General features: G+C 53.3%; 80 protein-coding genes and 7 tRNA genes (1 of these 87 running past the window's edge). 59 read left to right on the top strand and 28 right to left on the bottom strand.

Annotated elements, in window-relative coordinates; translation table 11 throughout:
• The 7 genes from AC07NP_RS01455 (at nt 1) to AC07NP_RS01425 (ending at nt 704) form a co-directional block, all read left to right on the top strand.
• Nucleotides 1-77, top strand: a tRNA-Met gene (locus AC07NP_RS01455).
• Between the two features lie 10 nt (nt 78-87).
• Nucleotides 88-172: transfer RNA gene (locus AC07NP_RS01450), tRNA-Leu, on the top strand.
• A 23-nt stretch (nt 173-195) separates the two neighbouring features.
• Nucleotides 196-270: transfer RNA gene (locus tag AC07NP_RS01445), tRNA-Gln, on the top strand.
• A 37-nt stretch (nt 271-307) separates the two neighbouring features.
• Nucleotides 308-382, top strand: a tRNA-Gln gene (locus tag AC07NP_RS01440).
• Nucleotides 383-398: 16 nt separating this feature from the next.
• A tRNA-Met gene (locus tag AC07NP_RS01435) sits at nt 399-475 on the top strand.
• 44 nt (nt 476-519) lie between these two features.
• Nucleotides 520-594, top strand: a tRNA-Gln gene (locus AC07NP_RS01430).
• A 35-nt stretch (nt 595-629) separates the two neighbouring features.
• A tRNA-Gln gene (locus AC07NP_RS01425) sits at nt 630-704 on the top strand.
• Between the two features lie 99 nt (nt 705-803).
• On the opposite strand, the gene ubiF is transcribed toward AC07NP_RS01425, so the two are convergent.
• Complete coding sequence (ubiF, locus tag AC07NP_RS01420) at nt 804-1,979, bottom strand: 3-demethoxyubiquinol 3-hydroxylase (RefSeq protein WP_494659355.1); 1,176 nt, start codon at nt 1,977-1,979, stop codon at nt 804-806.
• A 146-nt stretch (nt 1,980-2,125) separates the two neighbouring features.
• Between ubiF and miaB the strand changes: the two genes are divergently transcribed.
• From miaB to gltL, 9 genes are all read left to right on the top strand, one after another.
• The gene (gene miaB, locus AC07NP_RS01415; protein WP_203358495.1) at nt 2,126-3,550 is read left to right on the top strand and encodes a tRNA (N6-isopentenyl adenosine(37)-C2)-methylthiotransferase MiaB; all 1,425 of its coding nucleotides are present in this window, start codon (nt 2,126-2,128) and stop codon (nt 3,548-3,550) included.
• Between the two features lie 151 nt (nt 3,551-3,701).
• A complete protein-coding gene (locus tag AC07NP_RS01410; RefSeq protein WP_494659354.1) occupies nt 3,702-4,730 on the top strand; it encodes a PhoH family protein in 1,029 nt (342 codons plus the stop codon).
• Nucleotides 4,731-4,744: 14 nt separating this feature from the next.
• Nucleotides 4,745-5,212 (top strand): rRNA maturation RNase YbeY, encoded by a 468-nt coding sequence (gene ybeY, locus AC07NP_RS01405; RefSeq protein WP_276292414.1) that lies wholly within the window; start codon nt 4,745-4,747, stop codon nt 5,210-5,212.
• A gap of 98 nt (nt 5,213-5,310) precedes the next feature.
• Nucleotides 5,311-6,189: a CNNM family magnesium/cobalt transport protein CorC gene (corC, locus tag AC07NP_RS01400; RefSeq protein WP_192614318.1), complete on the top strand. Its 879-nt coding sequence runs from the start codon at nt 5,311-5,313 to the stop codon at nt 6,187-6,189.
• A 19-nt stretch (nt 6,190-6,208) separates the two neighbouring features.
• The gene (gene lnt, locus AC07NP_RS01395) at nt 6,209-7,747 is read left to right on the top strand and encodes an apolipoprotein N-acyltransferase (protein ID WP_494659353.1); all 1,539 of its coding nucleotides are present in this window, start codon (nt 6,209-6,211) and stop codon (nt 7,745-7,747) included.
• Nucleotides 7,748-8,113: 366 nt separating this feature from the next.
• A complete protein-coding gene (locus AC07NP_RS01390) occupies nt 8,114-9,022 on the top strand; it encodes an amino acid ABC transporter substrate-binding protein (RefSeq protein WP_301696374.1) in 909 nt (302 codons plus the stop codon).
• Nucleotides 9,023-9,180: 158 nt separating this feature from the next.
• A complete protein-coding gene (gene gltJ, locus AC07NP_RS01385; protein ID WP_192611547.1) occupies nt 9,181-9,921 on the top strand; it encodes a glutamate/aspartate ABC transporter permease GltJ in 741 nt (246 codons plus the stop codon).
• Nucleotides 9,921-10,595 (top strand): glutamate/aspartate ABC transporter permease GltK, encoded by a 675-nt coding sequence (gltK, locus tag AC07NP_RS01380; RefSeq protein ID WP_494659352.1) that lies wholly within the window; start codon nt 9,921-9,923, stop codon nt 10,593-10,595. Before gltJ ends, gltK begins: the two co-directional genes overlap by 1 nt.
• On the top strand, nt 10,595-11,320 hold the full coding sequence (gene gltL / locus AC07NP_RS01375) for a glutamate/aspartate ABC transporter ATP-binding protein GltL (protein WP_162382568.1): 726 nt from the start codon (nt 10,595-10,597) through the stop codon (nt 11,318-11,320). The genes gltK and gltL overlap by 1 nt, the downstream gene beginning before the upstream one ends.
• A gap of 130 nt (nt 11,321-11,450) precedes the next feature.
• Here gltL and AC07NP_RS01370 read toward each other — a convergent pair whose 3' ends face one another.
• Complete coding sequence (locus AC07NP_RS01370) at nt 11,451-11,933, bottom strand: zinc ribbon-containing protein (RefSeq protein WP_192611545.1); 483 nt, start codon at nt 11,931-11,933, stop codon at nt 11,451-11,453.
• A gap of 235 nt (nt 11,934-12,168) precedes the next feature.
• On the opposite strand from AC07NP_RS01370, the gene leuS reads away from it, so the two are divergent.
• From leuS to nadD, 4 genes are read left to right on the top strand one after another with little or no spacing between them, the layout of a single operon-like run.
• The gene (leuS, locus tag AC07NP_RS01365; protein ID WP_494659351.1) at nt 12,169-14,751 is read left to right on the top strand and encodes a leucine--tRNA ligase; all 2,583 of its coding nucleotides are present in this window, start codon (nt 12,169-12,171) and stop codon (nt 14,749-14,751) included.
• Between the two features lie 14 nt (nt 14,752-14,765).
• Nucleotides 14,766-15,359, top strand: coding sequence for an LPS assembly lipoprotein LptE (gene lptE / locus AC07NP_RS01360; protein ID WP_494659350.1), 594 nt, complete (start codon nt 14,766-14,768; stop codon nt 15,357-15,359).
• Nucleotides 15,359-16,390 (top strand): DNA polymerase III subunit delta, encoded by a 1,032-nt coding sequence (gene holA, locus AC07NP_RS01355; protein WP_494659349.1) that lies wholly within the window; start codon nt 15,359-15,361, stop codon nt 16,388-16,390. The genes lptE and holA overlap by 1 nt, the downstream gene beginning before the upstream one ends.
• Before the next feature lie 2 nt (nt 16,391-16,392).
• Nucleotides 16,393-17,034 (top strand): nicotinate-nucleotide adenylyltransferase, encoded by a 642-nt coding sequence (nadD, locus tag AC07NP_RS01350; RefSeq protein WP_494659348.1) that lies wholly within the window; start codon nt 16,393-16,395, stop codon nt 17,032-17,034.
• On the opposite strand, the gene cobD is transcribed toward nadD, so the two are convergent.
• Nucleotides 17,009-18,103: a threonine-phosphate decarboxylase CobD gene (gene cobD / locus AC07NP_RS01345; RefSeq protein ID WP_494659347.1), complete on the bottom strand. Its 1,095-nt coding sequence runs from the start codon at nt 18,101-18,103 to the stop codon at nt 17,009-17,011. The genes nadD and cobD overlap by 26 nt on opposite strands.
• 98 nt (nt 18,104-18,201) lie before the next feature.
• Here cobD and AC07NP_RS01340 point away from each other — a divergent pair, with 98 nt between their 5' ends.
• From AC07NP_RS01340 to lipA, 11 genes are all read left to right on the top strand, one after another.
• Nucleotides 18,202-18,813, top strand: a complete 612-nt coding sequence (locus AC07NP_RS01340; protein ID WP_203358506.1) for an adenosylcobalamin/alpha-ribazole phosphatase — start codon at nt 18,202-18,204, stop codon at nt 18,811-18,813.
• 257 nt (nt 18,814-19,070) lie between these two features.
• Nucleotides 19,071-19,388, top strand: coding sequence for a ribosome silencing factor (rsfS, locus tag AC07NP_RS01335; RefSeq protein WP_162382576.1), 318 nt, complete (start codon nt 19,071-19,073; stop codon nt 19,386-19,388).
• Nucleotides 19,389-19,391: 3 nt separating this feature from the next.
• Nucleotides 19,392-19,859 carry a 23S rRNA (pseudouridine(1915)-N(3))-methyltransferase RlmH gene (rlmH, locus tag AC07NP_RS01330; protein ID WP_003022725.1) on the top strand — a complete coding sequence of 156 codons (468 nt, stop codon included), beginning with the start codon at nt 19,392-19,394 and terminating at the stop codon, nt 19,857-19,859.
• A gap of 31 nt (nt 19,860-19,890) precedes the next feature.
• A complete protein-coding gene (gene mrdA, locus AC07NP_RS01325) occupies nt 19,891-21,792 on the top strand; it encodes a peptidoglycan DD-transpeptidase MrdA (protein WP_494659346.1) in 1,902 nt (633 codons plus the stop codon).
• A gap of 2 nt (nt 21,793-21,794) precedes the next feature.
• The gene (gene mrdB / locus AC07NP_RS01320) at nt 21,795-22,907 is read left to right on the top strand and encodes a peptidoglycan glycosyltransferase MrdB (protein WP_203358508.1); all 1,113 of its coding nucleotides are present in this window, start codon (nt 21,795-21,797) and stop codon (nt 22,905-22,907) included.
• A gap of 10 nt (nt 22,908-22,917) precedes the next feature.
• On the top strand, nt 22,918-24,009 hold the full coding sequence (gene rlpA / locus AC07NP_RS01315; RefSeq protein ID WP_494659345.1) for an endolytic peptidoglycan transglycosylase RlpA: 1,092 nt from the start codon (nt 22,918-22,920) through the stop codon (nt 24,007-24,009).
• 141 nt (nt 24,010-24,150) lie between these two features.
• Nucleotides 24,151-25,362 carry a D-alanyl-D-alanine carboxypeptidase DacA gene (gene dacA / locus AC07NP_RS01310; RefSeq protein WP_494659344.1) on the top strand — a complete coding sequence of 404 codons (1,212 nt, stop codon included), beginning with the start codon at nt 24,151-24,153 and terminating at the stop codon, nt 25,360-25,362.
• Nucleotides 25,363-25,469: 107 nt separating this feature from the next.
• On the top strand, nt 25,470-25,733 hold the full coding sequence (ybeD, locus tag AC07NP_RS01305) for a DUF493 family protein YbeD (protein ID WP_000850547.1): 264 nt from the start codon (nt 25,470-25,472) through the stop codon (nt 25,731-25,733).
• A 98-nt stretch (nt 25,734-25,831) separates the two neighbouring features.
• Nucleotides 25,832-26,473: a lipoyl(octanoyl) transferase LipB gene (gene lipB / locus AC07NP_RS01300; protein WP_494659343.1), complete on the top strand. Its 642-nt coding sequence runs from the start codon at nt 25,832-25,834 to the stop codon at nt 26,471-26,473.
• Between the two features lie 298 nt (nt 26,474-26,771).
• The gene (locus AC07NP_RS01295; RefSeq protein WP_494659342.1) at nt 26,772-27,746 is read left to right on the top strand and encodes a YbeF family transcriptional regulator; all 975 of its coding nucleotides are present in this window, start codon (nt 26,772-26,774) and stop codon (nt 27,744-27,746) included.
• A 187-nt stretch (nt 27,747-27,933) separates the two neighbouring features.
• On the top strand, nt 27,934-28,899 hold the full coding sequence (lipA, locus tag AC07NP_RS01290; protein ID WP_494659341.1) for a lipoyl synthase: 966 nt from the start codon (nt 27,934-27,936) through the stop codon (nt 28,897-28,899).
• 96 nt (nt 28,900-28,995) lie between these two features.
• Here lipA and tatE read toward each other — a convergent pair whose 3' ends face one another.
• Both tatE and AC07NP_RS01280 read right to left on the bottom strand, forming a co-directional pair.
• Nucleotides 28,996-29,199 carry a twin-arginine translocase subunit TatE gene (gene tatE / locus AC07NP_RS01285; protein WP_192611531.1) on the bottom strand — a complete coding sequence of 68 codons (204 nt, stop codon included), beginning with the start codon at nt 29,197-29,199 and terminating at the stop codon, nt 28,996-28,998.
• Between the two features lie 128 nt (nt 29,200-29,327).
• On the bottom strand, nt 29,328-30,116 hold the full coding sequence (locus AC07NP_RS01280; protein ID WP_494659340.1) for a deaminated glutathione amidase: 789 nt from the start codon (nt 30,114-30,116) through the stop codon (nt 29,328-29,330).
• A 90-nt stretch (nt 30,117-30,206) separates the two neighbouring features.
• Between AC07NP_RS01280 and crcB the strand changes: the two genes are divergently transcribed.
• Nucleotides 30,207-30,590, top strand: coding sequence for a fluoride efflux transporter CrcB (crcB, locus tag AC07NP_RS01275; RefSeq protein ID WP_203358514.1), 384 nt, complete (start codon nt 30,207-30,209; stop codon nt 30,588-30,590).
• 53 nt (nt 30,591-30,643) lie between these two features.
• Here crcB and cspE read toward each other — a convergent pair whose 3' ends face one another.
• Nucleotides 30,644-30,853, bottom strand: a complete 210-nt coding sequence (gene cspE / locus AC07NP_RS01270; protein ID WP_000034826.1) for a transcription antiterminator/RNA stability regulator CspE — start codon at nt 30,851-30,853, stop codon at nt 30,644-30,646.
• A 187-nt stretch (nt 30,854-31,040) separates the two neighbouring features.
• Nucleotides 31,041-31,604 (bottom strand): lipid IV(A) palmitoyltransferase PagP, encoded by a 564-nt coding sequence (gene pagP, locus AC07NP_RS01265; protein ID WP_494659339.1) that lies wholly within the window; start codon nt 31,602-31,604, stop codon nt 31,041-31,043.
• Nucleotides 31,605-32,013: 409 nt separating this feature from the next.
• Here pagP and dcuC point away from each other — a divergent pair, with 409 nt between their 5' ends.
• Nucleotides 32,014-33,396 carry an anaerobic C4-dicarboxylate transporter DcuC gene (gene dcuC, locus AC07NP_RS01260; protein ID WP_494659338.1) on the top strand — a complete coding sequence of 461 codons (1,383 nt, stop codon included), beginning with the start codon at nt 32,014-32,016 and terminating at the stop codon, nt 33,394-33,396.
• Nucleotides 33,397-33,449: 53 nt separating this feature from the next.
• Here dcuC and dpiA read toward each other — a convergent pair whose 3' ends face one another.
• The gene (gene dpiA / locus AC07NP_RS01255) at nt 33,450-34,130 is read right to left on the bottom strand and encodes a two-component response regulator DpiA (RefSeq protein ID WP_203358516.1); all 681 of its coding nucleotides are present in this window, start codon (nt 34,128-34,130) and stop codon (nt 33,450-33,452) included.
• On the bottom strand, nt 34,099-35,760 hold the full coding sequence (gene dpiB, locus AC07NP_RS01250) for a sensor histidine kinase DpiB (protein ID WP_494659337.1): 1,662 nt from the start codon (nt 35,758-35,760) through the stop codon (nt 34,099-34,101). Before dpiB ends, dpiA begins: the two co-directional genes overlap by 32 nt.
• A 388-nt stretch (nt 35,761-36,148) precedes the next feature.
• On the opposite strand from dpiB, the gene citC reads away from it, so the two are divergent.
• From citC to rna, 8 genes are all read left to right on the top strand, one after another.
• Nucleotides 36,149-37,225, top strand: coding sequence for a [citrate (pro-3S)-lyase] ligase (gene citC / locus AC07NP_RS01245; RefSeq protein WP_494659336.1), 1,077 nt, complete (start codon nt 36,149-36,151; stop codon nt 37,223-37,225).
• A complete protein-coding gene (gene citD / locus AC07NP_RS01240; protein ID WP_494659335.1) occupies nt 37,222-37,518 on the top strand; it encodes a citrate lyase acyl carrier protein in 297 nt (98 codons plus the stop codon). Before citC ends, citD begins: the two co-directional genes overlap by 4 nt.
• Entirely contained in the window at nt 37,515-38,423 is a 909-nt protein-coding gene (gene citE / locus AC07NP_RS01235) for a citrate (pro-3S)-lyase subunit beta (protein ID WP_276292447.1), read from the top strand. Before citD ends, citE begins: the two co-directional genes overlap by 4 nt.
• A gap of 10 nt (nt 38,424-38,433) precedes the next feature.
• Nucleotides 38,434-39,966 carry a citrate lyase subunit alpha gene (gene citF, locus AC07NP_RS01230; protein WP_494659334.1) on the top strand — a complete coding sequence of 511 codons (1,533 nt, stop codon included), beginning with the start codon at nt 38,434-38,436 and terminating at the stop codon, nt 39,964-39,966.
• Nucleotides 39,967-39,969: 3 nt separating this feature from the next.
• Entirely contained in the window at nt 39,970-40,509 is a 540-nt protein-coding gene (gene citX, locus AC07NP_RS01225) for a citrate lyase holo-[acyl-carrier protein] synthase (protein WP_494659333.1), read from the top strand.
• The gene (gene citG / locus AC07NP_RS01220; protein ID WP_494659552.1) at nt 40,499-41,392 is read left to right on the top strand and encodes a triphosphoribosyl-dephospho-CoA synthase CitG; all 894 of its coding nucleotides are present in this window, start codon (nt 40,499-40,501) and stop codon (nt 41,390-41,392) included. The genes citX and citG overlap by 11 nt, the downstream gene beginning before the upstream one ends.
• Nucleotides 41,393-41,429: 37 nt before the next feature.
• Nucleotides 41,430-42,893: a citrate/succinate antiporter CitT gene (gene citT, locus AC07NP_RS01215; protein ID WP_203358523.1), complete on the top strand. Its 1,464-nt coding sequence runs from the start codon at nt 41,430-41,432 to the stop codon at nt 42,891-42,893.
• A 108-nt stretch (nt 42,894-43,001) separates the two neighbouring features.
• The gene (rna, locus tag AC07NP_RS01210; protein WP_494659332.1) at nt 43,002-43,808 is read left to right on the top strand and encodes a ribonuclease I; all 807 of its coding nucleotides are present in this window, start codon (nt 43,002-43,004) and stop codon (nt 43,806-43,808) included.
• Between the two features lie 104 nt (nt 43,809-43,912).
• On the opposite strand, the gene AC07NP_RS01205 is transcribed toward rna, so the two are convergent.
• The gene (locus tag AC07NP_RS01205) at nt 43,913-44,743 is read right to left on the bottom strand and encodes an alpha/beta fold hydrolase (RefSeq protein WP_203358525.1); all 831 of its coding nucleotides are present in this window, start codon (nt 44,741-44,743) and stop codon (nt 43,913-43,915) included.
• A 285-nt stretch (nt 44,744-45,028) separates the two neighbouring features.
• On the opposite strand from AC07NP_RS01205, the gene rnk reads away from it, so the two are divergent.
• The 3 genes from rnk (at nt 45,029) to uspG (ending at nt 46,225) form a co-directional block, all read left to right on the top strand.
• Nucleotides 45,029-45,439 (top strand): nucleoside diphosphate kinase regulator, encoded by a 411-nt coding sequence (gene rnk, locus AC07NP_RS01200; RefSeq protein WP_203358526.1) that lies wholly within the window; start codon nt 45,029-45,031, stop codon nt 45,437-45,439.
• A gap of 143 nt (nt 45,440-45,582) precedes the next feature.
• Nucleotides 45,583-45,672, top strand: a complete 90-nt coding sequence (gene yldA / locus AC07NP_RS01195; RefSeq protein ID WP_304521075.1) for a small membrane protein YldA — start codon at nt 45,583-45,585, stop codon at nt 45,670-45,672.
• A 124-nt stretch (nt 45,673-45,796) separates the two neighbouring features.
• The gene (uspG, locus tag AC07NP_RS01190; protein ID WP_203358527.1) at nt 45,797-46,225 is read left to right on the top strand and encodes a universal stress protein UspG; all 429 of its coding nucleotides are present in this window, start codon (nt 45,797-45,799) and stop codon (nt 46,223-46,225) included.
• 139 nt (nt 46,226-46,364) lie between these two features.
• On the opposite strand, the gene ahpF is transcribed toward uspG, so the two are convergent.
• Both ahpF and ahpC read right to left on the bottom strand, forming a co-directional pair.
• Nucleotides 46,365-47,930: an alkyl hydroperoxide reductase subunit F gene (ahpF, locus tag AC07NP_RS01185; protein ID WP_203358528.1), complete on the bottom strand. Its 1,566-nt coding sequence runs from the start codon at nt 47,928-47,930 to the stop codon at nt 46,365-46,367.
• A gap of 209 nt (nt 47,931-48,139) precedes the next feature.
• Entirely contained in the window at nt 48,140-48,703 is a 564-nt protein-coding gene (ahpC, locus tag AC07NP_RS01180; protein ID WP_162379580.1) for an alkyl hydroperoxide reductase subunit C, read from the bottom strand.
• 385 nt (nt 48,704-49,088) lie between these two features.
• Here ahpC and dsbG point away from each other — a divergent pair, with 385 nt between their 5' ends.
• The 3 genes from dsbG to AC07NP_RS01165 all read left to right on the top strand — a co-directional run bounded on the left by dsbG (nt 49,089) and on the right by AC07NP_RS01165 (nt 52,061).
• Complete coding sequence (gene dsbG / locus AC07NP_RS01175) at nt 49,089-49,835, top strand: thiol:disulfide interchange protein DsbG (protein ID WP_203358529.1); 747 nt, start codon at nt 49,089-49,091, stop codon at nt 49,833-49,835.
• A gap of 400 nt (nt 49,836-50,235) precedes the next feature.
• The gene (locus tag AC07NP_RS01170) at nt 50,236-51,459 is read left to right on the top strand and encodes a phosphoadenosine phosphosulfate reductase (protein ID WP_494659331.1); all 1,224 of its coding nucleotides are present in this window, start codon (nt 50,236-50,238) and stop codon (nt 51,457-51,459) included.
• Complete coding sequence (locus AC07NP_RS01165; protein WP_203358531.1) at nt 51,444-52,061, top strand: IbrB-like domain-containing protein; 618 nt, start codon at nt 51,444-51,446, stop codon at nt 52,059-52,061. The genes AC07NP_RS01170 and AC07NP_RS01165 overlap by 16 nt, the downstream gene beginning before the upstream one ends.
• Before the next feature lie 69 nt (nt 52,062-52,130).
• Here the strand turns inward: AC07NP_RS01165 and AC07NP_RS01160 are convergent, their stop codons facing one another.
• From AC07NP_RS01160 to entC, 7 genes are all read right to left on the bottom strand, one after another.
• On the bottom strand, nt 52,131-52,328 hold the full coding sequence (locus AC07NP_RS01160; protein WP_192611510.1) for a YbdD/YjiX family protein: 198 nt from the start codon (nt 52,326-52,328) through the stop codon (nt 52,131-52,133).
• A gap of 58 nt (nt 52,329-52,386) precedes the next feature.
• The gene (cstA, locus tag AC07NP_RS01155; protein ID WP_494659330.1) at nt 52,387-54,492 is read right to left on the bottom strand and encodes a pyruvate/proton symporter CstA; all 2,106 of its coding nucleotides are present in this window, start codon (nt 54,490-54,492) and stop codon (nt 52,387-52,389) included.
• A 181-nt stretch (nt 54,493-54,673) separates the two neighbouring features.
• The gene (entH, locus tag AC07NP_RS01150; RefSeq protein ID WP_203358533.1) at nt 54,674-55,087 is read right to left on the bottom strand and encodes a proofreading thioesterase EntH; all 414 of its coding nucleotides are present in this window, start codon (nt 55,085-55,087) and stop codon (nt 54,674-54,676) included.
• 2 nt (nt 55,088-55,089) lie between these two features.
• A complete protein-coding gene (gene entA / locus AC07NP_RS01145) occupies nt 55,090-55,845 on the bottom strand; it encodes a 2,3-dihydro-2,3-dihydroxybenzoate dehydrogenase EntA (protein ID WP_494659329.1) in 756 nt (251 codons plus the stop codon).
• Complete coding sequence (locus AC07NP_RS01140; RefSeq protein ID WP_494659328.1) at nt 55,845-56,702, bottom strand: isochorismatase; 858 nt, start codon at nt 56,700-56,702, stop codon at nt 55,845-55,847. Before AC07NP_RS01140 ends, entA begins: the two co-directional genes overlap by 1 nt.
• A gap of 14 nt (nt 56,703-56,716) precedes the next feature.
• On the bottom strand, nt 56,717-58,327 hold the full coding sequence (gene entE, locus AC07NP_RS01135) for a (2,3-dihydroxybenzoyl)adenylate synthase EntE (protein ID WP_494659551.1): 1,611 nt from the start codon (nt 58,325-58,327) through the stop codon (nt 56,717-56,719).
• A 9-nt stretch (nt 58,328-58,336) separates the two neighbouring features.
• Complete coding sequence (gene entC, locus AC07NP_RS01130; RefSeq protein ID WP_494659327.1) at nt 58,337-59,512, bottom strand: isochorismate synthase EntC; 1,176 nt, start codon at nt 59,510-59,512, stop codon at nt 58,337-58,339.
• Between the two features lie 186 nt (nt 59,513-59,698).
• On the opposite strand from entC, the gene fepB reads away from it, so the two are divergent.
• The gene (gene fepB / locus AC07NP_RS01125; RefSeq protein ID WP_494659326.1) at nt 59,699-60,646 is read left to right on the top strand and encodes a Fe2+-enterobactin ABC transporter substrate-binding protein; all 948 of its coding nucleotides are present in this window, start codon (nt 59,699-59,701) and stop codon (nt 60,644-60,646) included.
• A gap of 72 nt (nt 60,647-60,718) precedes the next feature.
• On the opposite strand, the gene entS is transcribed toward fepB, so the two are convergent.
• Nucleotides 60,719-61,954 carry an enterobactin transporter EntS gene (entS, locus tag AC07NP_RS01120; RefSeq protein WP_192611503.1) on the bottom strand — a complete coding sequence of 412 codons (1,236 nt, stop codon included), beginning with the start codon at nt 61,952-61,954 and terminating at the stop codon, nt 60,719-60,721.
• A 110-nt stretch (nt 61,955-62,064) separates the two neighbouring features.
• Here entS and fepD point away from each other — a divergent pair, with 110 nt between their 5' ends.
• From fepD to fepC, 3 genes are read left to right on the top strand one after another with little or no spacing between them, the layout of a single operon-like run.
• Nucleotides 62,065-63,072, top strand: coding sequence for a Fe(3+)-siderophore ABC transporter permease (fepD, locus tag AC07NP_RS01115; RefSeq protein ID WP_494659325.1), 1,008 nt, complete (start codon nt 62,065-62,067; stop codon nt 63,070-63,072).
• Nucleotides 63,069-64,061 carry an iron-enterobactin ABC transporter permease gene (gene fepG, locus AC07NP_RS01110; protein ID WP_494659324.1) on the top strand — a complete coding sequence of 331 codons (993 nt, stop codon included), beginning with the start codon at nt 63,069-63,071 and terminating at the stop codon, nt 64,059-64,061. The genes fepD and fepG overlap by 4 nt, the downstream gene beginning before the upstream one ends.
• Nucleotides 64,058-64,879, top strand: coding sequence for an iron-enterobactin ABC transporter ATP-binding protein (gene fepC / locus AC07NP_RS01105; protein WP_494659323.1), 822 nt, complete (start codon nt 64,058-64,060; stop codon nt 64,877-64,879). The genes fepG and fepC overlap by 4 nt, the downstream gene beginning before the upstream one ends.
• A gap of 30 nt (nt 64,880-64,909) precedes the next feature.
• Here fepC and wzz(fepE) read toward each other — a convergent pair whose 3' ends face one another.
• The 4 genes from wzz(fepE) to fes all read right to left on the bottom strand — a co-directional run bounded on the left by wzz(fepE) (nt 64,910) and on the right by fes (nt 71,667).
• Nucleotides 64,910-66,052 (bottom strand): LPS O-antigen length regulator Wzz(fepE), encoded by a 1,143-nt coding sequence (wzz(fepE), locus tag AC07NP_RS01100; protein WP_494659322.1) that lies wholly within the window; start codon nt 66,050-66,052, stop codon nt 64,910-64,912.
• Nucleotides 66,053-66,303: 251 nt separating this feature from the next.
• A complete protein-coding gene (entF, locus tag AC07NP_RS01095) occupies nt 66,304-70,188 on the bottom strand; it encodes an enterobactin non-ribosomal peptide synthetase EntF (RefSeq protein WP_494659321.1) in 3,885 nt (1,294 codons plus the stop codon).
• The gene (locus AC07NP_RS01090) at nt 70,185-70,403 is read right to left on the bottom strand and encodes an MbtH family protein (RefSeq protein WP_494659320.1); all 219 of its coding nucleotides are present in this window, start codon (nt 70,401-70,403) and stop codon (nt 70,185-70,187) included. Before AC07NP_RS01090 ends, entF begins: the two co-directional genes overlap by 4 nt.
• A 31-nt stretch (nt 70,404-70,434) precedes the next feature.
• On the bottom strand, nt 70,435-71,667 hold the full coding sequence (gene fes, locus AC07NP_RS01085; protein ID WP_494659319.1) for an enterochelin esterase: 1,233 nt from the start codon (nt 71,665-71,667) through the stop codon (nt 70,435-70,437).
• Between the two features lie 257 nt (nt 71,668-71,924).
• On the opposite strand from fes, the gene AC07NP_RS01080 reads away from it, so the two are divergent.
• Together AC07NP_RS01080 and entD are read left to right on the top strand one after the other, a co-directional pair.
• Nucleotides 71,925-74,198 (top strand): TonB-dependent siderophore receptor, encoded by a 2,274-nt coding sequence (locus AC07NP_RS01080; protein WP_494659318.1) that lies wholly within the window; start codon nt 71,925-71,927, stop codon nt 74,196-74,198.
• A 47-nt stretch (nt 74,199-74,245) separates the two neighbouring features.
• Nucleotides 74,246-74,950: an enterobactin synthase subunit EntD gene (gene entD, locus AC07NP_RS01075; protein WP_494659317.1), complete on the top strand. Its 705-nt coding sequence runs from the start codon at nt 74,246-74,248 to the stop codon at nt 74,948-74,950.
• On the opposite strand, the gene AC07NP_RS01070 is transcribed toward entD, so the two are convergent.
• The gene (locus tag AC07NP_RS01070; RefSeq protein ID WP_301696556.1) at nt 74,895-76,928 is read right to left on the bottom strand and encodes a choline transporter; all 2,034 of its coding nucleotides are present in this window, start codon (nt 76,926-76,928) and stop codon (nt 74,895-74,897) included. The genes entD and AC07NP_RS01070 overlap by 56 nt on opposite strands.
• A 274-nt stretch (nt 76,929-77,202) precedes the next feature.
• On the opposite strand from AC07NP_RS01070, the gene betI reads away from it, so the two are divergent.
• Genes betI through betA form a run of 3 tightly spaced genes read left to right on the top strand, consistent with a single transcriptional unit; the run spans nt 77,203 to nt 80,972 of the window.
• Nucleotides 77,203-77,796, top strand: coding sequence for a transcriptional regulator BetI (betI, locus tag AC07NP_RS01065; RefSeq protein WP_490468314.1), 594 nt, complete (start codon nt 77,203-77,205; stop codon nt 77,794-77,796).
• Between the two features lie 13 nt (nt 77,797-77,809).
• A complete protein-coding gene (gene betB / locus AC07NP_RS01060; RefSeq protein ID WP_494659316.1) occupies nt 77,810-79,282 on the top strand; it encodes a betaine-aldehyde dehydrogenase in 1,473 nt (490 codons plus the stop codon).
• 13 nt (nt 79,283-79,295) lie between these two features.
• Nucleotides 79,296-80,972, top strand: coding sequence for a choline dehydrogenase (gene betA / locus AC07NP_RS01055; protein ID WP_494659315.1), 1,677 nt, complete (start codon nt 79,296-79,298; stop codon nt 80,970-80,972).
• A gap of 36 nt (nt 80,973-81,008) precedes the next feature.
• Here the strand turns inward: betA and AC07NP_RS01050 are convergent, their stop codons facing one another.
• Nucleotides 81,009-81,713, bottom strand: coding sequence for a GNAT family N-acetyltransferase (locus AC07NP_RS01050; protein WP_494659314.1), 705 nt, complete (start codon nt 81,711-81,713; stop codon nt 81,009-81,011).
• Between the two features lie 141 nt (nt 81,714-81,854).
• On the opposite strand from AC07NP_RS01050, the gene AC07NP_RS01045 reads away from it, so the two are divergent.
• Nucleotides 81,855-82,973, top strand: a complete 1,119-nt coding sequence (locus AC07NP_RS01045) for a YbdK family carboxylate-amine ligase (RefSeq protein ID WP_494659313.1) — start codon at nt 81,855-81,857, stop codon at nt 82,971-82,973.
• 66 nt (nt 82,974-83,039) lie between these two features.
• Nucleotides 83,040-83,288 carry a DUF1158 domain-containing protein gene (locus AC07NP_RS01040; protein WP_203358551.1) on the top strand — a complete coding sequence of 83 codons (249 nt, stop codon included), beginning with the start codon at nt 83,040-83,042 and terminating at the stop codon, nt 83,286-83,288.
• Between the two features lie 37 nt (nt 83,289-83,325).
• On the opposite strand, the gene AC07NP_RS01035 is transcribed toward AC07NP_RS01040, so the two are convergent.
• Both AC07NP_RS01035 and AC07NP_RS01030 read right to left on the bottom strand, forming a co-directional pair.
• The gene (locus AC07NP_RS01035) at nt 83,326-83,667 is read right to left on the bottom strand and encodes a RamA family antibiotic efflux transcriptional regulator (protein WP_203358552.1); all 342 of its coding nucleotides are present in this window, start codon (nt 83,665-83,667) and stop codon (nt 83,326-83,328) included.
• A gap of 28 nt (nt 83,668-83,695) precedes the next feature.
• Nucleotides 83,696-84,796 (bottom strand): MBL fold metallo-hydrolase, encoded by a 1,101-nt coding sequence (locus AC07NP_RS01030; protein WP_494659312.1) that lies wholly within the window; start codon nt 84,794-84,796, stop codon nt 83,696-83,698.
• A gap of 191 nt (nt 84,797-84,987) precedes the next feature.
• Here AC07NP_RS01030 and AC07NP_RS01025 point away from each other — a divergent pair, with 191 nt between their 5' ends.
• Nucleotides 84,988-85,047, top strand: partial view of a TetR/AcrR family transcriptional regulator gene (locus AC07NP_RS01025; protein ID WP_203358554.1) — the 5' end (the start) only. It continues 522 nt past the right edge of the window; the window shows 60 of its 582 coding nt (coding positions 1-60); its start codon is at nt 84,988-84,990; its stop codon lies beyond the right edge, outside the window.

Raw genomic sequence — 85,047 nt, 5'->3', positions numbered from 1 at the left:
GGCTACGTAGCTCAGTTGGTTAGAGCACATCACTCATAATGATGGGGTCACAGGTTCGAATCCCGTCGTAGCCACCATCTTTTTTTTGCGGGAGTGGCGAAATTGGTAGACGCACCAGATTTAGGTTCTGGCGCCGCAAGGTGTGCGAGTTCAAGTCTCGCCTCCCGCACCATTCACCAGTAAGCGTTGCACGGATGGGGTATCGCCAAGCGGTAAGGCACCGGTTTTTGATACCGGCATTCCCTGGTTCGAATCCAGGTACCCCAGCCATTTTTTCTTCGATATAGCGGTTCACCGCAACGGTCTTTGGGGTATCGCCAAGCGGTAAGGCACCGGTTTTTGATACCGGCATTCCCTGGTTCGAATCCAGGTACCCCAGCCATCGAAGAAAAAAATCTGGCTACGTAGCTCAGTTGGTTAGAGCACATCACTCATAATGATGGGGTCACAGGTTCGAATCCCGTCGTAGCCACCATATTAAGGACGTATCGATTTAATTCGGTAAATCCAAAAAATTGTTGGGGTATCGCCAAGCGGTAAGGCTCTGGTTTCTGATACCAGCATTCCGAGGTTCGAATCCTCGTACCCCAGCCAATTTCAAAAGACGTTTACGCTGTAGACGCACCCGTTGGGGTATCGCCAAGCGGTAAGGCTCTGGTTTCTGATACCAGCATTCCGAGGTTCGAATCCTCGTACCCCAGCCACATAAGAAAAGCTCGCTTCGGCGAGCTTTTTGCTTTTCTGCGTTTATTGCCTGATGGCGCTACGCTTATCAGGCCTACAATCGTAGGCCTGCATTCAAATTACAACCCTAACGCATATTTCAGCGCCTGGCGCTTAAGTACCCCGGCTCGTTCTGCTGCCATCAGCCCAATATTGCGCATGATCCTCAGCGGTTGCAGATTATTACTGAACCCGGCATAGAACAGATCCATCCCACTCTGCATGATGAAGTTATCGGTCATACGGCGTGTCTGATAGCGTTTCAGCACCTGATGGCTGGACCAGGATTCACCGTAGCTCCGCGCATTCGCCAGCACGTCGATCAACGCATCAACATCCCGATAGCCTAAGTTCACTCCCTGCCCTGCAAGCGGATGAATGGTGTGCGCCGCATCCCCCACCAGCGCCAGTCCTGGCTGAACGTACTGCAATGCATGCCGACGCGTGAGCGGAAACGCCCCTGCTGCTATGGCTGTGACGCTGCCCAAACGCGAAGGGAAATGTTTTTCAATCTCAACCTGCAACTGCGGCATGCTCAGGCTCTGCAACTGGCGAATTCGGGCTGGCGTGTCATACCACACCAGCGACGCCCAATTGTCGAACAACGGCAGAAATGCGCGTGGACCGTCTGGCGTAAATTGTTGCCAGGTGCTGTCGCCAGGATCGCGGTCACATTGCACGCTGATCAACATGCAGGATTGATCGTACTGCCAGGCATGGATACCGATGCCCGCCATTTGCCGAATCCGCGAGTTAGCGCCATCTGCGCCCACCACCAGTTTTGCCGTGATTATCTCGCCATCGGCCAGCTCCAGCTCGTGACGGTCATTGTTACGGTGCAAGGCAATGAGGGAGGCGGGAACACGCAGCGTGACTTTCGGATGCGCCTCCAGCGCCTGCCAGAGTGCACGTTGCAGAACGTTGTTCTCCACCATATATCCCAGCAGCGGTAATTTAAGCTCAGCGGCATCGAACATCACATGGGCGTTTTCCCACTCCCAGGTTTCCAGACGGCGGTATGGGTGGCTACGCATCCCTTGTACCGTATCCCAGACGCCCAAACCTTTGAGTAACGACACTGACGCCGCACTTATCGCCGAGATACGCACATCGGGCTGGCTGTCGGTAACAAATGGCGCAGGGGCGGCATGTTCTATGACCGTCACCGAAAATCCTTGTTGCGCCAGCCCCAGCGCCAGCGCGCCGCCGACCATCCCAGCGCCGACAATGGCTACTTCCGTTGGTTGATTTGTCATGGTCAATCATCCTGTTAGCAATATGCATTAAGTTTACAGGATTTTTTACCCCTTGAGGCTGATAACGGTCATACTGGTCACAACCGCGTCAAAGCATTACACTATGCGCCCTGCATTCCTGGCTACTATTTCGCAAGAGCAAGTCGATGACCAAAAAACTCCATATTAAAACCTGGGGCTGTCAGATGAACGAGTACGATTCATCGAAGATGGCCGATCTGCTGGACGCCACCCACGGGTATCAACTGACCGAAGTGGCGGAAGAAGCGGATGTGCTGCTGCTGAATACCTGCTCAATCCGCGAGAAGGCTCAGGAAAAAGTCTTCCATCAATTGGGTCGCTGGAAGCTCTTAAAAGAGAAAAACCCGAACCTGATTATCGGCGTCGGCGGCTGTGTGGCGTCCCAGGAAGGTGACCATATTCGTCAGCGTGCGCACTATGTCGACATCATTTTTGGGCCACAGACACTGCATCGTCTGCCTGAAATGATCAACTCCGTGCGCGGCAACCGTAGTCCGGTCGTGGATATCAGCTTCCCGGAGATCGAGAAGTTTGACCGTCTGCCGGAACCGCGTGCCGACGGCCCAACGGCATTTGTCTCTATCATGGAAGGCTGCAACAAATATTGTACTTACTGTGTGGTGCCCTACACCCGTGGTGAGGAAGTCAGCCGTCCGTCGGATGACATTCTGTTTGAAATCGCCCAGCTTGCTGCCCAGGGCGTCCGTGAAGTGAATCTGCTCGGCCAGAACGTTAACGCGTGGCGTGGCGAGAACTACGACGGCACCACCGGTTCATTCGCCGATTTGCTGCGTCTGGTCGCCGCGATCGATGGCATTGACCGCATTCGTTTCACCACCAGCCATCCGATCGAGTTCACCGATGATATCGTTGAAGTCTACCGTGATACCCCTGAGCTGGTGAGCTTCCTGCATCTGCCAGTACAGAGCGGGTCAGATCGCGTACTGAACCTGATGGGGCGTACCCACACTGCGCTGGAATACAAAGCGATCATCCGTAAACTGCGGGCAGCGCGTCCGGACATTCAGATAAGCTCCGATTTCATCGTCGGCTTCCCTGGCGAAACGACGCAAGATTTCGAGCAGACCATGAAGCTGATTGCCGACGTGAACTTCGACATGAGCTACAGCTTTATCTTCTCTGCCCGCCCGGGTACCCCCGCCGCCGATATGGTTGACGACGTCCCGGAAGCAGATAAAAAACAGCGTCTGTATATCCTGCAAGAACGTATCAACCAGCAGGCGACGGCCTGGAGCCGCCGTATGCTCGGCACCACGCAGCGTATTCTGGTGGAAGGGACTTCGCGCAAGAGCATCATGGAGCTGTCGGGTCGTACCGAAAATAACCGGGTCGTGAACTTTGAAGGAACCCCGGACATGATCGGTAAGTTTGTCGATGTGGAAATCACTGACGTCTGGACAAACTCCCTGCGCGGTAAAGTCATCCGCACTGAAGATGAAATGGGCCTGCGTATTGCAGAAACCCCGGAATCGGTCATTGCCCGTACCCGTAAAGAGAACGACTCTGGCGTTGGATTCTACCAGCCTTAATCCTCAAGGCCTGCCACCGGGCAGGCCTTGTAATTCCCCTCTTTGTCCCCATCTTCATTGCAATGCTTGCGCCTTTATCCTGTGGCGTGAATAATTTCCTTACAGGCCGGGAATATTCATCTTCCGGCGCCCTATGCATAAGAGGAACAGTTTGAACATAGACACTCGCGAAATCACCCTTGAGCCTGCAGACAATGCCCGTCTGCTGAGCCTTTGCGGCCCGTTTGATGACAACATTAAACAGCTGGAGCGCCGTCTCGGCATCGAGATTAACCGCCGTGACAACCACTTTAAACTGACCGGTCGCCCGATTTGCGTGACTGCTGCGGCAGATATTTTGCGCAGTCTGTATGTCGATACCGCTCCGGTGCGTGGTCAAAAGCAGGATATTGAGCCGGAACAGATCCACCTCGCCATCAAAGAAGCGCGGGTGCTGGAACAGAGCGCGGAGAGCGTGCCGGAGTACGGCAAAGCGGTGAACATCAAAACCAAACGCGGCGTGATTAAGCCACGTACGCCAAACCAGGCGCAATACATCGCCAATATTCTTGATCACGATATCACCTTCGGGGTTGGCCCCGCCGGTACAGGCAAAACGTACCTTGCCGTCGCCGCTGCCGTCGATGCCCTTGAGCGTCAGGAAATTCGCCGTATTCTGCTGACCCGTCCGGCGGTGGAAGCCGGGGAAAAGCTGGGATTCCTGCCAGGCGATTTGAGTCAAAAAGTCGATCCCTATTTGCGTCCCTTGTATGACGCCCTGTTCGAAATGTTAGGTTTTGAAAAGGTCGAAAAACTGATTGAACGCAACGTGATTGAAGTTGCACCGCTGGCCTATATGCGTGGTCGTACCCTGAACGACGCCTTTATCATTCTCGATGAAAGCCAGAACACCACCATCGAACAGATGAAAATGTTTCTGACGCGTATCGGTTTTAATTCGAAAGCGGTGATCACCGGCGACATCACGCAAATTGACTTGCCGCGTAGCACCAAGTCAGGCCTGCGCCACGCCATTGAAGTACTCTCTGAAGTTGATGAGATCAGTTTTAATTTCTTCCACAGTGAAGACGTTGTACGCCACCCGGTGGTCGCGCGGATCGTTACCGCCTATGAAGCCTGGGAAGAAGCAGAACAAAAACGAAAAGCAGAACTTGCTGCCGTTCGTAAGCATGAAGCCTAGGAGCAAGGACAAAAATGAGTCAGGTTATTCTCGATTTACAGCTCGCATGTGAAAACAACACGGGCTTACCGGAAGAAAGTCAGTTTCAGACGTGGCTAAATGCGGTGATCCCACAGTTTCAGGAAGAGTCAGAAGTCACCATTCGTCTGGTGGATGAAGCGGAAAGCCACGATCTTAACCTGACTTACCGTGGCAAAGATAAGTCAACCAACGTACTCTCTTTCCCGTTTGAAGCACCCCCGGGTATTGAGATGCCGCTGCTGGGCGATTTGATAATCTGCCGTCAGGTGGTTGAGCAAGAAGCGAAAGAACAGGGCAAACCGCTGGATGCCCACTGGGCACATATGGTGGTGCACGGTAGCCTGCATTTATTGGGCTACGATCATATCGAAGATGACGAAGCGGAAGAGATGGAATCCCTTGAAACAGAGATTATGCTTGCTCTGGGCTATGAGGATCCGTACATTGCCGAGAAGGAATAAGCGACCGGGCTGATGCCCGGCTGCTCGATATAATGCCGCGCGCTGAATACACGCGTGACGAGCAACCCATTAACTCACATGAGAACCCATACGACGCCATGAGCGACGACAATTCACACAGTAGTGACACATTAAACAGCAAAAAGGGATTTTTCTCCCTGTTACTGAGCCAACTGTTCCACGGTGAACCGAAAAACCGTGACGAACTGCTGGCGCTGATCCGTGATTCCGGGCAGAACGAGCTTATCGATGAAGATACGCGCGACATGCTCGAAGGGGTGATGGACATTGCGGACCAACGCGTTCGTGACATCATGATCCCCCGCTCCCAGATGATTACCCTGAAACGCAACCAAACCCTGGACGAGTGCCTTGATGTCATCATCGAGTCTGCTCACTCGCGTTTTCCGGTGATCAGCGAAGACAAAGATCACATTGAAGGGATTCTGATGGCGAAGGATTTGCTGCCGTTTATGCGCAGCGATGCCGATGCTTTCAGCATGGAAAAAGTGTTACGCCAGGCAGTTGTCGTACCTGAGAGTAAGCGTGTTGACCGCATGCTGAAGGAGTTTCGCTCTCAGCGTTACCATATGGCGATCGTCATTGACGAATTCGGCGGTGTTTCGGGTCTGGTGACCATTGAAGATATTCTTGAACTGATTGTCGGTGAAATTGAAGACGAGTACGACGAGGAAGACGATATCGACTTCCGTCAACTCAGTCGCCACACCTGGACCATTCGCGCGCTGGCGCCCATTGAAGACTTCAACGACGCTTTCGGCACCAGCTTTAGCGATGAAGAGGTCGACACCATTGGTGGGCTGGTGATGCAGGCGTTTGGTCATCTGCCAGCGCGTGGTGAAACCATCGACATTGATGGTTATCAGTTCAAAGTAGCGATGGCCGATAGCCGTCGTATTATTCAGGTTCATGTCAGAATTCCGGATGACTCACCTCAGCCGAAACTGGACGAATAAAACCAGGATTGGACTTAAAATGGCATTTGCCTCATTGATTGAACGCCAGCGCATTCGCCTGCTGCTGGCGTTATTATTCGGCGCCTGCGGCACGCTGGCCTTTTCTCCGTATGATCTCTGGCCTGCCGCGATTGTGTCGCTCATGGGTTTGCAGGCCCTCACCTTAAATCGCCGTCCGCTTCAGTCTGCCGCCGTGGGGTATTTCTGGGGACTGGGACTCTTCGGCTCCGGCATTAACTGGGTTTACGTTAGCATTGCGCAGTTTGGCGGCATGCCCGGCCCGGTTAACATCTTTCTCGTGGTGTTACTGGCCGCTTATCTCTCGCTTTATACCGGGCTTTTTGCCGGCGTATTATCACGCTTGTGGCCAAAGGCCACCTGGCTGCGCGTGGCGATTGCCGCCCCGGTTGTCTGGCAAATAACAGAATTCCTGCGCGGCTGGGTATTAACCGGCTTCCCGTGGCTGCAGTTCGGTTACAGCCAGATTGACGGGCCGCTGAAAGGGCTGGCGCCGGTAATGGGTGTGGAAGCCATTAACTTCCTGTTGATGATGGTCAGCGGTCTGTTGGTCCTCGCCATCGCCACTCGCCAATGGCGTTCCTGTGTCGTGGCGGTGGTGCTTTTCGCCCTTCCTTTCCCACTGCGCTATATCCAGTGGTATACCCCTGAGCCGGAAAAAACCATTCAGGTTTCCATGGTACAGGGCGATATCCCGCAATCGCTGAAGTGGGATGAGAATCAGCTGATCAACACGTTAAAAATCTATCTCGACGCCTCACAGCCTGAGCTTGGAAAATCGCAGTTGATTATCTGGCCTGAGTCCGCGATTCCGGACCTGGAAATTAATCAGCAGCGTTTTCTTAGCATGATGGATGACCTGCTGAAATCGAAAAACAGCACGCTGATTACTGGCATTGTTGATGCGCGTCTGAACAAGAAAAACCGTTACGATACGTACAACACCATCATCACGCTGGGTAAAGACAGTCCGTACAGTTACGACTCCACCAATCGCTATAACAAAAACCACCTTGTTCCGTTTGGTGAGTTTGTCCCGCTGGAATCTATTCTGCGCCCGCTTGCGCCGTTCTTCGACCTGCCGATGTCGTCGTTCAGTCGTGGGCCGTATGTGCAGCCACAACTGCATGCGCACGGCTTCAAACTGACCGCCGCCATTTGCTACGAAATTATTCTCGGTGAACAGGTACGGGACAACTTCCGCCCCGATACCGATTACCTGCTGACCATCTCGAACGATGCCTGGTTTGGTAAATCGATTGGTCCGTGGCAGCACTTCCAGATGGCGCGGATGCGTTCACTGGAACTGGCGCGTCCGCTGTTGCGCAGTACCAATAACGGCATTACGGCAGTCATTGGACCGCAGGGCGACATCCAGGCGATGATCCCACAGTTTACCCGTCAGGTGTTGACTACTAGCGTCACGCCAACGACGGGCCTGACACCCTACGCCCGCACCGGCAACTGGCCGCTGTGGATTATCACTGCATTGTTGGGTTTTGGTGCGGTGATCATGAGTCTGCGCCAGCGTCGTAAGTAATCTCCCTCCCCTTTTGCCCGGTGGCGCTTCGCTTACCGGGCCTACAACTTCCCTCCCGTATTTCACTCTGGCACGTCTATTGCTTTGTTATACAAGATAAATGCGTTTTTGACCGATTGTGCAACCTGGTCGCACCAATACCGTTCGTTGGTAGCGCCAAAATAGTGCAATGACAAATTATTGTCTCTAAACGGTGCGGCGCACTTCGCAAAAATAAACAATAACGCAGCAATATCTTTACATTAAGCCAGACTAAATGTTAACAAACAGTCATAACACTGCACATTAAAGTTGCAGGTGATAACAACACAGACACTCACAATGGGTATCAATGCGTTTCTGACGCAGACGATAAAGGAGTTGGATATGCAATTACGTAAGCTGGCCACAGCAATGCTGGTGATGGGAATGTCTGCCGGTCTGGCGCATGCAGAAGATGCAGCACCCGCCGCAGGTAGCACGCTGGACAAGATCGCGAAAAACGACGTCATCGTCGTCGGCCATCGCGAATCCTCAGTACCATTCTCTTATTACGACAACCAGCAGAAAGTGGTGGGTTATTCACAGGATTACTCCAACGCCATCGTTGAAGCCGTGAAGAAAAAACTCAACAAACCTGACCTGCAGGTGAAGCTGATCCCAATCACTTCTCAGAACCGTATTCCGCTACTGCAAAACGGCACATTCGACTTTGAATGTGGCTCCACCACCAACAACCTTGAACGTCAGAAACAGGCGGCCTTCTCCGACACTATTTTCGTCGTCGGTACACGTCTGCTGGCGAAAAAAGGCGGTGATGTTAAAGACTTCCCGGACCTGAAAGGGAAAGCGGTCGTCGTCACCTCCGGCACAACCTCCGAAGTGCTGCTGCATAAACTGAATGAAGAACAAAAAATGGACATGCGCATCATCAGCGCGAAGGACCATGGCGACTCCTTCCGTACCCTGGAAAGCGGTCGTGCGGTGGCCTTTATGATGGATGACGCGCTGCTGGCCGGCGAACGCGCAAAAGCGAAGAAACCGGACAACTGGGAAATCGTCGGTAAGCCGCAATCCCAGGAAGCCTACGGCTGTATGCTGCGTAAAGACGATCCCGAGTTTAAAAAGCTGATGGATGACACCATCGCCAAAGCACAGACCTCAGGTGAAGCGGAGAAATGGTTCGCTAAATGGTTTAAAAACCCGATCCCACCAAAGAACCTGAATATGAATTTTGAACTGTCTGAGCAGATGAAAACGCTGTTCAAAGAACCGAATGATAAAGCGCTTAACTAACTAAAATAATGGGAGGTTTTCCCTCCCTCTCGATTGCTGCTCAGCACGGACAGACTATATGCCAGGTGGTCGTTCCCCACCTGGCCTGAAAACCGCAAGTCGCTGCGCAACAATCTTCGAGGGTAGCCCTGCTACCCTTTTTTTTCTGGAGTAGATTTATGTCAATAGACTGGAACTGGGGGATTTTTTTACAACAAGCCCCGTTCGGCAACACCACCTATCTCGGCTGGCTCTGGAGCGGCTTTCAGGTCACCGTCGCGTTATCCATTAGCGCCTGGATTATTGCTTTCCTGGTCGGATCCTTGTTCGGCATCCTGCGCACCGTTCCTAACCGCTTCCTCTCCAGCCTCGGCACGCTGTATGTAGAACTGTTTCGTAACGTTCCGCTGATTGTTCAATTTTTCACCTGGTATCTGGTGATCCCAGAACTGTTGCCCGAAAATATCGGCATGTGGTTCAAGTCTGAGCTGGACCCCAACATTCAATTCTTTCTCTCTTCCCTGTTTTGTCTGGGGTTGTTTACTGCTGCACGTGTTTGCGAACAGGTTCGTGCCGCTATCCAGTCATTGCCGCGTGGGCAAAAAAATGCCGCGCTGGCCATGGGCCTTACGCTGCCGCAGGCGTATCGCTATGTTTTGCTGCCGAATGCGTATCGCGTGATTGTGCCGCCAATGACGTCAGAGATGATGAACCTGGTGAAGAACTCGGCCATCGCGTCCACGATTGGTCTGGTGGATATGGCCGCACAGGCGGGCAAACTGCTGGATTACTCCGCTCACGCCTGGGAATCGTTTACCGCCATTACGCTGGCTTATGTGTTGATTAACGCCTTCATCATGCTGGTGATGAGTCTGGTGGAACGCAAAATCCGCCTGCCTGGCAATTTGGGAGGCAAATAATGTACGAGTTTGACTGGAATTCCATTGTTCCCTCTATGCCTTATCTGCTGGCGGGACTGGTCATTACCCTGAAAATTACCGTCACCGCCGTTGTCATCGGGATTGTCTGGGGAACTATTCTCGCGGTGATGCGACTCTCCAGCTTTGCGCCTGTTGCCTGGTTTGCCAAAGCCTACGTCAACGTATTCCGCTCCATCCCACTGGTGATGGTACTGCTGTGGTTTTACCTGATTGTACCGGGGCTACTACAGGATGTTCTTGGACTCTCGCCGAAAGCCGATATTCGGTTGATTTCAGCAATGGTCGCGTTTTCCATGTTTGAAGCGGCATATTACTCAGAGATTATCCGTGCTGGTATCCAGAGTATTTCACGCGGCCAGTCCAGTGCGGCACTGGCATTAGGAATGACACACTGGCAGTCAATGAAACTGATTATATTGCCGCAGGCGTTTCGCGCGATGGTGCCGTTGCTGCTCACCCAGGGCATTGTGCTATTCCAGGATACCTCCCTGGTCTACGTATTGAGTCTGGCGGACTTCTTCCGTACCGCCTCCACCATTGGCGAACGCGACGGTACACAGGTCGAAATGATTCTGTTCGCGGGCGCCGTCTATTTTGTTATTAGCCTGAGCGCGTCGTTGTTGGTCACCTATCTGAAGAAAAGGACAGTTTAATGATTACCCTGAAAAATGTTTCTAAATGGTATGGTCACTTTCAGGTGCTGACCGACTGCTCCACAGAAGTGCAAAAAGGGGAAGTGGTGGTCGTGTGCGGCCCTTCGGGTTCCGGTAAATCGACGCTAATCAAAACGGTAAACGGGCTGGAGCCTGTTCAACAGGGGGAAATTACCGTCGACGGCACCGTCGTTAACGATAAAAAAACGGATCTGGCAAAACTACGCTCTCGTGTAGGGATGGTTTTCCAGCACTTTGAACTGTTCCCGCACCTGTCCATCATTGAAAACCTGACGCTGGCGCAAGTCAAAGTCCTCAAGCGCGAGAAAGAACCGGCTCGCAAAAAGGCGCTGAAACTGCTTGAACGTGTGGGTCTTTCTGCGCATGCCGATAAGTTTCCGGCACAGCTTTCCGGGGGCCAGCAGCAGCGTGTGGCGATCGCCCGTGCCTTGTGCATGGATCCCATCGCGATGTTGTTTGATGAGCCGACCTCCGCGCTCGATCCGGAAATGATCAATGAAGTGTTGGATGTTATGGTTGAGCTGGCGCATGAAGGTATGACCATGATGGTGGTGACTCACGAGATGGGCTTTGCCCGGAAAGTGGCCAATCGGGTCATTTTTATGGATGAAGGAAAAATCGTCGAGGACTCGGAAAAAGAGGCCTTCTTTGCCAACCCGAAATCAGAACGCGCCAAAGATTTCCTCGCTAAAATTCTGCATTAATCTTGCTGGCTGAGAAGTTCGCTTTTTACACCTGAACGATGCCGGATGGCGCTAACGCTTATCCGGCCTACGCAACAGTGCATTTGTAGGCCGGATAAGACGCGTTAGCGTCGCCATCCGGCACAATGCATTACGGCTCAAACGGCCTACGCTGGAACTGGTCGTGACCACATTTCGGGCACAGCGGCAGCACATCCGGGGTGTAGACCGCTAAATGGAAATGGCATTTTTCACAGACCAGATTGCCAAGCCCTACCACCTCTCCGCTATGATAGACGCCGTGGTGGCTCAAATCCTGAAAAACTTCGCGCCACTCCAGCTGCGTTTTGTCGGTGATGTCGGCCAGTTCCTGCCAGATGCTCTCTTTGATCACCCGCATAAAAACGCTGTCGGATTCCTCGCTCTGGCTCTCCTCGTAGCTCATGGCGAACTCTTCCAGGTCACGTCTGACGGCGCGCGTCAGTTCGTCCACCTCCGTTCGTGTTAACTCCCCTGCCTGCAAAACACGTTGACGCGCCTGTGCTACCAACGCGTCAATATCTCGTTCGCCATTTCGCAAGCGTTCGCTTAATGACGCCACCAGTTCACGGTAATATTGAGCAACCTTGTTCATCACTTCGCCTCCTGGGTCGTTAACTGTCTATAATAATAGACGTTATTTGCGTTCCACTCTGCAAGAGTGCCCACAGAGTATGTAAATTCGTGCAAGAATTGTCCTTACGGGAATTCAGAGCAGAATGCGCGAAAGGCTGTTTTGACGCGGGCGTTTGGGCTATGCTATGCGGATCTGAAACACCACCTCTAAGGCTACGTTTGTAGCTGTATTGAAAACAGGACCACTGGCTGCCATGCAAGAGCAATACCGCCCGGAAGAGATAGAATCCAAAGTACAGCTTCACTGGGATGAGAAGCGCACATTTGAAGTAACCGAAGACGAGAGCAAAGAGAAGTATTACTGCCTGTCTATGCTTCCCTATCCTTCTGGTCGACTACACATGGGCCACGTACGTAACTACACCATTGGTGACGTGATCGCCCGTTACCAGCGTATGCTGGGCAAAAACGTCCTGCAGCCTATCGGCTGGGATGCATTCGGTCTGCCTGCAGAAGGCGCGGCGGTAAAAAATAACACCGCCCCGGCACCGTGGACGTATGACAACATCGCCTACATGAAAAACCAGCTCAAAATGCTGGGCTTCGGCTATGACTGGAGCCGCGAGCTGGCGACCTGTACCCCGGAATACTACCGTTGGGAACAAAAATTCTTCACCGAGCTGTATAAAAAAGGGCTGGTGTATAAGAAAACGTCTGCGGTGAACTGGTGCCCTAACGACCAGACCGTGCTGGCGAACGAACAGGTGATCGACGGCTGCTGCTGGCGCTGCGACACCAAAGTTGAGCGTAAAGAGATCCCGCAGTGGTTTATCAAAATCACCGCTTACGCTGACGAACTGTTGCGCGATCTGGACAACCTGGATCACTGGCCAGACACCGTTAAGACCATGCAGCGTAACTGGATTGGTCGCTCTGAAGGCGTAGAAATCACCTTCAACGTGACCGGTTATGACAACACGCTGACCGTCTATACCACCCGTCCTGACACCTTTATGGGCGCCACGTATCTGGCGGTTGCTGCAGGTCACCCACTGGCGCAGAAAGCGGCCGAGAATAACCCACTGCTGGCGTCCTTTATCGACGAATGCCGTAATACCAAAGTTGCCGAAGCTGATATGGCGACCATGGAGAAGAAAGGCGTTGATACTGGCTTTAAAGCGGTTCATCCGTTAACGGGTGAAGAGATCCCGGTGTGGGCGGCAAACTTTGTTCTGATGGAATACGGTACCGGCGCTGTGATGGCGGTTCCAGGTCACGACCAGCGCGATTACGAATTTGCATCAAAATACGGTCTGAATATCAAACCGGTTATCCTGGCGGCTGATGGCTCCGAGCCGGATCTGTCCGCGCAAGCGTTGACCGAGAAAGGTGTTCTGTTTAACTCTGGCGAATTCAGCGGTCTGAGCTTTGAAGAAGGTTTCAATGCTATCGCCGACAAATTAACAGCGCTGGGCGTCGGTGAGCGTAAAGTGAACTACCGTCTGCGCGACTGGGGCGTTTCCCGTCAGCGTTACTGGGGCGCACCGATCCCGATGGTGACTCTGGAAGACGGTACGGTACTGCCGACCCCGGAAGATCAACTGCCGGTGATTCTGCCGGAAGATGTGGTGATGGACGGCATCAGCAGCCCGATCAAAGCCGATCCTGAGTGGGCGAAAACCACCGTTAACGGTCAGCCAGCGCTGCGCGAAACCGACACCTTTGACACCTTTATGGAGTCATCCTGGTACTACGCGCGTTACACCTGTCCGCAGTACAACGACGGTATGCTGGACCCGGAAGCGGCAAACTACTGGCTGCCGGTTGATATCTACATTGGTGGTATTGAACACGCCATCATGCACCTGCTCTATTTCCGCTTCTTCCACAAACTGATGCGCGACGCGGGCATGGTCAACTCTGACGAACCAGCTAAGCAGCTGCTGTGTCAGGGTATGGTGCTGGCAGACGCCTTCTACTACGTTGGCGAGAACGGCGAGCGTAACTGGGTTTCTCCGGTTGACGCTATCGTTGAGCGCGACGAAAAAGGCCGTATTGTTAAAGCCAAAGATGCCGCGGGCCATGAGCTGGTGTATACCGGCATGAGCAAAATGTCCAAGTCCAAGAATAACGGTATCGACCCGCAGGTGATGGTTGAACGTTACGGCGCGGACACCGTGCGTCTGTTTATGATGTTTGCGTCCCCGGCTGATATGACGCTGGAGTGGCAGGAGTCCGGTGTGGAAGGGGCAAACCGCTTCCTGAAACGTGTCTGGAAACTGGTTTACGAGCATACTTCTCAGGGCGAGGTTGTCGCGCTGAATGTCGAAAGCCTGAGCGAAGATCAAAAAGCGCTCCGCCGTGACGTGCATAAAACGATTGCGAAAGTGACCGATGATATTGGTCGTCGTCAGACCTTCAATACCGCGATCGCCGCGATTATGGAGCTGATGAACAAGCTGGCGAAAGCACCGACGGAAAGCGAGCAGGACCGCGCCCTGATGCAGGAAGCGCTGCTGGCGGTGGTCCGTATGCTCAACCCGTTCACACCGCATGCCTGCTTCACCTTATGGCAGGCGCTGAAAGGCGAAGGCGATATCGATAACGCGCCGTGGCCAGTGGCTGACGAAAGCGCTATGGTTGAAGACTCCACGCTGGTTGTGGTTCAGGTTAACGGCAAAGTCCGTGGCAAAATCACCGTTCCGGTGAATGCAACTGAAGAGCAGGTTCGCGAACGTGCTGGCCAGGAACATCTGGTGGCAAAATATCTTGATGGGGTTACCGTGCGTAAAGTGATTTACGTTCCGGGTAAACTTCTCAATCTGGTCGTTGGCTAAGCGCGGGAGGAAGCGTGCGATTTCTGACAACATTGGTGTTATCTCTGGCGGTGCTGACCACCGCCGGGTGTGGCTGGCACCTGCGTAATACCACGCAGGTTCCTGACACGATGAAAACCATGATTCTGGACTCAGGCGATCCAAACGGTCCGTTAAGCCGTGCGGTGCGTAATCAGTTACGTCTGAATGATATCGAATTGCTTGATAAAGATTCGATGCGTCAGGATGTTCCGTCGTTGCGTCTGGGCCGGGTGAGTATCGCAAAAGATACGGCCTCTGTTTTCCAGGACGGTCAAACGGCGGAGTATCAAATGGTGATGACCGTTAACGCCAGCGTATTGGTTCCCGGGAATGACATTTATCCTATCAGTGTGAAGGTATACCGCTCGTTCTTCGATAACTCGCAGATGGCGCTGGCGAAGGATAACGAAGAGGAGATGATCGTCAAAGAGATGTACGACAAGGCTGCCGAACAGTTGATTCGTAAACTGCCGAGCGTTCATGTTGCTGATGCTCAGTCATCCAAAGAAGACGACAAGACTGTTGAGAGTTCAACCGCCGCTCCGGCATCTTCTTCGTCACGCGTCACTACCACGCTGGGTAACTGATGCTTAAGTTGTACCCTGAACAACTCCGCGCACAGCTCAATGAAGGGCTGCGCGCGGCGTATTTATTGCTGGGCAACGACCCGCTCCTTTTACAGGAAAGCCAGGATGCTATCCGTCAGGTCGCTGCCGACAATGGATTTGAAGAACACCACACCGTCACGATCGATACCAGTACCGACTGGGATTCACTTTTCTCGATATGTCAGGCCATGAGTCTGTTTGCCAGTCGGCAAACACTCCTTTTACTGCTTCCCGAGAATGGTCCTAACGCTGCCATCAACGAGCAACTTGCGACATTGACGACCCTTCTGCATGACGATCTCCTGCTGATCGTTCGGGGCAATAAACTCACCAAAGCCCAGGAAAATGCAGCATGGTACACCGCGCTGGCAGCAGCTGGCGTGCAGGTCAGTTGCCAGACGCCGGAGCAAGCCCAGCTTCCGCGCTGGGTTGCCGCACGGGCAAAGCAAAATGGTCTGCATCTGGATGACGCGGCAAATCAGCTGCTGTGTTACTGCTATGAAGGTAACCTGTTAGCGCTGGCGCAGGCGCTGGAACGGCTGTCATTGTTGTGGCCCGACGGGAAACTCACGCTGCCGCGCGTGGAGCAAGCCGTTAACGATGCCGCCCATTTTACCCCTTTCCATTGGGTCGACGCGTTGCTGATGGGCAAAAGCAAACGCGCGCTGCATATCTTGCAACAGCTACGGCTCGAAGGCAGCGAACCCGTGATTCTGCTGCGCACAATACAGCGTGAGTTACTGTTACTGGTTAACCTGAAACGACAATCGGCGCATACGCCGCTGCGCGCCTTATTTGATAAGCATCGGGTATGGCAAAATCGCCGGGGCATGGTGGGCGATGCGCTGAATCGTCTGAGTCAGACTCAACTCCGCCAGGCAGTACAGTTACTGACACGTACAGAAATTACGCTTAAACAAGATTATGGTCAGTCGGTGTGGGCTGAGCTGGAGGGACTCTCTCTCCTGCTCTGTCATAAAGCACTGGCCGATGTTTTTATTGATGGTTGATTATGAAATCACTGCAGGCTCTGTTTGGCGGCACCTTTGATCCGGTGCATTATGGTCATCTCAAACCCGTAGAAACGCTGGCCAATTTGATCGGCTTGTCCCGGGTCATTGTCATGCCCAACAACGTGCCACCACATCGCCAGCAACCAGAAGCCTCGGGTATCCAGCGCAAACACATGCTTGAACTGGCCATCGCCGACAAACCGTTATTTGTCCTGGATGAGCGTGAGCTGAAGCGCCCCACCGCCTCTTACACCGCGCAAACGCTGCGCGAATGGCGGATTGAGCAGGGCCAGGAATGCCCTCTGGCCTTTATCATCGGCCAGGACTCACTGCTCACCTTTCCCTCATGGCATGACTATGAAACCATTCTGGGCAATACCCATTTGATCGTCTGTCGGCGTCCGGGATACCCGCTGCAGATGGCAAATGAGCAACATCAGCAATGGCTGGAACGCCATCTGACGTCTCTGCCAGATGATTTACACCAGTTCCCTGCGGGCAAAATCTATCTGGCAGAAACCCCATGGTTCAATATCTCCGCAACGTTAATTCGTGAGCGTCTGGAAAAAGGTGAACCCTGCGATGATTTGCTGCCAGAGTCCGTTCTGAATTACATCAATCAGCAGGGGCTGTATCGGTAAACACTTCGCTTAGCGCAGTGAGCACCCGGTTATTCTCCTCGCGGCTACGAATTGCTACCCGGTAAAAACGGGCATCAAGCCCTGGGTAGTTGGCGCAACTGCGAATCAAAATATGTTGCTCCAGCAAAGCTTGTTGTAAATCAATGCCCTTCCTGTCACAGCGTAACAGAAGATAATTCGCCTGGCCGGGATACACCATCAGTCCCGGCAATGCACGCAAAAGCGCATAAAATCGCTGCCCCTCTTGCGCCAGCCACTGCCACGTCGCCTGCTGATAAGCGGTATCCTGCAAAATAATCTCGCCAGCAAGCGCCGCAAACGCATTGATAGACCACGGCATTTGCTGATTGCGCATCTTCGCCACGGCACATTCGTCGCTGTTGACCAGATACCCCAGACGCAGACCCGGTATTGCGTAAAATTTGGTGAGCGAGCGCAGAACCCAGATATGCGGATGTTTTTCCAGTCGCGGAATAAATCCCTGTTGATCAGGAATAAAATCAATGAACGCTTCGTCCAGGATCAGGGCGATCCCTAACGCTTTACAGCGTTCGGCGATCGTCAGGATCAAATGGGGATCAGGCAGCAGTCCGGTCGGGTTGTTGGGCGTACAAAGAAAGAGGCAATCCAGCTCAGGCGTCAATGCGTCGAGGATCGCGTCAGTCAACTGCCAGCCATCGGCTTCGCGAAGCGCAAACTCATGAATCTGACACTCCCCCCACTGTAGCGCCCGACGGTATTCGGCAAATCCAGGGGTCACTATCATCGCGTGGCGCGGTTTGAGGCCTTTAACCAGCGTAAAGATAGACTCTGTTTCGCCATTGCCCGCCAGAATCCACGCAGCAGGAATGTGGTGATGTCGTGCCAGCGCCTGATGCAAACTGAAATATTCCACGTCAGGATATTTCTCTGCACTGGCAAGATTGTCGATGATCGCGCGTTTTAGGCTTTCAGGCATACCCAGGGGATTGATATTTGCGCTAAAATCCAGCAACTGTTCAGGCAAGATGCCCAACAATGCGGCGGCTTCCCGGGTGTTACCGCCATGTTCACTCTTCAGTAGAGGCATCGTGCCGCTCCGGTTAAAAGCGTCTAGTTTATTGAAAAATCCTTGCGCAATCAGGGCGAATATCATGTTTTGCGTGAATAGGTATCAAGAGGGGAAAAATGCGACTCTGGTTAGTACGTCATGGGGAAACCGAAGCTAACGTAGCCGGGCTATACAGTGGCCATGCACCCACGCCACTGACAGACAAAGGAATAGCACAGGCCAGCACATTGAATACATTGCTGCGTGATGTACCTTTCGAGAACGTGTTTTGCAGTGAACTGGAGCGCGCCCGCCACACCGCGCGGTTAGTCCTGCATGAACGCGACGTTCCGGTACGTATTTTGCCGGAGCTTAATGAGATGTTTTTTGGCGACTGGGAAATGCGACACCATCGCGATCTGGCACGTGAAGACGCGGAAAGCTACGCCGCCTGGTGCGCAGACTGGCAAAACGCCATTCCCACCAATGGCGAAGGTTTCCAGGCATTTTCGCAGCGCATCGAACGGTTCATCGCACAATTATCTGATTACAAAGAATATAATAACTTACTGGTGGTCAGCCACCAGGGCGTGTTGAGCCTGCTGATTGCACGGCTATTATCGATGCCCGCCACCTCGATATGGCATTTCCGGGTCGATCAGGGCAGTTGGAGCGCCATTGATTTCTGTGAAGATTTTGCCACCTTAAAGGTATTGAACAGTCGGGCAGTCTGGAAGCCAGGTGAGTAAAACGCTCTTTTTTCACTTCAGCGGCGTCGCGATCATTGACACCCCCTGACAGGCTGATATCCTCCGCAGCCAGACTTTTTTCGTCGTTCAGAGCTTCGCAGAAATTGTTTTACAAAAATGGCGATGCATTCTGTTGCGTGGGGTGGGATGATAGCCCACTTTCTAAAGCCTGTTCGGTGACTTTTGTCCCGACATCGCCTCTGGTTCAGGTATACTAACTGGCCTTTTTATCTCTATTCATACCCCAGGGGGAAAACTTGCAGGGTAAAGCACTCCAGGATTTTGTTATTGACAAAATTGATGACCTGAAAGGTCAGGACATCATCGCCTTAGACGTTCAGGGTAAATCCAGTATCACCGACTGCATGATTATCTGCACCGGTACATCCAGCCGTCATGTTATGTCCATCGCCGACCACGTGGTACAGGAATCTCGCGCTGCCGGCATGCTGCCGCTCGGCGTTGAAGGTGAAAACGTCGCGGACTGGATCGTCGTTGACCTGGGCGATGTCATCGTTCATGTCATGCAGGAAGAGAGCCGTCGTCTGTACGAACTGGAAAAACTCTGGAGTTAATGCGTGAAGCTTCAACTTGTCGCTGTTGGCACGAAAATGCCTGACTGGGTACAAACGGGATTTACGGAGTACCTTCGGCGTTTTCCAAAAGACATGCCTTTTGAGCTGATAGAAATTCCAGCGGGAAAGCGCGGCAAGAACGCGGACATTAAACGCATACTCGACAAAGAGGGTGAGCAGATGCTGGCCGCCGCAGGCAAAAACCGCATCGTCACCCTGGATATCCCAGGCAAACCCTGGGATACGCCGCAACTGGCGACAGAACTGGAACGCTGGAAGCTGGATGGCCGCGACGTCAGCCTGCTGATTGGCGGCCCGGAGGGATTATCTCCTGCCTGTAAAGCGGCGGCAGAACAAAGCTGGTCCCTCTCTGCGCTAACGCTTCCCCACCCTCTTGTGCGGGTGCTGGTCGCAGAGAGTCTGTACCGGGCGTGGAGCATTACCACCAATCACCCTTATCACCGTGAGTGATCGTTTAAGCCTTGAGTAGATTAAGCAGCGGATGAAACTACAGAATTCTTTTCGCGACTATACGGCTGAGTCCGCGCTGTTTGTGCGCCGGGCGCTGGTTGCCTTTTTGGGTATATTGCTGCTGACCGGCGTGCTCATCGCCAACCTTTATAATCTGCAAATCGTGCGTTTTACCGATTATCAGACCCGTTCAAATGAAAACCGTATCAAACTGGTGCCTATCGCCCCCAGTCGCGGGATCATATACGACCGTAACGGTATTCCCTTAGCCCTTAACCGCACCATTTACCAGATAGAAATGATGCCGGAAAAGGTGGATAACGTTCAGGAAACGCTGGATGCGCTGCGCAGTGTCGTCGATTTAAACGATGACGATATCGCTGCCTTCAAAAAAGAGCGCTCGCGCTCCCACCGCTTTACCTCAATTCCCGTTAAAACGAACCTGACAGAAGTACAGGTGGCGCGTTTTGCCGTCAATCAGTACCGTTTTCCCGGCGTGGAAGTGAAAGGCTACAAACGTCGCTACTACCCGTATGGTTCTGCGCTGACCCACGTCATTGGCTACGTTTCGAAGATTAACGACAAAGATGTCGAGCGCCTTGATAAAGACGGCAAACTGGCCAACTATGCCGCAACGCATGATATCGGTAAGCTCGGTATTGAGCGTTATTACGAAGAGGTTCTGCACGGTCAGACGGGTTACGAAGAAGTTGAAGTCAACAACCGTGGTCGCGTGATCCGCCAGCTTAAAGAGGTGCCACCGCAGGCCGGGCACGACATCTACCTGACGCTGGATCTCAAACTTCAGCAATATATCGAAACGCTGCTGGCAGGCAGTCGTGCCGCTGTCGTGGTGACCGATCCCCAAACGGGCGGCGTACTGGCGATGGTCTCCATGCCAAGTTACGATCCTAACCTCTTTGTCGATGGCATCTCCAGCAAAGATTATTCAGGTTTGCTCAACGATCCGAATACGCCGCTGGTTAACCGCGCCACCCAGGGCGTTTATCCTCCCGCCTCGACGGTGAAACCGTATGTGGTGGTATCTGCGCTCAGTGCAGGCGTGATCAACCGTAATACCGGTCTGTTTGACCCAGGTTGGTGGCAGTTGCCAGGTTCCGAGAAGCGCTACCGCGACTGGAAAAAATGGGGGCATGGCCACCTTAACATCACGAAATCACTGGAAGAGTCGGCGGATACGTTTTTCTATCAGATTGCCTATGATATGGGGATAGACCGCCTCTCCGAGTGGATGAGTAAGTTTGGCTACGGTCATTATACCGGGATCGACCTCTCCGAAGAGCGTTCCGGCAACATGCCGACCCGCGAGTGGAAGCAAAAGCGCTTTAAGAAACCGTGGTATCAGGGTGATACCATTCCGGTGGGTATCGGTCAGGGATACTGGACCGCGACGCCTATCCAGATGAGTAAAGCGCTGATGATCCTGATCAACGACGGTGTGGTGAAGGTTCCCCATCTCCTGATGAGTACAACAGAAAACGGTAAACAGGTTCCCTGGGAACAACCGCCCGAAAAACCGGTCGGGGATATCCATTCGGGCTACTGGGAACTGGCTAAAGACGGGATGTATGGCGTGGCAAACCGTGGGAACGGTACTGCGCATAAATACTTCGCCAGCGCGCCTTACAAAATTGCCGCAAAATCCGGTACCGCGCAGGTCTTTGGTCTGAAAGCCAATGAAACCTACAATGCGCACAAAATTGCCGAGCGTTTACGTGACCATAAACTGATGACGGCATTCGCGCCGTACAACGATCCCCGGGTTGCCGTGGCTATCATCCTTGAAAACGGTGGTGCAGGTCCGGCGGTAGGTACGATCATGCGTCAAATCCTCGACCACATCATGTTGGGTGACAACAACACCAATTTGCCAGCGGAAAACCCAGCGGTTACAGCGGCGGAGGACCAATAATCATGACGGATAATCCGAATAAACGAACGTTCTGGGACAAGATTCATATCGATCCCACCATGATGCTTATTCTGCTTGCGCTGCTGGTATACAGCTCACTGGTTATCTGGAGCGCCAGCGGTCAGGATATTGGCATGATGGAGCGAAAAGTAGGGCAAATCGCCATGGGTCTGGTGGTCATGGTGGTGATGGCGCAGATCCCCCCTCGAGTCTACGAAGGCTGGGCACCCTACCTGTATATTATCTGTATTATTTTGCTGGTGGCGGTCGATGCCTTTGGCGCAATATCCAAAGGGGCACAACGCTGGCTTGATCTTGGCATCGTGCGCTTTCAACCCTCTGAGATTGCAAAAATAGCGGTCCCTCTGATGGTCGCGCGCTTTATCAACCGTGATGTCTGCCCGCCATCATTAAAGAACACGGCGATCGCGCTGGTATTGATCTTCATGCCAACGCTGCTGGTTGCAGCACAGCCCGACCTTGGCACTTCGATTCTGGTCGCGCTTTCCGGTCTGTTCGTGCTGTTCCTTTCCGGCCTGAGCTGGCGACTGATTGGCGTTGCCGTGGTGCTGGTTGCCGCGTTTATCCCCATCTTGTGGTTCTTCCTGATGCATGACTATCAGCGCCAACGCGTAATGATGCTTCTTGATCCGGAAACCGACCCTCTGGGTGCGGGTTATCACATTATCCAGTCTAAAATTGCCATTGGCTCCGGTGGCCTGCGCGGCAAGGGTTGGTTACACGGCACGCAGTCGCAGCTGGAATTCTTACCCGAACGCCATACCGACTTTATCTTCGCGGTGCTGGCGGAAGAGCTCGGTCTGGTCGGTATACTCATTCTACTGGCACTTTATATTTTGCTGATCATGCGCGGGCTGTGGATTGCCGCCAGGGCGCAAACCACCTTCGGCCGAGTCATGGCTGGCGGTTTGATGTTGATATTATTCGTTTATGTTTTCGTAAATATTGGTATGGTGAGCGGTATTCTGCCCGTTGTCGGGGTTCCACTCCCGCTGGTCAGTTATGGTGGCTCCGCACTGATCGTGCTGATGGCCGGGTTCGGGATTGTTATGTCGATCCACACCCACAGAAAAATGTTGTCGAAAAGCGTGTAAGGGGTACGCAATGCGTAAGCAGTGGTTTGGAATCTGCATCGCAGCAGGAATGCTCGCGGCATGTACGAGTGATGATGGTCAGCAACAAACGACCGTCGCACCGCAGCCAGCGGTATGTAATGGGCCGATTGTTGAAATCAGCGGAGCCGATCCGCGTTTTGAACCGCTCAACCCAACGGCAAATCAGGATTATCAGCGCGACGGTAAAAGCTACAAAATCGTGCAGGATCCTTCTCGCTTTAGCCAGGCTGGGCTCGCCGCTATTTATGATGCCGAGCCGGGTAGCAACCTGACCGCGTCAGGCGAAGCGTTCGATCCTATGCAGCTTACCGCCGCGCACCCAACGCTGCCGATCCCCAGCTATGTGCGAATCACTAACCTGGCCAACGGTCGCATGATTGTCGTTCGTATCAACGATCGCGGTCCTTACGGCAATGATCGGGTGATTTCACTCTCCCGTGCCGCTGCCGACCGACTGAATACGTCGAACAATACCAAAGTGCGGATTGACCCTATTATTGTGGCTCAGGACGGATCGCTCTCCGGACCCGGTATGGCGTGTACGACCATTGCGAAACAAACTTACGCCCTGCCCTCTCGCCCTGATCTCAGCAGCGGCATGGGAGGTGCGTCTTCCGCACCAGAACCGACACAACCACAAGGTGATATTCGCCCGATCAGCAACTCGACGCTAACAAGCGAAGATTCTGCCGGGGCGCCAGTCAGCAGCAGTGGTTTCCTGGGGGCGCCAACTACGTTAGCGCCAGGCGTACTGGAAGGTAGCGAACCGACGCCTGCACCTGCGCCCACCACGACGTCACCCGTCACCACTCCCACATCAAGCGCGGCAGTAACGCCAGTCTCATCGGCGTCTACCAGCGGTCACTTTGTGGTTCAGGTCGGTGCCGTGAGCGATCAGGCTCGCGCGAAACAGTATCAACAGCGCTTAAGCCAGCAGTTTGGTGTATCGGGTCGCGTAGTTCAAAACGGGGCAGTCTGGCGTATTCAACTCGGGCCTTTCGGCAGTAAAAACGAAGCCAGTACCCTGCAACAACGTTTGCAATCCGAAGCTCAATTACAGTCCTTTATTACCGGCGCGTAGCGGTGTAAAGCAGGCATCTGAACTGTCAGTTTTGTCAATGACGCTAACAAAGTCATGCCGAAAGTCAGATGCCTGCGGGTATAGCATTTGCTATAGTAGGGCACTTTTTTTAATTTCATCACGGATGTCGTAGTTCAGACCATGAAGACCACTTTTTCCGCTCGTTTCCTGCAGCGCATGGCGCTCACCACGGCTCTTTGCGCAGCCTCCATATCCGCTGTGCATGCCGATGACCTGAATATTAAAACCATGATCCCGGGTGTTCCGCAGATCGATGCGGAGTCATACATCCTGATCGATTACAATTCCGGAAAAGTCCTGGCAGAGCAGAACGCTGACATGCGTCGCGACCCGGCAAGTCTGACGAAGATGATGACCAGTTATGTCATTGGTCAGGCAATGAAAGCCGGTAAATTTAAAGAATCGGATCTGGTTACTGTCGGTAACGACGCCTGGGCGACAGGCAACCCGGTATTTAAAGGTTCATCCCTGATGTTCCTGAAACCCGGTATGCAGGTTCCAGTTTCACAGTTGATCCGTGGTATTAATCTGCAATCCGGTAACGACGCCTGCGTCGCGATGGCTGATTTCGCCGCGGGTAGCCAGGACGCCTTTGTCGGCCTGATGAACAGCTACGTCAGCGCGCTGGGCTTGCAAAACACGCATTTCCAGACGGTGCATGGTCTTGATGCTGACGGTCAATACAGCTCTGCGCGCGACATGGCGCTGATCGGTCAGGCCTTAATCCGCGACGTACCTAACGAATACTCCATCTACCGGGAAAAGGAATTTACCTTTAACGGTATTCGTCAGTTAAACCGTAACGGTCTGCTGTGGGATAACAGCCTGAAGGTCGACGGTATCAAAACGGGCCACACTGATAAAGCAGGGTATAACCTTGTCGCTTCTGCGACCGAAGGTCAGATGCGTTTGATTTCTGCGGTGATGGGCGGTCGTACTTACAAAGGGCGTGAAACAGAAAGCAAAAAACTGCTGACCTGGGGCTTCCGTTTCTTTGAAACCGTAAACCCATTGAAGGTCGGCAAAGAGTTTGCTTCTGAACCCGCCTGGTTTGGTGATACCGATCGCGCCTCGTTAGGTGTCGATAAAGATGTCTACCTGACGATCCCGCGTGGTCGAATGAAAGACCTGAAAGCCAGCTATGTTCTGAACACAACTGAATTGCATGCTCCACTGCAGAAAAACCAGGTGGTCGGCACAATCAACTTCCAGCTTGATGGTAAAACCATCGAGCAGCGCCCACTGGTGGTGCTGCAGGAAATTCCTGAAGGTAACTTCTTCGGTAAAATCGTTGATTACATTAAGTTAATGTTCCACCACTGGTTTGGTTAAAAATTGAACACTTGAAAGTGTGATTTCCATCCCCATATACTAAGCATCAGTAAAACTCCCGCTTTTGGCGGGAGTTATTATTTTATTTACGTTACGCCGGAGCTGACATGAAAACCAAACTTAACGAACTGCTTGAATTCCCTACACCATTTACTTACAAAGTAATGGGGCAGGCGTTGCCTGAGCTGGTTGATCAGGTGGTTGAAGTGGTACAGCGCCATGCGCCAGGTGATTACTCCCCGACGGTAAAACCAAGCAGCAAAGGCAATTACCACTCGGTCTCTATCACCATCAATGCTACCCACATTGAGCAAGTAGAAACCCTGTATGAAGAATTAGGCAACATCGACATCGTTCGTATGGTGCTGTAAGTCGTATTACCGTGGTTACCCGGCGTCGTCCGGGTAACAGCGTTTCCCTCTGTGTTATACTCTCCCCTCTTTAATTCATTCTCTACGGAGATGCCGTTTTGTATCAGGATAAAATTCTTGTCCGCCAGCTCGGTCTTCAGCCTTACGAGCCCGTTTCCCAGGCTATGCACGAATTCACCGATACCCGCGATGAAAACAGCAATGATGAAATTTGGCTGGTTGAGCATCATCCTGTCTTCACGCAAGGTCAGGCCGGTAAAGCGGAACACGTATTAATGCCGGGAGATATTCCCGTAATCCAGAGCGATCGCGGCGGGCAAGTCACTTACCACGGCCCTGGCCAGCAGGTGATGTATGTACTGTTGGATCTTAAGCGCCGTAAGCTGGGCGTACGTGAGCTGGTCACGTTGCTGGAACAGACTGTCGTCAATACCCTTGCCGAGCTGAATATCGACGCGCATCCGCGTGCTGATGCGCCAGGTGTTTATGTTGGCGAAAAGAAAATTTGCTCTTTGGGCTTACGCATCCGTCGCGGCTGTTCATTTCATGGTCTGGCACTTAACGTAAATATGGATCTCTCGCCGTTCTTACGTATCAATCCTTGTGGCTACGCAGGGATGGAAATGACCAAAATATCTCAATGGGATAGCGAAGCGACAACCGACAATGTACGCCCCCGATTGCTGGCGAACATGTTAGCTTTACTTAACAATCCAGAGCATGAATATATCCAGGCGTAATCCGTAAAATATAATGACCCATATATTTTTGGGTCATTAACTATATACACTTTGAATGCTTTACTTCTCCGCCCACTTTCTATACTTTCAATTAATCAACTATAACGTCGTTATGGAGTCCACTTTATCCAACCGTATGATGAATTGGCGGACTATATGAAAAATAAAGAATATTTTTCGACTCTTTTATTGAAAGAAATACAGATAACAACATTGATTAACTTTCAATCTAAAATATATATTTAGAATATTGTATTTATTACATCATTCATATCACGAATGATTCCGGAGCAAAAAAGTGAATGACAATAACCTGTCTGAAAAACGTCCCCCCGAACATCAACTAGAAGAAAAGCCTCAAATATTCAAGACACTAAGAAATATTGATCTTAACCTTTTGACTATTTTTGAAGCGGTTTATGTCCATAAAGGCATTGTTAATGCTGCCAAAATTCTCAATCTGACGCCGTCTGCTATTAGCCAGTCTATTCAAAAACTACGGACGATATTCCCGGACCCCTTATTTATTAGAAAAGGTCAGGGCGTTACGCCAACCACTTACGCCACACACCTGCATGAGTATATCAGCCAGGGCCTGGAATCGATTCTTGGGGCACTGGATCTGACAGGCAGTTACGATAAGCAACGCACGATTACCATCGGCACAACCCCTTCTGTCGGCGCGCTGGTCATGCCTGAAATCTACAAAGCCATCAGGCAGCGTTACCCGCAACTTCTGCTGCGCAACATTCCCGTCAGCAATGCGGAAAACCAACTGGCCCAGTTTCAGACAGACCTGATCATCGACAACCACACCTATAACAATCAGACGATACACCGCCACGTCTTGTTTACAGACACCATGGAGCTTGTCTGTCGTCAGGATCACCCTTTGCTTTCGGTATCACTTACCGAAGACAATCTGAAGAATGCAGAGCATACCCTGCTGATGCTGGAAGGTCAGAATCTGCACCCGTTACGTCAACGTGTGCAAGAGATGTTCCCGGAACGGCAGGTCAGTTTTAGTAGCTACAACATCTTTACTATCGCGTCGATGATTGCGAACAGCGATGTGATCGGCATGATGCCTGCACGTTTTTATACGTTGTTTAGCCATTGCTGGTCGCTTAAAAATATTCCTTACGCCGCTCTCAACGATGAAAAAATCGCATTTTCGCTGCATTACAACAAAGTGAGCCTGCGCGATCCTATTCTTGAGAACGTTATCGACATCATACGCGATGCTTTCCGATGTGAAGATGTTGCTGCTTAGCCACCCGGGAGGGTGGATGAAGAGCACAAAACAACAACTATTTTACATTTTGCCGGCCACTCAGGCTGCTTTATGGCCCGTTTCAATGATATACTGCGTATAGCTAATTCAAAAATAGTTGATAAATACAACATTCCCTTGAATTGAAACGCTTACCTTCGTTATTCGCAACTGGAACACGCACGCTATGAGTAAACCCATTGTGATGGAACGCGGTGTTAAATACCGCGATGCCGATAAGATGGCCCTTATCCCGGTTAAAAATGTGGCAACAGAGCGTGAAGCCCTGCTGCGTAAACCGGAATGGATGAAAATAAAGCTTCCAGCGGACTCCACTCGTATTCAGGGCATCAAAGCAGCAATGCGTAAGAATGGCCTGCATTCTGTCTGCGAGGAAGCCTCCTGCCCTAACCTGGCTGAATGTTTCAATCACGGTACCGCGACGTTCATGATCCTCGGCGCGATTTGTACTCGCCGTTGTCCGTTCTGTGACGTTGCACATGGACGTCCGGTCGCCCCGGACGCCAACGAACCGTCAAAACTGGCGCAGACGATTGCTGATATGGCGTTACGCTATGTTGTCATCACCTCCGTCGATCGCGACGATCTGCGTGATGGCGGCGCTCAGCACTTTGCTGATTGCATTACGGCCATTCGCGAGAAAAGCCCGACGATCAAAATTGAGACGCTGGTACCGGACTTCCGTGGCCGTATGGATCGCGCGCTGGAAATCCTCACAGAAACACCACCGGATGTCTTTAACCATAACCTGGAAAACGTTCCGCGTATCTATCGCCAGGTTCGCCCGGGGGCTGACTACAATTGGTCTCTGAAGTTACTGGAACGCTTCAAAGAAGTGCATCCGGAGATCCCAACCAAATCGGGTCTGATGGTCGGTCTGGGTGAAACCAACGCTGAAATCATTGAAGTTATGCGCGATTTACGTCGTCATGGCGTGACCATGCTGACGCTGGGTCAGTATCTGCAGCCAAGTCGTCACCACCTGCCGGTACAGCGCTATGTCAGCCCTGAAGAGTTTGATGAGATGAAAGCGGAAGCGATGGCGATGGGCTTTACCCATGCCGCATGTGGACCGTTTGTTCGTTCCTCTTACCATGCAGACCTGCAGGCAAAAGGACTGGAAGTTAAGTGATCGTGTAACACTCATTTACATTTCAGACAAAAAAACCGGCAAATCGCCGGTTTTTTTCTCTGTAGAGTATAACGTGCGGACATCCTGCTCCGGGTATTACTCTTTGTGAGAGAGTTTCTCAGCCTGAACGTCGCCGCTTGCGTCTTTCTTCGCTCCGGCATCTTCATCGTTCATCGCTTTCTTGAAGCCTTTAATTGCCGATCCCAGGTCTCCACCCAGCGTACGTAACTTCTTGGTACCAAACAGCAGAACAACCAGTGCGGCAACCACCAGCAGTTTGGTAATACTAATCTCACCCATAGATACCTTCTTAACTTAAAACAGGCTGCGTTACGCGCCGTATTAACCTGAAAATTGTAACGGTCTTTTGGCGCGCGCACACAATAGCAATCTGTAACAAGGTGAATCAAGCATTGTTTAAAAATACGTCATAATAATTGCGGTGGCGCAAATCGTCGGTTATGTAACACCGGAAGTTGCGCCCGGACCTGGCGAACTCGCTGCGCGGAAACCTCCGCCATAATCAATGTCGGTGTCTCGGCGGCAGCGGCTATTGTGACGCCAAACGGATCGATAATACGGCTTTGGCCAATATTTTTATTACCGCACTCCCCAGCGGCAATCATATAGCATGTGGTGTCCAGCGCTCTGGCAGCCAATAACGTTGACCAATGATGCTCCTTAAGCGTCCCTCTGACCCACGCAGCAGGAAGTACCAGCAATTCCGCCCCCTGAAGCGCCTGCGCCAGTGCCAGCTCAGGAAAGCGCAAATCGTAACAGGTCATCAGGCCAACCTTCATATCATCAACCTCCAGCAGCGGCGCAATGGCATCGCCTGCGTCCACATTGCGGGACTCTTGTATCGAGAAGGCATCGTAAAGATGAAGTTTCGCGTAATGTGCAACAATCTTGCCCGCACGCAGAGCGACCAGCATATTAAATGCCCGCCCCGGCGTGGAGGGAACATGAAGGGTCAGAATGGTCGTCATGGCATTGCTGGCACTCTCACGTAACAAGAGAGTCAAAAAGCCCCCTTCCAGAAGCTGGGCTGATTTTACCGACAAGTCGGGGTCAAGATCGTCACGCGCCAATAACGCCTCTGGCAACACCAATAACGCAGCCCCATTTTCTGCCGCCTGAGACATTAACGAGACGCATGTTTGTGCATTTTTCTCCCACAAGGGACTCACCGCAAACTGCCCTGCTGCAACGAACATATTCCCTCCACTTACGTTTGTTGAACTCGCCAAAGAGGATTATTCAGCGTTACACTCACCCCTATACCAATCAAATAGCAGGATTGTGTTGTGTTACAACTTCTTTTAGCAGTTTTTATTGGTGGCGGTACAGGTAGCGTTGCACGCTGGCTGTTGAGTATGCGGTTTAACCCGCTGCATCAGGCGCTCCCTGTTGGCACACTCGTGGCAAACTTATTGGGTGCTTTTATCATTGGTATGGGGCTTGCGTGGTTCAATCGCATGACGAATATCGACCCGATGTGGAAAGTGCTCATCACCACGGGCTTTTGCGGCGGCTTAACGACATTCTCTACCTTCTCAGCTGAGGTCGTTTTTCTGCTACAGGAAGGACGTTTTGGCTGGGCTATGCTTAATGTGCTGGTCAACCTGTTAGGGTCTTTTGCAATGACGGCAATGGCCTTCTGGCTTTTTTCAGCGTCGACTGCGCACTAGGAGCGAAAAAAAACCCGCAATTAAGCGGGTTTTGAATTCTTGCTGTCGTATGCTTACAGAGCGGTTACGTTTGCAGCAGAAGGGCCTTTGGCACCGTTAGTGATTTCGAACTCTACGCGCTGACCTTCAGCCAGAGTTTTAAAACCATTGGTCTGGATTGCAGAGAAGTGTACGAACACGTCTTTGCTGCCATCTTCCGGAGTAATGAAACCGAATCCTTTGGACTCATTAAACCACTTAACGTTACCTTTAATCTTAGACATCAAAATTACCTTTACATGAAAAATAGACACAAATGCTGTGTCGGGTATCAGTACATCAATTGTGGTGCATTTTGTCCAGTCGAACTTTGCCAAAAAGTGATAAATGTCGCGTTATTTTTTAGCTAACTGTTATTACACTTTGTTTTTATTGATGTTTTTTGATTAAGAAAAGTCCGGAACTCAGGCGTCAGAACTGAAAGCGCATCCATGCAAAGTAGACATTCCCGTTGTTATAGGTCCCTGGGATGTAAGTCATCTGGAATGTCGCGGGCCCATAGCCAATGGAAGCCAACGGTAATAAAACGGGAACAGGGATATAATTCCAGTTATCGCGTGCGGTGGCCCCCGCCGTAAAACCTAACCCCATATGAAAATTCTCATCCGCTAGCGGTCGCCAGGTTTTTTCCCAGCCATAGCCTCCAATCGGCTCCCACTTATTATAAGAATCCTTAAAGGCCATAATATAAAGACCGTGCCAGTTACCTTTATCATCCCAGCGTGATTGACCAAACCCCACGCCCCACGGACGTTCATTGTAACGATCCGTTTTCTCCTTATCGTAGGCAAATCGCGCATGCCAGGTAATCGCTGGGACATAAAGATCATAATGTTCAGGCTGTTGCCAGGTTTGCGCAACATTCTCCTTCAGCGTATCAAGCCACCCTTTGTCTTCTGCAAAGACCTGAGGCAGGAGTATCAACTGAGCAAACAGAAATGAATAAATAAGAAAATACTTTTTAGCGACAATCACAACATAATTACCATTCTTGGGTTCGACGGCGATCGTAACAAAGCCAACTCAAATGAAACCTTAACAAAAAGGGAACTGAGAAAAATCGCAAAGTGCGGGTGTTCTATTGTCTGCGATTGTATTTCCTAGCAGGAATAACGCTCACAAATCCCCACCCTCATTGTATGGAAATAGACTCAACCTTATTTAAATCCAGCCATTACTTGCAAATTAACAATATCGCATCAAATTCACATCAAATTAAAAACAAATGAGATTTTGTCTAAAAAAAAGGCTGCCCTGCATTGAATCCGTCTTTTTATTGATTTCAATCAGCAAGGGAATACGGTTTATTCGGCACATTTTTATACTATTTTGAAGTCATTTACTTCGTTTTCACTTTCTGGGTGTCCATGCGACAGGGGAAATAATGTTGATATTTATTGAACTCCTTATAGGGGTTGTGGTTATTGTGGGTGTAGCGCGCTACATCATTAAAGGCTACTCAGCCACCGGCGTATTATTTGTTGGTGGGTTAGTACTGCTAATTATCAGTGCGCTCATGGGGCACAAAGTTTTACCCGCCAGTGAAACTGGCACAGGCTATACCGCGACGGATATCGTTGAATATATTAAAATTCTGCTAATGAGTCGCGGCGGCGATCTTGGCATGATGATCATGATGCTGTGTGGTTTCGCCGCTTATATGACGCATATTGGCGCCAACGACATGGTGGTCAAATTAGCCTCTAAGCCCCTGAAGTATATCAACTCGCCCTATTTACTGATGATCGCCGCGTATTTTGTTGCCTGCCTGATGTCGCTGGCCGTTTCCTCCGCAACGGGGCTTGGCGTACTGCTGATGGCGACCCTCTTCCCTGTGATGGTCAACGTCGGTATCAGTCGTGGTGCAGCCGCTGCAATTTGTGCTTCCCCGGCAGCGATTATTCTCTCGCCAACCTCTGGTGATGTCGTATTGGCCGCAAAAGCAGCGGAAATGCCACTGATCGATTTTGCATTCAAAACCACGCTGCCTATCTCAATCGCCGCCATTATCGGCATGGCGATCGCCCACTTTTTCTGGCAGCGTTATCTGGATAAAAAAGAAAATATTTCACATGAAATGCTCGATGTGAATGAAATCACCACCAGCGCGCCCTCTTTTTACGCAATACTGCCGTTTACCCCGATCATTGGTGTTCTGGTGTTTGATGGCAAATGGGGCCCGCAACTGCACATTATTACGATTCTGGTGAGCTGTATGTTATTAGCGGCATTGCTGGAATTTGTTCGTGGTTTCAATACGCAAAAAGTATTTTCCGGGCTGGAAGTGGCGTATCGGGGAATGGCGGACGCCTTTGCTGGCGTGGTCATGCTGTTAGTGGCGGCGGGTGTGTTCGCTCAGGGTCTGAGCACCATCGGTTTTATTCAGAGTCTGATCTCTATTGCCACCTCTTTTGGCTCAGCAAGCATCATTCTGATGCTGGTCCTCGTGATTTTGACCATGCTCGCGGCCATGACGACAGGCTCCGGTAATGCGCCTTTTTACGCCTTTGTGGAGATGATCCCGAAACTGGCGCACTCTTCCGGCATTAATCCGGCTTATCTGTCGATTCCCATGCTGCAGGCGTCAAATCTGGGACGTACTATTTCCCCGGTATCCGGCGTAGTCGTTGCCGTTGCGGGTATGGCGAAAATCTCTCCTTTTGAAGTGGTGAAGCGGACATCTGTCCCGGTGATGGTGGGACTGCTGATCGTCATTGTCGCGACTGAAGTCATGGTGCCAGCCTCATCCGCGATCGTTGGCGGCTAACGTATCAATGCCGGGTAGCGACGCTCATTGCACCGCTATCCGGCATAGCCGAATCATCCTCCGTGGTAGATTCGTTGCGGCCTGCCAATCTTACCGTGAACGATCTCTGCAACAATCAGATGGCGACCTGCACAGTATTCCAGATAGCGCCGGGAGGTCGTCCGGCTAATGGTCAGCGCCTGCGCCACGGTTTCTGCGGTATGCTGAACCGTCGGATCACTAAACAGCTTGAGTATCGCATTAAGCGTTAACGCATCGATTCCCGTAGGTAGATCGCCTTTGGATTCTCCCCTGGCATATGCATTAAACATTTCGTCAATTTGCCGCTGACTGGCGCTGTCGTTACCCGCCAGCATGCGCCGGCGCTGCTGATACCGTGTAAGCGTTTGACCGAGTCGCTCATAGGCAATCGGTTTGATAAGATAATCAAACGCCCCGCTGCGCACGGCCTCAGACACCGTATCCATATCGCTGGCCGCCGTGGTAAAGACAACGCCGCCGGGATAGCGTGACTGCGTCAATTCGTGGAGTAACGTGATGCCCTTTCCGTCTGGCAGATAGTTATCCAGTAAAATGAGCCCAGGCTTAAAACGCTCAATCATCATCCGGGCCTGCGCCAGATTCCCGGCAAGCCAGATCTGTTTAAAACCCGGAATATGGCGAATATATTCCGCGTGCATTTCCGCCAGCAGCGTTTCATCCTCAACGATCAGTATGCTTAATGGTTCCGTCATTGTTTTTTTTCACTTTCGGAAGAAATAGAGAAAACAAGGTGCCGCAAGGATCATTGTCTTCCAGCGTAATGATCCCCCCACAGCGCCCCACATAACTTGCAATCAAATACAGTCCAATGCCATGTTCTCCAGGTTCGTCAGTTCGCGTACTGACCCCCTGTTCGAATATTTTTTCGCGCAATGCCTCAGGAACGCCGCAACCCTGATCGGCAACTTCGATGATGACTTCATCCCCTTCGTCGCTCAAAAAGAGCTCAACGACATTATTTCCTTGCGGAGTCCGCAAACTGGCTTCAAAGGCATTATCGAGCAGATTCCCGACAATCGCCGCAAACTCTGTGCTATCAAGCCCTTCCGGAAGCTGGTGTAACTGGCTACCGGGCACAATCGTCATCTGGAGCCCTAACTCCCGCGCACGCTGCACTTTGCCAAACAGTAGACCGGCGACCTGACGGTCGGAAAACGCGCTACGCAGGCTGTCAATAAGCTGTTGCTGCGCCTGCGATTCCCCCTGCACCATCTCCCGGACGCGATCATACTCCTTCATTTGCAGCAAACCATTGAGCGTGGACATCCAGTTTAGATGTTCATGGCGCAGAGTTCTGAGACTCTCAACATATTGTTTGATTTGGCTTAGTTGCGCATTAAGGGTAGAAATCTCATCTTTGCTTCGAAAGCTGATGATCGCCCCAAGTAACTCGTCGCCAGAGCGGATCGCCTCGCGATTAGCAATAACACTGAGCCCATTAAAATTGGCCATCACATTCTGGCGTGGCTCCGCGATCTCCTGAGTGAAAAAATCTGCGGGTTTCACCACCTCTTCAATCGGTTTTCCCAGCCACTGCCTCCCGGGAGAAGACAAACCCAGCATTTTCCTGGCGCTACGGTTAATGGCGGTAATAAACCCTTCAGGATCAACGGCAATCAGCCCTTCATAGACAGAACTAAACAACGCCTCCTGCTGGCGTACCACCCGCGCGATTTGCTTTGGTTCCATCCCCAACATCTGGCGGCGAATATGGGAAGCAAAAAACCATGAAAGTAGCATCAGTAGCAACAATAACAGGACAAATACGCCCGCCATCGGTAATAAAAAGTCCAGTCGCCAGCTATCGATTTTGCTGACCAGATAACCAATCGACACCACACCGATCACCTGACCACTCTCATTGAATATCGGCGTCTTGGCGCGCATCGCCATGCCGATAGACCCCTCCCCCATAATAAAATAGCTTTCACCCTTTTCAAGCGCGCCGGGTTTGGTGAACTGCATGGGCTGACCAATTTTTGCCGGATTCGGGTGGTAGAGGCGAATCGAATTGCGGTCGCCGATCACGACATAGTCGAAATCGGTATCGCTCTGCAGTTTATCCGCAATGCTGGCTAATCGTGTGTAATCACGGTGTTCGACGGCAGAGATAATGCTGTCATTCGAGGCAATGATCTTCGCCTGGTTCATCGCCATATCCCTGACATGGGTCACCAGATAGTCCTCGAAACTCGCAGAAAAATACCGCGCCAGGGCCGCGATGATAAAAATAGAAACCACCAGAATAAGGAGAAAAATGCGTAACGGAAACGCAAGGCGCCGGAAAAAAAGAAACTGCTTTTTATTTTTATGAGCGGGCATTATTGTTCCTTACCTATGTCAACCGGTACACTTAACGCATAGATGTAATAAAAATGTTTTCTTCCGGAAGAAGAGAATAATCTAAGATCGTTACAGATTCCCCACCTTAAATCAATTAAACAAATTAAAACCACGCCTTAAATGATCGTTAAGTTAATTAAAAAACTTAAAACCATAAAACACATAAAAACCATCTAACTCTTTGTGAAATAAATCAAAATTTACCTCTTTAATACTCCTTACGATGTATATGTCAGGGAGAAAGAGGACTAATGGCGAATAAAAAAAGCAAAACGCCCTGACGTAAACAAAACGTTATCAATTGACAAAATTGCACAACAAACACAAAAACCCAGCAACAATATATATCTTCAGGAGCCTTTTCACTATGTTTGAAAATAATGTGTTCACACAAGTCAAACGCTCTGAAAATATAAAAATGGCGGCGATCACGAAATTCCTGAAAGAGAATGATCTGAGCGTGGATACCACCGTTGAAATATTCATAACTGTTATGCGTGACGATCACCTTATCGCCTGCGGTGGCATTGCTGGAAATATCATAAAATGCGTGGCCATCAGCGAATCAGTACGGGGCGAAGGTTTAGCGCTAACGCTGGCGACTGAGCTTATCAATCTCGCCTATGAAAGACACTGCACACATCTCTTCATCTATACAAAAACCGAATACGAAGCGCTGTTTAAACAGTGCGGTTTCGCAACGCTGACCAGCGTACCCGGCGTGATGGTGCTGATGGAAAACAGCACCACACGATTAAAACGCTACGCCGAATCCCTGGCAAAACAGCGGCGGGACGGCAAAAAAATTGGCTGTATCGTGATGAATGCCAACCCATTCACACAGGGTCACCGGTACCTGATTCAACAAGCGGCAGCACAATGTGACTGGCTGCACGTGTTCTTAGTCAAAGAAGATACATCCCGTTTTCCGTACGAAGATCGATTTGATTTAGTGCTCAAAGGGACTGCGGATATCCCGCGATTAACCGTCCATCGTGGCTCCGAATACATCATCTCCCGCGCCACCTTCCCGTGCTACTTCATCAAAGAGCAGAGTGTTATCAACCACTGCTACACCGAAATCGACCTGAAGATTTTCCGTCAGTACCTGGCGCCCGCACTGGGCGTCACCCACCGTTTCGTGGGTACTGAACCGTTTTGTACCGTCACCTCTCAGTACAACCACGATATGCGTTACTGGCTGGAAACGCCCGCGCTTCCCGCCCCACCCATTGAGCTGGTGGAAATTGAGCGGCTGTGTTTTCAGGAGATGCCGATTTCCGCCTCCTGGGTACGCAAGCTGCTGGTTAAAAAAGATCTCACGGCTATCGCGCCGCTGGTGCCTGAAGCCACTCTGCACTATCTGCAGAACATGCTTGAGCGCAGCCCATCCAGCGCGACAGTCCGCCAAAAGACCCCCGCATTAGAAACAGGTGAAAAATGAAAATAAACCAGGCAGCCGTCGCCGGCACCCTTGAGTCTGGAGATGTGATGATACGCATCGCTCCGCTCGACACGCAGGAAATCGACCTGCAAATCAACAGCAGCGTTGAAAAACAGTTTGGCGATGCTATCCGCACGACCATTCTGGACGTGCTCTCACGCTACGATGTGCGCGGCGTACAGCTGAATGTCGATGATAAAGGCGCGCTGGACTGCATTTTACGCGCCCGACTGGAAACCCTGCTGGCGCGCGCCAGCGGTATCCCGGCACTGCCCTGGGAGGATCGCCAATGATTTCCGCCTCCTTACAACAACGTAAATCCCGCACCCGTCGCAGCATGCTGTTCGTACCTGGCGCCAATGCCGCCATGATCAGCAATTCGTTCATCTATCCGGCAGATGCGCTGATGTTCGATCTGGAAGACTCTGTCGCCCTGCGTGAAAAAGATGCCGCTCGTCGTCTGGTATACCACGCCCTGCAACACCCACTTTATCGCGATATTGAAACCATTGTGCGCGTTAACGCCCTCGATTCTGAATGGGGTATCAACGACCTGGAAGCCGTTGTCCGCGGCGGCGCCGATATTGTGCGTTTACCGAAAACCGACACCGCGCAGGACGTTATCGATATTGAAAAAGAGATCCTGCGTATTGAGAAAACCTGCGGTCGCGAAGCCGGTAGCACCGGTTTGTTAGCCGCCGTGGAATCGCCGCTGGGCATCACCCGCGCGGTCGAAATTGCGCATGCGTCTGAACGTCTGATCGGTATTGCGCTGGGCGCGGAAGACTACGTACGTAACCTGCGTACCGAGCGTTCGCCAGAAGGTACCGAGCTTCTGTTTGCACGATGCTCCATTTTGCAGGCGGCGCGTTCTGCCGGTATTCAGGCGTTTGACACTGTCTATTCCGATGCCAACAACGAAGCGGGTTTCCTGAATGAAGCTTCGCATATCAAGCAGCTGGGTTTTGACGGCAAGTCGCTCATTAACCCACGCCAGATTGAACTGCTGCACAACCTGTATGCCCCGACGCAGAAAGAAGTGACCCATGCCCGTCTGGTAGTGGAGGCCGCTGAAGCCGCTGCTCGTGAAGGCCGTGGCGTCGTTTCTCTGAACGGCAAGATGGTAGACAGCCCGGTTATTGAACGTGCTCGTCTGGTGCTTTCCCGCGCAGAACTTTCCGGCATCCGCGAAGAATAAGGCAAAAAAAATGACGCAGAAAATCGAACAACTTCAACGACAGGAACGGGTAACAGCCTGGAGTCGCCGCGCGGAAAGTGAACTTTCCGCCTTTCAGAGCAGCTCAAAACAGAACCTGCAGGCGCAAAAACCGCGCAACAAAAAACTGTGTGCCGATCTCGAAGAAGCCATTCGCCGTTCCGGTTTGCAGGACGGTATGACTATCTCTTTCCACCACGCTTTCCGTGGCGGCGATCTGACGATCAACCTGGTCATGGACACGATCGCCAGAATGGGCTTTAAAAATCTGACCCTGGCCTCCAGTTCGCTGAGCGACTGCCATGCGCCGCTGGTCGGTCATATCCGCAAGGGTGTGGTTAGCCGTATCTATACCTCCGGTCTGCGCGGACCGTTGGCGGAAGAAATTTCCCGCGGATTGCTGGAAGACCCCGTGCAAATCCATTCACACGGCGGTCGTGTACACCTCGTACAAAGCGGTGAATTGAGTATTGATGTGGCATTCCTCGGGGTTCCCTCCTGCGATTCTTTCGGTAACGCCAATGGTTATACCGGTAAAGCCTGTTGCGGTTCTCTGGGCTATGCGAAAGTCGATGCCGAAAACGCGAAACAGGTCGTGCTGCTGACAGAGGCGTTACTGCCCTATCCGCATAACCCGGCCAGCATTGCTCAGGATCAGGTGGATCTCATCGTGCAGATCGACCAGGTGGGTGATGCCGATAAAATCGGTGCTGACGCGACCCGTATGACCACCAACCCGCGCGAGCTGCTGATCGCCCGCAGCGCGGCAGAAGTAATCGCCAACTCTGGCTACTTCAAAGAGGGATTCTCCCTGCAAACCGGAACCGGCGGCGCGTCTCTTGCCGTCACCCGTTTCCTGGAAGACAAAATGCGCAGCCGCGATATTCGCGCCGATTTCGCGTTGGGGGGGATCACCGCCACCATCGTTGACCTGCATGAGAAAGGGCTGATCCGCAAGCTGCTGGATGTACAAAGCTTTGACCGCAATGCCGCCGAATCACTGGCCCGCAACCCGAATCACATCGAAATCAGCGCCAACCAGTACGCCAACTGGGGTTCTAAAGGGGCATCGGTTGACCGTCTGGATGTCGTGGTACTGAGCGCACTGGAAGTGGACACTCACTTTAATGTCAACGTGCTGACCGGTTCTGACGGCGTATTGCGTGGCGCATCCGGTGGTCACTGCGATACCGCCGTTGCCGCAGCCCTGTCTATTATCGTCGCGCCGTTGGTACGTGGTCGTATCCCGACGCTGGTAGACAATGTGACTACCTGTGTAACCCCAGGTTCCAGCGTTGACATTCTGGTGACAGACCATGGCATCGCCGTCAACCCGGCGCGTCCGGAACTGGCCGAACGTCTGAAAGAAGCGGGAATGAAAGTGGTGTCGATCGAATGGCTGCGCGAACGTGCGCAACTGCTCACCGGTCAGCCTCGCCCGATTGAATTCACCGACCGCGTGATTGCCGTGGTGCGTTACCGCGATGGTTCGGTCATTGATGTCGTTCATCAGGTGAAGGAATAAACCATGCACCTGCTTCCTGTTAATAATGCCACCCGTCATGCGGTTTCTATTCCCGAGCTGCTCGCCAGCCGTGATGAGAGACAAGCAAAGCAACACGCCTGGCTCGCGCGCCATGCTACACCACTGATCTCCTTTACCGTGGTAGCGCCAGGGCCGATTAAAGACAGCGAAGTCACCCGCGGCATCTTTAATCACGGCGTGAATGCTCTGCACGTACTGATGCAGAAATCTGGCTGGTTTATCAGGGAGCAGTCCATCGTGGTTTCAGCCAGCGGGCCGGAAGCGCTGTTTGCGCTTGAAGGTCCGGCCCGCGACATCAAGCTTGCCACGATCGAACTTGAACATCAGTCCCCACTGGGACGTTTGTGGGACATCGATGTGCTGACCCCAGAAGGGGTCATCGTGTCCCGCCGCGATTTTGCGCTTCCGCCTCGCCGCTGTCTGCTGTGTGAGCAAAGCGCCGTTGAATGCGCGCGGGGTAAAACCCATGCGCTTTCCGAACTTCTCATTCACATGGAGGCGTTGCTGCATGATGCCCAATAACGCAACGTCGACCACGACCACCGCCCTGTCCCCCTCTTTGCTCGAAGACTGGGCAACGCTGGGATGGCGCGCCATGATGACCGAGGTGAATTTATCGCCCAAACCCGGTCTGGTGGATCGCCTCAACTGCGGTGCGCACAAAGATATGGCGCTGGAAGATTTCCACCGTAGCGCCCTGGCAATCCAGGCCTGGCTGCCACGCTTTATCGAATATGGCGCTTACAGCGCGCAAATGTCGCCAGAGGACGTACTGAAAGGCCTACGTCCGATTGGGATGGCTTGCGAAGCGGACATGTTCCGCGCGACCGCCGGGGTAAACACGCACAAAGGCAGCATTTTTTCACTGGGATTGCTGTTTGCCGCCGTGGGTCGCCTCCATCAACGACACTCCCCAATCACTCCCGAGACGCTCTGTCACACCGCCGCAGCATTTTGCGCAGGAATGACACAGCACGAACTGCGCCAGAACAATCAACAACTCACAGCAGGTCAGCGTCTCTATCAACAATTGGGGTTAACCGGTGCACGAGGTGAAGCTGAAGCAGGTTATCCGCTCGTGATTCATCATGCGCTGCCGCACTACCGTGCTCTGCTGGCTCAGGGGCGAGATCCTGAACTGGCGTTACTCGATACCTTACTGCTGCTGATGGCGATGAATGGGGATACCAACGTCGCGTCTCGCGGTGGGGAGCAGGGGCTGCGCTGGTTACAGCAGCAGGCAAAGAGTCTGCTGCAAAACGGGGGGATACGCACTCCCGCCGATCTTCATTCTTTACGGCAGTTCGACCAGCAGTGCATTGAGCGCAACCTCAGCCCAGGAGGGTGCGCCGATCTACTGATTGTCACCTGGTTTTTAGCCCAAATTTCGCAAGTTAACCATTAACACAATTACATAAAAGATCCTTTCCGGAGAATCACTCATGTCTTTATCTAAAGATAATATATGGAAGTTGTTGGCCCCATTGGTAGTAATGGGCGTCATGTTTCTTATCCCTGTCCCCGATGGGATGCCCCCTCAGGCCTGGCACTATTTCGCCGTTTTTGTGGCGATGATTGTCGGGATGATTCTGGAGCCGATTCCGGCGACAGCCATCAGTTTTATTGCCGTTACCATTTGCGTGATTGGCAGCAACTACCTGCTGTTTGATGCCAAAGAGCTGGCGGACCCCAGTTTTGATGCCGGTAAACAGGCGTTGAAATGGGGGCTGGCCGGTTTCTCCAGCACCACCGTATGGCTGGTATTTGGCGCCTTTATTTTCGCTCTGGGCTACGAAGTGACTGGTCTGGGACGTCGAATCGCGCTGTTCCTGGTGAAATTCATGGGTAAGCGTACCCTGACGCTGGGCTATGCCATTGTCATCATTGACATCCTTCTGGCGCCGTTTACGCCCTCTAACACGGCGCGAACCGGGGGGACCGTATTCCCGGTAATCAAAAACCTGCCGCCGCTGTTTAAATCATTCCCTAACGATCCTTCCGCACGTCGTATCGGTGGGTATCTGATGTGGATGATGGTGATCAGTACCAGTCTCAGTTCTTCCATGTTTGTCACCGGCGCGGCACCGAACGTACTGGGTCTGGAATTCGTCAGCAAAATTGCAGGTATTCAGATTAGCTGGCTGCAATGGTTCCTGAGCTTCCTGCCAGTGGGCATTATTTTGCTGATCGTTGCGCCGTGGCTCTCATACGTGCTCTACAAGCCGGAAGTCACCCACAGTGCGGAAGTCGCTGCATGGGCTGGTGACGAGCTTAAAACCATGGGCAGTCTGACCCGCAAAGAAACAACGTTGATAGGCCTGGTACTGCTCAGCTTAGGTCTGTGGGTTTTTGGCGGCGAAATGATCGACGCCACCGCCGTTGGTCTGCTGGCCGTCTCTCTGATGCTGGCACTGCATGTTGTGCCGTGGAAAGACATTACCCGTTATAACAGCGCGTGGAACACGCTGGTCAACCTCGCTACGCTGGTGGTGATGGCGAATGGTCTGACCCGCTCTGGCTTCATCGACTGGTTTGCTTCTACCATGAGTTCTCACCTGGAAGGCTTCTCGCCTAACGCAACGGTGATTGTCCTGGTGCTGGTGTTCTATTTTGCGCACTACCTGTTCGCCAGCCTCTCCGCACATACCGCGACCATGCTGCCGGTTATTCTGGCGGTCGGTAAAGGTATCCCGGGCGTGCCGATGGAACACCTTTGTATTCTGCTGGTTCTTTCGATCGGTATCATGGGCTGTCTGACGCCTTATGCGACTGGCCCTGGCGTCATCATTTACGGCTGTGGCTATGTGAAATCCAAAGACTACTGGCGTCTGGGCGCGATCTTTGGCGTCATCTACATCGCGATGCTGCTGCTGGTGGGTTGGCCGATTCTGGCTCTGTGGAGCTAATCCCCTTCCGCATCACAGTATGAAAATGATGCCAGTCAGATAAACCTGACTGGCATTTTTTATGGTTAAATAGATGATATACAGTATTTCTATATATCAGAATTAATCATGAAACCAATATGGCGTTACAGTCCTCTACTGGCCGCATTTCTGCTTCCAGTCTCCACGGTGAAAGCCGACGAACTTCAGGCGAAACAGTACGGTGATTTCGACCGCTATGTGTTGGCGCTCTCCTGGCAAACCGGTTTTTGCCAAAGCCAGCATGAACGCCAGCGTCAGGAACCTGACGAATGCCGTCTGCAAAAAGAAACGCAGGACAAAGCCGATTTTCTGACCGTGCATGGACTGTGGCCAGGCCTGCCTAAATCCATTGCCGTCAGAGGCGTGGATGAACGCCGATGGATGCGCTACGGCTGTGCGACCCGCCCGATCCCCAACCTGCCGGAAGCCCGCGCCAGCCGTAAATGCGCTGCCCCTCAAACAGGGCTGTCGCTGGAAAGCGCCGCGAAGTTGAGCGCGGTGATGCCCGGTGCCGGAGGACACACTTGCCTTGAACGCTATGAATACGCCAAACACGGTGCCTGTTTTGGTTTTGATCCGAATGTCTATTTCAACACAATGGTACGCCTAAACAGCGAGGTTAAGCGCAGCGCGCTGGGAGATTTTCTGAGAAGCCATTACGGTAAAGCCGTCAGCCGCGCGGACTTTGATGCCGCCGTGGTGGCAAGCTGGGGCAAAGAGAGCATCAAAGCGGTGAAGTTGAGCTGCCACGGAAATCCCGCCTACCTGACGGAAATGCAGTTTTCGTTACATGCAAACGCCATCAACAAGCCGCTGGCTACCGCCTCTTTTGCATCGCAACCGCATCCCGGCAACTGCGGCAAACGTTTTATACTGGATAGCGTCGGATATTAAGCCCCTGAAACCGGTGCATAAGCCGCGCCGGTTTAACGCCAATTGCGCTTCGCTCATCTCCCTGTGGAATAAAGAGGATCAGCGCAGAACAATCTGTTCAGCCATTATGACTGGATAAACGTCAGCAGGTCCTGATTAATCTGGTGTTTATGGGTGGTACAAATACCGTGCGATCCCCCTTCATAGATTTTCAACTGCGCGTCAGGCAACATCGCCGCCGCCGCTTTACCGCACGTTTCAAACGGTACGATTTGATCATCATCGCCATGAATAACCAGCGTCGGAATCGTCATTCTTTTGAGATCGTCCCGCAGGTCAGTCTCTGAAAACGCCTTAATACAGTCGTACAGGGCTTTTATTGACCCTTGTAACCCTTGCTCGACAAAGCTCTCACGCACCGCTTTTGACTCTTTTTCTCCAGCCCGGTTGTAGCCATAAAACGCCGCGGTAAGCTCATAAAAAAATGCGGCGCGATCGTTGACGACGCCTTGCCGAATCCCATCAAACACCTCTTTCGGTACGCCGTTGGGGTTAAAATCGGTTTTGACCATGATGGGCGTCACTGCGCCGATCAGTACGGCTTTCGCAACCCGCTGTGTCCCGTGTCGACCAATGTAGCGTGCGACCTCGCCACCGCCTGTCGAATGTCCGACATGCACCGCATCTTTTAAATTCAGGTGCGACGTCAACTCGGCCAGATCATCGGCATACTGATCCATATGATGACCGTCCCAGGGCTGTGCCGAACGGCCATGTCCCCGACGATCGTGAGCAATCACGCGAAACCCTTTCGATCCCAAAAAAAGCATCTGATCTTCGAACGCATCTGCCGTCAATGGCCAGCCGTGGCTAAAGACGATGGGCTGCCCGCTGCCCCAATCTTTAAAGTACAGATAACTGCCATCTTTTAACGTGAGTTTGTCGTACTGGCTCATGAGCTCTCCTTCAAGGAAACGCTGAGTATGTGGACCCGCCCGCGGCGAGCGCTTAAAAAGCATAATGCAAATTTGAGAACGATCCCGTTTTTCGGCTAAAATTCACTCAATGCTATAAACGCTATCAATGTTAAGGATTTGCCCGAATGTGAACTAAATCACTTCAAAGAAGGGGTAAGTCTCAGTATCATCAGGAAAGCTAAACCCTCGCCGCCAGACGGTGAGGGTTTTCTTTTGGGATTATTTACCTGCGCTACTCGCAGTATCGACGACATGGAGTAATAAATGTCCAGACCAACTATTATCATCAACGACCTCGACGCCGAACGCATCGACCGCCTGTTGGAGCAACCTGCGTTTGCCGGTTTACCGATTGCTGATGCGTTAAACGCAGAGCTGGATCGCGCCCAAATGTGTTCACCAGAAGAGATGCCGCATAACGTCGTGACCATGAACAGTCGGGTGAAATTCCGTAACCTTGCCGACGGCGAGACGCGCGTTCGCACGCTGGTCTACCCGGCGAACATGACGGACAGCAGCACCCAATTGTCGGTGATGGCTCCGGTTGGCGCTGCCCTGTTAGGTCTGCGCGTTGGCGACACCATTCACTGGGAACTGCCAGGTGGCACCGCCACGCACCTTGAAGTGCTGGAGCTTGAATACCAGCCTGAAGCGGCAGGCGATTACCTGCGCTAACGCTGTCTTTTCAAAGCCAAACGCGTTATTTTGCAGAGGATGCATTCGCATCCTCTTTCCAGTTAAATATCAACCAAATTTATCATTCCTGCTTTTTTTACGACGAACTAACCTGATTGGGGTATCTGTCGGTGGAAAAGCATATGGCTGAGGCTCTCGGTATCACGGTAGTGTATATCTTGATAGCAGCGATTCTCGTTGCCGCTGTGCTATTTCTCGAACAGCACTGGTAATCCCTTATTCTCAGTATTGTCTCCTCTTTGATCCTTTAAAAACCTAAATCTGTGCCGTGACTGACAGAATCATATTCATTAATATGATGTTATATGTTCATGCGATAACAAGGAGAGACTGCTTATGTACAAAACAATCATTATGCCGGTTGATGTTTTCGAAATGGAACTGAGCGATAAGGCCGTACGCCACGCTGAATTTCTGGCGCAACAGGATGGCGTCATTCATCTGCTGCATGTTCTGCCAGGTTCCGCCAGTTTGAGTTTGCATCGGTTTGCCGCCGATGTTCGCCGTTTTGAGGAGCATCTGCAGCACGAAGCGGAAACCCGCCTGCAAACGATGGTCGGTCATTTCAGTCTTGATCCTTCACGGATTAAGCCGCATGTTCGTTTTGGCAACGTGCGGGACGTGGTCAACGACTTAGCGGAAGAACTGAAGGCGGATGTGGTGGTTATTGGGTCGCGAAACCCGTCAATCAGCACCCATCTTCTCGGTTCTAATGCGTCAAGCGTTGTCCGCCATGCCAACCTGCCCGTGTTAGTCGTGCGTTAATTCGCCCAAGTCTGATACTGAAAAGCCCTGCCTGGAGAGAGTCCGGCAGGGCTTTTTGTTGTAACTGAAGATAATAAAAAAACCGCCCGGAATTTCACAGGCGGTTTGAGCTTGCAGGTGACAGTCTTACTGTCTTTTTTTATGCGGTCTTCGTGCGAATCAGATAATCAAACGAGCTCAGGGAAGCTTTGGCGCCCTCGCCTGTCGCGATGATTATCTGCTTGTACGGTACGGTGGTGCAGTCACCGGCGGCGAATACGCCCTTCACGCTGGTTTCACATTTCGCATCAATGATAATTTCACCCATGCGGTTACGTTCAACGGCGCCTTCCAGCCAGGTGGTGTTCGGTAACAGGCCAATCTGAACAAAAATGCCCGACAGTGCCACGTTGTGAACATCGCCGCTGACACGGTCGCGGTACTCAAGCCCAGTGACTTTGCTGCCATCGCCTTTCACTTCTGTGGTCTGCGCATTCAGGATGATATCGACGTTTTTCAGGCTGCGTACTTTATCCTGCAATACCTGATCGGCTTTCATCTCCGGCGCAAATTCCAGCAACGTCACGTGCTCCACAATACCTGCCAGATCGATAGCCGCTTCCACACCGGAGTTACCACCGCCAATCACCGCCACGCGTTTGCCTTTAAACAGCGGGCCGTCACAGTGCGGGCAGTACGTCACACCTTTGGTACGATATTGGTCTTCACCCGGTACGTTCATATTGCGCCATTTGGCACCCGTCGCAATGATAATGCTGCGTGCTTTCAGCACCGCACCGGATGCCGTTTGAATCTGGTGCAGGCCACCTTCTTGCGCGGCAGGCACCAGTTTGCTGGCGCTCTGGCTATCAATCACATCCACATCGTAATCATCGACGTGCGCTTTTAATGCCCCCGCCAGCTTTTGACCTTCGGTTTTCGGCACCGAGATGTAGTTTTCGATGTCCACGGTATCAAGTACCTGTCCGCCAAAGCGTTCACCCATCAACCCCGTGCGAATGCCTTTACGCGCAGAGTAAACAGCCGCCGCAGCGCCCGCCGGGCCAGAGCCGACAATCAGCACATCATACGCATCACGCGTGTTCAACTCTTCTGCTGCGCGTTTCTCTGCGCCGGTATCCACTTTCGCGACGATTTCCGTCAGGGTCATGCGCCCCTGACCGAACTCTTTCCCGTTAACATAAACCGCCGGAACGCCCATCACGTTACGTTCAGTGATTTCGTTCTGGAATGTCCCGCCGTCGATTGCCGTATGCTTAATACGTGGGTTCAGCACTGCCATCAGGTTCAGTGCCTGCACCACGTCCGGGCAGTTGTGGCAAGAGAGCGAGTAATAGGTTTCAAACTCAAAATCACCGTCGATTTCGCGAATCTGCTCAAGCAGCGTCTGCGCTTCTTTCGACGGATGACCACCGGTCCACAACAGTGCCAGTACCAGAGAGGTAAATTCATGCCCCAACGGGGAGCCGGCAAAACGCGGTCCCTGGGTTGAACCCGGGTTGGCTATCAGGAATGACGGCTTGCGTACGGCCAGGCTGTTATCTTCTTTAAAGGTGACTTTCTCTGACAGTTCGGCAATTTCAGTCAGCAGTTCCTTGATTTCCGCCGATTTGGCGCTGTCATCCAGCGTGGCAATCAGCTCAACAGGTTTCGTCAGTTTCTCAAGGTAAGCCTTGAGCTGGGTTTTCATGTTAGCGTCGAGCATCGTTAATCTCCTGCTTTAAAAACATCATCATGCAAGCTGCCTTGCGGGCGGCCTGAATGCGGCTTGCATCATAGTGTTGGAATGAAATGGGCGCTGATGCGCCCATTGATTGCCGGGTGGCACTTCGTTTACCCGGCCTACGATGTTGTAGGCCCGATGTGTAGGCCGGATAAGCGTAGCGCCATCCGGCTTCGAAGCGCCTTAAAGGCTTAGATCTTACCCACCAGATCTAAAGAAGGTGCTAAGGTCGCTTCGCCTTCTTTCCATTTCGCCGGGCAAACTTCGCCTGGGTGAGAAGCCACATACTGAGCCGCTTTGATTTTACGCAGCAGGTCAGACGCATCACGGCCAATGCCTTCAGCGGTAACTTCGATTGCCTGGATGATACCCTGCGGGTCAACAACGAAGGTTGCACGGTCAGCCAGACCTTCGTCTTCACGCATGTTGTCGAAGTTACGGGTCAGGGCGCCAGTCGGGTCGCCGATCATCGCATATTTGATTTTCGCGATGGTTTCAGAGCTGCTGTGCCATGCTTTGTGAGTGAAGTGGGTGTCGGTAGAGACAGAGTAAACGTCTACGCCCAGTTTCTGCAGTTCATCGTAGTGGTCAGCAACGTCGCCCAGTTCAGTCGGGCATACGAAAGTGAAGTCAGCCGGGTAGAAGAAGAAAACGCTCCAGCGGCCTTCGGTATCTTTTTCGGTAACTTCGATGAATTCACCGTTTTTGAACGCCTGGTTTTTGAAAGGTTTAATTTTAGTGTTAATCAAGGACATCTGTACTTCCTCCGTGTTTTCGTTGAGTTGTAAGTTAACGAAATTTTTCCGATTCGGCTAATGCGTTTCCATTATCAAATCAATAAGCGTTATCTAACAACTGACGCATGACAACTTTGTGAACCCTAAGCCGCCAGCGGCGACAAAAAGTAAAAAGGCCCCCTTTTCAGGCGGCCCCATTACCTGAACTACCCGTAGGTAACTTCAGTGCCAGTGAAACTGGCTATGTGTTGCGCTCTACATTACCTTAACAAAGGCTGTAACAGCGAAGGGGATTACAACACCCCACTGAAGAAAGGGCAATCATCCGGCTTAAGGTCTTCTCTATGGCTGTGATAGGTTTGATCTACGCCCTTTCTTTCGCACTGATTTTTAAGGAAAAATAATGCTAAAACGAACGCTATTGCTGACTCTCCTCCCTCTCATCGCTCAGGCGGAAGATCTGCCAGCGCCGGTCAAAGCCATCGAAAAACAAGGTATTACAATCCTGAAATCCTTCGATGCGCCGGGCGGGATGAAAGGTTACCTGGGAAAATATCAGGACATGGGCGTCACCATTTATCTCACCCCGGACGGCAAACAGGCGATCTCCGGGTACATGTATAATGAAAAAGGTGAGAACCTCAGCAATGCATTGATAGAAAAAGAGATCTATGCACCAGCCGGGCGAGAACTGTGGCAGCGCATGGAAAAATCATCCTGGTTGTTAGACGGTAAAAAGGATGCGCCCGTCGTACTTTATGTGTTCGCCGATCCTTTCTGCCCTTACTGCAAGCAATTCTGGCAACAGGCCCGTCCCTGGGTCGAATCCGGCAAAGTACAATTGCGAACCCTGCTGGTTGGCGTGATCAAACCGGAAAGCCCGGCAACTGCGGCGGCGATTTTGACCACGAAAGACCCGGCAAAAACCTGGCATGACTATGAAGCCTCGAACGGCAAACTCAAGTTGGAAATCCCGACATCCGTTCCTCCTGAGGCGATGCGTATTCTGAACGTCAATCAAAAAATCATGGACGATCTGGGTGCTAACGTCACACCCGCCATCTACTATTTGAATAAAGAAAACACGTTGCAGCAGGTTGTAGGATTGCCAGAAAAAGCACAGCTGGATGCGATGATGAATAGCCGTTAACGTAATATTAAGGGTGATTGTTCTCATTCCAGTCACCCGGTTAAATCACCCACTTCGCTTATCGCATAATGCAGGAGTCAGCACTCAAGAAAGCATCGTCATTGACTACCTACAGATTGTGATGTTCCGGGGCGTCCATACATCATTATTTTTATTCAATGTTATAATGCGTCGTTAATTAATGAATGATTTGCAAAATATATATTTCGAATTAACTCACTGTATCAATCAGAAAACATCACCTCCCTCAGTTCAACTAAGTTAATCCATATTTATTATTGATCGCCGAAAAACATTCATAAATACAATGCTTTAAACTGTTGCATGTTTAAATAATTGGCATATCTTATAATAAAACATTTCGAGTAAAATCAATTTAATATTGAGAGCCACCGCCAAAATGTCCATCTATAAATACCCGCTTGACAAAAATGTCCTGGAGGCCGCGCAAGAGCGCATTGTATGGACGCTTGAAACGCACCCACGGGTCTGTGTTTCATTTTCTGGCGGTAAAGATTCTGGTCTCATGCTGCACCTGACCGCGACCCTTGCCCGTCAATTACAGAAAAAGATCTGCGTATTATTCATTGACTGGGAAGCGCAATTCTCTTGCACCATTGAGTATGTTCAGGCGCTACGAAATGAATATTCCGATGTCATCGACGAATTTTATTGGGTTGCCTTGCCGTTGACGACACAAAACGCATTATCCCAATACCAACCCGAATGGCAATGCTGGGCCCCGAATACAGACTGGGTGCGCCAACCGCCACCAGATGCGATTACCGACCCCGGCTATTTTCCTTTTTATCAGCCAAATATGACCTTTGAGCAGTTTGTTCGTTTTTTTGCTGACTGGTTTTCTAACAACCGGCCCGCCGCAATGCTGATCGGTATCCGGGCCGACGAGTCTTACAACCGATTTGGCGCCATTGCCTCCTTACAGAAGCAGCGTTTTGCGGATGACAAACCCTGGACAACTTCCGCGCCGGGTGGACACACCTGGTACATTTACCCAATGTATGACTGGAAAACCGCAGACATCTGGACCTGGTTTGCGAGGACAAACAAACGCTGTAATCCATTGTATAACCTGATGTATCAGGCTGGCGTACCCACCCGCTACATGCGGATTTGCGAACCCTTTGGCCCGGAGCAGCGCCAGGGACTGTGGCTGTACCATGTCCTCGAACCCGAACGCTGGGCGGCGATGTGTGCGCGCGTGAGCGGTGTGAAAAGCGGCGGTATCTATGCGGGTCACGACAACCATTTTTATGGTCATCGAAAACTCTTAAAACCCGATCATCTAAGCTGGAAAGAGTACGCCTTACTGTTGCTGAATAGCATGCCGGAACAAACCGCCGAACATTACTGCAATAAAATCGCCGTCTATTTACAGTGGTATAAAAAGAAAGGTCTGGACGATATTCCCCAAACGCAGGATAGCGATATTGGCACAAAAGATATCCCGTCATGGCGACGTATCTGCAAAGTGTTGCTGAATAATGATTACTGGTGCCGGGCACTCTCTTTCAGCCCAACAAAACCGAAAAGTTACCAGCGTTATAACGAACGCATGAAAGCGAAACGTCAGGAATGGGGAATACTATGCAACAACGATTAACTCAGGAATTAACCCACTTTCTCTCGGCACTGCCGGAAGAGGAACGGATCCGCGCCATTAATGAATTCAGAATGGCCATCCACAGCGTCAGTCCTTTTCGTCATGAACCTGTCGACTGCGTGTTGTGGATTAAAAATGAACACATTACGCCAAACGATTACAACCCCAATAATGTGGCACCGCCAGAGAAAAGGCTGCTGCTCAAATCGATTGAAGCAGACGGCTTCACACAACCGATCGTCGTGGCGCAATCCAGTTCAGAGGAGTACGAGATAATAGATGGTTTCCATCGGCACGAATTAGGAAAAGGAAAAGCGGCGCTAAGAGCGCGTCTGAAAGGTTATCTACCCGTCACATGCCTGGAGCGCACGCGCCATGAACGTATTACGTCCACGATTCGCCATAACCGCGCACGGGGCCGCCACCAGATCCATGCCATGTCGGAGATCGTTCGTGAACTGTCGCAACTGGGCTGGGACGAGAAAAAAATCGGCAAAGAGTTAGGGATGGATGATGATGAAGTGTTGCGTCTGAAACAAATCAACGGCCTGCAGGAGTTGTTTGCAGGTCGCCAATTTTCGAAAGCCTGGACAGTGAAATAACGGCAAGGTGAATCTGCGTTCAGCCGCTGAAAGCAGCCTCACCGCGTAAGAAAGAATGAAGAGCATCCGTTAGCAACAACGCGCGCCGCCTTTTCCCCCATAGCGCGCGTCCTGCCGCTCACGGAAAAATTCTTCATAGGTCATCGGCGTTTGGTCCGGATGCGTGACGCGCATGTGCTCAACATAGTTGTCGTAGTCCGGCACGCCAATCATCAATCTTGCCGCCTGGCCCAGGTATTTCCCGGCTTTTGAAAGCGTATCAAACATAGCGGTTACCTGTTATGCAAACGCCCTCTCCGGTCGGAGAGGGCTTAATAGTTGAAGATTAGTGCGCGCTTTTCGCCTGCGCCACGATCTCTTCTACATTTTCCGGCATCGACTCATACGGCGTCTCTTTTGCCGTCGGTTTGTCGACCTTCAGGGCCGCCAACGCGGTCTTTATGGAGAACAGCGCCAGTACCACCACCACCACCATGAAGAAGACGGTCAGACCGGCATCCAGACGGTTGTTAAACACCAGCTGTGACAACTGCGATTCGGTGTACTGCGCCGGGATCTTGCCGCTGTCAATCATCGCCTGGAATTTATTGGCGATAGCCAGGAAGCCCACTTTGTTGTCCGGGCTAAACGCTTTTTGCCAGCCAGCGGTGAGCGTACAAATCAACAGCCAGGACGTGGGTACTAACGCAACCCATGCGTAACGCTGACGTTTCATCTTGAACAGGACCACAGCGCAAAGCATCAACGCCATACCCGCAAGCATCTGGTTGGCAATACCAAACAGCGGCCACAGGGTGTTAATTCCGCCCAGAGGGTCAACCACGCCCTGATGCAGGAAGTAACCCCAGGCCATCACGCAGAGCGCGGTCGCCAGCAGGTTGGCAGGCAGTGAATCGGTGCGTTTCAGCCCCGGAGAAACCACGCCCAGCAGATCCTGCAGCATAAAGCGCGCTGCGCGGGTTCCTGCGTCCACCGCCGTCAGAATAAACAGCGCTTCAAACAGAATCGCAAAGTGATACCAGAACGCGACGTCCATCATACCGCCGAGCGCACCGTGCAGAATGTAAGCCATCCCCACCGCCAGCGTCGGTGCGCCGCCCGCACGCGAGATAATGGATTGTTCACCCACTTCATTGGCGATTTGATGCAGCGTGTCCGGCGTAATCGCAAAGCCCCAACTGCTCACCACCTGCGCCGCAGAAGCCACCACATCGGTGGTACCGGCTGGCGCCAGCACAGCCATTGGGCTGTTCATGGCAAAGTAGACGCCCGGATCGATAATACAGGCGGAAACCAGCGCCATAATGGCAACGAAGGATTCCATCAGCATGCCGCCGTAGCCAATAAAACAGGCCTGGCCTTCGTTCGCCAACATCTTCGGCGTGGTGCCGGAAGCGATCAGCGCGTGGAATCCGGACACCGCCCCACAGGCAATCGTGATAAACAGGAACGGGAACAGATTGCCCGTCCACACCGGCCCTGTACCGTCAACAAATTTGGTCAGCGCAGGCATAGTCAGCGTGGGTCGCATAATCAGAATGCCGACCGCCAGACCCACAATGGTGCCAATCTTCAGGAAGGTGGAGAGGTAGTCACGCGGTGCCAGCAGCAGCCATACGGGCAGGACTGCCGCCACAAAACCGTACCCCACCAGCATCCAGGTCAGCTGTACGCCAGTGAAATCAAAGTACGGCGCCCAGGTGGGACTTTGGGCCACCCAACCACCAGAAATGATGGCAAAGACCAGGAAAACCAAACCGATGACCGACACTGCGCCAATCCGTCCGGGGCGCAGATAACGCAGGTAAACCCCCATGAAGATCGCCAGCGGAATGGTAAACGCCACGGTATAGGTTCCCCACGGGCTGTGGGTCAGGGCTTTGACGACAATCATCGCCAGCACCGCCAGAATAATCACCATGATCATAAAACAGGCCACCAGCGCAATGACGCCTGCTGTGGGACCCATTTCCTCTTTGACCAACTCACCCAACGAGCGACCGTCGCGGCGAGTCGACACAAACAGCACCATAAAGTCCTGCACCGCACCGGCTAATACCACACCAGCCAGCAGCCAGATCATGCCGGGCAGGTAGCCCATCTGCGCTGCCAGCACCGGTCCCACCAGCGGGCCCGCGCCAGCAATGGCGGCAAAATGGTGACCGAACAGCACTTTTTTGTCGGTAGGGACGTAATCCAGACCGTCGTTATGACGCACAGCAGGCGTCATACGCGTCGGGTCAACCGCCAGCACATTTTTGGCGATATACAGACCATAAAAACGGTAGGCAATGAGATAGACACAGACCGACGCCACCACAATCCACAGCGCGTTGATCTGTTCACCACGGTTTAACGCAATATATCCCAGCGCAAATGCTCCCATTACAGAGAGCACTGTCCAGACGAGGTATTTCCCTGATTTATTCATGGTTGTTGTCCGTTTGCGTGTTCCAGAGAGATGTTACATTTTGTTTCTATAACACCTCTGCTGGTTTTAACAACATGACAACTTCATAAACCAGATATATCACTGATCATTTACATCGCATTGTTAACTAGATCACTCCATTCACCTGCTAACCCTGCAATATCATTTTATTTTGCCGACGTTACCCCAGAACCGCAGTCCCTAAACGGCAGGTGCAACAACGCCGTCCTTGTTCATCAAAAACAGCAATTTCCCAACTCTGATTTTGCCGTCCGAGATGCAGCGGCTGGCACACACCGCGCACTTTTCCCTGTGATACCGCCCGGTGATGAGTGGCGTTCAGTTCAGTACCGACAACGCACTGCCCGTCGCGGGTCATCAGATAACCCGCCATTGAACCCAGCGTCTCCGCCAGCGCCGCTGACGCCCCGCCGTGCAGCAAACCAAACGGCTGATGCGTCCGGGCATCCACCGGCATTTCCGCTTCCAGCACGTCGTCACCGAGTCGGGTATAGACAATGCCAAGATGCGCCACCATCGTGTTCTGGCTGGTGGCATTCAGTTCTTCAAGCGTTAAATGGCGTTTCCAGATCATCGTTATGCCCCCAGCGTTGAGCCGCCATCAACCACAATATCCTGCAGCGTAATGTGGCTCGCCAGATCGGAAGCCAGAAACAAAATGGTATTGGCGATTTCCTGTGGACGCGCGATTTTCCCCAACGGAATGCCGAGTTTAAACTGCTCGCCAAAACCGTGAATTCGCTGCTGTTCGGCGTCATCACTGACCCACAACGTGCGCTGCATGTCGGTGTCCGTTGAGCCCGGTGAAACGAGATTGCATCGCACGCCGCTGGCGGCCAGTTCCAGCCCGACGGTCAGTGCCAGACTTTTCAGCGCCGCTTTCGATGCGCCATAAGCGCTCATGCCAATCCGCGGCGTATGTGCGGCATCGGAAGCCACGGTGACGATGGCTCCCCCCTGCTGGCGACGAAACTGCGCCATCGTCTGCTGGAAGAGATTAAACGCGCCGCCCACGTTGACGGCAAAAGTCTGCTGCCATTCATCAGCGCTGAGTTCATCCGTGGCGCCCATACGCAAAATTCCCGCAGCGTTTACCAGCACGTCCAGACGTTCGGTTTTTTGCAGCAGGCGCTGACACACTTGCGCTACCTGCTCACGCTGTGCAATATCCAGTACCTGGGTCGCAAACGGATAGTCGTCGCACGTAAATTCACGATCGAACCCTGTGACGTGCGCGCCAGCGTCGACAAACGCCCGCGCCGTCGCATAGCCAATGCCTTTTCCGGCACCGGTCACCCAGACGGTTTTGCCCTGAAAATCAAAACCAGCCATCATTTCACCTCGCGGGAAAGCAGCGCCCACCAGGCGTCAATCGTCGGGTTCTTCGCTAACATGACAAAATCGATGTCGCTGTGCACCTTACGCCAGCGTGCCGCCAGCGCCATCATGCGCACCGAATCCAGACCGTAGTCGATCAGGTTTTCATCGTCCATCGGCTCGTCGGACTCATCCAGCAACGGCAGAATAGCCGCCCGCAGCGCCTGTTTGCTGGCAGGAACCGGTGTGGGCAACAGGTCTTGCGTCATGACCACCCGGCCAGTACGTCCCGCCACATAATTCAGCGACATCAGATGTTCGTCACGACTAAAGTCGGCCAGCGCATCCGCCACCATAAACGGCTTAATATCACGCATGAAAGCATCCGTTGCGGTAGTCATACAACCAATGTGCGCATACACCCCAGTAATGATCAGCTGATTGCGGCCGGTTTCTTTCAGCATTTGCTCCAGTGGAGAACGGTGGAATGCGCTGTAACGCCATTTCACCAGCACGTTATCAGCCTCATCCGGCGCCAGCGGCCCGACAATTTTTTGTTGCTCAGGAGAGCGCGTCAGCCCCGGCCCCCACATATCGTTCAGCAACGCCCTGTCTTCATCACTTTGCTCTTTAGGCTGAGCGGTGTAATAGACCGGAATATGGTTCTCTTTACAGTACTGACGCAGCGCGGCGATATTGGCGATCACCTGCTCCATCATCGGACAATTATCGCCCCAAAAGCTGACGAAATAGTCCTGCATATCATGGATAAGCAGCGCAGCGCGCTCCGGTTCAACGTCCCAGTTCACTTTGCTGGAGGGAATATCAAGTGCGGTGGGCAGCGCGTAAGCCTGCAGTTTAGGAATAGCCATTTTTATTTTCTCCTTCAGGCAGGTGCCCGTGACGCCAGCCACTGACGTAATTGTTTTTTATCGACTTTACCTACCGGGGTCAGAGGCAGAGCCTCAACGCATTCCACACGGTCTGGTAATTTGAATTCCGCAACGCCCTGTTCACGCAGGAAACGTCGTACCTGTACCGCGCGCAGCGGCGATTTCACCACCAGATACGCGCAGCTTTTCTCCCCCATCAGCTCATCTTCCATGCTGACCAACGCCGCGTGGATCACCGAGGGATGACGCAATAACAGGTTTTCGATCTCTTCGGCGGCGATCTTCTCCCCACCGCGGTTGATCTGATCTTTTTCTCGCCCCTGAACCGTGATGTACCCGGCTTCGTCGATTGAGATCAGATCGCCGGAGCAGTAAAAACCGTCGGCATCGAATGCATTGGCGTTATGCTCAGGACTTTTGAAATACCCGCGAAAGGTGTACGGCCCACGCGTCATCAGGCGACCGGTTTCCCCTTGCGGCAGAGGATTGCCCTCGGCATCCGCCACCCAGACTTCATCATCCGGACACATCGGGCGACCCTGGGTATGAATAATGCGCTCCAGGCTGTCGTCCAGACGGGTGTAGTTCACCAGCCCTTCGGCCATCCCAAACACCTGTTGCAACTGGCAACCAATTTCGGCCGGAATGCGTGCAGCCAGCGTGGCGGAAAGCCGCGCGCCCCCCACTTGCAGCAGCTTCAGCGATGCCAGCTGCGCGTTGCTCCCCCATTCGCCAATGGCCTGAAGCCACAGGCTGACTGCCGGAGGCACCAGCGCCGTTGAATTGATCTGATGTTTTTCAATCAGCGGGAAGCACAACGTGGCGCTCGGATCGGCGGCCAGCACCACAGTTCCCCCCGCCAGGAACACGCCCAGCGCTCCCGGAGAACTCATGGCATAGTTATGTGCTGCCGGAATGGCGCACAAATAGCGTGTCTCTTCGCTGAAATGGCAGATTTCGTTACTACGGCGCACGCTGTAGTAATAGTCGTTATGGGTACGCGGGATCAGTTTCGGCGTGCCAGTTGTGCCGCCGGAAAGCTGAAAGTATGCCACTTCATCGGCAGGCGACGGCGTCGCAGTAAAATCTGCAGCGGGTTGATTCATTGCCGCGCACAGGTAGTGTTCGCCCTCGTCATTAAGCAATTGCACGACGCGAACAGACGCGTGTTCAGCAATAAACGTATTCAGGAAATCATCCCCGGCGAACAACGCGTGCTGGCGATCGGCGATCAGCAGCGTCGGTTCAATTTGCTTTGCGTAGGCATTCAGTTCGGTTCTCTGATGGCTGAACAGCGCCAGAACCGGGGCCACGCCAATCTTCAACAGGGCGAAAAAGGTGATGTATAACTCCGCCACATTGCCCAGTTGTACCAGCGCAGTATCACCCGCATTAATCCCCTGACGACGCAGACTGCAGGCCAGATTCTCCGAGGCTTGATTGAGTTGGCGATAGCTCAGGTGACGCTCGCCCTCAATCACCGCCGTTTTATCGCTCAGCGCATGGCGGGTCAGAATGTCCGTTAAGGGCAAATCCTGCCAGTACCCTTTTTCACGGTAACGACGGGCAAATTCGTCTGGCCACCGGGTGAAAGGAATGTTCATCATCGCTCCTTAATGCAGTCCGAACACATTCAACATGGTGGATAGTTTCGTACCCGTTTCACGCCACTCCGCAATTGGGGAGGAAGCAGGCACAATTCCCGCACCGGCAAAGAAACGCACCTGATTCTGGCGTAACGTCGCACAGCGGATCGTCACAACCCATTCGCCGTTGCCTTCGGCGTCGCACCAGCCGACGATGCCGCCAAACAATTCACGGTCAAACGGTTCAAGTTCCGCGATCCACTTTTTCGCGACCTGATGCGGGAAACCGCTCAACGCCGGAGTCGGGTGCAGCAGACACGCCAGCGTCAGGGCATTCTCCTGGGCGTTCGCTTTGCCTTCAAACGGTGTACCAAGGTGCCACAGCGTGGGGGTGGTGATCAGTTGCGGGGAGGACGGAAGCTGCAATTCACGGCTACGATCGCGCAGCACCATTTTCATCGCCTGAGTGACCAGGTCGTGTTCATGACGGTCTTTTTCAGACGCCAGCAGACGATTACCCGCCTCTCTGTCCAGCACATCATCAGGCTGGCGGCGAGCCGACCCAGCCAACGGCAGAGAACTGAAATGATCGCCCTCTTTACGCAGCAGTAATTCCGGGCTGGCACCGAGCAACACCCCGCCGTCTTCCAGCGGGACATGGTAGTTGTAACTAACAGGGTTCTGCGCTACGAGGCGTTCCAGCAAGGCTCCGCTATCGATATTGTCGTCGGTGGTGATATCAATCAGACGCGACAACACCACTTTGTCAACTTCCGGCGTCGCCGTCAGCGCCGCCGCTTTCGCCACCATCTCCTCAAAATCATCCTGCTCAGGAATGGCTTTACGCGCAACGACGTTCAACGACGGATACTCAGTGAAATAGCGCGATGACTGTTGCTTTGCCGGGCGGGAAAACGTCTGACAGGACTCCGGTATAAACAGCGACGAAGGCTGGCGTGTATCAAAGGGAATCGCGCCGACCATGACCGGGTTTTTAATCCCCTGCGATTTGGCCCTGGCAAACAGCGCATGTAATTTTTGTTGAAACGGGCTATCAGGGGAATCCCCATCCACAGCAGGTTCATCAAAGCGGGCGAAGCATCCGGACGTCGTAAAACTGCGATACGGCGACATAAAGAAAAAATGATCGGGGGCAAGCGTTGCCATTTTCTGCTGTACATCCTCGGCCAGTGACGTATCCATATCATCCTCCAAAAATGATAAAGGTTTTAATAATGATTATCATTTATATTTTCGGTCGCTAACCTAAAAGCAAACAGACGGCATGTCAACTCTTGCGCTAACACATTGTGCGACTTTGACTTGCATCCCTTCTCGCCAACAATGAAAATGAGAAGCATTAACTTCACTGATAACAGGAACTGATTTGTGAGATTACCTTTTTTGCCTGGCCTGCTGATTGGGCTCTTCGTTTTCGGATTCTCCTCAGCCCACGCCGCTGACTGGCCACGTCAAATCACCGACAGCCGTGGAACACACACGCTGGAGCACAAACCTGAGCGTATTGTCTCGACCAGCGTCACACTGACCGGTTCGCTGCTGGCCATAGACGCGCCGGTTATTGCCAGCGGGGCCACCACGCCCAACAACCGCGTCGGTGACGATCAGGGGTTCTTGCGCCAATGGAGCGAGGTGGCGAAAGCGCGCAAGCTGAACCGTCTGTACATTGGCGAACCCAGTGCTGAAGCGGTGGCCGCACAGATGCCCGATCTCATCCTGATCAGCGCCACCGGCGGCGACTCTGCACTGGCGCTTTACGATCAGCTCTCTTCCATCGCACCGACGCTTATCATCAACTATGACGATAAAAGCTGGCAGTCGTTGCTGACGCAACTCGGCGAGATCACAGGCCAGGAAAAACAAGCGGCGCAACGCATTGCTGAATTTGATCGGCAGATGGCGGTGGTAAAACAACAGATTAAACTACCGCCACAGCCGGTCAGCGCGCTGGTGTACACCGCCGCCGCACACACCGCCAATTTATGGACGCCTGAGTCTGCGCAGGGCAAGATGATGGAGCAACTCGGCTTTACACTGGCCGCGTTGCCAATCAACATGCACACCAGCACCAGTCAGGGTAAACGCCACGACATCGTCCAGCTCGGCGGTGAGAATCTGGCGGCGGGTCTGAACGGCGAGGCGCTGTTCCTGTTTGCTGGCAACAGCAACGACGCCGATGCCATTTATGCCAACCCGTTGCTGGCACACCTGCCTGCGGTACAAAGTAAACGCGTTTACGCACTGGGCACCGAAACGTTCCGTCTGGACTACTACAGTGCGACGCTACTGTTGAACCGTCTTGCCGCCCTGTTTTAATTTATTTTGCCGGATGGCGACTAATGCCTTATCCGGCCTACATATCCCGTAGGCCTGATAAGCAAAGCGCCATCAGGCACTTGCAGGCGTCTGGCGAAAACGCCGCAACTCACTCAGCAACAGCAGCAGTAATAACCCCACAATCACCAGTCCAAATCCACTTACGCTTGCCGAGGCGACCGGTGTCATCATCGCGCCGAGACCGCCTAACAGCGCCGCGCCGATAGCATCCCCAGTGACGTTCTGCGCCGTCCACAGGCCGTTAATCCTGCCGAGCATCGATTCCGGCGTTTGCGTTTGTAGCATCGTGTATTGCAGTAACGAACTGATGGCGCTGAGCCAGCCAAACAGCGCGAGGCAAATAACGCCCAGCGCCCAGACAGGCATCAGGCCAAACAAGCCAATCGCCAGGAAGGAACCTACCGTGGAGGCCAGCATAATCAGACCGGGGCGTACGCTGTGAGCCAGTTGTCCGCTGGTCAGCGCGCCTACCGCTGCGCCGAGGGGAATGGCGGCATAGAGAAACCCAATTTGCGCCGCAGACATGTGCCAGTTCAGCGCCAGCGCCGGATAGAGCACCCGCACCGCGCTCGCCATGGTCAGTAAACCACCGAGCAGCGCAATACCACCGATAAGCGGGCTGGCAAACAAAAAGCGAAACGCCGCCAGCAGCGATTTAAGCGGATGCTCACGCGGCTGAGGCGGTGGAGGCAACAGCGGAAGTCGCAATAACGGCAGCAATGTTATAAAGGTGCCAGCGGCAGCCAGACCATAGTTCCAGGCCACGCCGCCCGTGGCTAACAGCAGTCCGCCCAGCATGGGTGAGATCACCGACCCCAGGCGAACCGTCAGCATCGTTATGGCCCCCGCCTGCATCAGATTTTCACGACCAACCAGCGCTGGCGTTGCCGCCAACAGCGCGGTGACCCCCAGAGAAGCAAAGAAACCATCCCATAAGCCAAGCAGATAAATTGCCAGTAGCGAAGGTTCCGGCAGCAGCGCGTTCAGGCACAGGCCAATGAAGCCAATACCACAGGTACCGCGCGCCAGCAGGATCACTTTTTTACGCTCATAGCGATCGGCCAATACACCGCCCACCATCAGACCCACAAACATTGCGCTACCGGTCAACGTCACCGACAAACCGACCTGCCACGTTGAGTGGGTCATCATCTGGATCTGTACCGGAACCGCCACGCCGAGCAAACCCAGCGAAACGATGGAGATAAAACGGGCAAGGAAAACCGCACGGAATGCCGGGTGCGTCTTCAACAGGCTGAGATTCAACAGCCAGGATTGTCGATTCATTACAACGCCTTAATACGAGCTTTTTTAAATATCCATTCAGAGGCTGCACATGCTAACATAACCAAATAAGATCGATAACGATAATTACTATCATTATCAGGGAAGTTGATATGTCATGCTCTATTTCCGTGACGCGCGCAATCGCCGTCCCCGGATTGTTGTTATTACTTGTTCTCGCCACCGCATTAAGTCTGGCTATAGGCGCAAAACCACTGCCAGCCTCTGTCGTTCTGGACGCACTGACCGGTAGCTGTCAAAGCCCTGACTGCGTTATCGTGCTGGATGCGCGACTGCCGCGTACGCTGGCCGGATTACTGGCCGGTGGCGCGCTGGGTCTTGCCGGTGCCTTAATGCAAACGTTCTCCCGCAACCCGCTAGCCGATCCGGGCATTCTTGGCGTTAATGCCGGCGCCAGCTTTGCCATTGTTCTGGGCGCCGCACTTTTCGGCTACTCCTCCGCAGAAGAACAACTCTTGATGGCATTTGCCGGTGCCCTTGCGGCGTCGCTGATTGTAGCGTTTACCGGCAGCCAGGGGGGCGGTCAGCTAAGCCCTGTACGCCTGACGCTGGCCGGTGTCGCGCTCAGCGCGGTGCTGGAAGGGCTATCCAGTGGAATTGCCCTACTTAACCCGGATGTGTACGACCAACTCCGCTTCTGGCAAGCGGGCTCGTTGGATATCCGCAGTTTGCAAACGCTGAAGGTGGTACTGGCACCGGTACTGATAGCAGGCGTCGTTGCGTTATGCCTGAGCCGGACGCTCAATAGCCTGAGTCTGGGCAGCGATACCGCCACGGCGCTCGGCAACAAGGTGGCGCGTACTCAGATTATTGGCCTGCTGGTGATTACCGTGTTATGCGGGAGCGCAACGGCAATTGTCGGTCCAATCGCGTTCATTGGTCTGATGATGCCGCACATGGCACGCTGGCTGGTGGGAGCCGATCACCGCTGGTCTTTGCCCGTCACACTTCTGGCTACCCCCGCCCTGCTGCTGTTTGCCGATATCATTGGTCGTGTGATTGTCCCTGGCGAATTACGCGTTTCCGTCGTCAGCGCGTTTATTGGCGCGCCGGTACTCATTTTCCTTGTCCGACGCAGACAACGCGGAGGCGCCGTATGAAACACGTTTCCCGCCGTCTGATCCTCTGCTGTCTGTGGCTGCTGTTCGGCGCGGCATGCGTCAGTTTATGGAGTCTGCGCAGCGGCGCCGTCACGCTGGATACCTCGCAAATTATCGCTGCATTGTTGGGAGACGCTCCGCGTAGCATCACGCTGGTCGTCACCGAATGGCGTTTACCGCGCGTGCTGATGGCGCTGCTTATCGGCGCAGCCCTTGGCGTCAGCGGCGCAATTTTCCAGTCGTTAATGCGTAACCCGCTGGGAAGCCCGGATGTGATGGGGTTCAACACTGGCGCATGGAGCGGCGTGCTGATTGCCATGGTGCTATTTGGTCAACATCTGACGGCGATTGCACTGAGCGCGATGTTGGGGGGGATACTCACGTCGCTGGTGGTCTGGGCGCTTGCCTGGCGTAACGGTATTGAGACCTTCAGGCTGATTATTATCGGCATCGGCGTACGCGCGATGCTGGTGGCATTTAATACCTGGCTGCTCCTGGAAGCCTCTTTAGAGACGGCGCTGACCGCCGGTTTATGGAATGCGGGTTCGCTCAACGGGCTGACATGGGCGAAAACCTGGCCCTCAGCCCCGTTGATCGTCGTCATGCTGGTTTGTGCGGCGCTTCTGGTACGGCGTATGCGTCTGCTGGAGATGGGGGATGACAGCGCCTGCGCGCTCGGTGTTAGCGTGGAGCGGTCCCGCTTGCTGATGATGCTGGTGGCGGTGGTCCTGACCGCCGCCGCGACGGCACTCGCCGGTCCTATCTCCTTTATCGCGCTTGTCGCGCCACATATTGCGCGTCGCCTCAGCGGCACCGCTCGCTGGGGATTAACCCAGTCAGCCCTGTGCGGCGCGTTATTACTGCTGCTCGCCGATCAGGTTGCCCAACAACTGTTTATGCCTTATCAGCTCCCGGTGGGCGTTGTTACCGTCAGTCTTGGCGGCATTTATCTTATCGTCTTGTTAATTCAGGAGTCCCGCAAAAAATGACCGAATCAGTAGCCCGTTTGCGTGGCGACCAGTTAACGCTGGGGTACGGCAAATTTACCGTGGCAGAAAATCTGAATGTCGCTATTCCCGACGGCCATTTCACCGCCATTATCGGACCGAATGGGTGCGGAAAATCGACGCTGCTGCGTACGTTGAGTCGCCTGATGCCCCCCGCCAAAGGACACGTCTGGTTGGATGGCGAGCATATTCAGCACTACGCCAGTAAAGAAGTGGCCCGTCGTATCGGTCTGCTGGCGCAAAATGCCACTACGCCCGGCGATATCACCGTACAGGAATTGGTCGCGCGTGGTCGCTATCCGCATCAACCCTTGTTTACCCGCTGGCGCAAAGAAGATGAAGAGGCGGTCATGCGCGCCATGCGCGCTACGGGGATCACAAATCTGGCGACACAAAGTGTGGATACACTTTCCGGCGGACAGCGCCAGCGTGCCTGGATAGCCATGGTGCTGGCGCAAGAGACGTCCATCATGCTACTGGATGAACCCACAACATGGTTGGATATCAGCCACCAGATTGATCTGCTAGAGTTGCTGAGTGAACTGAATCGTGAGAAAGGCTATACCCTCGCCGCTGTCCTGCATGATTTGAATCAGGCCTGTCGGTATGCCACGCATCTGATTGCGTTACGTGAAGGCAAAATCGTGGCACAGGGCGCGCCGAAGGAGATTGTGACGTCGAAACTGATTGAAGAAATCTATGGACTGCGTTGCATGATCATTGAAGACCCGATCGCTGGAACGCCTTTAGTCGTACCGCTTGGGCGTTCCAAAAACTCGTCTCCGGACGCCCTGTCGTGATAGCCGGAGGGTTCCCCCTCCGACAGACCATCAGGTCGGTTGCTCTTCCATTAAGAGGGATTCCCCCATCTTGCGGGATATCAATGCATGGCGCAGTAATACCCCACCACATGCCACCATGCCACCCAATAACGCCGCCAGAATAACGATGATAGATTTGCGTGGACCATCTTTCTTCACAGGCAGAGAAGGCGCCAGTTGGTATTTAAAGGGAACAAATTTGACATCCCTGACATTCATCGCGCTCAGTTGCTCAACGTTGTACTGGCGATTACGTAATTCTGCGTTAATTTCGTCGACATCCGTCACGGATTTTTCGATTTGTAGTTTACGTGCAATACCGTCAGCACCCAGTGAAATAGAGAAATCAGGGTCATCTTTTACTGCCTGACCGTTACTGTAAACAGGCTTCTTGATCCCGGCCGCATTAGCGATCTCCAGTGAGTAATTGAGTCGCTGAATATTGGCTTCGAGCTGGTTTTTGAGTCTGACCCGATCCATCGCCAGTCGCTCTTTTTCAAAACTGGTTTTTATTTCCAGCTTGTTGCGAATATTCTCAATAGACTCTTTCACAACGAGATCGGAAATAAACTGGATATATCCTGCAAGAACCTTTTGTGCCTCTTCTTGCGTCGGAGCGGTAAAACTCAAAGTCCACGACGTATATAACGACGTTTCATTTTTCTTACCTGCATTACTGTCGACCGCTTTCATTTTTTCACTCAGCGCCACGATTGCCCGGTGCAAATCCATCTCATCGATATTGGCATCTTTCAGCTGATCCATAACGTAAGGTGATGAGCGGAGGTAGTCTTCGAGTAATGAAGGGGATTGAAACTTCTTGATAAAAAGGTTGAATACGCCGCCACGATCGACGCTCACATCCAAATCCAGCACCCGCAGTTTCGTCAGGGTTTTCTCAAGCCCCTGCCACTGAATAGGTTCAGGCGGTGTGACAATCGCCTCGCTGGTCCACTTTTGCGGTAGGAGAAATGAGATCAGTAACCCGATACATGCAAAAGCAAAAACGACAGCAACAATTCGACTTTTCGCACGCCATAAAACATCAATGAGGTTTAATAAATCAATCTCATTACTATTACGGGTTGCCGATGCGGGTTGCCAGGCAGTAAATTCCGAGTCTTTTTCGTGTTTAACATTAAGTGATGACATACCGTATAACCTGAGTACAAAACTTGATGAAAGAATCCTTCTTTGACACGATTCTAACAGCTACTCAGAATTATCCGAAACGATCTTTGTATAATAGTCCTCATCAAACACATTATTAGGAATTGTGCTTACCCTCTGGTTATGTTTCATTTATGTTAAATAGCAATCAATGCAAACAAAAACCCATAATAATTAGCTCTTATTATGGGTTTGTATAATGATATTATCTGAAAGCGTCCAGAAAACGCCCGTTATATGCTAAGCAGCTCACGAATTATTGGGCCAATATTCTCGAACGCGGACGGCGAAATAATATCGACATGCGCGCAGTCCTGACGGTAGATATCCAACCCGGCTATCCACGGAGCCCAACTCCGCTCAGGGCTAACGCCTTCCGGTAACGTTCGTTGGGCCACAAAGAGTGTGGCCCGGCCATCAAACGGTACGCTACGCGCCGTGGTGAGCAAGCGTACCGCATCCGCATAATTTCCTTCTATGGCCGAAAACAACGCCTCGCTGGCATGCCCATGCTGAGCGGACAGAAACGCTTCACGCTCGCGGTCGATCTCGGCCAACACTTCCGGATCTAATCCGTTAGCCTCCTTCTCCTGCCAGTTTTGCGTTTCCGGCGGCCAGGTATCCAGCAGACCGAGGAACGCGACGTTTTCCCCTCTGGCGCGTAAGCGCGCAGCGATTCCTTGCGCCAGCGTCCCTCCCAGAGAATACCCCAGTAAATAGTACGGACCATGTGGCTGCTGTTTCAGCAGCGTCGCCAGATGGTGCTCACAGACCTCATCAAGGTTCGCCGCCGTCTGCATTGGACCATAGGGTCGTGGCGACTGAATCCCCATGATTGACCACTGTGGCGCGAGGTAGCGCGCCAGGACGCTAAACTGCCAGGCAAAACCGGAAGCCGGATGGAAACAAAACAGCGTCGGCCCATCGCTTTCGCGCAGCGGTAATAGCGTTTCGAATCCCAGTCGCCGGGAGTGCTCGTCTTCAACAGTATCCAGCAGCGCACTCAGTTGTGCGACGGTGGAGGCCACCATAATCTGACCCGGTGTGACCTGGCGCGAGAATGTCTGACTCAACTGCGCGGCCAGTTTCATCGCCAACAATGAGTGCCCCCCCAGCGCGAAGAAATCAGCTTCCACATCGTTGACCTCGCATCCCAGCATTTGAGCAAAGGTGTTAGCGATTGTCGTTTCCGTACCGGGCAGCGGCGCACGCCCCTGCGTACGTTGTGTCACCTGCGGCATCGGCAATGCTTTGCGATCCAGTTTTCCGTTGGCGCTCAGCGGCAGTTCCGCCAGTTGAAGCAGCACCACCGGAACCATATGCTGCGGGAGTTTTTCACGGAGCTGTTCCTGCAACGCGGTTACGTCCAGAGGCAAACCGGAACGTGATACCAGATATCCCACCAGTTGTCGGGCATCGCCGCCCGTTGCCACCGCCTGATTAAACACACAGGCATGAGCGACGGCATGCTCGACATCCGGCAGCATTTGCATCACGCGGTCGATTTCCCCCAGTTCAATACGCTGACCCCGGATCTTAAGCTGATCGTCACTGCGCCCCAGATACTCTACAGCGCCAGAGGTGAGCCAGCGCGCCACATCACCAGTGCGGTACATCCGTTCACCCGGCGCAAACGGATCGGCGATAAAACGACTTGCCGTTAAATCCGCCCTTCCCAGATAGCCTTGCGCCAGTTGGATGCCGGTCAAATACAAATCCCCCGCCGTTCCCGGAGGCACCGGGCGCATCATGGCATCGAGGATCCGCAGACCGGTATTCCAGACCGGATAACCGATCGGCACGCTACTTCCGGTCACCGCAGCAAGTTCATCGCCACAGGCTGGATACCAACTGACATCCACTGCCGCTTCCGTTGGCCCATACAAATTATGCAGCGGCGCGCCGGTCAGCTGTTGCCACTCGCGACACAGGTCGCTGGGCAGAGCCTCTCCACTGCAAAAAACTTGCTGTAACGAAGCACAACGTTTGCGGGCGGTTTCAGATGTCAGCGAAGCGACAAACGCCGCCAGCATTGACGGTACAAAATGCGTGGTGGTCACGCCGTAGCGTGCAAAGAAATGCTGCATCGCCAGCGGATCGCGATGCGCCTCCGGCTCCGCCATCACCAGCCTGGCACCGGCAATAAACGGCCAGAAAAACTCCCACACCGAAACATCGAAACTACACGGCGTTTTTTGCGCCACCACATCGTCTGTCGTCAGCGAATAATGATCCTGCATCCACAGCAAACGGTTCACGATCGCCGTTTGCCCCACCATCACCCCTTTCGGTCTTCCCGTCGACCCCGAGGTGAAAATGATATATGCAGTATGGTGTGGCTGAGAAAGTGCTAATGGCGCGGTGTCGCCAGCCGCCAGCGGCTCGCTGTAGCACAGACTTTCCAGGCCTGGAATCCCGCTAAACCGGCCCCATTGCTCATCGGTGGTAATCAACAGTTTCGGCCGCGCGTCTTCCAGCATCATTCGCAGTCGGTCGTCCGGATATCCCGTATCCAGCGGTAGCCAGGCGGCACCGGCTTCGACAATGCCATGCAACGCTAACGTCAGGAACACCGAGCGCGGCAACGCCACCGCGACACTGTCCCCCGGTCTCACCCCACGTTCACGCAGTAAATTGGCGAGCGCCACCACCTGCTCACGCATTTCACGATAGCTGAACTGATAGCGCGCATCCGCCAGCGCAGGGGCATCCGGCGTTTTACATGCCTGTTCCGCCACCAGCGCGCTGAGCGTGGTCGACGGGATATTCACCGCCGTCGCATTCACCTTCGCGAGCTGTTCATACTCGGTAGGCAACAGCATATCGGCATCGCCACAGCGCAGCGAAGGATTTGCCGCAAACTGGTTAATCAGCGCCATCAGACGCGAAGCATGCTGAACTAAGGTTGCTTCCTCGTAACGCTGTTTATTGGCGAGGATTTCAATACTCAGGCCGTCCTCTTCATCAGGGAAGAGCGCCAGTTCCAGATCGTTAACCGGTCCCGTCGCTAGCGTGTGGGTAATAGCCTGAATGCCAGGAATTTCCAGTTGATAGTCAAACACTTTCACGTTCAGAACCGGGCCGAATAACGGTTCGCCGCCCGCCGCACGTCCGCTGTCGCGGACAATCTGTTCGGCGTCATAACGCTGATGGCGGCGCATTTTTTTCAGTTGTCCGGCAAGACGCGTCGCCAGTTCCGCAAGACTTTCTGCCGCCCTGATGTTCACTCCCAGCGGCAGAACATTCAGCACCGGCCCCGTCGCGGTCAACGCGGCCGATCCCATCCGCCGCATAAAGATAAAGCCGGCGGTGTAATCAGGGCGTCCACATAACCGCCCAAGCCATAGTGATACCAGCGCCAACGCGAGATCTGCGCGCTGCACATGGGGCATACGGGTTGCCAGTTGGCGGAACATGCCTTCCGGCGCGTTCAATTTCATGCGCAAAACATCAGCGCTGGCGGTACCGCCAGACAAGGGGGCGGAAGAGAGCGATGCGGGAGGCGGTAACTGAGTGCGCTGTTGTGACCAAAATGCCCCATCACGCTGATACGCTTCACTGTCACGGTAGCGCTGATACTCGTCCACGACCTCGGCAAAGGGGGTAAACGGGGAGTCCGGTGTTGGTTCTCCCCGTTGCCATGCGCGGTAAATGGCGGCGATCTGTCGCGTAATGGCCGGGAAACTAAAGCCATCCACCAGCAAATGATGATAGCGTTGATACCAGTACCAGCGAGTGTCATCCACCTGAATCAATAAGTGCAGGGCAAGCGGTTTTCCGCCATCGGCCCGCAGATTTTGCCCGAGATCGGCGTGCATCACCGCCAGCGCGGCGGCGACGGGCGCAGATTCACCGCGCAGGTCGATGATCTCCGGCTCGGCAATCGGTAACTGTGGATCAACCCATTGCCAGACGTCTCCGTTATCTTCCGTGAACCGCAAACGCAGCGTGTCAGCCTGTTTCATTCCCGCCACGGCCGCTTTCGCCAGTAAAGGCGCGTCCAGCTCGCCGCATAATTCCACGTAATGCGCCACACTCCAGGCGGAAGGCAGAGAAGAGAGCTTTTCCGCCATCCAGATCCCCGGCTGCGCGGCGACTAAAGGTAAACGTTGGGTCATTGTGCCTCCTGCACATCGGCATAATGGGCGGGCGTCAATGTCGTCCAGTGGGTCGCCAGCCATTGTTGGCAGTCTTCTTGTGATTGCGGCTCGCACACCACCTGCCAGCCCGCGGGCAGTGAACACTGCAGAGGCCAGAGACTAAACTGGCGCTGCGCATTTTGCAGAATGTAAAACTGTCCCTGCGGATTATCGAAGGGATTACTGAATTCCATACTCAACTCCTGTCGTGGAAACCCGCCCGGATCAGGCCTGATTGTTCTGATGCTCGCGGGGGTCAGTCAGCGGTTGCCATAACGTCATCAACCCCTGCATTAATCCGCCGCGCCAGCAAAGCGCATCATGTCCGCCGTCAACCTGACGCCAGCACACCGATGGCTGCACGTTATGCAACTGGCGGTAAAGCGCCTGATTCGCCTCAAAAATGATTGGTTCTCTGATGCCCGCCTCCAGCACAATGCGCAATCCCTGTGCCGAAACAGCGCCCGTCTTCAATTGCTCAGTAACGATCCCTTCCTGGTGAGCACCGCGATGCGGCCACCAGTAAGATCCCGATTGACTCAGCACACAGCCAAATCGCTCAGGCCAGTGCAGTCCTGCGTACAGCGACGAAAGTCCGCCAAAACTTTGTCCGGCTACGATCGTCTGCTCAGGGCTATCGCTAAAGGGCGCGACGGCTTGCACTTGCGGCAATAACTCCTGCTGAACCGCCAGCCAGAAGTCGGCGTTGCACGGCAATTCCCGGCTACGGTGAGGGGTGTCGATGGCATCGATCAGCAGATAAACCGCAGCCGGAAGCTGCTTTCGGGACGTGAGCGAGGTGAGAGCGGGCCAGACCGGCATGCTCTGCGCCCAAAACTGCCCGTCCAGCAGAATCGCTAGTGGACGTTTCTCCCCGGAATTTTTCCCGGTGGTAAACACCCACACGCGTCGGGTGTTGCCCAGACGTTCGCTGCGCCATTGCAAACAACGCGGGGGGGTATCCGGTTTTTCAGGGCGATCCCATCCTGGCTGTACCGGGGCATCGGGCATTTCCAGCGCCGAAACGGCATGCCCTCTTCCTCCTGTCCAACTGACCGGGTTGAGAGGATCGGCAATCGCCTGCGGTAAAAGTTGTCGCCATCCTTCACGAAGCGCTGTGCGGTCAGGCGCTTCACCGGCTACCAATGAGGTAAAAATATCGTCACGCGCAGACGGGATAAAACAGTAACTGCCCCGCCAGCGGGCGCTAAGTTCCGTGCTCCACTGCCAGACATCCGTCCCGGCAAGGCGCTGCATTGACTGCGGAATGGAATTTTGATGATGATCGGTGACACCCGTGATGTAGACCCATACACGGCGTATCGGGGAGTGATTTTCTGTTCCCTGCGGGTCGCGCCACCAGAAAGTGACCCGGCAATCACCGTTTTCCGTACGTACCCATTCAGGTCCATTTTTTGACTGCCACCAGCTATCACTTCCCACCGAAAACGCTGCCACCAACATAACCCCATGTTTATTGTGCAATTTTTCATTCATCGCTGAAATATATTGATAATATTATTGATAACTATTTGCATTTGCAATAGCGTATTGTCGCGCTGTGGGAAGCGCGAACAGTATTTCACCACTTATAAACGCTCTGGCACTGCGTGCTTTTCTGGAATGGAGGGTCTTCGCAGAGGCGGGCGACATCAGGCTAACTCCCCTTTACCGGGCGACGTTGGCACACGTGGCTAAAAAAAGCAGGACATACAATGAACAAGAAGATTCATTCCCTGGCCTTACTGGTCAATTTAGGGATTTATGGGGTAGCGCTGCCCGCACTGGCAGAAGAGACAGCAGACACCCCTGCCGTCGCCAATGAAGACACTATCGTGGTGACCGCCGCCCAACAGAACTTACAGGCACCGGGTGTTTCCACCATCACCGCTGATGAAATCCGCAAAAATCCTCCCGCCCGCGATGTGTCGGAAATCATCCGCACCATGCCTGGCGTCAACCTGACGGGCAACTCCACCAGTGGTCAGCGCGGGAACAATCGTCAAATTGATATTCGCGGGATGGGCCCGGAAAATACCCTGATCCTGATTGACGGCAAACCGGTCACCAGCCGTAACTCTGTGCGCCTTGGCTGGCGCGGTGAACGCGATACCCGCGGTGATACCTCCTGGGTGCCGCCGGAGATGATTGAGCGTATCGAAGTGCTGCGCGGTCCTGCCGCAGCCCGTTACGGTAATGGCGCCGCCGGTGGCGTGGTGAACATCATCACCAAAAAGGGCAGCAGCGAGTGGCACGGTTCGTGGAACACCTATTTCAACGCGCCGGAACATAAAGAAGAAGGTTCAACCAAACGTACCAACTTTAGCCTGAACGGCCCGCTGGGCGGAGATTTCAGTTTCCGTCTGTTCGGTAATCTCGACAAAACGCAGGCCGATGCGCGTGACATCAACCAGGGCCATCAATCGGAACGTACTGGCAGCTACGCCGACACGTTGCCTGCGGGCCGTGAAGGGGTGATCAATAAAGATATCAATGGCGTTGTGCGCTGGGATTTCGCCCCGCTCCAGTCTCTGGAATTCGAAGCCGGTTACAACCGCCAGGGTAACCTCTACGCCGGTGATACGCAGAACACCAACACCAACCAGCTCGTGAAAGATAGCTACGGGGAAGAAACCAACCGTATGTATCGCCAGAACTACGCCATAACCTGGAATGGCGGCTGGGATAACGGTGTCACCACCAGCAACTGGGTGCAGTATGAACATACCCGCAACTCCCGCACGCCAGAAGGCTTAGCGGGGGGCACCGAAGGCATCTTCGATCCAAAAGCATCGCAGAAATATGTCGATGCCGATCTGAATGACGTCATGCTGCACAGCGAAGTAAGCGTTCCGTTCGATCTCTTCGTGAATCAGAACCTGACGGTGGGTACCGAATGGACCCAACAGCGCATGAAAGATATGCTCTCCAACTCGCAAACCTTTATGGGCGGCGATATTCCGGGATCGTCCAGTACCGACCGTAGCCCGTACTCCAAAGCGGAAATTTTCTCGCTGTTTGCTGAAAACAACATGGAGCTGACCGACAGCACCATGCTAACGCCGGGCCTGCGTTTCGATCATCACAGTATTGTGGGCGACAACTGGAGCCCGTCCCTGAACCTGTCGCAAGGTCTGGGCGATGACTTCACCCTGAAGATGGGGATCGCGCGCGCCTACAAAGCGCCAAGCCTGTACCAGACTAACCCGAACTATATTCTGTACAGTAAAGGCCAGGGTTGTTATGCCACAGGAGCGGCCAGCGGTATTGGTTGCTACATGATGGGTAACGATGACCTGAAAGCCGAAACCAGCATCAACAAAGAGATTGGTCTGGAATTCAAGCGTGACGGTTGGCTGGCGGGCGTGACCTGGTTCCGTAACGATTATCGTAACAAGATAGAAGCCGGTACGACGCCGCTCAGCAGAACGTCCATCTCCAACAAAGGGAAAACGACCTACACCGATATCTATCAGTGGGAAAACGTACCAAAAGCGGTGGTAGAAGGGCTGGAAGGGACGTTGAACGTGCCAGTTAGCGAAACCGTAAACTGGACCAACAACATCACTTATATGTTGCAGAGTAAGAATAAAGAAACCGGCGAACGCCTGTCGATTATTCCGGAGTACACCCTGAACTCAACCCTCAGCTGGCAGGTGCGTCAGGACGTTTCTCTGCAATCAACGCTCACCTGGTACGGCAAACAAGAGCCGAAGAAATACGATTACCAGGGCAAACCGGTAACGGGTACGGATAAACAATCCGTCAGTCCGTACAGCATTGTCGGTCTGAGCGCGACCTGGGACGTGACGAAAAACGTCAGTCTGACCGGCGGCGTGGATAACGTCTTTGACAAACGTCTGTGGCGTGAAGGTAATGCGCAGACCGTCAGCGATACTAAAACCGGTGATTTTATGGCAGGCGCTGGCGCGTACACCTATAACGAACCGGGTCGTACGTGGTATATGAGCGTAAATACCCACTTCTGATGCTGATTCCCCCTCTCCTCATGGGGAGGGGGATTTCCTGAAAAACCATGCTAACTCATCACTCAACCCTCTCTTTTGCCGGGCACACGCTGCACTGTATTGCGTTCAACCCTGACAGCTTCCATGAGCACGATCTCTTCTGGCTCCCGCATCACGCACAGTTACACGCAGCCGGACGAAAACGCAAAGCCGAGCATTTAGCCGGGCGCATCGCCGCCGTCCACGCGTTGCGCGATTACGGCAGTAAAGCCGTTCCCGCTATCGGCGAACAGCGCCAGCCGTTATGGCCTGCGGGTTTATCGGGCAGTATCAGTCATTGTGCAACGACCGCACTGGCCGTTGTGTCGAGGCAGCCAGTGGGTGTGGATATCGAGGCGATTTTTACACCGCAGATGGCAGAAGAACTGACAGGCAGCATCGTTGATAATGAGGAGCGGGAGATTTTACTCTCCAGCGCCCTTCCTTATACTCTCGCCTTAACGCTGGCCTTTTCCGCCAAAGAGAGTCTGTATAAAGCGTTTTGTGGAAGGGTCAATGCGTGGCCGGGATTCGACAGCGCGAAAATCAGTGCGATAAACGCAAGCCGTATTAGCTTGCGTTTAACCGCACTCTTTTCACCCAACGTCGTCGATCATGTCGTTAACGTCGAGTGGCAAACTTATGATGAATGTGTCATCACGTTATGCCTGGCGCATCCTACATTCCAGGAAACAGGACCCCGTTCCCCGGCGCTTCACGATCCAGATGGATAAAGTTCAGATGCCGCTCGTACTGATCGAGAATATCGGTGATCACCTGCTCTTTGCTGTAGTCCATCAGATCGTTCCCCTGACTGCCCTCAAGCAGAAAGGTTTCCAGCCGGTAGTAGGTCGATTTCCCACTACGCGCCCGATAAGTAAAACCGGGGATCGCATACTTTTGCGGCCAGATTTGATAAACGAAGTTACGTTCATCGCCCAGATTCACCCGCAAATCCAGATGACCGAGTGCTTCCCCCTCTTCCGGCGGCAGGCTTGAAAGCACAACGTTCGCGCCGCGCAGTTTCAGCTCATGCGCCACCTCTTCCATGGCCGGAAAACAGACCGTCTCCATCATCTCGCGGGTATAACGGGTTCCCGGATAGTTCATCAGCCGCGACAACCGTTTTTTCCAGCTCAACCGGTCCTGAACGCCCATCGGGCGCGGAGCAGTGTTCCGGTTGGCGCTTTCCCGTCGGTAATCTTCAACCTTCAGCGATTTATACAGTCCGGCCATAATAAAGAAGATCACAAAGCTGAAGGGCAGTCCCATGATCACCGTCGTGTTCTGTAACGCGGAAATCCCATTGGTCATCAGCATACCCAGCGTCAACAGACCAATCGCCACCGACCAGAACACGCGCAGCCAGGCGGGCGCATCGCTGTTGATATCTTTCAGTTTCGAGGTGAAATTCCCCAACACCAGCGCACCGGAATCCGCTGAGGTCACATAGAACAGCAGCCCGGTGATTGTGGCGACAGACGCGCTAAAGGTAAACGCCGGATACTGCGCCAACAGACTGTAGAAACCGCGCTCAGGATGGGTCATCGCCTCTTCGGCAAAACCGGCATCACCGTGGATGATCTCGTACAGCGCGCTGTTACCAAACACCGACAGCCACAGCAGGGTGAAGGTGAACGGAATAATCAGGGTGCCGAAAACAAACTGGCGAATCGTACGTCCACGGGAAATGCGCGCCAAAAACAGGCCGACAAACGGCGACCACGCCACCCACCACGCCCAGAAAAACAGCGTCCAGCTATTCATCCACTCGACCGGACGGTCAAAGGCAAAGCTGTTGAGCGTCATGCCCATAAAGCGGTTCACGTAGTCGCCCACGTTCAACACCAGCGCGTTGAGCAGAAACGAGGTTTCGCCCATAAACAGCACAAAGAGGATCAGCCCCAGCGCCAGCAGCACGTTGAGTTCCGACAGCACGCGGATCCCTTTATCTACCCCCGAGGTCACCGAGATTGTGGCGATCACCACCGAGAGCACAATCAGCGCCGCTTTCGCCGCCATCGAATCCGGAATATCAAACAGCACGCTCAGCCCGTAGTTGAGCTGTACCACGCCAATTCCCAGCGTGGTGGCGATACCGAAAATCGTGCCGATAACCGCCGCAATATCGACGCTATGACCGATAGGTCCGTTGATGCGCTTACCGAAAATCGGATACAGCGCCGAGCGGATCGTCAGCGGCAGATTATAGCGGTAGCTAAAATAACCGAGCGCCATCCCCATCAGCGCGTACATCGACCAGCCGGTCAGCCCATAGTGAAAAAGCGTCCACACCATCGACTGGCGCGCCGCTTCAATGGTCTGCCCCGCCCCTTCCGGCGGCTGCATATATTGAGAAACAGGCTCAGCCACCGAGAAGAACATCAGGTCAATACCAATCCCCGCCGCGAACAGCATCGCTGCCCAGCTTAGCAGGCTGAATTCAGGTTTCGATTGTTCCGGGCCCAGCTTGACCGAACCGAAGCGCGAGCAGGCAATAAAGATAACAAAAACAATATAGAGCGTGGCGGCGAGCAGGTAATACCAACCGAACGTTTTGGAAACCCAGTTGAGGGTACGGCCAATCCAGATGGCGGAAAAATCACTAAAGAAAATGGTGGTCAGGGAAAACAACAAAATCAGTCCGGCTGACGTGTAAAAAACAACGGGATTGATTTTGTCCTTTTCTCCGTCGGTAACAAGGTTCGTCATCGATTACCTCAGATTAAGTAACGCTGACTACTCTGTTGAGCAGCAAACTCCTGGAGACTCTGTAAGGTTATTGTACGCTTACCAAAAATAACCTTATACACAGAAATGAAATAAGAATAATTATTTGTTTTTAAATGAAAAAATTAAACACCCCTGAATATCTCCTTAACGAAATCAGCCAATCGATATAACAATTAATACACATTTTATATTGAACGTCCAATCAAAAAACGGTTAAATACATAAACACAACTGATGATTGGAGCAGTGAAAAATGCCCAAAGTGGGGATGCAAACCCTTCGCCGCAGGCAGTTGATCGACGCCACGCTGGACGCCATTAATGAGGTTGGCATGCACGATGCCACCATCGCGCAAATAGCCCGCCGCGCCGGTGTTTCGACCGGCATCATTAGCCACTACTTCAAGGATAAAAATGGGCTGCTGGAGGCGACGATGCGCGACATCACCAGCCAGCTTCGCCACGCTGTTTTACATCGTCTGCATGCGCTGAAAGACGCCCGCGCCGAGTTGCGATTACGCGCCATTGTGGCGGGGAATTTCGATGACAGTCAGATAAGTCAGGCGGCAATGAAAGCCTGGCTGGCCTTCTGGGCGAGCAGTATGCATCAACCGATGCTGTTCCGGCTGCAGCAGATCGCCGGTAAACGTCTGCTCTCCAACATTGTTTACGAGTTCAGGCGTGAGCTTTCGCATCAACAGGCGCAACAGGCGGGCTACGGGCTGGCGGCCCTGATTGACGGACTGTGGCTACGTGCCGCACTCAGCAACGAGCCGTTCAATCTGAGTCGCGCTCAGGCGCTGACCACCCATTTCATCAGTCAACATTTGCCGAAAACCACTGACTAACCGAGGAGAGTGTATGTCCCGAATGGCAGAACAACAGCTTTACATTGACGGTAGATACACTGCCGCCACCAGCGGTCGCACCTTCGAGACTACCAATCCCGCCAACGGTGAAATCCTGGCCACCGTACAGGAAGCGGGCCGCGAGGATGTCGATCGCGCCGTGAAGAGTGCCCAACGCGGGCAGAAAATCTGGGCGGCGATGACCGCCATGGAACGCTCGCGGATTTTGCGCCGGGCGGTGGATATTCTGCGCGAGCGTAACGACGAGCTGGCAACACTGGAGACGCTCGACACCGGGAAGCCGTTCAGCGAAACCGCCAGCGTCGATATCGTGACCGGCGCCGATGTGCTTGAGTATTACGCCGGGCTGATCCCGGCGCTGGAAGGCACGCAAATCCCGCTGCGTGAAACCTCTTTTGTTTACACGCGCCGCGAACCGCTGGGCGTCGTCGCGGGCATTGGCGCGTGGAACTATCCGATCCAAATCGCCCTGTGGAAATCCGCTCCGGCACTTGCCGCTGGTAACGCGATGATCTTCAAACCCAGTGAAGTCACCCCGCTCACCGCCTTAAAGCTGGCAGAAATCTATACTGAAGCGGGTCTGCCGGACGGCGTCTTTAACGTGCTGCCGGGGACTGGCGCCGAAACCGGGCAATGGCTGACGGAACATCCGGGCATCACGAAGGTTTCCTTCACCGGCGGTGTCGCCAGCGGCAAAAAAGTGATGGCGAACTCAGCGGCATCCTCGCTCAAAGAGGTGACGATGGAGCTGGGCGGGAAATCACCGCTGATTATTTTTGAGGACGCCAACCTCAATCTTGCCGCAGACATCGCCATGATGGCGAATTTCTATAGCACCGGCCAGGTTTGCACCAATGGCACCCGCGTGTTTGTTCCGACACGGATGAAAAGCGCCTTTGAACAAACCATCCTCGCCCGCGTAGCGCGCATTCGCGCAGGCGATCTGTTTGACCCGTCCACCAACTTTGGCCCGCTGGTCAGTTTTTCGCACCGCGAAAACGTTCTGCGCTATATCGACAGCGGTAAGGCGGAAGGTGCAACGCTGCTCTGCGGCGGCGAGGCGCTGAAAGGCAACGGCTTTGACAACGGCGCGTGGGTTGCCCCGACGGTCTTCACCGACTGTCATGACGAAATGACCATTGTGCGTGAAGAAATTTTCGGCCCGGTGATGTCAATCCTGACTTACGAAGACGAAGACGAGGTCGTGCGCCGCGCTAACGATACGGACTACGGACTGGCGGCAGGCGTGGTGACCCACGATCTCAACCGCGCGCACCGCGTGATTCACCAACTGGAAGCGGGGATCTGCTGGATCAATACCTGGGGTGAATCCCCCGCCGAAATGCCGGTTGGCGGTTACAAACACTCGGGCATTGGTCGCGAAAATGGCGTGATGACGCTGCAAAGTTACACCCAGGTGAAATCCATCCAGGTTGAGATGGGTCAGTTTCAATCCCAATTCTAACCAGGAGGTTTATTTGCATTTTGACTACATCATTATTGGCGCCGGCTCCGCCGGCAACGTGCTGGCGACACGCTTAACAGAAGACAACGATACCACCGTACTGCTGCTGGAAGCAGGCGGTCCGGACTATCGCGCCGACTTTCGCACTCAAATGCCCGCCGCCCTCGCCTTCCCCTTACAGGGCAGGCGCTATAACTGGGCCTATGAAACCGAACCGGAACCGTACATGAACTATCGCCGCATGGAGTGCGGGCGAGGAAAAGGGCTGGGCGGATCGTCACTGATTAACGGCATGTGTTATATCCGCGGCAATGCCCTTGATCTTGACAACTGGGCGCAGGAACCGGGTCTCGAACACTGGAGCTACCTCGATTGCCTGCCCTACTACCGTAAAGCGGAGTGCCGTGATACCGGCGCTAACGACTATCACGGCGGCGAAGGCCCGGTGAGCGTCACCACCCCAAAGCACAATAACAATCCCCTGTTCCATGCGATGGTAGAAGCGGGCGTCCAGGCAGGATATCCACGCACCGACGATCTCAACGGCTACCAGCAGGAAGGATTTGGTCCGATGGACAGAACCGTCACGCCGCAAGGTCGTCGCGCCAGCACCGCCCGGGGCTATCTTGATCAGGCCCGGCAGCGCCCGAATCTGACCATCATCACCCATGCCCTGACCGACCGTATCCTCTTTGACGGTAAAAAAGCGGTAGGCGTGGAGTGGCTGGAAGGCGACAGCACCCTTGCGAACAAAGCAACCGCACGCAAAGAAGTGCTGCTTTGTGCCGGGGCGATTGCCTCGCCACAGATCCTGCAACGCTCCGGCGTGGGCGATCCGGCGCTGCTCGCCGCCTTTGCGATTCCGCTGGTACACCCTCTGCCTGGCGTCGGCGAAAATTTGCAGGATCATCTGGAGATGTACCTGCAATATGAATGCAAAGAACCGGTGTCGCTTTACCCGGCCCTGCAGTGGTGGAACCAGCCGAAGATTGGCGCAGAATGGTTATTCGGCGGCACTGGCACGGGTGCCAGCAACCATTTTGAAGCGGGAGGGTTTATCCGCAGCCGTGACGGATTTGCCTGGCCGAACCTTCAGTACCACTTCCTGCCGGTCGCCATTAATTACAACGGCTCGAACGCCGTCAAAGAACACGGTTTTCAGTGCCACGTAGGCTCAATGCGCTCCCCCAGTCGGGGCCATGTGCATCTGGCATCACGTGACCCGCGTGAACACCCGGCCATTCTGTTCAATTACATGTCGGCGGAGCAGGACTGGCAGGAGTTTCGCGACGCGATTCGCATCACGCGGGAAATCATCAACCAGCCCGCGCTGGATCAATACCGTGGCCGGGAAATCAGCCCGGGGATTGACTGCCAGACCGATGAACAACTGGACGCCTTTGTGCGCGATCACGCCGAGACGGCGTTCCATCCCTGCGGGACCTGTAAAATGGGGTATGACGAGATGGCGGTGGTGGATAGCGAAGGAAGAGTCCATGGCGTAGAGAATCTGCGCGTGGTGGATGCCTCGATTATGCCGCAAATCATTACCGGCAATCTGAACGCCACCACCATCATGATCGGCGAGAAAATTGCCGACGCCATTCGCGGTCGTACACCGCTGGCCAAAAGTACCGCCGATTATTATGTGGCAGGTGATACGCCAGTACGAACAGCGCCGCAGCGCTAACACAGACTCCGCTCTGGGCGCAGAGCGGAGACGCACTTATGCGCCGCGACACGCCACCAGCGTTTTTCTCTGCTGGCCGTGCTCATCAAAATTCTCCGGTGCCAGCCAGCATTGCAGCGCGCGATCGCATTGCGGCCATTCGCCGTCAATCATCGACAGCCAGTCGCTGTCACGATTACGCCCTTTGCGCACAATTTTTTGCCGAAACCGGCCTTCATAGACAAAACCTAATCGCTCCGCCGCCTGGCGCGATGCCGTATTCAGCGAATCGCATTTCCATTCGATGCGACGGTATCCTTGCGCAAACGCATGGCCCAACAGTAGCCAGATTGCTTCTGTACCCAGCACCGTCTGCTTCATTCGCGGTGACCAGGTCACATGCCCAATCTCGACCGACCCATGCTCCTGCTCAATCGCCATATAGCAAACCAGCCCTACTGCACGTACCGAGCGGGCATCAATCACGGCAAAAGGAACCAGCGTCTCGTCACGGGCTTTGCCATCGAGCCAGCGGGTTGTCGCCTGCACGCTTTCCGGGCGTTCGCTGGCAAGCCAGGTCCAGTCACGCTCATCGGCGGCCTGCGCATAAGCATCGAAAAGGTCAGCGGCATGGCGTTCAGGTTCGAGGGGTTCCAGTCGACAATAACGCCCGTCAAGCGCAACACGGGAAAGCCGTGACGCCCCCGTCCAGTCCGGCAGCGCGTCGCCCACCGTTTGTCCATACAGATTAATTTCCGGCACAGTTCACCCCAGCAGATTGGTCGTTAAATTTTTATATCAGTTTGCTTGCGGCAAGAAAAGACACCGCCCAGGAAATCATCAGTCTGGTGAATAAATACCGTCTTCTATAATGAGGAATAAACACCCACACACGAGTCCGCTATGCCGCTACCCGACTTTCATACCTCCACACCGTTTACGCTGGGCATTGAGCTGGAAATGCAGGTGGTTAACCCGCCGGGTTATGATTTGAGCCAGGATTCCTCACACCTTATTGATGACGTCATCCCCCATCTTCAGGCCGGAGAAGTGAAGCACGATATCACTGAAAGCATGCTGGAGATGGCAACCGGCATCTGCCATAACATCGACCAGGCTGCCGCACAGTTTTCGGCGATGCAGCAGATTATCCTAAACGTTGCAGCAAACCACCATCTCGCCATTTGCGGCGGCGGCACCCATCCGTTTCAGACGTGGCAGCGCCAGCAAGTCTGCGACGATAAACGCTATCAACGTAACCTGGAAAGCTTTGGTTATCTGATCCAACAAGCGACCGTATTTGGTCAGCATGTGCATGTCGGTTGCGCCAGCGGTGATGACGCCATCAACCTCCTGCACGGCTTGTCCCGCTTTGTGCCGCATTTTATTGCGCTTTCTGCCGCATCGCCCTATATGCAGGGTTCAGACACCCGCTTTGCCTCCTCGCGGCTGAATATCTTCTCTGCCTTTCCGGATAACGGTCCCATGCCGTGGGTCAGCAACTGGCAGGAATTTGAGGGTCTGTTTCGCCGTCTGAGCTACACCAGTATGGTCGACAGCATCAAAGATTTGCACTGGGATATTCGCCCCAGCCCTCACTTTGGGACGGTAGAAGTCAGAGTCATGGATACGCCGCTGACCCTGAGCCACGCAGTCAATATGGCGGGGTTGATTCAGGCCACCGCCTGCTGGTTGCTCTCTGAGCGCCCGTTTAAACATCAGGAACGGGATTACCTGCTGTATAGATTCAATCGTTTTCAGGCGTGTCGGTACGGTCTGGACGGTATTGTGACGGATGTACACACCGGCGAGCATCATCGACTGGCGGACGACACGCTGCGTCTGCTGGAAAAAATCGCCCCCTTTGCTGACAAGGTCAATGCCGCCAGCGCGATTGAGGCATTGCATCTGCAGGTGAAAAATGGGCTGAACGAGGCGCAGCAAATGCGTCATTTCATCAAGGAGGGCGGTTCGTTAACCGGTCTGGTAAAAAAACATACTGAAATCTGGGCGGGACTTTAACGGTGTGGTTTGCGTTACCTGACGATATCCCGGACAATGGCTTTTTAACTCAAGTTTAACAATGCCATGAAACACCCCCTTGAATCGTTGATGACCGCTGCCGGTATTCTGCTGATGGCGTTTCTCTCTTGTTTGCTGCTGCCCGCGCCGTCGCTCGGCCTGGTGCTGGCGCAAAAGCTGGTTGCGACCTTTCATTTGATGGATCTCAACCAGTTTTACACCCTGTTGTTTTGCCTGTGGTTCCTGGTGCTTGGCGCCCTCGAATACCTTGTGATTCGTTTTATCTGGCGGCGCTGGTTCTCACTGGCGGAGTGAATCGCGAAGGCCGTGCCATTGCGCCTCCCGATGCTGTTTAGTGCGCACGGCTATGATTTTCTTTACGGTACGCACCGGGCGGCTGGTTAAACGTACGGGTAAACACCCGCGTAAACGTCTGCTGCGAATCAAAGCCGTATTTCAGACAGATGTCATACACTTTCTGGTCTGTATCGCGCAAATCACGCGCGGCCAGTCGCAGTTTACGCTGCCGAACGTAGCGCCCCAGATTCTCACCTTTGTACTGCAAAAACAGGCGTTGCAGATGCCACTTTGAATAGCCCGCATGACGCGCAATATCATCAATGCGTAACGGCTGATTTAAATTATCATCAATCCACGCAACAATTGTTTCGATAACCCGAGCGGAAATCGTCATGGTGCTCTTCCCTCTTTAAAAAGAATCCTTATTCCCACCAGGCCGTAAACGACTGCGTTGGGTCAGCCAGATTTACCTGCTCGCCTAACGTCGGCGTCAGCAACCGGTAGTCTTTATTGCGACTCGCAAACGCCAGACGTTTATACGGATCGTCCCAGGTGTGTTTCGCTAGCACAAAGCGCCCTGCATGGCCGGGTAAAACCGCCTTTGCATGCAGGTCCTGCGCGGCCCTCGCCGTTTCTTCTGGCATCATATGGATGTACTTCCAGTCCTGGTCATACTGGCCGTTTTCCATGATGGCCAGATCCACGGAGCCAAACTGTTCCCCTATCGCTTTAAAATGCGGCCCGTAACCCGAGTCGCCGCTGTAGTAAATTCGCTGTTCTGGCGTCTCAAACATAAAACTCGCCCACAAGGTCTGGTTGCGTTTAATACCCCGGCCAGAAAAATGCCGGGCAGGCAAGACATGAACCATCAGTGAGTCATCGACTCTGACTGACTGGTTCCAGTCGCGCTCTTCAATGATGTCGCTGTTCATTCCCCAGTAGCGCAGATGCGAACCGACGCCCAACGGAACGATCGCCCGTTTAATCTTCGGTATTAACGCCGTGATGGTGGCGTAATCCAGATGGTCATAGTGATCGTGCGAAATAATCAGCAGATCGATGTCCGGCATCGTGTGTGCCGTCCAGGGATAATTCCCGGCAAACGCTTTGTTTAAAAACGAAAACGGCGCGGCGTAGTTGCTGAATACGGGGTCAATCAGAATGCGTTTGCCTGACAGTTGCAGATACCAGGAAGAGTGCCCCAGCCAGATAAGCGTCTCTTGCGCCTGCGGCAAACCGGCAATATCGGTAGGCACCAGCGGCAAGGGCTGAGGCGGTCGCGCATTTTCCCGTTTCGCCACCAGAAACTCCCACCACGCGGCAATCATCCCTTTATCTCCGGTATAACCCGGCGTAGGCAACGCGTTGCGAAACGCGCCATCGCGATAGTGCGGCGACTGTTCAATCCGGGTTAATTGGCTGCCTTGCGGCGCCTGACCAAACCCGGGATTAAGGACAAACGGCAAACTGGCTGCTGAGGTAATGAGCATAATAAAAACCACACAAACTGTGAGACGCTTCATATCCTGACCCGAAAACGCGCACCTTTCCGATGGTTTGCGCGGCTGACTCTTGATTATGAGTGAGTAGGCACTCATTATAGAAAGCGAACGTTTCCCGTCAAGATGATTTTCAATCTTTGACATTCGCCGTTGCGGCGCTGCACATGCCGTGATTCAATCGTATTTTCTTACAGACTTAAGGGTAAAGTGTAGTGGCTCGTCCGAAGAGTGAAGACAAAAAACAGGCATTACTGGAAGCCGCAACCACGGCG

It is taken from the genome of Citrobacter sp. GW821-FHT07H02, assembly GCF_059418505.1.
Note: the sequence above shows the minus strand (reverse complement) of the source record. Positions and strands in the feature narration are given on the sequence as shown.

Excerpts from the sequence above, each read along its gene's own strand:
- ubiF (WP_494659355.1), bottom strand. The coding sequence starts at position 1,979 with ATGACAAATCAACCAACGGAAGTAGCCATTGTCGGCGCTGGGATGGTC.
- miaB (WP_203358495.1), top strand. The coding sequence starts at position 2,126 with ATGACCAAAAAACTCCATATTAAAACCTGGGGCTGTCAGATGAACGAG.
- ybeY (WP_276292414.1), top strand. The coding sequence starts at position 4,745 with ATGAGTCAGGTTATTCTCGATTTACAGCTCGCATGTGAAAACAACACG.
- corC (WP_192614318.1), top strand. The coding sequence starts at position 5,311 with ATGAGCGACGACAATTCACACAGTAGTGACACATTAAACAGCAAAAAG.
- lnt (WP_494659353.1), top strand. The coding sequence starts at position 6,209 with ATGGCATTTGCCTCATTGATTGAACGCCAGCGCATTCGCCTGCTGCTG.
- AC07NP_RS01390 (WP_301696374.1), top strand. The coding sequence starts at position 8,114 with ATGCAATTACGTAAGCTGGCCACAGCAATGCTGGTGATGGGAATGTCT.
- gltJ (WP_192611547.1), top strand. The coding sequence starts at position 9,181 with ATGTCAATAGACTGGAACTGGGGGATTTTTTTACAACAAGCCCCGTTC.
- gltK (WP_494659352.1), top strand. The coding sequence starts at position 9,921 with ATGTACGAGTTTGACTGGAATTCCATTGTTCCCTCTATGCCTTATCTG.
- gltL (WP_162382568.1), top strand. The coding sequence starts at position 10,595 with ATGATTACCCTGAAAAATGTTTCTAAATGGTATGGTCACTTTCAGGTG.
- AC07NP_RS01370 (WP_192611545.1), bottom strand. The coding sequence starts at position 11,933 with ATGAACAAGGTTGCTCAATATTACCGTGAACTGGTGGCGTCATTAAGC.
- leuS (WP_494659351.1), top strand. The coding sequence starts at position 12,169 with ATGCAAGAGCAATACCGCCCGGAAGAGATAGAATCCAAAGTACAGCTT.
- holA (WP_494659349.1), top strand. The coding sequence starts at position 15,359 with ATGCTTAAGTTGTACCCTGAACAACTCCGCGCACAGCTCAATGAAGGG.
- nadD (WP_494659348.1), top strand. The coding sequence starts at position 16,393 with ATGAAATCACTGCAGGCTCTGTTTGGCGGCACCTTTGATCCGGTGCAT.
- cobD (WP_494659347.1), bottom strand. The coding sequence starts at position 18,103 with ATGCCTCTACTGAAGAGTGAACATGGCGGTAACACCCGGGAAGCCGCC.
- AC07NP_RS01340 (WP_203358506.1), top strand. The coding sequence starts at position 18,202 with ATGCGACTCTGGTTAGTACGTCATGGGGAAACCGAAGCTAACGTAGCC.
- mrdA (WP_494659346.1), top strand. The coding sequence starts at position 19,891 with ATGAAACTACAGAATTCTTTTCGCGACTATACGGCTGAGTCCGCGCTG.
- mrdB (WP_203358508.1), top strand. The coding sequence starts at position 21,795 with ATGACGGATAATCCGAATAAACGAACGTTCTGGGACAAGATTCATATC.
- rlpA (WP_494659345.1), top strand. The coding sequence starts at position 22,918 with ATGCGTAAGCAGTGGTTTGGAATCTGCATCGCAGCAGGAATGCTCGCG.
- dacA (WP_494659344.1), top strand. The coding sequence starts at position 24,151 with ATGAAGACCACTTTTTCCGCTCGTTTCCTGCAGCGCATGGCGCTCACC.
- ybeD (WP_000850547.1), top strand. The coding sequence starts at position 25,470 with ATGAAAACCAAACTTAACGAACTGCTTGAATTCCCTACACCATTTACT.
- lipA (WP_494659341.1), top strand. The coding sequence starts at position 27,934 with ATGAGTAAACCCATTGTGATGGAACGCGGTGTTAAATACCGCGATGCC.
- tatE (WP_192611531.1), bottom strand. The coding sequence starts at position 29,199 with ATGGGTGAGATTAGTATTACCAAACTGCTGGTGGTTGCCGCACTGGTT.
- AC07NP_RS01280 (WP_494659340.1), bottom strand. The coding sequence starts at position 30,116 with ATGTTCGTTGCAGCAGGGCAGTTTGCGGTGAGTCCCTTGTGGGAGAAA.
- cspE (WP_000034826.1), bottom strand. The coding sequence starts at position 30,853 with ATGTCTAAGATTAAAGGTAACGTTAAGTGGTTTAATGAGTCCAAAGGA.
- dcuC (WP_494659338.1), top strand. The coding sequence starts at position 32,014 with ATGTTGATATTTATTGAACTCCTTATAGGGGTTGTGGTTATTGTGGGT.
- dpiA (WP_203358516.1), bottom strand. The coding sequence starts at position 34,130 with ATGACGGAACCATTAAGCATACTGATCGTTGAGGATGAAACGCTGCTG.
- dpiB (WP_494659337.1), bottom strand. The coding sequence starts at position 35,760 with ATGCCCGCTCATAAAAATAAAAAGCAGTTTCTTTTTTTCCGGCGCCTT.
- citC (WP_494659336.1), top strand. The coding sequence starts at position 36,149 with ATGTTTGAAAATAATGTGTTCACACAAGTCAAACGCTCTGAAAATATA.
- citD (WP_494659335.1), top strand. The coding sequence starts at position 37,222 with ATGAAAATAAACCAGGCAGCCGTCGCCGGCACCCTTGAGTCTGGAGAT.
- citE (WP_276292447.1), top strand. The coding sequence starts at position 37,515 with ATGATTTCCGCCTCCTTACAACAACGTAAATCCCGCACCCGTCGCAGC.
- citF (WP_494659334.1), top strand. The coding sequence starts at position 38,434 with ATGACGCAGAAAATCGAACAACTTCAACGACAGGAACGGGTAACAGCC.
- citX (WP_494659333.1), top strand. The coding sequence starts at position 39,970 with ATGCACCTGCTTCCTGTTAATAATGCCACCCGTCATGCGGTTTCTATT.
- citG (WP_494659552.1), top strand. The coding sequence starts at position 40,499 with ATGCCCAATAACGCAACGTCGACCACGACCACCGCCCTGTCCCCCTCT.
- citT (WP_203358523.1), top strand. The coding sequence starts at position 41,430 with ATGTCTTTATCTAAAGATAATATATGGAAGTTGTTGGCCCCATTGGTA.
- rna (WP_494659332.1), top strand. The coding sequence starts at position 43,002 with ATGAAACCAATATGGCGTTACAGTCCTCTACTGGCCGCATTTCTGCTT.
- AC07NP_RS01205 (WP_203358525.1), bottom strand. The coding sequence starts at position 44,743 with ATGAGCCAGTACGACAAACTCACGTTAAAAGATGGCAGTTATCTGTAC.
- rnk (WP_203358526.1), top strand. The coding sequence starts at position 45,029 with ATGTCCAGACCAACTATTATCATCAACGACCTCGACGCCGAACGCATC.
- yldA (WP_304521075.1), top strand. The coding sequence starts at position 45,583 with ATGGCTGAGGCTCTCGGTATCACGGTAGTGTATATCTTGATAGCAGCG.
- uspG (WP_203358527.1), top strand. The coding sequence starts at position 45,797 with ATGTACAAAACAATCATTATGCCGGTTGATGTTTTCGAAATGGAACTG.
- ahpF (WP_203358528.1), bottom strand. The coding sequence starts at position 47,930 with ATGCTCGACGCTAACATGAAAACCCAGCTCAAGGCTTACCTTGAGAAA.
- ahpC (WP_162379580.1), bottom strand. The coding sequence starts at position 48,703 with ATGTCCTTGATTAACACTAAAATTAAACCTTTCAAAAACCAGGCGTTC.
- dsbG (WP_203358529.1), top strand. The coding sequence starts at position 49,089 with ATGCTAAAACGAACGCTATTGCTGACTCTCCTCCCTCTCATCGCTCAG.
- AC07NP_RS01170 (WP_494659331.1), top strand. The coding sequence starts at position 50,236 with ATGTCCATCTATAAATACCCGCTTGACAAAAATGTCCTGGAGGCCGCG.
- AC07NP_RS01165 (WP_203358531.1), top strand. The coding sequence starts at position 51,444 with ATGCAACAACGATTAACTCAGGAATTAACCCACTTTCTCTCGGCACTG.
- AC07NP_RS01160 (WP_192611510.1), bottom strand. The coding sequence starts at position 52,328 with ATGTTTGATACGCTTTCAAAAGCCGGGAAATACCTGGGCCAGGCGGCA.
- cstA (WP_494659330.1), bottom strand. The coding sequence starts at position 54,492 with ATGAATAAATCAGGGAAATACCTCGTCTGGACAGTGCTCTCTGTAATG.
- entH (WP_203358533.1), bottom strand. The coding sequence starts at position 55,087 with ATGATCTGGAAACGCCATTTAACGCTTGAAGAACTGAATGCCACCAGC.
- entA (WP_494659329.1), bottom strand. The coding sequence starts at position 55,845 with ATGGCTGGTTTTGATTTTCAGGGCAAAACCGTCTGGGTGACCGGTGCC.
- AC07NP_RS01140 (WP_494659328.1), bottom strand. The coding sequence starts at position 56,702 with ATGGCTATTCCTAAACTGCAGGCTTACGCGCTGCCCACCGCACTTGAT.
- entE (WP_494659551.1), bottom strand. The coding sequence starts at position 58,327 with ATGAACATTCCTTTCACCCGGTGGCCAGACGAATTTGCCCGTCGTTAC.
- entC (WP_494659327.1), bottom strand. The coding sequence starts at position 59,512 with ATGGATACGTCACTGGCCGAGGATGTACAGCAGAAAATGGCAACGCTT.
- entS (WP_192611503.1), bottom strand. The coding sequence starts at position 61,954 with ATGAATCGACAATCCTGGCTGTTGAATCTCAGCCTGTTGAAGACGCAC.
- fepD (WP_494659325.1), top strand. The coding sequence starts at position 62,065 with ATGTCATGCTCTATTTCCGTGACGCGCGCAATCGCCGTCCCCGGATTG.
- fepG (WP_494659324.1), top strand. The coding sequence starts at position 63,069 with ATGAAACACGTTTCCCGCCGTCTGATCCTCTGCTGTCTGTGGCTGCTG.
- fepC (WP_494659323.1), top strand. The coding sequence starts at position 64,058 with ATGACCGAATCAGTAGCCCGTTTGCGTGGCGACCAGTTAACGCTGGGG.
- entF (WP_494659321.1), bottom strand. The coding sequence starts at position 70,188 with ATGACCCAACGTTTACCTTTAGTCGCCGCGCAGCCGGGGATCTGGATG.
- AC07NP_RS01090 (WP_494659320.1), bottom strand. The coding sequence starts at position 70,403 with ATGGAATTCAGTAATCCCTTCGATAATCCGCAGGGACAGTTTTACATT.
- AC07NP_RS01080 (WP_494659318.1), top strand. The coding sequence starts at position 71,925 with ATGAACAAGAAGATTCATTCCCTGGCCTTACTGGTCAATTTAGGGATT.
- entD (WP_494659317.1), top strand. The coding sequence starts at position 74,246 with ATGCTAACTCATCACTCAACCCTCTCTTTTGCCGGGCACACGCTGCAC.
- AC07NP_RS01070 (WP_301696556.1), bottom strand. The coding sequence starts at position 76,928 with ATGACGAACCTTGTTACCGACGGAGAAAAGGACAAAATCAATCCCGTT.
- betI (WP_490468314.1), top strand. The coding sequence starts at position 77,203 with ATGCCCAAAGTGGGGATGCAAACCCTTCGCCGCAGGCAGTTGATCGAC.
- betB (WP_494659316.1), top strand. The coding sequence starts at position 77,810 with ATGTCCCGAATGGCAGAACAACAGCTTTACATTGACGGTAGATACACT.
- AC07NP_RS01045 (WP_494659313.1), top strand. The coding sequence starts at position 81,855 with ATGCCGCTACCCGACTTTCATACCTCCACACCGTTTACGCTGGGCATT.
- AC07NP_RS01040 (WP_203358551.1), top strand. The coding sequence starts at position 83,040 with ATGAAACACCCCCTTGAATCGTTGATGACCGCTGCCGGTATTCTGCTG.
- AC07NP_RS01035 (WP_203358552.1), bottom strand. The coding sequence starts at position 83,667 with ATGACGATTTCCGCTCGGGTTATCGAAACAATTGTTGCGTGGATTGAT.
- AC07NP_RS01030 (WP_494659312.1), bottom strand. The coding sequence starts at position 84,796 with ATGAAGCGTCTCACAGTTTGTGTGGTTTTTATTATGCTCATTACCTCA.